Raw genomic sequence first — 115,343 nt, 5'->3', positions numbered from 1 at the left:
AAAACGAAATCGACAGCTATTTGGATCCCAAATATAAATCTTCAGATTCTTACTGGGTAAATAGTGAAGCCGGGATCCAGGGGACATCAGTGATCTCAACGCCAGTGATGTTTGGTGGCAAGCTATTGGCGATTTTGAGTGTGCAGAAGAATCAATCGCACGTATATCAAGATTTTCACGTCCAAGTCGTTCAGCAAATTGCGAATTATTTTTCTCTTTCGTTCACCAACTACCAAAACGTGCAGACTCTTGAATCTAATCGATTGTATATGGAGCAGATTTTTAAAACGGATCATCTAACCGATTTGAAAAATGGTTTCGCGATTCCTTCTTATTTGGAGAGTTTAAAACGTGAAGCGACAGAGCCATGTAAAGTATCAAGTGTCCTGCTAGACATCGATTACCTTAAAAACTTCAATAATGCCTACGGAATGGCGGCTGGAGACAACTTATTGGTGACTGTTGCAACCATTTTAAAACACGTTAGCCAAGGTGTTGGTGAAGTGTTTAGGCTAGGAGGTGATGAGTTTGCCGTGGTTCTCGTATCAGAAGACCCGCAATTACCGGTAATGCTAGCTAAAAAAGTGAAAGCGTATTTAAGCCGAAGTCAGATCGAGAATGTAGGCTCCGAACTTGATCGTTTCGTAACGTGTAGCATAGGAATTATTGAACCCGCCATCTTAGATGATGTGTCTTATTTCGAGCAACAACTGCTATCTGGGGAGCGGGCTTTGATAAAAGCCAAGAAGCAACAGAGGAATTGTTTGCAACGTTACTCCTTAGCAGAAACTATGTAATAAATTTATATGCGGAACAGGGCATATCACTGATTTAAGGCTGCTCAAAAAATAACTTTTGTTGACAGTGTTGTTAAATCAAGTTGCTGATTTTATTGAAATTAGAGACTTAAATCAGGTTTGCGTAAAATAAATTTATTTGGAGCTTTGTATTGTATATCTAATGATAACCAGACAATTAGTCTGTGTATGTGGATTTTGCTAGTGATAATTTAGATAATTAAGTCCATAACACCAAGTCTTATCTATCTGATTTTAATGATTTTTGTCGAGCGAGAAATAAAAAAGTTGGCGAAAATCAGAAGCTTGGCATACACTTTCCTTGTAATGCCGATATGTTGTTGATTGGCTAAGCGAAATGCTTTGGCGCTACCCTAATTGGTAGCAATGTTAAACTAGCTTTGAGGAAAGTTTTATGGCGCTCACAAAGGCCGATTTGGCTGAGAACCTGTTTGAAAAGCTCGGATACAGCAAACGGGATGCCAAGGAAACGGTTGAAGTGTTTTTTGAAGAAGTGCGTAAAGCACTAGAAAACGGTGAACAGGTAAAACTGTCAGGTTTTGGTAATTTTGACCTTCGTGAAAAGAACGAAAGACCAGGCCGTAATCCTAAAACCGGTGAAGACATTCCAATTACTGCTCGACGTGTTGTCACGTTCAGACCTGGGCAAAAATTAAAAGCCCGAGTAGAAAATATAAAAGTAGATAAGTAGCCAAGCAATAGACCACGCATCGCGTGGTCTTTTTGTATTTAGAGTCAAGGATATCATCGGCCTGCTTCCTTTTGGGGAAGCAGGCCGATTTTTATGGGGTTAGGCTGCTTTGATGTTGGTCGTGATATAGGGCTGCCAAGCTTGTTGGTAAAGCTCAAAGGATTGGCGACGCAAGCTCGTAATTTGAGCGGTTTCTATATCGTTAAGGTCTCTGTTTTCAGCAATGGCATGACGCTCAATACCTTGAATGATTTCGTATAAATCATGTTCAGGGCCACTTTTTACGTCTGCAATCTCTTTTAAGTGAAGTTGTACTTCGGCAACGATATTGGTTTTCGGTAAACGAACTAACAAGTTTAAGTCACGGTAGCCAGACGCTGCCGGTGTTTTAAATTTATTTTTTACTTTCACTACATCGGCTTCACGGCTGATTGATTCATACACTTCAACCAAGCTTTCTACGTCGTCAGCGATGATTGTGGCACGAGCTAAATCGGTGATTCGCTCAGTTTGCCCGTTTAACTCCAAGTTGATTTTCTCTTGTGCGCGATGCTTTGACTTCACGCCGGCGAAAATCGTATTAGACTGAGTCAATAAAGCAGTACTTTTACAAATAGTCTCTAGCTCTGCTTGAGCTTGGTGAGATTTGCTATACAGAATATCGAAATCACTGTAAGGCTGAACGGGTTGAGAATCGAACGCTTTAATACCGTAAAGGCCACTAAGGCTATGTTTGAATACTTTAGATGAGATTTGGTTTTGAGCAGGGGTTCGAGATTGCTCAGTTGAACTCGTTGATACAGTGGCTGCAAATGCAGGCGCACGGCTTAATACCAATAGCATTAAGGCTGTTGTACGAAGAAAAAGACTCATTCACACTCCCTTATACAAGGTTACTAAAAGATGAACTTAAAAGTGGTAACCATATAAATTTATTAGCGTAAAATGTTCTACTTAATAAGACATTGGGTCTGTTTAAGCAGAAAACAACCATATCGTTTTGTGAGTTGATAAAACGTGAACTGATAGACAAATCACGGACTCACTATTCGGACAAATTGTTTAGGTTTATTACCAATTCAGTTTTGTCTGGGTTAACGATGATGTACCCTTACATTATGACTAGTTAAGATGAATTAGAGATGAACGATCCTGAATTTTGGCACAATAAATGGGCCGCGAACCAAATTGGTTTCCACTTAGAAGATGTGAACCCGTTGTTGATCCAGTTTTGGGCGGAGACAAACCCAAGCTATGAAAGTAAAGTCTTTGTACCCTTATGTGGGAAAAGCGAAGATTTAATTTGGCTTGCGAGCAAACATGAAGATGTGCAGGGCGTTGAACTGAGCAAAATTGCTGTTCGTTCATTTTTCGCTGAACACTTTTATACACCTTTAGTTACCCCTGTGAGCGGGCAGCATGAGCTTTATCAATTTGATGAGTTGAGCATTTATGCCGGTGATTACTTCTCGGCGCCAATTCAACCAGTAGACATTATTTATGACAGAGCATCGCTGGTGGCGTTGCCAAGTGATATGAGAGTGTCTTATGTGGAAAGGCTTAAATCACTGCTTAACCCAGGTGGCCGAATTTTGTTGGTCACGTTAGATTATGATCAAGAAGAGATGTCTGGTCCTCCTTTTAGTATTCCAAGAGCTGAGGTTGAAGCACTCTTTGAAGGTTATAAAATTACGCAGCTTAACTGCGATATTGCAGGGGAAGATCATCCTAAGATTGCGAAGAAAGGGCTATCGAGGTTCGCGGAAGAAGTGTACTTGATTGAATCAGACTTCTAAGAAAAAGGCAGCTTAACGCTGCCTTTTTTGTTGTTATCTCGGTTAGTAGATCACTTTGATTTTTCTTGCGCTTTCTACCGCATCTTCAATCGCAGTCTCAATGGTTTGGCGACGAGTTAGCGCAACACCCAATCGGCGACGTCCGTCGATATCTGGTTTACCAAATAGTCTAACTTGGGTTTGAGGCTGAGTTAACGCGTCGTTTAGCCCCTCGAAGCGAATGTTGGTAGACGTGCCTTGGCCGAGTACAACAGCGGAAGCGCACGCACCGTACTGGGTAATTGAGTTGATTGGCATACCCGTAAATGCACGAACGTGGAGCGCGAATTCTGAACTGTCTTGAGACATAAGAGTCACAAGCCCTGTATCGTGTGGGCGAGGGGAGACTTCGTTGAAAATAACTTTGTCACCTTTTACAAATAGCTCGACGCCAAAAATTCCGTGACCACCTAGAGCATTCACCACTTGCTCAGCTGCGTATTGTGCTGCTTTAAGTGCGTTTTCAGACATCACTTGTGGCTGCCAAGACTCGCGGTAATCGCCGTCTTCTTGTCTATGACCGATAGGGCTACAGAAGTGAACGCCATCAACAGCGCGTACGGTGAGTAGAGTAATTTCATAATCAAAGTCGATGAAACCTTCCACAATTACACGTCCTGCGCCTGTACGTCCGCCTTCTTGAGCGTAATTCCATGCTTTTGGGATGTCTTCAGGTGTTTTCATGACACTCTGACCTTTGCCTGAAGAGCTCATCACAGGTTTCACGACACATGGCAGCCCAACAAACTCAACAGCAGCGGCGAAATCTTCGCAAGTATCTGCGAAGCGGTAAGGAGAGGTCGTCAGTTGAAGCTCTTCTGCTGCAAGGCGACGAATGCCTTCGCGGTTCATGGTGAGTTTGGTTGCATTAGCTGTCGGGACGACGTTTAGCCCTTGAGCTTCCAACTCAACCAACTTGTCTGTGGCAATCGCTTCAATTTCTGGTACTACGTAATCCGGTTTTTCTAGTTCAATAATGGCCTGAAGGGCATCTCCATCAAGCATGTCTAAAACGTGGCTACGGTGAGCAACTTGCATTGCTGGTGCATCAGCATAACGGTCGCAAGCAATCACTTCTAAACCTAAGCGCTGACATTCTATAGCTACTTCTTTACCTAGCTCACCAGAACCAAGCAGAAGTACTCGTGTCGCATTTTCACGTGTCGCAGTACCAAACATAAGAATTCCTTAATAGAGATTGAACTGTTGTAAACGAGCGAATCATACCTATTTCAACCGCAAACGCAATCGTTTGCGCGATCAATTTATGAGGATTGAGGAAATAAAAAAAGCGAAGCCAAAATTAGGCTTCGCTTTTTAAATGTTTGTTAACTATATGTTTTTAAATTGCTAGGTAAGAAACTGGAATGTCAGGGTTAATCGCTTCTAGTGTTGATTGTGTATCAGCAAGGTGACTGATTGAACCTTCTGACATTTCAACCAATGCGGCATTCTCAATTTCGTTAAAGTCGTGGCCAGCTAAACGCAGTTGGATAAGTGCAACTTGAAGTGGAGGTAGGCTCGGGTTAAACGCAGCATTTTCCGCGTAAGAACCAACAAAGCACTCACCGGATGCTAACTCTAGTGCAACGCCACTTAAGTTCTTGGTGTAAGGAGCGTGACTCACGTTTAGTCCACTTAGCGCTTTAAGTACTAGTGGGTTACTGTCTTCAGAACGGTATTGGTGGTCAAGCTTGGTCATTAAGCCTGTTTTAATACCGAGATCGGCAGGGCCAAATGATTCCGGTAGGTATTCTTGCAGAGGCTTTTCATCCCGCTCTGGAAGCTGAATTTTTAATTCTTTCGCTGTTGTCAGTTCGTTCATGAACTGGCGACAGTGGCCGCAAGGGCTGAAGTTAATGGTGATGTCTGAAATACCAGTTTCGCCTTTCATCCATGCGTGGCTAATCGCTGATTGTTCTGCGTGAACCGTTTGGCCTAATTGTGCGCCTGAAATCTCTAAATTGGCACCAAAGTACAAACGACCACTTAGGCCTCTTACTAGTGCTCCGACATAAAAGTTGGAGATTGGTGCATAAGAATAGGCGGCCGCCAATGGAAGTAGTGCAACGCGAAGTTCGTTGTCTGGTAATCCACTTTCGTTCAGCAGTTGCTCAAATTGTTGCTGAGAAAGAGTTGCATCAAAATCATCGGCAAGAACGATCTTGCTTAGAGATGCTTTGATCGTTTGAGGTGCATTTTCTAGCGCTTGTGCAATTTGGCTGTTCATTTTGAATCCTTTTTTAACCTTAGACTTTAATTCTAGGTTGTGGATAAAACATTACCGAGATCTGGATCACGCTACGGCTTAGATTGTTTCACTCTATTACATAGTTAGAGTGAGGTCACACATGTAATCGATTTCAACTTTCAGAATGGTTATTAGGCTCGCAAATAACTGGCGAACCTCGTTGCTAAAACATGAATATTTAGGCTTAAACGCCCATGAGTTGGTAAATCCAAACCACTACTGCGAATACTGAGGGCGCAATAATTGAGGTAATAACACCACATAGAACAAGGGCTAATGAACTAAAGGCAGCGTCTTGAGGCTGTTTCTCCGCACTCGTCGCTGTGCCTAGTGCATGAGAAACGGTTCCCATGGTCAGGCCGCGTGCTATAGGGCTTTTAATACCAATCAAATTATAGATGGGGTAAGCGCATATCGCCCCAAAAAGGCCGACTATAAGCACAAGGATCGCTGCAATAGCAGCTTCTCCGCCAAGGTGGCTAGAAATTTCCATAGCTATCGGAGTGGTCACTGATTTACCAAGCAAACTGGCGATTAGACTGAGCTCTGCTTTGAAGGCGACTGCAATAATAGAAGCGGTGAGCATCGACATGACACTGCCTAAAGTGCAAGCCAATGTGATTATTCGCCAGTTGGCTCTAATTTGTGGCAGTTGCTCATACAGTGGATAAGCTAATGCAACCACCGCAGGTTGTAGTAAGAAACTGATCCATTGGTTGTCCGCATAGTAAGTTTCAAAGGGTACCTTCAAATAGGTAAGTACAGGGATGATGATCGCGATACTGATTAAAAGAGGGTTAAACAGTGGCGAGTTCACCTTTTGACTGACCCAGCGAGCAAAGAGAAATACGATGATAGTGACAAGTAACCACATTATGAATTCCTCTTTGAAAGGTGGCGTTCAAGAAACCAAGCCAAAGAGACCAATACGATCAATGAGCCACCAACAGCACTTGCCATTATCGGTAAGGCGTTGGCGATGAGCATATCAGCATGCTCCATCAGTCCAACACTAATTGGGACAAACAGCAGTATCATATAGCGGATAATGAGGTTAGCGCTCGGCTTTACCCATTCAACAGGGATAATTCGTAGGCTCATTAATCCAAATAGGATCAGCATTCCAAAGATACTGCCGGGAATGGATGTGCCAAGAACGGTTTGTATGCCGTTGCCGAGCCATAATGCGATTAATATTAAGCCGAAAGAGACGAGGTAACGAAGTGCTATATGTAACTTGTCTTTCAAATGAACCTACCAAGAAATAAATAGGGCCCATCGATGAGCCCAAATACAGTGAATATTGCTAAGACGCGAGTTTTTCTACGTATTGATAAACGGCTTTTAGTATTGCCAATTTCTTTTCATCTGACTCATGTTCGTGAGCGAGGTTTTCTAGATTAAGCATGTACTCTTCAAGCTGCGACTCGTACGTTTCTCGGCAGTGATTAGCCCAGCGAAGTTGCTCGGATTCATCAAGCGTAAAAGGGAAATTACGGGCACGATACCTAAACAATAACGGCTTAATCCGTTCGTCACTGAAACTAATATCAAGCGCTGCAAGGTGATTAGGATCCGTTTCGCGAATGATATTCATCGCTGCTTTATCGGAAGGAGAGAAAAAATCATCGTAAAGCATGGTGTCGACGTCGCCACTCTTTTCATAGTCGCGATCAACGCTATACAGCTCGATGAGTTTTTCGCGTACTTCTGGGTGCTCACGTAATGTCGCAAGGTTTTTCAGGCATTGTTCACGGTCAATACCAATGGTCTCAGCATTTTCAGCAGTTAGAGTTTTCGCAGGTGCGAGCACTGGGCACTTATTTAGATGAACAAGCTTAATAGGTACTGGTAGCTCATCTTCCGCTAACTCGCTTCGTTTAGTGTAAAGGCGAGTGCGTAGTGTTTCTGCGTCGAGTTCTAAAAGTGGCGTTGGGTCTTTCGCTAAGTCGACCACGACAACAGCATTTTGGTTAGTTGGGTGCCAAGCCATCGGCACTACCCAGCTCGTGTAGTTACAATCACGACCGAACATACCTGATACGTGCATAAGTGGCGTCATGTTTACGATATCGACTAAATCGTTCAGTTTACGCTTATGACGCATGTTGTAGAGGTAATCGAACATTTTTGGCTGGGCTGCTTTGAGCTTTTTAGCCAGTTCAATCGTCGCGATAACATCGGCCATTGCGTCATGCGCATTCTCATGCTCGATGCCATTTGCTACCGATAAATGTTCCAGCTTAAAACTAGGGTAGCCTTCATCATTCTCTGGCCATTCTATACCTTGAGGACGAAGGGCGTGTACTGCTCGCATTACGTCAAGAAGATCCCAACGAGAGTTTCCGTTTTGCCAGCTCCATGCGTATGGGTCAATAAAGTTACGGTAACAAGTATAACGTGTGACTTCATCATCAAATCGAATGCTGTTGTAACCTAAGCTAGTGGTGTTGGGCTTTGAAAGCTCATCATGAATTTTGGCGATAAATTCCGGCTCCGGTAAACCTTGAGAAGCTGCTTTTTGTGGGGTGATTCGAGTGATCAGTGCCGCTTCCGGTGATGGAAGGTAATCAGCAGGCGGTTGGCAGTAAATAACTAATGGTTCGCCGATGATGTTGAAATCTTGGTCCGTTCTTACCCCCGCAAACTGGCTTGGGCGATCTTTGGCTGGGCTTGTCCCCCAAGTTTCGTAATCGAAGAAGAAGAAGGTCGGTTGTGCGTTTGAACTCATTGGTTATTCCTGCTCAGCGCATGGTAATACACTGGTCGTCAAAATGGATTGGGTTAAGTATCTGATATGTGATGGGCGCCACGCAAGCGACGAGCGAAAATAATTAGATTAATTGGTTGCTTGATTAATCATTAAACACATTTAACTCAGTTCGTGAGTGCTATAAATGATGAGCAATGTAATTAATGCCGATTGATGGATCGTAAATTGAACAATAGTTAAGAATCCACAAAATTAAGCTGGCTAATTATACTATTGTTATTAATAGCTCCTCATTTTAGAAAGGATTCCTTATGAGAGTATTGATAGCCCTGACTTGCCTCTGTTTTGCCTTAGCTGCGAATTCTGAAACGATTACAGTAATAAACAACGATAATAGCCATGAGCCTGTAATTTTAATCAAAGAGCAGATCCGCGCTATGCCTAAAACCACTTATACCACTAACTTGCCTTGGATTGATGGGCAGTCTAATTTTACAGGCGTAAAAGTGACAGACTTTTTTGAGGCGCAAGGTATCGAACTTCCTGAAGTGATTACAGTAAGTGCGCTAAACCATTATGCAATGGAGTTACTTAAATCAGATATCGAAACCTATCAACCGATTATTGCTTATCTGCGTGATTCAGAGCCTATGAGCGTAAGAGAAAAAGGGCCATATTGGCTTATTTACTCGCTTTCTGATCATCCTCAAATAGACAACAGCCTGTATCACTCTCAAATGGTATGGCAAATGGATAAGATAGAATTTCATGCGGATAAAAAGTAAATACGTAAAAACTAAGTATCCGCAACTCCGCTTAGCCAAGTTACTGCTTTTGGTAACGTCAGTGGTGTTACTCATTGCCAATATTACCTTGATGAAAGAAACAAGGATATTAGCTCAGTCTTATTCTGAGCAACAAAACCAAGCAACTTGGTTTCTGTTTCAATTGACTAAAGAACTGTCAGAGCTAATTGGGGAAACAAGTCTTGTAGGGGATGGTGACAAACATTTGGAGAGGGTGTGGCTCAAATATGACATCACATGGAGCCGGTTTGATTTGGTGCTGAATAGCAAAGAATCGAATTATTTTATGGATATGACGGACACGCGTCAGTTTTTTGAGGAACTGTTTACGGAGTTTAAGTCATTAGAACCACTGCTAAAAACAGTAACTAATGACGATCCTGTAACGGGAAGTGTGTTTCATTCAGAAGTGAAGCGTGTCTACATGAAGATGATCGGTTACGTAAATAGAAACTTCAGAGTTAACAGCCCTTTGTATACAGCACAGCAATCGAAAGCGCAGCAGTTACAATCGCTTCAGCTAATGGCGTTGGTAGGGTTTATGTTTTGTTTAATGCTGATTAGCGTTGTCTTTTATAAAGAATCTCGCTTCCATCATAAACTAGCCATGACAGATACATTAACCAATCTAGGAAACCGTCTCGCTCTATTTACTAAAATGCAGCACTTAAATAATGCACAAAAAGATTTCACGTTGTATTTGCTTGATCTTGATGGGTTTAAATCGATCAATGACCAGTATGGTCACCAAGAGGGGGATAACGTGCTCATCGAACTTTCTGAACATATTCGAGAGTTTGACTGTGAAAATTACCGCGCATATCGAATTGGCGGGGATGAATTTGCCATTGTTCATCGATATTGTTCTCAGAAGAATGAAACGGGTGTTGTTGAACACATAGAAAAGATACATGAATGCCCAGGTTCGCGTTTCGCGACAAACCCTTTGCTAGGGGTGAGTGTTGGTGTGGCAACTTTTCCAAAAGATGCGCAGGATATCGATGAGCTCATCAGCATTGCGGACAAACGCATGTATCAGATGAAGTTTTATCACAAGCAAGATAAACAGGCGTTAAAAAAACAGGTATGATACGCCTGTTTTTAAATCCTGAGTTGGAAAGGTCATGGCAAAGTTAACATTACAAGAGCAAATGCTAAAAGCTGGCTTGGTAAATGAAAAGAAGCTAAAGAAAGCAAAAAAAGGCTCTAAAAAATCTCGAGTTCAAGCGAGAGAAGCAAAAGCAGCCGCTGAAGCAAATAAAGTTGCGCAGCAAGAGCGTGATAAAGAACTAAACAATCAACTGAAAGAAAAGCAGCTGAGCAAAGAAATCAAAGCTCAAGTGAAGCAGTTGATTCAAATGAACAAAATTGACCTTAAAAACGGCGAAATCAAGTACAACTTTACTGACGGTAAATTAGTAAAATACCTATACGTTGATGAACTTACTCAAAAGCAATTGAGTAACGGTATTTTGAGCATTGCTCGTCAAGAAGAAAGCTATGTGGTTATCCCGACAAGTGTGGCGAACAAGATCGCAATGCGTGATGAAGAATCCATTGTCGATACGCAAACCGCGAGCTCAGACGAAATGGATGAAGACGATCCGTATAAAGATTTTGTGATTCCAGATGATTTAATGTGGTAATCACTGTCCGAGAAATAAAAAACCGATGCATAAGCATCGGTTTTTTTATACCTGAAAGTGTTTGGCGATTAAGCGTTCGCTTGTTCCAACTCGCGGTTTTGTTCTTTTTTACCTAGAAGCCTGCTTGTGATTGTTCCGGCTGTCATTGCGCCAGACACATTCAATGCAGTACGAGCCATGTCAATCAGAGGTTCAATAGAGATCAACAGAGCCGCTATCGTAACTGGTAAGCCCATCGCTGGCAGTACAATGAGCGCAGCGAATGTCGCACCGCCACCAACCCCAGCGATTCCGAAAGAGCTAACCGTGATAATCGCGATCAGAGAAAGAATGAAGTTGATGTCCATTGGGTCGATTCCGACCGTAGGCGCGACCATTACCGCAAGCATTGCTGGGTAAATACCTGCACATCCGTTTTGACCGATTGTCGCGCCAAATGATGCTGACAAGTTTGCGATCGCTGGTGGAACATTCAGCTTGGTAATTTGAGCTTCAACATTCAATGGGATAGTGGCAGCTGAACTACGTGATGTAAATGCGAACGTCAGTACTGGCCAAATCTTCTTGAAGTATTCTTTTGGGCTGACTCCAACAAATGAAACCAAAATGCCATGCACAACGAACATCAGTAAAATGGCAACGTATGAAGCGACGATGAAGCCTAATAAGCTCAGAATGTCTGATGCGCTAGACGTAGCAACAACCTTAGCCATGAGCGCTGCAATACCATACGGAGTCAACGCCATGATCATTTTAACTAAGCGCATTACGACCGATTGTGTTGCATCCACGAAAGTATGAATTGGGTTTTCTAACTCTTCTTTTTCTGCCATCACTTTGCGTGCTGCAATACCAACTAGCACGCCGAAAATAACAACAGCAATGATGGATGTAGAACGAGCACCTGTTAGGTCAGCAAACGGGTTAGTAGGAATAAAACTCACCAGCATTTGAGGAATGGTTAGGTCTGAAACGCGGTCGATTCTGTTTTCTAGAACGGAGATACGAGCAGTTTCACGAGCCCCTTCAACTAATCCTTCTGCTGAAAGCCCGAAGATTTGGGTCACAGCAATGCCAACGATAGCTGAGATAGCCGTGGTTGCGAGTAAAACCGAGATAGTAAGACCAGATATTTTACCGAGTGAGCCGCCTTTCTCTAGCTTAACGACTGCAGCAATCATGGATACTAAAACAAGTGGCATGATGACCATTTTTAGTAGACCGACGTATCCGCGTCCGACGACGTTTACCCAGTCTAAGGTTTCCTTGATAACAGTGCTGCCTTCACCAAATATGAGTTGCAGGCCAAGACCAAAAGCACTACCAAAGACAAGACCTAATAGAACCAGTCGGGAAAGTGTATTTTCTTTTTTCTGCTGTCCGTAGAGAAAGTAGAGAATACCGAGGAACACCGCAAGTGATGCGATAGCTGCAAGTGACATTTTATATCCTTATGGATTTCATTTTATTGATAACTTCTCATGATATATGGTCATGAATACTGTTAGGTAAAATAGCGTCCTGTTTACAGATATAAAATAAGAAAAAAGAATTTATTAGAACAAAACGATATATGTTTTGAGTGGCTTGGTTGAGTAATTAACGAATTGTTTCTAACTTAGCCAATATCATCGATATTCAGATAAAAAAGTGAGCATCTTTTTAGAATCGTACATTTCTGTCGGGTGGTATTTACTGGAAAATAATTTGTATAGGGCAGTTTTTGCGACATCATGCGCTTGGATTGGAACGAGACTTTTGAGGCGTCCGAGCATAAGTGGGCGAAATAACCACAAAATCATTTGAAGCCATTTTTCATCAAGTCTTGGTTTTTTGCGTTCTCCAACTAAAGGCCCTGGCCGTAGAATCAATAATTGTTCGAAACCCATTCGAGTTAGAGTTTGTTCCATTTGCCCTTTGCAGCGTAGGTAATGCGACGGAGATTGCGTCGACGCGCCGTAACTTGAAACAACAGCTAATCTTTTTACACCGAGTAAGTGCATCGTTTGGGCGACATGGCAAACCAGTTCGTAGTCGACTTTGTACAATGCCTCGTTGGAACCCGCTTGCTTAATTGTCGTTCCTAAACAAATCAGCCCTAGAGTTGGAGAAGGACGAGATTCGTCCCATTCGTTTATCTGCAGATCAGGACTAATAAGCTCAATAAGTTTGCTGCCATCGGTATTCCAGTTAGAAGGGAGCGGGGAGCGTCCAAGGCTATAAATTGAAGAGATAGCGGATTCGTTTAACATCAATTCAATGGCGTGAGAGCCTACTAGGCCTGAACCACCTGCAATCATGACTACGCTTTTGTCGCCTTGTATCTGCATCTTATATCCCTTCTGAAACTCAAGATAATTGTAGCTACCTCAATATGTTAAATCTGTGATTGTACAGTGAATTTATAATATTGAAGGCAATAGGCTAAATGAGGTGGAAGTGGAGTTAACTTCCATAATTTAAGTGAATTGATTTTTTGCTGGTAATTGAATTTGTTATGAAATTAATAGATTTTGCGATTGGTTTTATATAATGTTTTTCGCCCGTTTGTCTTGGTAAAAAAGAAGTACAGGAGAAATCATTGGAAGTACAAGTAACAGATGAAAAAGCACTCGCGTCTCGTTGGTCTAGGCTGTGGGCGGCTATTATCGATAGTATGGTTATAGGGGCGATATCAGCTTCTACTTATTATGTAGAGCCGTTACATAGTTTAATATGGAATTCTGAATTTCCGACGCTGCTTAATATTATTTACTTAACAGTGGTTTACTTCCTCATTAATGGCTATTTTCTCGAAAAGCATGGGCAAACCATTGGCAAAAATGTTTTTGAGATTTCAGTCGTTAGACTTGACGGATCCCACATCGGTTTCAAAGGCATATTGTTCAAACGTTACTTGCCGATATCTGTGCTTGCGAGTATCCCTTTTATCGGTGTTGTCGCGATAGTAAATGTATTATTTATCTTTAGAAAAGACCGTCGTTGTATCCATGACTTGATTGCAGGCACCAAAGTAGTGGATGTTTCCCAACCAAAAGAAATGGATTTCAGTAAGATTCCTTAAAGTCGGATGAATAAAAGAAGGCCTCTATGTGAGGCCTTTTTTTGTGAGAGTAATGAGCTTAATAGTAAACATCAGGTAAAGGAGAGAGGAACTTTCTTTTTCGATTTTTGTGTTTGACGTTTCTTGTCATGAGTCTTTCTTTTACTTTGATTAGCAAACATATTCACCTCCAAGTGATACTGCTACGTCCGTACCATTGAGATAAAGCATTTTCGGTGCCAATTTTTAAGTCTATGATTTCTATAAAGGCATATGGTAACGGAATGAATTACTCGCGAAATGAGTCTAATTTTGACGCCTGTTTTGCCTAAACGGTCAAATGTGTTTCAACTGAGCGTGTTTTTGTCAGTTAGTGATAGATAGCGTATTGCTAAGCGAGTAAACTGCTTTTACTAAGCATAGACCAAGGACGCGCTATGAACCTAAAATTCAATACACTGGCTCCCACTCAAATATATCACCTTATGACTCAAACGGTTGTACCTCGCCCAGTGGCGTGGGTTTTAACAGAGTCTTCTGAAGAGAACTTCAACCTCGCGCCATTTTCGTATTTCACGCCCGTTTCCAGTAATCCGCCATTATTAATGATGTCGGTAGGTAAAAAACCATCAGGTGAAATCAAAGATACAACTCGCAACGTACTGGAAACCGGAAAGCTTGTTATTCACATTGCCAGCGCACATTCGTCAGAAGCGGTAACGAACTCGGCAGCTACGTTGGATCACGGTGAATCTGAAGTCACTGCTAATAATCTCGAACTTACCGAGTTTGAAGACTTCCCTTTACCTAGATTAGCGGAGTGCGAGATTGCTTTTGGTTGCCGTCTATTTGAAGTAAAAGAAATTGGAGACACGCCTCAGAGCCTAATTTTCGCGGAAGTTGAGCAAGTGTACATCTCTCCTAATGTAATCGACGGTGGAAGTGAACGATTAAAAATTGATGCGTCATTACTTGATCCCATATCTCGATTAGGCGGCGGTGAATTCGCAAAAATTGGCGATGTTTTTTCGATAGCACGACCAAAATAAGCAGTGCTAGACACTGGTTTTTCCCTTTTATCTCAGACTCAAGAGTAGAAATAAACAATGATAGACAGCCGTTACTCTCAAGACATTCAGCATCGTATTGATCAAAAAACCAAGCCTCTGGGAGCGTTAGGCCAATTAGAAAGCGTGGCCCATCAGTTAGCCCTAATTCAGAGTCAAGGTTTGCCATCTGCCGTTGATCAAATTGAGGTCAAACAGCCAAATATCGTCATATTTGCTGGTGACCATGGTATTGCCGATGAAGGTGTAAGCATTGCGCCAAGCGCCGTTACACAACAAATGGTCTTGAATTTTTTGAATGGTGGGGCTGCCATTAACTGTTTCTGTGACGTTAATAATATTGCGTTAACGGTTGTTGATACGGGTATTTTATTAGAGGTCGAAACGACGAGCCCTCAATTTGTAAGCCAGCGTTTAGGAACCAGAACGAATAATTTTGCGGCTCAAGCCGCAATGATATTACCTCAAGTGGAAGAAGGCATAAGCCTTGGCAAAAAAGTAGTCGCTGAGCAGATCGAAAAGGGGTCAAACCTAGTGATGTTTGGGGAAATGGGGATTGGCAATACCAGTAGTTCGGCAGCGATTTTGTCGGCGTTGGCAGGCAAGTCCGTCGAAGATTGCGTCGGTCTTGGTACCGGGATTACTTCCGAGCAGTTACAGCTAAAAACCAAACTTATTGGGGAAGGTGTTAAACGTTGTAACGGCAAACCAGTTAAAGAGGTGTTGGCTGAAGTCGGCGGCTTTGAAATTGTACAAATGGTTGGTGGCTTTCTTGCAGCACATGAACATAAAACGCCCGTAATCGTGGATGGTTTCATCGTGTCTGTAGCGGCTTATGTCGCCACGCTAATTCAGCCTGAGGCTCGCGACTATATGATTTTTGCCCATAAGTCTGAAGAATCAGGTCATAAGATAGTATTAGATCTTTTGGATGCTAAACCGTTGCTAGATTTAGGGTTGCGTTTAGGGGAAGGGACGGGGGCTGCATTGGCGTTACCTTTGATCATGGCTTCTGTGCAGTTTTATAACCATATGGCGAGTTTTGAAAGTGCAGGAGTCACAGTGTAATGACTGCTTGGTTTAAATACCAATTCGAGCTATTTGCTCTTGCACTCAGTTTTTTTTCGCGAATTCCTATTCCGGCGAACACACCTTATTCAGATGAACGAATGAATCGATCCGGTCGGTACTTTTCATTGGTCGGACTGATTCTGGGCGCGATGTGTGGTGGTGTGTTTTGGTTAAGCTCACAGGCTTTTTCGTCTGATGTGTCTGTTTTTTTAACTATGGTGTTTAGCTTGATGCTGACGGGAGCGTTTCACGAAGACGGACTAACCGATATGGCGGATGGAATAGGTGGGGGCATGACCTTAGAACGACGCCTAACCATCATGAAAGATAGTCGTATTGGTACATACGGCGCCGCTACCTTGATTATGGCGTTACTCGGTAAGTGGCTGCTACTGACTGAACTTAGTCAACTTTCCACGATGTTTTCAGTGTTCCTCGTTGGGTATGGATTAAGCCGAGCGGTTGCGGCTTCTTTAATTTATGACATGCCTTATGTCAGCGACCTAGATACCAGCAAAAGTAAGCCGTTAGCGAATAAGCAAACGAAGGGTGAGTTATTATTTCTAAGCGCAGTGGGATTAGCGCCGGCTTTGTTAATGGGGCTACATATTGTCTTTTCGCTGGCTGTGATCGCTTTGTTGTTCCGAGTTGCAATTAAGCGATGGTTACTTTCTCGTTTGGGTGGCTTCACTGGAGACTGCCTAGGTGCTGCTCAACAATTGATGGAATTGTTGATCTATTTATTTCTTGTCGCACAATTTGAGCACCACTTCATTAGTACGAGCGTAGAGATTTGGTAAAAATAAACAGAGTTAAAGAGCACCATCTAATATTAGGCGGCGCGAGATCAGGTAAGTCTTCATTCGCTGAAGCACAAGTCATTTCAAAGGCAGAGTTGAATGTGGGCTCAACGCTACACTATGTCGCGACGGCGATCTGTTTTGATGACGAGATGAAAGAGCGTGTACAGCACCACAAGAACAGACGTGGCCATCAGTGGGTTGAACACGAAGAGCCAGTGGCACTAGCAGATAAGTTGTCTCAGTTTGGTGATGCAGATGTTGTGTTGGTAGATTGCCTAACGCTTTGGCTCAATAATGTGTTGTATGAGCTAGGCGAAGATGCCACGAACCAAGAGGTAGAGCAGGAAATCGAACGCGTGTGTGCGGTTTTAGCAAAGAGTGAAGCTCAAATCTTTATGGTTTCGAATGAAGTTGGCCTAGGCGTCGTTCCTCTAGGCAAGGTATCCCGACTGTTCGTTGATAATGCAGGAAGAATGAATCAAGCCATTGCTAAAATTTGTGGTCAGGTAACATTAATTGCAGCCGGCCTTCCTCTATCTTTAAAAGATGAAACAAGACAAGTAGAGCGTCAGTGATGTTGAAGACGAAAAATATCTTCTTGCTTCGACACGGTAAAACGCTGGGAGCTGCGGCTCTTAATGGCAAAACCGATGTGAAGGTAGACAGGTTAGTTCAGCAACGTATTTCTAGTGCTTTAGCAAAGAATGAATACAAATTTGATCTGATCTTGAGCTCTCCACTCACGCGATGCTCGGATTTAGGTGAAATCCATTCTAAATTTGAGGATATTCCGCTAGAGATTATCCCTGAACTTCAAGAAATGAATTTCGGCGATGTCGATGGTGTCCCGTTTGATTTACTGAAAAATCAATGGCCTACCTTAGAGAGCTTTTGGCAAGATCCTGCTAACCATCAGCTATCCGGTGCTGAAAGTTTACACTCGTTCCAAAAACGAGTTATTAGTGGTTGGTCGCACGTTTTAGATATTGACCATGACAATTTATTAGTGGTTACGCATGGTGGCGTGATCAGAGTATTACTCGCACATTTGTTAGAAGTAGATTGGCGAAACCCCAGTTGGTATTCCAATCTGGCGATAGCCAATGCTTCGATTACGCATATTCAAGTTACACAAGCCGACCAAATGTTCATTAGCGTGAAATCAATCGGTTTGGAAATTATTTAAAATCAGCGGAATGAATGGCTGATTAGAAGGACAGAACATGACAGCACCAAGTTGGGATTTAAGTATCGCTTACAGCGGTTTAGATGATGGAAAAATAGAGCAAGACATTGCTCTTATCCAACAATGTATCGATTTACTTCAATTACATACTGAAAAGCGCGCGACCATTATTGCAATGCAAAACGCGATTCAGACGTCGGAAGCGGCTGGTACGCTGCTGGCGACCATTAATACCTTTGCGACTTGTCATGCTTCTGTTGATGCAACTCACCAAGAAGCCAAAGCGTTAATAGGCCGTGTTGCTAAACTCAGTTCTGAAATGTCACAGGCGTTCAGCCCGTACGAGAACACTTTGATTCACGCTGAGCAAGATTTCATCGAGGCGGTGCTTAATCACGACAGCCCAGATGTCGCAGGGCAGGGGTTCTCGATTTATAGCTCGCGTAAACTGGCTGATACTCGATTAAGCGTGTCTGAAGAGCAATTGCTTTCAGCGATGGAAGTCGATGGCCGCGATGCCTGGGGGCGTTTATATGACAACCTAACGGGGTCACTAAAATTAACTCTCAAGTTTGATGACAGTGAGGAGGAGTTAGGTTTTTCTCAGGCTGCGAGTCTTTTATATGGTAGTGAGTTTGATAAGCAAGAGCCGGCATGGCGTGCTGTTCAAGGCGCGATGAAAACACATCAAGAGTCGTTCGCTGCGATCTTGAATGCACTTGCCGGTTGGCGCCTTACTGAAAATCAAAAGCGCTCCAATTTGAAAGATGTGCATTTCTTAGAGCCAAGCCTTTACGGAAGTCGCATTGTTCCAGAAACTTTAGATGCCATGATGAAAGTGGCAAAAGCGAATCGATTTGTTGGGCAAAAAGCCGGTAAGTTGATGGCGAAAGTCCATGGTTTGGACGAGATGAAGCCATGGAATCATTTGGCGGCAATGCCTCCATTTGGAGACGCGGAAGCCAAAGTGTACCCTTTTGATGAAGCCATAGACCTCATCAAAACGGCATTTGCGGAAGTCGACCAAGAAATGGCTGATTTCGTTGAACTGATGGTTGAAAATGGTTGGATTGATGCAGCGCCAACAGCGAACAAGCGTTTAGGTGCATACTGTACTAAGTTTGCTGCTACCCGCACACCGTTGGTATTCATGACTTGGAGTGGTAGCCGTTCTGATTTAATGACTCTTGCTCATGAATTAGGACACGCTTTCCATAACTGGGTTATGCGTGATATGCCGCTGTGTCAGACTCGTTACCCAATGACACTGGCAGAAACGGCCTCAATTTTCGCGGAAAACATCGTTCGCGATTACTTATTGAAACAAGCGTCGACGAAAAACGAAAAGTTAGAAATGCTGTGGGAAGAACTTTCTTCGTCATTGGCTTTGATGGTGAATATCCCAGTACGTTTTGAGTTCGAGAAAGCGTTTTACGAACAGCGTCAAGAAGGTGAGCTGGCTGCAAACCAACTATGCGAGTTAATGGAAACGACTTGGAAAGAGTGGTACGGCGACGCGATGACCGAAGCGGACCCATATTTTTGGGCGAGCAAACTGCACTTCAGTATTTCACAAGTGAGCTTTTATAATTATCCTTATTTATTTGGATACTTATTCAGTAAAGGTGTGTATGCGCAACGTGAGTCTAAAGGTGAACAATTCTATTCTGACTATGTCGCTTTGCTGCGAGACACAGGATCGATGATGGCAGAAGATGTCGTTTCTAAGCACTTAGGAATGGATCTTACCCAAGTCGATTTCTGGCAACAAAGCATCGACATGGTGAAAGAACAAGTTGATGAATTTGAAAGATTGCTCAATCAGTAAGATTCATTGATCTCGCTCTGTTTAGCGTAATTCAGAGCTGTGTTAGTTTACATGGCTCTGAAATCATCCTGAAAACTCAAAGAGTTGTAGAGTACAATGCACACCGCTATGGCAAACGGATACATAATTGTGATTGAAAATGAAATTTCTATCGATAAGTGCGATCCTTGCTGCAAAAATAACATGTACAATTTATTAACATACGGCCGTGCAATTAAGGAGTAGCGCATGACGAAATCCCTCTTTCGCCAATCATTTCTTTTTGACAGCCTAGATCTAGAACAGGAAATGCTTGCAGGACAAACTGTCCTTTCCAATGGAGTTCAACTGACTTTACACCGCCGTGGGGTGTTAGAAGTTGTTCCTGCAAATTACACAGAAGATAGTAAGAATATTGTTTTCTCGTGCGGTATTCATGGTGATGAAACCTCACCGATGGAGCTTGTCGACAAGCTTATTGAAGATATTGAAACTGGTTTTCAAAATGTTGAAGCCCGTTGTTTATTCATTATTGCTCACCCTGAGGCGACGAACGCTCATACTCGATTTTTAGACGAAAATCTAAATCGCTTATTTGACGATAAAGCGCGTGAGAGCAATCGCGAAGTGATTATCGCTGACGAACTTAAAACGATTGTCACTTCGTTTTATAAAGATACTAAAGTCGATACTCGTTGGCACTTAGATCTGCACTGTGCAATCCGTTTATCTAAACATTACTCGTTTGCAGTAAGTCCGAAAGTGAGACACGCTGTTCGTAGTAAAGCGCTCATTGAATTTATTAATAGCGCGCATGTTGAAGCGGTTCTACTTTCAAACTCGCCATCAAGCACATTCAGTTGGTACAGTGCTGAAAACTTTGAAGCTCAAGCTTTGACGATGGAGCTAGGCCAGGTTGCTAGGATTGGCGAAAACCAATTAGATAAACTTACGGCGTTTGATTTGGCCATGAGAAACCTAGTGGCTGAAGTTGAACCTGAGCACTTACCTAAGAAAACGATAACTTATCGTGTAAGTCGTACGATTGTTCGTTTACATGATGACTTTGATTTCATGTTTGAAGACAATGTCGAAAACTTCACAAGCTTTAAACATGGTGAGGTCTTTGGACATGATGGTGATAAGCCATTAATGGCCAAAAATGAAAACGAAGCGGTGGTTTTCCCTAATCGACATGTTGCGATTGGTCAGCGTGCTGCGCTTATGGTTTGTGAAGTTGAAACTCGATTTGAACATGACCAGCTAGTGTACGATTAAGCCTTAATCGATTACACTCAATCTCTTGATTTTCAAGGTTCGCAGCTTGCTGTGAACCTTGAAGTTGTTTTGGGATGAAGGTAAGGTTACGCCACCACTGATAAAGTAGCCTGATATGGATTTTCAACAGCTTATAGTTCAAAAGCACACCCGATGGAAACGCGCGATCTTTGCTATGAGTGCAATGCTTGTCGTGTTTAGCTGTGTTTACCTCATGGTGGGTGATCTTTTCATTTCTCCTTTCGGCTCTCTATCCCCCCTTGAAGAAAAACTTCTCATCGATTTGCGTTTGCCACGATTATTGGCTGCGATAGCGATCGGTGCTGCACTCGCCGTCTCTGGTGCTAGCTTACAAGTATTGCTCGGAAATGTATTAGCTGAGCCTGGTGTGCTTGGTATTTCTGGTGGGGCGAGCTTAGCCATGGTGATTGTCCTATTCTTTTTACCATTCTCTCCAACACCAGAAGTGTTTATGGTCGCCGCAGTGCTTGGCTCTCTTTGTTTTACTGTCATTCTCGTTAGCATGGCGCGAGCGATGAGGTTAACCACCGCTCGTTTGCTGCTTGTTGGTGTTGCGCTTGGTATATTGTCTGGGGCGATGGTGACATGGGCGTTTTATTTCAGTGACGATCTAAGTTTACGGCTGTTAATGTATTGGTTGATGGGCAGCTTAGGAGGGGTGAACTGGTATCAACACTCCCTAACTATTGTGATGATCCCAGTGATCATCTGGTTGTGTCGACAAGGTAACAAGCTCGACAAGTTAATGATTGGTGAAACTCACGCGGCTCAATTAGGCGTGAATGTTCCTTCACTACGCTGGAAGCTTATTTTCGCGGTATCTATCCTAGTAGGATGCGCGGTCGCGCTTGGTGGCGTAATTAGTTTCGTAGGTTTGGTTGTTCCACATTTACTGAGACTGGCAATTGGTACCGACAATCGATTTTTGCTTCCATTATCCGCGGTCGCGGGGGCTGCACTATTGGTATTTGCAGACACTTGCGCTCGCACACTTCTGGACTCGGCTGAGTTGCCACTTGGTGTAATGACTACCAGTATCGGCGCTCCTATTTTTATTTGGATGTTAGTGAAAAATCATGATTCGCGTTAAGAGTATTCACGTTGGCGATAGGCTTCTTCCTCTTTCCTTCAACCTAAAGCCCGGTACCGTTACTCACGTCATTGGCCCTAATGGCAGTGGAAAAAGTACCTTGTTGTCTTCGTTGTCGGGTGTGGGTTTCGAATATCGAGGTTGCATTCAATTTGGCGACACTGATTTGAAAGAAATTGGTATTTCGGACCTTGCTTTATACCGAGCCTATTTGAGTCAAAATGCCAAACCTGCATTTAGCTTAGAAGTGTTCCAATTTTTGGCTTTGTCTGTACCTTCCAGTGCAAAAGGGCAGCAAGAGGATATTCAGTACGCGTTAGATGAAATTACTCACATGCTTGAGATCAGCGATAAACTTCATCGCTCGATTCAGGCTCTTTCCGGTGGGGAATGGCAACGAGTTCGATTAGCAGCCATGTGCCTGCAGATATGGCCTTCCCTAAACCCTTACGCTCAACTTTTGATTTTAGATGAGCCAACAGCCCCTCTAGATATCGCTCAATCGACTTTGCTGTATAAGCTGATCGAACGAGTGGCTGGCTTAGGTATTGCGGTCATCATGGCAAACCACGATATCAACAAAACTTTGAGACATGCTGAACAGGTGCTTCTGCTAGATAAAGGTGTCCTACAAAGTTGCGGTGCAGTTGCTGACGTACTTGTTCCAGAGAAGTTAGAAACCGTTTTTAAAACTAAAGTGAAGCAAGCTACAGTCGATGGAGAATCGTACCTCCTATTTGGTTAACAGCCTTGCAGGTTAACCCAATATTACTGTCTCATTTCGAAAACATATTGGTCCAAATGAGCAGGCAGAGTGCCACCACGATCATCAGGAATATTACCGATTCGATTATCCAGCCTTTGTCTTCACTCCAACCTAAGTGTTTAACTTCCTCTTCGGATAAGTGAACGTCAATCTGGTTACAGTGTTCTCTTAGCTCATTCATACGCGTTTCCCTTTTGACTTGATAGTCAAATCATAGCGGGGGAAAACATCTGATAATATCCAGTTGTTTTTAACTCATGTTTAGGTTTATTAAACGAGGAACTAAAGTGAGCCCAAAAAAATAAAAAGCGCTGATAAATATCAGCGCTTTTGGAACGTTTAGAGAGGAATTAAGCGTCGTTAACCTTGCCTAATTTTAGCCAAGTATCAACAACCGTGTCAGGGTTCAATGATACAGAGCTAATGCCTTGTTCCATCAACCATTCTGCGAAGTCATCATGATCAGATGGGCCTTGACCACAAATACCGACGTATTTACCCGACTTGGTCGCAGCATCAATAGCTAACTTGAGCATGGCTTTAACCGCTGGGTTACGTTCGTCAAAGAGGTGAGCAACGTCACCAGAATCACGGTCTAGGCCAAGCGTCAGCTGGGTCATGTCATTTGAACCAATCGAGAATCCATCAAAATACTTCAAGAACTCGTCAGCTAATACAGCGTTAGAAGGAAGTTCACACATCATGATCACTTTCAAGCCATCCTGACCTCGGCGCAAATCAAATTTCGCTAACAGGTCGATAACTGACGCAGCTTCACTTGGGGTACGAACGAATGGAATCATGATTTCGACGTTCTTCAAACCCATTTCATTTCTTACTTGTTTGATTGCTTGAGTCTCAAGCTCAAAACAATCTTCGAAGGTGTTAGAAATGTAACGAGAGGCGCCTCGGAAGCCCAGCATAGGGTTCTCTTCATGAGGTTCATAACCTTGTCCACCCACTAGATTGCTGTATTCGTTCGATTTGAAATCAGACATACGAACGATAACGCGCTTAGGCCAAAACGCCGCGCCAATAGTAGCGATGCCTTCTGTTAATTTGCTGACGTAGAAATCGATCGGATCTTTGTAGCCTTTGATACGCTCAGTGATCTCAGCTTTTAGCTCATCGGATTGGCTATCAAAGTTGAGTAATGCTTTCGGGTGGATTCCGATCATTTTGTTAATGATGAACTCCAAACGTGCCAGTCCTACACCTTCGTTAGGTAATTGGGCGAAATCGAAGGCACGATCTGGGTTACCAACATTCATCATGACTTTGGTTGGAAGAATAGGCAGCTCGTCGACAGAAGACTGGCGCACTTCATAATCCAGTTCACCTTGGTAAACAAAGCCAGTTTCACCCTCTGCACATGAAACGGTGACAGTTTGGTCTGATGTCAGCTTCTGAGTCGCGTCACCACACCCTACAATCGCTGGGATGCCAAGTTCACGGGCAATGATAGCGGCGTGGCACGTACGACCCCCACGGTTGGTTACGATAGCAGAGGCTTTCTTCATGACCGGTTCCCAATCAGGGTCTGTCATGTCGGTAACAAGTACGTCGCCGTCTTGGACTAGTGACATTTCATCTAGTGATTTCACTAATCTTACTGGGCCACTACCAATTCTCTGACCAATCGCACGGCCTTCGATAAGTACGTCCGCTTTAGCGTTAAGTTGGAAGCGCTCAACGACATTTTTGTCGCTTTGAGAACACACCGTTTCTGGGCGAGCCTGAACAATGTACAGCTTACCGTCGATGCCGTCTTTGGCCCACTCGATGTCCATCGGACGCTCGTAGTGACGCTCGATAATCAACGCTTGGTGAGCAAGTTGTTCAATTTCGGTATCGGTCAGAGAGAATTGATTTCTTTCAGTTTCATCCGTATCGATGATTTCAACTTGCTTACCGATCTCTTGGCTATTGGCGTAGATCATCTTGATCTGCTTGGAGCCAAAAGTTCGTTTGATGATTGAGTGGTTACCCACTTCTAAAGATGGTTTGTGTACGTAGAACTCATCTGGGTTAACCGCACCTTGAACCACCATTTCCCCTAAACCCCAAGAAGAGGTAATGAAAACAACCTGATCAAAACCCGATTCGGTGTCCAGTGTGAACATCACGCCTGAAGACGCTTTGTCCGAACGAACCATGCGCTGTATACCCGCAGATAGCGCGATACCTTCATGGTCAAACCCTTGATGAACACGGTATGAGATGGCACGGTCATTAAATAGGGAAGCGTATACGTGCTTGGTCGCTTCTAGTACAGCATCGATGCCTTTTACATTCAAAAAGGTTTCTTGTTGTCCAGCAAACGAGGCATCTGGAAGGTCTTCCGCAGTTGCTGATGAGCGAACCGCCACGGACAACTCTTCATTATCTTCAACAAGGGTCGAGTATAACGCGCGGATATCATCTTCGAGCTCGGTTGGGAACGGTGCATCGAGGATCCATTGACGGATAGTCGCTCCGGTTTCACGAAGCGCATCGATATCCTCGACATCCAGTTTGTTTAGCAGGGCGTAAATGCGGTCGTTTAACTGTTCGTATTGTAGGAATTGGTGAAAAGCAAACGAAGTAGTCGCGAATCCATTAGGAACAGAAACACCGGCATTAGATAGGTTAGATACCATCTCGCCGAGTGAAGCATTCTTTCCGCCGACTTTGTCGACATCATTCATAGATAGCGTGTTGAACCAAAGGGTGTACTTTTGCATGTTAATCTCCGGAAACATTGCAGCAAGTTTGTAGGGGAGAGCAAACGTTTACGTATTGGCTGAAAAAAATAGAATTATTTCTTAAAGCTGTGGGGAACGTAGTGGAATGCCCTAGTAGGTTATCGGTATTATTGTTTAGCTATCCTACTCAAAAAAATTTTAAATATTAAATAATATATGCAAACTATTATTCAAAGTCGTGATGTATTCTACGTTTCTGATGGAACAGCCATCACTTGTGAAACCTTGGGCCATACGGTATTGGCGCAATTTCCGTTTCGAGCTAACGAAAAAACGTTCCCGTTTATCGAGAGTGAAGACAAGCTCGACGAGCTGATTAAGCAGATCGAGTTATCTTATGCATCGACCGGGATTTTGCCGCTGGTTTTTTTCTCTATCGTCATTCCAGAGATCAAGGCTCGCTTACTTCAGTCTAATGGTCATTTTTATGATGTGCTGGAAAACCTGGTCAAGTCGGTTCAAGACGATTTGAACCTAGAAGCCAAACCACAGCTTCAACGCTCGCACAGTGTTAGTAAAGATTCTGAAGGGTATTTCGATCGTATTGCCGCGATAGAATACACGCTAGCTCATGATGATGGTGTGTCGCTGAAAGATCTTCATAAAGCTGATGTGATATTACTTGGGGTGTCTCGTAGCGGCAAAACGCCAACAAGCTTGTATATGGCCATGCAGTTCGGTTTACGTGTCGTTAACTACCCATTTATTGATGATGATATTAAGAAGCTACGGCTGTTACCTGAATTTGAAATCAATCGTCATAAGTTGTTCGGATTAACTATTGATCCCCAAAGGCTCACAGAGATAAGAAGCAACCGTCTTGCGGATAGTGACTATGCGAGTGAAGAGCAATGCATTACAGAGCTGTATAGCGTCGAAGCTTTGTTTCGTAGAGAGGCGATTCCTTATATCAATACTTCTAGCATGTCTGTTGAAGAGATTTCTACCAGGATTTTGGAAAGGACTGGGTTAAAGCGTCGCTTGTTCTAAGCGCTACATACAAAATCTAAGCGCCATATACAAAAAAGCCCCTCGTTATGTAGAGGGGCTTTGTCATTGAACTGAGTTGGGCAAATTAAGCGTTCAATGCTGCAAGGTCTGCAGGACGATAGTAAACAGACTTTAACACTTTGCCTTGGCGAATCGTTTTACCTTGGTCCACTACATCTTCAGCACATTTAGCAATGATGTAGTCACCTTTTTGAACGGCTGTCAGCTTGATGTTTTGTTTAGCATAGTGCGTTTCAGTATCTGCGAACTCTTGTTCATTACGACATACTTTGCTCATGTTGCTTGAATGAACTTCATCCCAACATGGTAAGAAATCAATCGCGCGATTTTTCGCGACGTTAAGAAGAAGATCGATCAGGTAGCTGATGGCTAGGTTATCTTCAACTTTGCTGTGCCCTAAATGAACCAAGCGTCCCATTAGAACATAAACCGTATCGACAATAGCGTCTGCTTGCTCAGTCTTGCAATCTGCTTCAGCCAGTTCCGTCAACTCTTCAATCGCAAGCGAAGTATGTAGCGTGTCAGCTTTTTCATCTAGGCTTTCTGGAGAAGCGACAGGTAAATCAAATGTGCCACGAAACTCTTCGATATCTTTGTATAAGTGGTTAAAAATTTCTTGGGTAAGCTGAGACAAGTTCATGAAGGTGTCCATTGATGAATTTTAATCCGGTATTTTAACAAAGCTCGGAATCGGGCGCTAACGCTTATCCAATCAAATTATCACGTTGGGGGTAAAATTAGTCGTGATTGGTTCAAAGTATTTGGTATAAGAATTACATTCTACTTCAATATGGCGATGAGGTTTTAAGAATGTCGCTCAGGTAATCGCCTCGCATGTGAACGATCGTAACTTCGTAGGCCGATTTGGGGGAGAAGAATTTGTTTTATGGTACCCCAATGCCAATTCGCAAGAAGTGGGACTGAAGTTACAGCAACTGTTGCAAGCCATTCGCAGTATTGAGCTGGAAGGGAAGTCTGTGACGGTATTGGTTGGAGTGTGCCACTTTATTTTGTCAAACGATGCTGAAGAAGGTGACAAAAAATCTACGTTGGATCGCTTAATCAGTTATTCGGATAAGTGTTTATATGAGGCTAAAGATAAAGGGCGAGATCTGCTTATCTCTCGCCACTATCGATGCCAACTTACCAATGAAATCACTTAGTGTACTTACTGGGCTGCAGCACTCTAACTGACCGAAAGTTTAGCGGAACAAATAAGGAAAGAGCTTTTTACGTTCTTCATTTGTTAACGATTCAACACGCGCGATATTGGTGTCTGGAATCGCTTCAGGGTTCGGGTAGTGTTTTAGAACCTTTTCCATACTTGCTTCACGGATCAAATGATAAACCGGGTAAGGAGAACGGTTTGTAAGGTTTTCATCATCTTCTGGATCGGCCCCGCCAAAGCAATAATCCGGGTGGAAAGTTGCGACTTGATAAACACCTTCCCAATCTTGTTGCTTGATTAACGCCTCTATCCAATCAATAAACATGTTGTAATCAAAGAAGTCACCTAACATGTTTGGCACGACAACCAATGTTGTTTCTAACTCCTTCACTGGCGTGTTATCGAGTTCAATAAAATGCGCCATGATGTCTTCTAGCAATGCTTCTTCTGTTTCAGCCAGGCTTACAAAGATTTTGATTTGCTTATTACGTTGAGGCTTAGCAGCAAAGGGGCAGAGGTTTAACCCAATGACCACATCATCTAGCCACTGCTTCACTTGATCGTGAATAGTTTGAACGTCTGTTGAAGTTTTTGAAGGCATGAAAAGTTCCAGTATTCTATTTTTGCCCAAGGATATCAGAACGTGGGTCAATCAGAACAGCTTAATGGCAGTTCACAGTAGATTTCATTACCGGTGTTGATTGTTTATTAAGCGAATGCAGCAGCATGAAGATCGTAATGTAAAACAACATGCCACCTGCGATTACACCGTTCCATGCAAAGTTCTGCCAACAATAGAGTAGAACGAAACCACCTAAACTACCGCCAATATAGTAGTGAACGAGGTAAAGTGCGGTTGCGGTCGCTTTTGCGTGCGTGGCTTTTTGGCTCACCCAAGCGTAAGCCAAGGTATGAGTGAAAAAAGCCCCAAAGCTGATAAGCAATAATCCTACAAGCATGAAGAAGATCGACTCGACAGCGGAAATCCACATTCCCAGCATACTGATGGAAGTCCCAAGTGCCACCCCTATGAGCGGGTTGCGAGACGCTGCCCATCGGCTACTCAGTTTAGAGCTTAACGTGCCTGCTAAGTAGCAAAGGAAAATCATAGACGCGATACCTACTGGCAAATGGTGTGGTTCTGCGACGAGGCGAAAGCCCATGACTGAATAGAGATTGACGAATAAAGCAAAATTAGCCCCACCAATCAACATGGCTAACCAAATGGTTCGATTGGAAATATGTTTAATAACGGCGCGATTATGATGGAAGAATAAGCCTTTTTGTGGCGTGAAGTTTTTCTGTTCGGGAAGTCTAAAGTAGACAAACAAGGCGCCTAATAAAGAGAAAATCACGAAGAAAAGTACCGCACTTTTCCATTCAAAGTAGTCGGTGATAATGCCACCGGCAACCCGCCCGAAGATGCCACCTAACGAGTTCGCGGCAATGTAACCACCAATCGCTATTGAAAACGCCTTAGGACTTAACTCTTCGACCATATACGCCACCGCGACTGCCGCAAAGGCTGCGATCGCAACTCCCATCAGTGCGCGAGCACCAATTAACACTGGAAGAGATTCCGTTAGAAGCATGAGCCCCCCCACTAAAGGGATCATGAATAGCCCAAACAGTATGACAGGTTTGCGCCCGAAGCTTTCAGAAGAGACAGCCCATGGCACTAGGCTAAATGATAGCGCTAATGTTGTGCTTGCGAACAACCAGTTTATTTCTAGCTCGCTTACCGAGAAATGATGAGACAGGTAAGGGAGGATAGGTTGAAAGACATACAGATTACAAAAAATGATGAACGAACCAATCGCGAGTGATTGAGTGACTTTTTTATATTGCGCCGTGCCAAGTTCGATCATGTTCTAAATCCTTATTAATTTGTGAGTAAAGTATCAGTCACCTATGGATTTAAGAAATATATTAAACCTATAGTCTTAATATATTTTTGATATGGCGGTGTAATGCTTGAGTCCAAACCTTTACGTCACTTTTTAGCGGTTGCAGAGCATGGCAACTTTACGCATGCTGCGAAGGCGTTGCACATCGCTCAACCGGCACTAAGCATCTCTATTAAAAAGCTAGAACAGAGTTTAGAGCTCTCGCTATTTAGAAGAGGGGATAAGTCGGTAACGCTGACTCAAGAAGGGCAAGCATTGTACGAACACGCAAAGCGTATCGCTCAACAGTTTTCTGATGCGGAGCTTGCAATGAACGAGCTGAAAGGGCTCGAAAAAGGGGAGGTTCGTTTAGGGGCTCCCAGTATGATGGGCAGCTATTTCTTTCCGAAAATATTAATGGCGTTCAAAAGCCAATACCCTAATTTAAAGCTTACTTTAATTGATGCTGGCACCGAATCCATTCGGCAAATGTTGCTAAATGGTGAGTTAGACATCGGGGTGATTAACGACGCTAATGTACCGAATGATCTTGAAACCGATCACTTACTCGATAGTGAGATGCTCGCGGTAGTCGGGGGCAAGCATGACCTCGCACAGAAAGACTCAATAGAGTTCGAGGAATTCTTCCAGGAGGATTTAATCTTATTTAAGCCTGGATATTTTCATCGCGATTTTATTGATGGGGTGCATGAGCAGCACGGCTTCGATATGAACATCGCTTTCGAAAGTAATCTTCTGCCGATGATTCTCTCAATTGTTAAACAGGAATTTGCCATCACCGCACTATTGGAATTGGTCACCGAGCATGAGCATGAAGTTGTCGGTGTTCCGTTTAGCCCGCCAGTAAAGTTAAAACTCGCGTTAGCGTGGAGAAAAGAAGGTTACTTATCGAAAGCAGACAGAACCTTCATCGACTTCGTTAAGCGGTATGTTTGAGCATGACCAAAATACAAATCGGCACGTCGCGCCAATTTGTATTATCTGTTTTAGTTCTTTGAATTATACATCTTATCAAAGTTCTTTTGGTTCCAGCCTACCATCACTTGATCGCCAATTTTAAGGACTGGGATAGAACGTGCGCCCATGGCTTGAAGCTCTTTTCGGCCTCGTTGCATTTTTGCGTTCGTGAGTCTGTAAGTAATGTTTTTTGAATCTAGGTATCGTTGAGCGTCTTTACAGTGAGGGCATTTGTCTGCCACGTATAACACAACACGTTTCATCTTTAATCATCTCTTGGTGTATCTGGGGCGAAGTGTAGCGAATCTATCGTGAATAGAAAAGCGTGATCAGGTACACTGTGCGCCTTTAGAATTTCATCATTTCAGAAATGCATTCATCTTTACGCTATATCCAAGGGTATCCGGAACATATTGTTTCCCAAGTCTCACAGCTGATTGAATCAGGGAAACTAGTGCCTTGGTTCGATTCCCGTTACCCTAAATATCACAATATAAAGAACGAGAAAGCACTCTTTGACTACGCGATCGAAATTAAGAATCGCTACATGAAGAAAACTTCTCCGATCAGTAAAGTGATATACGACAACAAAATCCACCTGATAAACAATGCATTGGGGCTTCATAGCTACGTGGCAAAAAATCATGGCGGTAAGATAAAGTCGAAAAACGAGATTCGTATTGCGAGCATCTTTAAAAATGCGCCTGAGCCACTATTGAGAATGCTAGTGGTACACGAGCTCGCTCATATTAAAGAGAAAGAGCACGATAAATCTTTCTATCAGCTATGCTGCCATATGGAACCGGATTATCACCAGCTAGAGTTGGATGCCCGTTTGTTCATGATTTATTTAGAGTTGAAGAAATAGCCGAATGAGCCAAGATAAAAAAATCAAAAAGCCAGTGTTGAGTTTGGCTAAGAAAAAGCCAGCTTCGAACAAGAGGAAACCAGTTACTGGGAGTAAGACTGGCTCAGGCTCTAATAAGAATAAGAGCGTAAAAAAGCCAATCAGTAAAAAAGTGAGCGGAGTAGGCTCGTCAAAAACGACTATGAAAAAAACGGGGCTACACCCTCGAAACCAGCACACGGGGCGCTATGACTTCGTAGCTTTGGTAAAAGCGCTACCAGAGCTAAAGCAATTCGTTGTTAAAAATCCAGTAGGTGAAAGTACGGTCAATTTTTCAGATCCTACGGCCGTTAAAATGCTAAACAAAGCTTTGCTCTCACATCATTATGGTGTGAAGCACTGGGACATTCCGGAGGGGTACTTATGCCCGCCAATTCCAGGCCGCGCCGATTACATCCACCGAGTGGCGGATTTACTTAATGCAGACAGCGAAGGCCAACCATACCCACACAAATCTGTTCAAGCGCTTGATATAGGTGTCGGGGCGAACTGTATTTACCCTATCGTTGGGGTAACTGAATATGGTTGGAAATACAAAGGCAGTGATGTAGACCCTGTATCCATCAAAGCTGCAAATTTTATTGCTGAAGTAAATCCGGTATTAAAAGGTAAGATCCGATGCAAGCTTCAAGGGAATGCCGACTTCATGTTTAAAGGCATTATCGGTGAAAATGAACGTTACGATGTCACAACTTGTAACCCTCCATTTCATCAGTCTCTTGAGGAAGCGCAAAAGGGCACGCAGCGTAAGTTGGATAACTTAGCGGCAAATAGAAATAAGAGACAAGGCAAGTCAGCGAAGCTGAAACGCCCTGCTTATACCAATTCACCTGCGCTTAATTTTGGTGGTCAAAAAGCAGAGTTATGGTGTGAAGGTGGTGAAGCTGCATTTATTACTAAGCTCGCCAAAGAAAGTCAGCTATTTGCGACGCAAGTGCTTTGGTTTACAACCTTAATTTCAAAGAAGGAAAACGTCCCGACGCTTAAAGCGGCCTTAGATAAATTAGGTGCTAAACAAGTAAAAGTCGTTGAAATGAGCCAAGGGCAGAAAATAAGCCGGTTTGTTGCTTGGACGTATATGGATAAAGCTGAGCGCAAAACGTGGATTTCTTTGAAGTAGACTAAACTTAATAGAGCTTAGAAACGGGGGAGGTGTTATGGATATTGAAATTTATCTCCCCTGCGAACCAGACGTCATTTGTGAAGGGTTAGAAGTCATTTTTGCGACTTTGTTTGTTATCGGCATTCTCATTTTTATTGTGATTTTGTATCGAGAAAACAAACGCATGAACAAGCCTTTGGCGAAGCGTAAAAGGCCTAATTCGAAAAAAGACTCGTGATGAGGGGATTCCCTTTCACGAGTCTTTCTCTTTATAACGGCTTTAATCTTGTCCTCAAACTTTCGCTATCAATTCATCAAGCTTTGTTTGGTACTTCTTTTCTAGTGCAGCGTTGCCGGCTTTATTTTCTAGCTCGACCAAAATTTTCAATGATGGGATTTGGTAACCATACATTTGATGGAATTTCATTAGGCGGATGCGGGCATTGGTAAACTCTTCATCTTGGACTTCTAATTGTGACAGCTGCAGGATTGAACGGGCCCTTATTGGATCGTGGTCTAGCGCTCGCGTGAAGTAATATTTGGCTTGGTCATTTTTCCCAGACTTTAACGCGCATAACGCAGCATTTTCATAACTTGCAGAAACTAAGTAATAGTAGGGTTGTTCAATTGCTCGATTAAAATACTGATCTGCCTTTTCGTATTCACCCTGCTTGCACAAAAACGTTCCGTAATTGTTGAGTACGTTTCCATTTCTCGGGTCTTGTCTTAAGGCCTTTTTATAGGTTTTAGCGGCTTCGGCTGTTTCCCCAACTTGCTCGAAATAGTGAGCCATGGAAATTTGAGCGCGGTAATAATGTGGAGCATGTTTGATAGCGAGCTCAAGATTTTCGCGCGCGCGGACCATGTTTCCTTTCTCTAGGTAGCCCAAGCCCAAGGCAATTCGAGACTCTGCCATCTCCTTCGGATCGGATTCTACTTTTGGTGGGCCATCTGTGACGGTCACGCAACCGGGAAGCAAGAGTGCAACAGTGAGAGTCAGTGATAGCTTTGCTACTATTGAAGGCATGATCTAGCTCCTTGAAAACGAAGCATAATGATATGAAATCATGTGAATCACAGTGAGTGCTCAGCAGAGAGATTGCGACTCATACAGCACAAAAAAAGCCGCGAATGTGCGCGGCTTTCTTAAGAGTCTGATTTTAGTCGTCTTTCGTGAAATTCTCTTCGCTGAAAGCGTCCAAATCGTAAGGTGTTTGTTGGTAAACGCAATAGTTCAACCAGTTAGAGAACAATAAGTGACCATGACTTCGCCAACTTGCCACAGGCTTGTTATCTGGGTTGTTGTTCGGATAGTAGTTGATCGGAATAACAGGTTCCATGCCTTCACCTAAATCACGGATGTATTCATTGTGCAGGGTGTGAGAGTCGTACTCTGGGTGGCCTGTCACAAAGACATTTCGCTTGTCTTTGGTTGCGGCTAAATACACGCCAGCGACATCAGAAGTTGCAAGAATATCTAAGTCTGTGTGCTCAGATAAGTATTCCGGTGAGAAGTCTGCATAACGAGAATGAGGCGCTAAGAAGGTATCGTCAAAGCCTCTCAAAATTGGGTTATATGGCTGGTGGATCTCATGGTTGTAAACACCCGATAGCTTCTCTTTTCGAGTACGCTTTGGCAGATCATAAAGAAGCTTCAAGCCTGCTTGCGCTGCCCAACACACGTACAATGTAGATGTGACGTGTTTTTTGGCCCAGTTCATGATGGTTTGCAGGTGTTCCCAATAAATCACATCTTCAAATTGCACCAAGCCTAAAGGAGCACCAGTGATGATCAGTCCATCAAAGTTGCGATCTTTTACCATTTCAAATTGGCGGTAAAAGTTGTCTAGATGCTCTGTTGGTGTGTTCTTACTCGGGCGGTCGTCGATCCGCAGTAGCTCAACATCAACTTGAAGTGGGCTATTTGATAATAAGCGTAAGAACTGAGTTTCCGTCTCGATTTTCTTAGGCATGAGATTCAGGATCAACACTCTCAGCGGACGAATTTCCTGAGTGGAAGCCCTTGATAGCGGCATGATGAAAATGTTTTCTTCACGAAGAACATTGGATGCTGGCAGTTGATCTGGAATACGAATTGGCACAGCTTTCTCCCTAAGCTAGATATGTAGACGTCTATACATCTAAACTTAACGTATAATGATAGTGATGTCGATACGGAATGTGATCAAGTTAGAAACTATTTAGCCTAATCCTTTCAGTGTAGTCGTTACTGACTTTCTAGTTTTACAGTGACCATACAGTATACTGGGGTCTGTACCTTAAAATAGCTAAGTGTCTATTTCTCGTCAAGGACAACAAACGGAAGATTGCGAGGGTTGAAAGCTGATACGTTAACTCTATGTTTTATATAGATAGTGAAGCAAGACATTGCGGATTGGTATAGGATCTATAGATGCGGTGTTTTATTGTTACTAACAGTGGTTATCAAATTTGAAACTCATCTTAATCCGAGGGTTGCCCGGTTCCGGAAAATCGACCAAAGCAAAAACGTATCAGGCCAAGCATGTCGAGGCAGACATGTACTTTGTAGATGCGCAAGGACATTATAAATTTGAACCTACCCAGCTGACGCAGGCTCATACTTGGTGTCAGCAACAAACAGAAAAGTGGCTTCAGCAAGGCGAAAGTGTCGTGGTATCCAATACTTTTGTTAAGCAATGGGAAATGACGTTCTACCGAAAACTGGCAAAGCGATATCAGGCTGAGTTAGTTATTGAAGTATGCACAGGGCAATTTGATAACATTCATGGTGTCAGTGATGCGGTGGTAAAACGCATGAAGCGTGATTGGCAAAACTAGAAGAAGAAATAATGGCAAAACGTTCGGTAATCGTGGATATGACCTCTTACGGTATATATTCAACATGGGATTCAAAGTCCAAGCAGCTTCCCAAAATTCAAGAGTTTACAACTGAAGTCCCTGCAGACATTGATATTGAGTTTGGCTATATCGTTAATATTAAAAAAGCGAAAGGCGAGAAAGTCCGCTATTGCATTTACCATCCAGGTATCACAACAGAGTCTGGAGAAGTATTAGAGCCGTTTGACGGAGAAGAGTACGTTGGCAGTAATGATTGGGACTTTTACTTAGGTGACACGATTTGGGAGCCCGCAGACAATAAAGTGGGGAAGTGGCGCATGACGATCGAGATGAAAGGTAAGATTATAGCTGATAAGACTTTCAATCTTTACGCAAGAGATGAAGGCTATTTTTGGCGCCGACGTGGGTTTTAATAAAAAGCCGAGCATGAGCTCGGCTTTTCTTGTATCGAATATTTGATTACTGGCTAGTGACGTAAGCAACCACGAACTCAGTAATAGAAACCATATCTCTGATAGCGATGTACTCTTCTGTTGTATGTACTTTCGCCATACCTGTCGATAGGTTCACGGTCGTTAAACCCTTCGCATTAAAGTTGTTGGCATCACTACCGCCGCCAGTACGTTTGGTGTTTGGTGTAACACCTAATGACTCAAATGCAGCTTTAATGGATTCAATGTGCGGGTGATCATCGGCAATGACGAAAGCATCGTAAGCGCGAGTTGACTCGATTTCTACTTCGGCACCAAACTGCTCCGCGCTTGCTTTGAATGTGTTGATCATGTGATCAACTTGCTGCGTGAGTTTATCGGCATTAAGAGAACGAGCCTCGGCAACGACTTGCAGCTCTGGCATTACAATATTTGTCGCTTGTCCGCCTTCAATTACCCCGATGTTCGCGGTTGTTTCTTCGTCGATACGCAGTAAGTTCATTTTTGTGATCGCATCTGCCGCGACTTGGATTGCGCTGATGCCTTCTTCTGGCGCTAGGCCTGCGTGAGCCGGGCGGCCTGTGATGTTTGCAACGATTTTCTGTTGGCCAGGGGCTGCATTAACAATCGTGCCGATAGGGCCACCAGTATCAAGAACGATGGCGTTCTTCGACTGGATATAAGACATATCGAAATTCAAAGAGCCAAACAAACCGCCTTCTTCATATACAGTAAAAGCGATTTCAATCGTTTGATGCGCTAACCCTTCGGCCTTAATGCAGCGAACCGCTTCCATGATAGCGGCAATGCCAGATTTATCATCGCCACCAAGAATCGTGTTGCCTTTAGAGCGAATGATGCCGTCTTCAATGATCGGCTCGATGCCGATACCTGGAGTGACAGTGTCCATGTGGCAGCTGAACACAGTACTGCCTTCTAGTGAGCCTTCTAGTTTCGCGTAAATATTAAAACCGTTAGATACTTCTTCTGGAACTGCAAGTTTGTGGACTTCAAAGCCTAACTCTCCTAGCTGTTCAGCAAGAGCCTCTGCAATCGCTTTTTCATTTTTTGATTCACTATCAATTTTTACCAATTCGAAAAAGTGTTCGACTAAACGTTGTTCATTAATTTGGGTCATTTGTTAACTTCTCATTATGGGCTAGCAGCGTATAAGTGCCGCTAGTTGTAGGAACAGGAAACACAATATAGCCCTGCTTTACGGGAGAATTGTCTGCGCTAAATCAATATATCGTTCGGATCTTAAATAAAAGGCGATAATTCTGTCGTGAGGTGAATGTCGTGTAACTTTAGGATTGATAACCTGTATAGGAATCAGGTGTTAAGCGCTTGGAATCGAAAAATGAATTTTCGCTTTTGATGCAGGCCTATGGAGTCAGAACCTTATGGTTAAGCTCTGAAATAGAAGGACAGGGTGACTTTAGAACGGTGATATATGTTTATCTGGCCATAGTGATTAAGGTTCGACCAATCATCCACTCCACTTCTTTACGTGCTTCTTCCCCTAATTCATGCACGATGAGAGTGATGATTTTTTCAATAAAGCTATGGGAAAAATTGCAGTCATCACAGCTCATAATCGAATGATGGAATACAAGTTTAAACACTGACATGAAACGGCTGTCTGATAGGGCATCTGTCCAACTTGAAGAAAGCGCTGGCAAAGAGGTGGTGATGTCGAGTTGCTCAACAGCGAGCTTGATCAATCGCCCTTCGAGCGCTGAAGTAAAATCCGTTTTCTTTGGGAAATGGTGACTAATACCAGTACGAGAGATTCCGGTCTCTTTACTTAATGTAGTGTAAGACATCTTGTCATAGCCAAGTTCTAGTAACTGGCGACAAGCAGTATCAAGTATGGTGTTGATGGTAATTAGGGTGTCTTCTTTACTACGTTTAGGCATTGAACTGGATTTTTATGGTGTAAAATACGGATAACAATCATTGTACTGTTAGAGAATGAAGTATTCTATAACTTGACTTTCTATATGCTTCTCCTTTGACTGAAATCAATTATTTTGGTCGTGAGTGTTTAAAAAGCACGCGATGGAATCCCAATGTCTATTTTTACATCTCTAAATTTGCCTGTACTGAGAGTTGTACAGTTGGGTTTTCCTATAGGTTACTGAAAGATAAGAAAAATCAAAAATGTTAACTTAATGTTAAATTTATGTATTTTTAGTTTTACACTTCGAGTGATTAAACACCTATCTATCTAGTTTCTATGAATATTTCCATCTGTGGCAATTTTGATTCAAGTTAATTGTATCAACGCAAGCGTCGTTGAACGTTCATAAATGTAATGAAGAATCTAAGGGAGTAGAGCATGTCGACTGTATTTAACCCACTCGGTACAGATGGATTTGAGTTTGTAGAATATACCGCTGCCAATACAGAAGGGATCGCGCAACTTAAGTCGCTGTTTAGTTCATTAGGCTTTGCGGAGATTGCGAAACATCGCTCTAAAGAGGCATGGCTGTATCGCCAAGGCGATATCAACTTTATCGTGAATGCAGAACCGCACAGCCAAGCTGAAGAGTTTGCTTCGATTCATGGCCCGTCAGTATGCGGTATGGCATTTCGTGTTAAAGATGCAAAGGTCGCGTTTGATCATGCTATCGCCAATGGTGGTAAACCTTATCAAACCCAAATTGGACCTATGGAATTGAGTATTCCTGCGATTTATGGCATCGGCGATAGTCTGCTTTATTTCGTAGATCGCTATGGTTCTCGTGATATTTACGATGTCGATTTTTGTTTTTACGAAGATGCTGATCAGCGTTTAGCAAAAAAAGACACTGGCCTGTATGAAATTGATCACCTGACTCACAATGTGAAACAGGGGCACATGGATGTGTGGTCTGGCTTTTATGAGCGTATCGGCAACTTCAGAGAGATCCGCTATTTCGATATTGAAGGTAAGTTGACTGGGCTAGTAAGCCGAGCGATGACGGCGCCTTGTGGCAAGATACGTATTCCTATTAACGAGTCTTCTGATGACAAATCTCAGATTGAAGAGTTCATCCGTGAGTATAAAGGGGAAGGTATTCAACATATCGCCCTGACCACAGACGACATCTACCAAACGGTTCGCACTTTACGTGATGGTGGTATGGACTTTATGCCAACTCCTGACACTTACTATGAAAAAGTGGATGAGCGTGTTGTCGGACATGGTGAAAATAAAGACGATTTAAGAGAGCTGCGCATCCTGATTGATGGCGCGCCAATGAAAGATGGAATCTTGCTGCAGATCTTCACCCAAACAGTGATTGGTCCAGTATTCTTCGAAATCATTCAGCGTAAGGGCAATGAGGGGTTTGGTGAGGGTAACTTTAAAGCGCTATTTGAATCGATTGAAGAAGATCAAATTCGTCGAGGGGTATTAGATAATGCATAAGCCTATTTCTTATCCCCATAAGGAAGGCGTTTGCTCAAAACAGGCTCATGCCGACTTTCCTGAGGGCGGTATCTATGAGCGTGAAGCAGGTCGAAGTGGATTCTTCGGCCCTGCTGCTCACTTTCACCATCAACACGCTCCTACGGGGTGGAGTGAATGGGAAGGTGAGCTGAAACCACGCGCTTTTGACTTTACTCAGGTCAAACAAGCCGATCAAACGTCACCTTGGGCGGTGCCTGCGTTGCTGCATAACAATGACGTTAAAGTCAAAGTGTGGCGAATCGACCAAGACATGCAGCACTTAGTGCGCAATGCCGATGGGGATGAACTATTGTTCATTCACCAAGGTACAGCAGAACTGTTTTCAGACTATGGTCATTTGTCTGTTTCAGAGGGGGATTACGTGATGATCCCTCGTTCGACAACTTGGCGCTTAGAAGTCAAAGAGCCGTTGTTCGTCCTTATGATTGAAAATACCGATGACGCCTATTCGTTGCCTGAAAAAGGCTTGGTGGGGAATCATGCCGTTTTTGACCCTGCGGTGCTGGAAGTTCCGAGTATTAACGATGCGTTCAAAGCGCAGTATTCAGAAGAGTCGACTCAGGTACAAGTGAAACGACACGATCAAGTCAGCGTGATTACGTATCCTTTTAACCCTCTTGATGCCATTGGCTGGCATGGGGATTTGTCGGTCGTGAAGCTGAACTGGCGAGACATTAGGCCATTGATGTCTCATCGGTACCATTTACCACCGTCAGCGCACACGACATTTGTTGGGGGCGGGTTTGTCGTTTGTACCTTCGTGCCTAGGCCTATCGAAAGTGACCCTGGTGCACTCAAAGTACCGTTTTACCATAACAATGATGACTACGATGAAGTGTTGTTTTATCACGCTGGAGACTTCTTTAGCAGAGATAACATTGAAGCCGGAATGGTCACTTTCCACCCCGCTGGCTTTAGTCACGGGCCTCATCCAAAGGCATTCAAAGCTGGCCTTGAATACAAGAAGAAATTTACCGATGAAGTCGCCGTTATGATTGATACTCGCCATGCGCTGACGTTCAGTGACGAAGCAAGACAAGTTGAAAATGAAGATTACGTGTACAGCTGGCGTGAACAACCATCGAAATAGAGAGGATACTGATGAAATTAGCCACAATGAAGAACTCATCTCGTGATGGTCGCTTAGTCGTAGTATCACGAGATTTAACTAAGTGCGTTTCGGTAGAGCACATTGCCCTAACATTACAGTACGCGCTAGATAACTGGGATGATGTAGTCGGGCCGCTACAAGACGTGTATAGCACATTAAACGACGGGGACGTCACTAATGCTGTGACTTTCCATAGCTCAGATTGTCACTCTCCGTTACCTCGATCTTATCAATGGGCTGATGGCTCTGCCTATGTTAACCATGTTGAATTAGTTAGGAAAGCTCGTGGTGCAGAGATGCCTGAAAGCTTTTGGCATGATCCGTTAATGTATCAAGGTGGCTCAGATTCTTTCATTGACCCTTGTGACGATATCCCTTTGGGCAGCGAAGAGTGGGGGATTGATTTTGAGGGCGAAGTTGCTGTGATCACTGGTGATGTGCCAATGGGCGCGCAACCTGTTGATGCCGCGAGCCACATTCGTCTATTAATGCTTGTGAATGATGTATCACTTCGCGGCTTAATTCCGGGGGAATTGGCGAAAGGATTTGGCTTTTTCCAATCCAAGCCATCGTCGGTATTTTCTCCTGTTGCGGTAACGCCAGACGAACTCGGTGATCATTGGAAAGATGACAAGCTCCATCTGCCCTTAATTTCAACGTATAACCAAAACTTGTTTGGTAAACCAAATGCAGGTGTGGACATGACGTTTAACTTCGGCGAGTTAGTTGCCCATGCTGCGAAAACGCGCCCTTTGGCTGCTGGAGCCATCATTGGTTCAGGCACGGTTTCAAACAAGCAAGGGACGGATTTCGGCACTTCAATTAGTGAAGGTGGCGTCGGTTATTCTTGTATAGCTGAAGTGAGAATGATTGAAACGATCAGAGACGGTAAACCGACCACAAGTTTCATGAAATTTGGCGATAGCATCAAAATCGAAATGTTTGATGAGACAGGTCAATCTATCTTCGGTGCGATAGATCAAACCGTGGTTGAATATAAAGCGTAATAGGAGCGCCAATGTCTGAAGAAAATAGCATCACGCTGTATGGGTATTGGCGTTCATCTGCAGCCTATCGCGTGCGAATCGCTTTAAACTTAAAAGGATTAAATTATCGCTCTCAATCCGTTCATTTAGTACGTAATGGAGGAGAGCAGCATGGTGATGAATACCATGCACTGAACCCGACAGAATTAGTGCCAACACTGATCCATAACGGTTTGGTGATAGGGCAATCAATGACGATCCTAGAGTATCTAGATGATACCTTTCCACAACTTAGTTTAGTCCCGGTTGGCACCGACAAATACCTGGCTAAAAGCTTGGCCTATGATATTGCCATGGACCTGCACCCGATTAATAACCTTCGAGTACTTCAGTACTTAAAAGGGGAGCTAAGTTGTAACGACGAACAAAGCAAGCAATGGTACCAGCATTGGGTGAGGGTTGGGTTCAAATCGGTAGAAGAAAAGCTCGCTCAGTTAGCGGAGCGAACTCCAGCGCTACATAGTGAGGGCTTTGTCTTTGGGCGAGAACCAAGCATTACGGATGTCTGTTTGATCCCTCAAGTGTATAACGCGATTCGATTTGAAGTAGACCTAAGCGAGTTTCCGAGGATTCAATCGATTTGGACTCACGCTAATACAGTGCAAGCATTTCAAGATGCTCGCCCAGAAAACCAGCCAGATGCGGTGATCTAACCGCGCCGTCTTAACACGTTACCTTAATTGCGCTCTCTCCTTTAAAGGCCTTAACTGCTCACTGCGGATGCTGAAGCGAAACGTAGTTCCTGCCAGCTTCTTTCGCTTGATATAAGGCTTTGTCCGCGATATCTATCAACCGGATTGGCTTTTCATGTTCAGCCGGAATTCCTCCGGTTACGCCGTCACTGATCGTAATAAAGTCATTGCAAGGTGAAAACTCATGGGGGAGTTGCGCTTCTTCAATGGCACAACGAATTTCATCGGCATAGTTAACCGCATCATAAATATCGCATTTCGGTAATAAGGCTAAAAACTCTTCCCCTCCGACCCTAAACAATGTTGCGTTTGAAGATGGTGGCGTGACAGAACGCATGACCTTAGCAACACTTTTTAAGGCGTTATCACCTGCGATGTGGCCGTAATGATCGTTATAAGGTTTGAAATAATCAATATCGAAAATCACAACACAAACCTGCTTTTGATCTGCGAATGATTCTTTCCAAAGGGTTGGGACTAACTGATTGAAGTGAGTTCGATTTTTGAGCCCTGTAAGCGCATCTGTTTCAGAAAGCTCTTTGATTTTGTCATTGGCTTCAGAGAGCTCAGTGATCAAAGAATCGCGTTCGATATTCTCGCGTATCCACTGAATAGAGAGTAGATGCAACTTGCTGGCGTAAATAAACAGATAAATCAGCCCTGTCACAATAATGGTTCCGCCAGCTAAATATTGTTGAGGCACGCAAATGAGATAAATGGCAACCGGTCCGAGTAAGGCCCAAAAATAGGCATGAAAGGCCTCTTTAAAGTTGATGTGATAAATGATGCCGCCAAATGCGAGACCACAGCAAATCATTACAACAGGGAGTAGCGCGTTTTCCTGCCCTGTATGTAGCGTGATGATTGCGCCACCTGACCAAACAAAACCGATCGCAGAGGACGATAGGCTGTAGCAAGCATACGTAAATTTAGAACGTTATAATGTGGTGAATTTTACGACTTAGTGAATGGATGTAGCGATAGCGTAGGGTGATCACCAATATCAGAATGGCATACCATGCGATAGCTTTAATCGATATATCAAAAAGAAACTGAGCCAAAATACAGCAAAGAAGACCAACGATCAGATGGTTTGGCGCGATAAAAGGGTAACTATCGAACGCAGAACGGTAGGCTGATTCAAGAGATTTCACAACGAGTGGTGAAGTTTGCGCATTCATATTGTTAATATACAGTGTGTCGTGTTGTTATTGTGATCTCAATTTCTTCCTTTTCAATAACAGATGTAACTAAATTGACAGATACATCAGTATTTTTGGCCTAAGCACTCTAATTCTCATGAATTGAGGTTATCTAGTGCGTTTAATTTCTTGTTGATAGAAAACACGATAATTAGTCGAAACTGCCTAGACGAAGTATCAAATGACTCCTAACTTTAAACTATGTCTGATTCTAAGTGAGTGGGTAGATCAATGAAGTTGATAGCTCGTATAAGTACATTAATGCTTATGGCGTATTCAACATTAGCAATAAGCCAAAGTTTGAATACTCTGACTTATTTAACTGAAGAATATCCACCTTATAATTTTAGTGAAGAAGGGAAGGTGACAGGGATTGCTGTTGACCTGCTATTATCGGCTTCAAAAGAGGTGGGGGAAGAAATCTTCGATGATGATATTGCCCTTCAACCATGGGCTAGAGCGTATCGTTCAACCCTGATTAAGCGAGATACGGTTCTTTTTTCTACAACGAGAACGACGTTGCGGGAAAATTTGTTTTATTGGGTAGGGCCGATTGTTGAAACCCGTATCGTCATTCTGGCTAAGAAGTCCCACGAAATTAAAATAGAGAACGCGATGGATCTTGCTCAATATCGAATTGGCGTAATTCGAGATGATGTGGGAGAACAGCTGTTGTTGGAAGCTGGCGTGCCAAGAGACTCAATTCAAGAAAACTCTTATGCTGAGAATATCGCGCAGCAGATCCAAAAAGAACGCATAGATTTATGGGCATACGAAGAAAACGTAGCTAAATGGTGGATAGCAACGGCTGGTTATCGGACGTCTGATTACGAAGTGGTGCATGTATTACAGGAAGGTGAGTTGTACTTTGCGTTAAATAAGACCACCGATATTCGCTTAGTTAAACGCTTACAAAAAGGCGTTGATCTGGTCAGAGAGACCAACAATGAAGATGGCGTAAACAAGTTTGACGCGATTTTGAACTTGTATCGTTAATTTTTTGTAACCAGAAATGGAAAAGAAGCCACTAGAGAGTGGCTTCTTTTGATTTATTTTTCAACTGCTACTTAACAAAGCTTTCGAGCATTGAGATGAGTTCGTTTTCTGTTTGTGGCTCTTTGCTTAGTTCGAATTCGGCAGATGAACCGCCTTTGAGCATGTAGGCCGTTGTTCCGCAGTGGTCGTAGTGAAACCACTTACCATTTACACAAACATCCGTGTAGCATCTTGGGTCTTGTTTCAGTTCCATATGACTCGCTCCTTAAGTAACATTTGCCTAACAAAATTAAATCTAATTGATTACAAGATTGTTAAAATTGATTTAGATCAATATCAATAGAGTTTAAAGTCTCTTAATGACAAAAATAAGACCAAAGGAGTAGACGAAAATGTCGTTTCAACGGTCTGAACGCGAGGCAAGCCAGAATATAAATCTTGATTGAATTGAGATTCCCACATACGCTTGCTGATAACAAATTCGTTAACCTTTTGTTTTCGTTGAAGTGATAAATAATGACCAATATCTTTATCGTAGTAGTGTTACTTGTTGTGTTTTTTTACTTTATTCAGAAGTACGTTATTAAGCACGACGACACCAAAGATCATGCCTATCAAAAGAAAAGCAGTTTGATGACCATGCAAGAAGCGGCGTTTTATAATGCTTTGAAAGCCGCGGTGGGCGAGCATGGCGCGGTATTTTCTAAAGTTAATATGTCGAATGTCTTGGCTCCCGCCAAGTCGAATAATAAGAAAAACTGGTTCATTGCGAACAGTAAAATTGCGAAAAGCTATTTTGATTTTGTCGTGTGCGATCCGCGAACTTTAGAAGTGCGTGTCATCGTTGAGCTTGATAATGGGAAAGAGCTGAATAAAGGAAAAGTGGAACGAGAAAAGTTATTGATGCACGTTTGTAAATCAGCAGGCGTTCCACTGATAGGGGCGTCAATAAAACACAGTTATCAAGTCAGTCGCCTTAAGCGTTTATTGGCGGCTCATATCGATTTGATCGAACCATCGAAAGAAGTTCGATTCTGCCGAAAATGTGGCAGCCCAATGGTCATTAAAATCGCAAGCCAAGGGGATTTTAAAGGCCGTCGATTCTTTACCTGTAGTCGCCAACCTAATTGTACTTATACAGAAAACTACAACGTAGTCTTTGAAACAGAAGAAGAATAGCAATCACCCTGTACAGTTCCGAGTTAACACCTATAGTTAAACTTAGGTGTTAACTGTTTAGGGTGGCGGCATGAGAACTTTCCCTCTTTTACTACTTTTGCTTTGCAATTCAGCTTTCGCTCAAATCGACGCCATCACACTGACACTCCCTTCTCAAAAAGATAACACTCACCTTTATTACCATGAGTTGCTCCAACGTTCGTTGGCTCTTGTGAACGTGCAATTGAACATTCAAACCTTAGACAAGCACATTCCTCAAAAGCGAATGGTTAAAATGGTTGAAAGAGACCAGCTCTCTTTAATGTGGCTCATTCAAACGGGTGAGCGCGACGCTAAATATGGATATATCGATACGCCAATTACTAATGGGTTAATCGGCCAACGGGTGATGTTGATCCCTAAAGGCTCTCAGAAACAGTACCAAAGAATCTCCACGCTCGCTGATTTGCAGAAAAGTGGCCTAGTGGGAGGATTAGGGGTCAATTGGTATGATGAAAAAGTATGGAAAGCGAACGGGTTAGCCGTGTTTACGCAAGATGGAGAGTGGCGTGAGCTTTATCAACTCTTGACCGCAAATGGCGAGGTCAATTACTTCCCTAGAGGGGTTAATGAAATTAAGAATGAAGCATTATTTAACCCTCACTTAGAAATAGAACGAAGCTTGCTATTGGTTTATGAGCGTGATTATCGGTTTTACTTGAGCGAGAGCGCGGAAGAATATCGCTTAATCTTAAACCAAGCATTGGAAAAAGCATTAGCGGTTGGTTTAGTCGACGAGCTAGTTGAAAAGTATTGGAAGCAGGATTTAGAGCAGTTAAGTATCAGCACACGAACCAAAATCATGTTGAAGAACCCGTAACAGGCTTCGAAAGATGAATATAATACTGTGATATTGTTCAATATTTTTGTTTGTGTTGTGCCTAAATTATATTCGGATTGGTGTTTATAAGAGCAAACAGACACTTTCAGGCAAATTTATACTTGCGCGTCACGAAATCACTCGTTAATATCGCTCTCGTTCTAAAGGAATGCGTCCGTAGCTCAGTTGGTTAGAGTACCGCCTTGACATGGCGGGGGTCGGTGATTCGAGTTCACTCGGACGCACCATTCCTTGTTTGTTTTTATTGCATAACTATTGATTTTGTCACAATGGTAGTAGTAAGAAATTAGAACATCGCCCGCTTAGCTCAGTTGGTTAGAGTACTTGCATGACATGCAAGGTGTCACTGGTTCGAGTCCAGTAGCGGGCACCACATTATACGAAAGAGCCCACCTAGTGTGGGCTTTTTTGTGTCTGTAATATTTAAATAGTTATTCATTTCGTATCAGCCTCAATAGTTTTGTTTCAGCTGACTCTTGTCTGGTTACGCACAGTTAGTTCCTTTCGTGCCAATGCTGCGCCCAGGTTCAACTAACACGGCTAGTGCAGGCTGCCGCTACGCTCTCACCACTAAGAACTTAAATCTCAGCTTACTTTTAAGCAGAATTAATCCTCCAACTAGTGGTCTTCGGACTACGTCTACTATTGAAAATAACTAAAGGGCTGCATCATTCACCTTGAGTCAATGCACAAATTCAGCTGAGGGAAATGACAGGTCTTACATTAGTACCGCTTGCGTTTCTAAACGTATGGTTTTTTTAATTTTGAGAACCATTGCAGATATAGTGACAAACCAGGTGATAAGGCTGAGTCGTTACCGAGAAGCTTCACAAGAACATATTGAAGTTCCGAATCACTTAGGTCGGCAGTTTGCTGTTACTGCACCGAATGAAGTCTGGGTAGGCGATGTTACGTAAATTTGGACAGGTAATCGGTGGATGTATTTAGCAGTTGTTATCGACCTTTTTGCCCGAAAAGTGATTGGTTGGTCAATGTCTTTATCACCTGATACTCGATTAACAGGTAAAGCCCTTTCAATGGCTTATGAGTCTCGTGGTAAGCCTAAAGGTGTCATGTTCCATAGCGATCAAGGTAGTTACTATACTAGTCGTAAATACCGCCAATTACTGTGGCGTTTTCAAATAAAACAGAGTTTATCTCGCCGAGGAAATTGCTGGGATAATGCGCCGATGGAGCGCTTCTTTAGAAGTCTTAAAACGGAATGGGTGCCAACGGTGGATTATCGTATCTTTGCTGAGGCTCAACAAGAGATCATCCGCTACATTATTGGATATTACAGCCAACTCAGGCCGCATCAATATAAAGGGCGGTCTAACACCCAATGAATCAGAGCTCGTTATTAGCTTCGTTGTAGTGGCTGCTTATGTCGGTTATTTTAAGTTCAATATCAGATTTCCCAAAGATTGCACTAATGACCAGATAACGACAACAGTTGTACTTCGAAAAGCTACAATGGAAGTTAGATGAGAAAAAATATATAGGTAGTAGTTCATCAACTAGCCTCCATACTAGTACTAGATTATTTTTAGTTTTCTACGTTTTTTAGAACGGCTGAGCCGTTTTGGTTTACAGGTTTACAGGGAGATAGAGAGTTAAAGCTTTGTGTATTCCCATCTTTCGTCAGTGCTAGAGTGCTAGGTTTTTTGACCAGAACGTTTTTACGTAGCTAATAAATAGTAGATTATAAAGATACTAGAAAATAATAATTTAAATTTACTTTTTTGTTTTTAATAATAAATAAAAATATTGGATTCTGTTCACTAATCGAAATTGGTCAAGATGATTTTTTAGAAATGTCCATGAATCCAGGAACCAAATGGTCAGAATAGTAATTAGTCAATATTCCTAAGAAACCCATAAAATAAAAGGTTGGAAAGTAGGGTATGTCGCCAGTAAAGATTAAAATCCATTATTGATGGGAAAGACAGAAATTAAGAGAGTCTTAACTACGTCATTAATGATGTTCGTTAAAGATGTTTTAAGTATAAATAATGATATTTTACTCGCTGTAGTGTCAGTTTTAATTCAGAGTCCTCGGTATGAAACTGAATACAAATTATTTACTGCTAATCGTCACACTCACACTACTGATGACCTGTCCCCATCCGTACTCAGACACTCGGAAGGCAGAAGGTAAGGCTGAGGCCTTTGTTAATAAGCCGTATGTTTTGCTTACTTCATCTGGTGAACCGGTCTACGGTTCTACGGAAAGAAAGGTCGCTTGCAGTCATTTAATACAGTCAACATCGTTGGTCTGGGTAAACGCATTGGAATGTAATACTTCACTTCAGAAGCTAAGTATGATTTTGAGTAAGCAGCATGCAGAAAGCGGACTTGAGATGATTGAAAATAGCTCCTTTAGCTATGGAATAGGTAATGAATACCCTAGCCACTCCGATTTAAAGAGCAATGTCATCCAGCCGTTTTTGCCTTCTCCTCTCCTTCAATGATTACGGGTAACAGGTGACGTTCAACTTCGATTTATCTGTGTTGGTAGATATTTATATGTGTTGGTAGATGTAGATAATGGCCGAGGAAGAGTCAATGATGACACGTAGGGTAATGATTTTAGTGCTAGTGCTGCTGCCAATAAGTATAAGTAGTTACCTCTTTTATCAAGGGAGTAATAATGCCAACACTCACCATTTCTCTCTTGTCACGGCCAAGAAAGGTTCGGTCCAGCAAAGTGCGTATGCTACGGGGTATATTCTTCCGAAGAACTCGATCAATATTAAATCTCAAATCGACGGAATTGTTGGCGAGATATTCGTGAGTGAAGGTGACCATGTAAATATAGGCGATCCTCTATTGAAAATCACTCCTACACCGACTCCTGAAGCGCTGACTAGAATGACGATAGCTCTAAAAAAAAGTCGAGTACAGCTTCAACTTAATACGAAGCGATTAGAAAACTATCAGAAGCTCATAGAGCAAAAAATCATTCCGAGCAATTATTCGCAATATATCAAAGCACAGTCTGATCTGACCATATCTCAAGCTGAAGTGGAGAAGGCGGAACAAGAGTTATCTTTGCTTAAGAATGGTGAAACGGAATTGGGGGATAATAATCGGCTTACGTCTACCCTTTATGCGCCTATAGAGGGCATGGTACTTAATATTAAAATTGAAAACGGCGGCCCTGTCACTTCTACAGCATCCAGTCAGTCAGCAACTGCAATCATGACGATTGCCAATATGAAGCGGTTGATCTTTAAAGGTATGGCAGATGAACGCGATGTGATTCAGTTAAAAGTCGGTATGTCAGCTGCTTTGAAAGTGTCTGCGTATCCTCAGATGACGCTAAAGGGTGTCCTCAGCAAAATTGCCATTCAGTCAAACACATTGAACTATCCGTTAAAACAAGCGGAGCAACGAACTTTTAAAAACGGGTTTGAAATAGAGATCGATGGCTTCAGTTATCCTGATGACTTTACGTTAAAGTCGGGGCTTTCTACGCATGCCACTATCACATTGAAAATCGCGAAAGATGTCGTGCTCATTCCTGAGCATACTCTGCGCTTTGAAGGGGATACATCTTACGTATTGGTACCTAATGACATGTCGACCAATGGTGTGGAACGGCGGTTAGTCACTGTGGGGTTATCCGATGGGGTTAACATCGAAATCTTATCGGGGTTAGAGCCCGGGAATCAAATTGTGGACCGTTCATATCCTGAAGGTAAAGGGACAACGTGGCAATGATGAAAGTACGCCTTGGACTTATGTTAATCACGATCTTTCCTGCTTGCGGTTATGCACATGCACAATTGTTGACGATGTCTGAATTTTGGCAAGCGACAAAAGGCCATAACCCTGACTATCTCAGCATGAAGCTTGATTTACCGATAGCGAAGCTAGTAACCAAAAATAAGTTGGCTCCACTGCTTCCTTCGCTTCAAACCAGTATTGATGTCGATGCTGGGCAACTTGGAAGTAATAATAAAGCGTACGGTTACAGCATACAATTGAGTCAAACGATGTGGGATCAACCCGCTTGGACTGATTATCTGATGGGGAAAAACAATGAGACAGTATCTAAATGGGAGTTTGAGCACGGTACGCAAAAATTAGCAATGAAGAGCTTAGTATTATATCTAGGGTTGGCGCTTGCACAAAGTCGACAGCAGTGGGCGTTGGATAAATGGGAGCAAGGGAAAAAGCTCTATGCCTACAGTGAGCAACGTTACTTAGCGGGAATGTTAAGCAATACCGATCTTAATGAAGTCAAAGTAAACACCCTCAGTGAAGAATTAAACTATAAAAAAACTCGACGAGATATTGTGTTATTGCAAAAACAATTGCAGATGCTTACCTCTCTTCCAATGACGAAAGCTGATGTTATCCCCAGTTTTGAACACCCTCCCTCGTTGAAACGCACTCGGGAAGAATGGATAAGTCAAGCATACCAATACAACCCTCAGCTACGAGCCTATCAATTACAGTTGGAGTCTAAGCGTTTAGCTTCTAAATCGGCGTATCAGAATTATTATCCAACACTTAAACTGACATCGGGCATTAAAAGTCCCTCTGGGGATGAAGACTTGGATCTAGCCACTGGCTTAGTTTTGTCGATCAACTTTGACACCACCGGTGCGATTGATCGCCAATACCAAATCGCCAAATTGCAGCAGCGTCAAATGCAGTTAAAAGTGGAAGGCTTGGAGCAAGAACTAGAAAAGAAAGTAAGCAATACCGTAACACAATTACAATTCACACTTAACCAAATAGTCGTAGCGTTGGAGCAAAGCAAAATTAAGGCTTCGATACTTAAAGATAAGAAGGTGTTTTATCAAGCAGGTCATTTAAAAGCTGAAGACATGATCACCGCTCATAATGAGTGGTTTTCCAGTCGTAACGAAGTTATCTCACACTTTTATGCTTATTGGCTCAAATACATCGAATTGATGAAGACAGCCGGGACGTTAAAGGAAGATGAAATAGCGAAAATTAGTGAGATTTTCCACTCATGAAGATCGCTATTCATCAAAGTTTGGAATACTTGAAGCGAACGCCAAGTCGAAGCATGTTGATGATCGCTCTTATGTCGTTGGCATCGATGGTGTTTCTGATGCAACAGGCACTGGGTATAGGCTTTGGGGAGCGAGTACAGAGCGTATTTCAATACGAATTGATGCCTTTAAAAGTAATGACTTCTGTGGGTACAAGCAAAATTTGGCAAGGTTTGCCCAAGTACCGTATTATTTTGATGGATCGGGAATTACTCGAAGAAGCGAAAGCCCGTTCTCTTATTGGTCAATATGCGCTGATATATCGAAAAGAAGAGGCGATGGTCACGCTTCAAACTGGGGTAACGACTTCGAATTCAGTGTTAGGGGTAAGCCCGAGCTTTTTTTCGATACTGACCTCGCAACTAACCCCTAATTCTTTTCCGCTTACTCAGAGAACTATGGGAGAACGACGTCGGTGGGTTTACATCACTCAATCGTTTGCTCAAGAAAACAAGTTGTATCTTCATGATACTATCGAAATAAACAACATTGAGTTTACCGTTAATGGTGTGTGGGATGAAACCGCTATCGATCGTTTCCTCTTGTTTTTAATCGGATCTCCTAAAGTACTGATTCCGTCCTCCACATGGCTCCGCTTATGGGAGGTAGAACAGGAGATGACAATAGTTACCCCCCCTTATTCTGATATGTCGGACGTCTTTTTCCCTGTTTTGTACGCCTTTCTCGCGAAACATTTAAAGTTTGACGCTAGTGATAAATATGCCTTGTATACCGTCAGTGATGAAACATTCACTATCATGCTCCGAGAGTTGATAAGAAACATCGAGCGGTTTTTCATCATGACGGGTGGGGTCACTCTTGCTATTGCATGCCTTGGAATGATCAATAATGTTTTGTTATCGGTAAAGGCTAGGCGAGCAGAAATTGGAATACGATTGGCGCTAGGGGCTACCTCACAACAAGTAGGGCTCCAAGTTCTTTTTGAAAACACGGTGCTCGTTTTCGTAAGTGTTCTAATTGGTATAACGAGTTGTGCGGGCGTCTTGATGTTATTGAGTTACTTCCCTTTACCAGATTGGGTTGGTCAACCCACGATGAGTTTGTATTCAATAGGGGTATACGTTGTTCTGCTATTGACCTTTACTTTACCGTTAATCAGTGGCATGGCGTATCGAATATCTTGCCTTTCTCCAAGAAGCACAATGTCAGGGGTGAATTAGCTGATGTTTTATGGTTTGGTTCGTTTACCTTTACAAGAGATGGTGTTGGCTCCTTTTCGACACGTACTGACGATTATTATCATGGCATGGGCAACCTTGACGCTAGTCGTTACCTTTTCTCTAGGGGAAGGATTTTCTATAGCTCTTGACCAACAGTATGGAGAGAAAGGAGAGGGACGCTGGCCGATACGGTTGTCAGTTAATACAGATAAACCAACGCAAGTGGGTGACAGTGAGACGTTACTTAAATTGTATACTCGAGACCTAGATGCACTGATTGACTTGAAGCACATCAATAGCGTGCTGCCAATGAAGCGATGGGATGCCAAGGCATACTACGACACTAAGGATCTTTACAGGTATATTTTAGCATCTCCCCCTGGCTACTTTTCCATAATGGGTATTACTCGCCCAGAATATGGGCGTTATTTTAATCGTTATGATCATAATCTTAGGCGTATCATTCTTGGGAATAGTATCGCCAATGAGTTGACTGAGAATAATGGCTCTGTCAGTAAACTCTTAGGGAAAAGCATTATGTTGGACGAACAGCCTTTCATCATCATCGGTATCATGCCCCCAGTCACTGCTGTGTTGAACAATGGGGCTTATCTCAACCATACCATGTTTGTTCCTTTTTCTACGTGGCAATTTTTCCACCCAGATTCGTCGATTGGATCCATTGACCTCTATCCAACTCGGAATGCTAATCGAACTGAGATTATCGAGCAAGCGACACTTCGGCTAGAGAAAAAGTGGGGTATCAAGTTAAAAGACACTCAAATACTCAATGTCGAAGATACACTTAACGGACAAGAGAATATGCGGATGACCACTGATGGTGTTAAGTGGATAGTTGTCATTATTGGCTTACTGACGTTAATGGTGTCGGTAGCATGCATAAGTAATTTGATGAGCAGTGGGGTAAAAGCTGACCAACATGACATTGGGTTGCGGTTAGCCTTAGGGGCGACCCCAACCTTAGTCCGTTATCATTACCTCATTCAATCAGCTTTAGACTTACTGATTGGTGGCGTTCTTGGTGTCTTGGCAAGTCTTATGATGATCAATAAAATCACACAACTCGACCTCAAGAGTTACCTTATATATAGCTTGCTAAAACAGCCTGTTATCGAACTTTCCATGAGTGTGACGCTTACCGTTGTGACGAGTTTAAGCTTTGCTGGGTTACTCGCTATTTGGTTTCCTGCGAAATTGGCGTCCAGTGTACCGCCAACCAGAGCTATGCACTAAACGACTTTATATTAGGTACTGTCATGCAACCAAAGTTAATAGAATTAAATTCGGTGTGTAAACGACTCGGCCAAGATGCCTCACAAGTTCTTGCACTGAGCCAGATAAATTTAACGATAGAGCGAGGTGAGTTTGTCGCGATTTTAGGACCGTCAGGTTCAGGAAAAACGACATTATTGAGTATCTTGGGAGCGTTAGATTCCCCTAGTTCTGGCGAGTATTTTTTTGATGAACTAAATATATCTAACTTCGATACCACTCAGTTAGCGCGATTCCGCAACCAAAAGGTTGGGTTTGTATTTCAAAGCTTTAATCTTATTGCTTACTCAAACGCTGTTGAAAATGTGGCGCTGCCTTTAGTTTACGCCGGCATTAAATATAAGCAGAGACGCCAGCGTTCAATCGAAATTCTCACCAAGTTAGGATTAGAAGATCGACTGTTCTACAAGCCTAATCAACTCTCTGGCGGGCAAAAACAGCGCGTAGCCATAGCGAGAGCACTGGTGAATAATGCCGATATTATTTTAGCCGATGAACCAACGGGCGCCCTAGACCGTACTGCTCGTAAGAACATTGAAATTTTGCTACTGCAACTCAACCAAGAAGGAAAGACGATTGTTGTGGTTACTCATGATCAGCATTTAGCTTCAATCGCAAATCGGACTATTGTGTTGGATAATGGTGTTATCACTCATGATCAAACCAATCGATAACACTAATGGAACAAGCAGTGTGACCCGAATTTCGCGTCTCAGCATCGCCCCAACAAGCCAAAAAAACAAGTGATTGATCAAGTCGCCATTTACAATAAAGCCGCCAAATTACTCATCGAGTTTATTCCTGATTTACCGCCGGCTTGTCATGTTGAAATGATCCCACTTGATGAAATAGAAGCTAACCAATACAACCCAAATAAAATGGCGCCTCCAGAAAGTAAACTCCTAAAAACGTCGATGGAGAAAAATGGCGTAACCATGCCTATTTTAGTTAATCGATTGAAGACTTCCTTGAAAAAATACGTCGTGATTGATGGGTTTCATCGTTATCAACTATTATTAGCTCATCCTGGTCTGCAAATCCTAAAAGGGTACATTCGCTCAGTGGTACTTAATTTGCCTGAAGAAAAGTGCATGTCGAGCTCTGTTCGTCATAACCTTGCGCGAGGTTCACATCAAGTAGAGCTGACTGCAGATTTGATCATTCAGCTTAGAGAAATGGGTTGGACGAATCATAAAATCTGTTACGAATTGGGGATGGACCAAGATGAAGTTTACGATTACAACAAGTGACAGGCCTTGCTGCCGCCTTTAAAAATCTGGATTTCTCTCAATCATGGGAGTAATCACCTTTATCCAGATCAAAACTATGACGAACGTTACTCTGTTCTTGTCTAATTATGATTCTATTTTATTCATTAATTATTATTTCATTCCAAAAATTAAGCGCTAGAGTCTTGATCCTAGCGCTTTTTTGACCGTAAGTTATTCCTCATAAAATAATGGAACGGGACATAAAAGCAATGTTGAACTAATGAAAGGTAACCACTAATGGATAGTACAAAATCAACAATAGCAACCAAGCCACCCTCACTTATAGGTGGCGCTTGCATCGTCGCAGGTATTTGCATTGGTGCTGGTATGCTTGGTCTCCCCGCCGCTGGTGCTGGAGTGTGGACCATCGGGGCTTTAATTGCATTAGTCTTAACCATGATCATAATGGCAACCAGTGGCTGTTTATTGCTCGAGGTTTTAAAAGATTACCCTTATAGATCATCTTTTTCTTCCATAACGAAAGACTTGTTAGGTAAAGAGGTTAATTTCCTCAATAACTTAATGATTTATTTTGTTGGGGGGATCTTATTGTATGCTTATGTCACCTCTTCAGGACTGATTCTGAAGGAATATTTTGGCATTGACCCCCAACTGGCCTCCATCCTTTTTGTCTTTATCTTTTCAGGGCTAGTTTGGCACTCAACAAAAATGGTCGATCGCATTTCTATTGTGTTAATGCTATTTATGGTCATTAGCTTTAGCTTTGGCACGGTAGGCCTTTGGTTTAATGTAAACCTCAGTACCTTGCTTGATACTGCCTATCTAAAATTTGATTATGCGCAATACGTGTGGGCGTTTTTCCCCATTGCCTTGGCTTCGTTTGGTTACCACCACAGCGTGTCAACACTGCGAGATTACTACCGTGAGGAAAGGCTCGCACAAACAGCCATCATTGGCGGGACGCTCATTGCTCTTTTAACATATATCGTTTGGTTAATAAGTGTTTATGGCAACTTACCAAGAGTTAGCTTTGCGCCTATTATTGCCTCAGGTGGCAATATTGACACTTTGCTCATCAGCCTCAAAGCCGTATTAGCACAAGAGACACTATCAAATGTCATTAGCGCTTTTTCAGCCGCCGCTATTTTGTCGAGCTTTATCGGGGTTGGCTTGGGCGTGTTCGATTTTTTGGCCGATCTCTTCCAGTTTGACGCTACCTCGAAAGGCAGAACTAAAACTTGGGCAGTCACATTTATCCCACCCTTGGTTTTCTCTCTTTTCTTTCCTTTCGGTTTTCTGACCGTAATTAGTTATGCCGCATCGGCCGCTGCGATTTGGGCGTGCATCGTACCGGCATTGTTAGTAAGGAAATCAAGGCTACAAAAACCAACGTTTTTCAGCCATAGAGAGAGTGAAGAAGACCAGCAAAAATCTAAGCCTTACCGAGTTCCTGGAGGAGAGTTGGTGTTGATTGGTGTATTCATCTATGGTGTGTCCATTATTGTGATTAACGTGTTGGTGATGTTTGAATCTTTACCTATTTTTGATGGTTTATCATAACGATTATCAAGAAGTGGCACCTCTTAGTGTCACTTCATCCCTACTATTTTCGGGGTGTTTTTCTTCTCTTATGGTTCATAATTATGTGTCCTTTCTTACTCAGCTAAGCCCTTCGAAAATAATATATTATAAATAAATCCGACATCTATAATTTAAAATCGCATGTGAAAGTAATTATAATCACCCTTTTGGTATGAAAACGAATCAATTAAATGTTGATGAAGACAGTATGAACGTAGGGGGTATTTATCGATTGACTAATTTTAAAAAATGTAAAGTTTAGAAAGTTTTATCCATATCATTTGTTTTAAAAATATTAATAACATCAATGCAATAAAGTAATAAAAGTAAATCCCCCAATATTAAATTATTTACGATAATCTTATTTGAAAGATAACGAAAGATTAATCTCTGATTTTCACTATTTTTTGCACGTCAGCTCATGCCGAGAATATCAATAAAAATAGTCAATTATAAACGGATTACAATTAAACTATCGATAGCTTGATTGGTCAGGACTTGAATAAATACAACTGGGATCAATCATGGTATGCATGGACATGGAGAGGAAGTTTGGCCACTTCTAGGTGCGTTGTTGAGCAAATCAGGTAGAAGACACAATTCTCCTATGTCACCTATCTGCTACTTCTCCCAGTCTGTTGTATCTAATCGGTATACCTAGCCTTAGGGTTTGTTTTTGGCTCTGACATTTGCAAATACTTCACCAACTTGAGTGTTGTAACACCTCAAGCTTAATCGTTCTCCTAGCAACTGTTCAATTCAATACGCCGCCGCTTCTGAGAATGAGCGCTTATGGTAACCATAACGCTGCTTCCAAAACTTATTTAAACCGTAATACTTTGGAAACGCACCGATAAATGGTTGGGGGCATTTTTACCGAGAACTAATTATAGTAAAAATTACCTGACAGCTAGAGGTTATAATGTTTTCTGGCGGGTACGCCATTGATTAAAAACTAAAAAAAAGACCGCAGCAAGGAAAGGATAGGGGGTCCCTTTACTTACTGAGGCCAAAACACTACAAGTGAAAAAAGTGTTCTAAGTAGCATTGAACTTTCTAGCTAGATCAAAATTCGACTTGTACAAGTACAAGGGGCTAATCGAACTTTAAACGTTGACTAGGGTGTTAATGCGAGTTAGCGATAATAGTATGAATAGCCTGGCGGATTTTGTGTACTAAATAATGGTAAATAATACTAATAGAATTATCCAAGGTTCGGAAAGGTAGTTGATTGTAAATAAATTAAAACTATTATTTTTAATAAGTTATTAATAATTAGGGATAACTTATTAATAACAAGTTGGTGTTCGCGTATACGATTGAAATCGACGTGTTAACCCTGCAACTTAATAATATGTCTGAACTTGTTTTATTTACGTTTCAGACAATTCACATTGTGTTCAGACAATTCACATTGTGCTGTCGTTTTATTTAACTGTCTGTCGGGTTGAGTACGTTGTTCACTCCTCATAAGAGGGGCATAGTGCAACAATATACATTTAAGAGGAATAATATGAGTAGCCACGAAAATTTGGAATTGGAACAAGCGGACTTGCCATCACTCCACCTGCCAGAACCATTTCGGGTCCGTGTGATTGAACCGATTAACCGCATTACTAGAAAAGAACGCGAACAAGCATTAAATGAGGCTGGTCTAAATACGCTGCTTTTACAAAGTAAAGATGTGTATATCGATACTTTGACTGACAGTGGTACGGGTGCCATAACGCAAGCGATGCAAGCGGCGATGCTGATGGGGGATGAGGCCTATAGTGGTAGCCGAAGCTTCACCAAACTTGAAGCTGCGGTGAAAGACATCTTTGATTATCCGCTGACTATACCTACCCATCAAGGGCGAGGTGCTGAGCAACTGTACGTGCCTACACTCATTAGTTACCGTGAAACTCACCATGGCCTTGAACGCGATAAAATGGTGGTTATATCCAATTTTTTCTTTGATACCACTCAAGCTCATGCCCAAATTAATGGTTGTCGTGTGACCAATGTACCTGTTGAGGATGCGTTCAACATTACAAAAGATTGCTCGTTCAAGGGTAACTTTGATTTGGAAAAAGTACGAGAAACTATTGATGTAATTGGAGCTAAAAATATCCCTTACATTGTGAGTACGATAACTTGTAATTCTATTGGGGGACAACCTGTTTCGATGGCAAATTTGAAAGGGTTGTATGCATTGGCACAAGAAAACGACATTCCGGTTGTTATTGATTGTGCTCGATTTGCCGAAAATGCGTATTTTATACAGCAGAGAGAACCTGGCTATAAAGATAGAACCATTGAAGAGATCACTAAGGAAATGTTTAGCTATGGTGATCTATTGTCTATGTCCGCAAAGAAAGATGCAATGGTACCTATGGGGGGGCTACTGAGCTTTAAAAATCGCGATTATTACGATGTGTTTATGCAGTGTAAAGACCTCTGTGTGGTACTAGAAGGGTTCCCTACTTATGGCGGGTTGGAAGGAGGGGCGATGGAGCGATTGGCCGTCGGGTTGTATGAAGCCATGAGGCAAGACTGGCTCGAGTATCGTATTGCACAAGTGAATTATTTGGTTGAAGGACTGCGTAAAGTGGGGGTTAAATGCCAACAACCAGGAGGGCATGCTGCTTTTGTGGATGCAGGGAAAATACTGCCCCATATCCCCGCCGACCAATTTCCGGGGATGGCTTTAGCCAATGAACTCTATCTTGTCGCAGGGATCAGAACGCCTGAAATAGGTTCACTATTGCTTGGACGAGATCCCAAAACAGGAGAGCAACTCCCTTGTCCAGCAGAACTGCTTCGAATTACTTTACCACGAGCCACGTACACCCAATCTCATATGGATTTCATTATAAAGGCATTTGCTAAAGTGATGGAGAATGCGCACTTGATTAAAGGGCTAACTTTTACTTACGAGCCGCCGGTCTTACGTCACTTTAATGCACGATTTGCCCCTGTCGAATAAACCTTATAACAATGAGCGGTTAGTGCTTTCTGGATAGAAAGGGCTAGCTGCTCTCATGAGGAATAACGATACAAAGTTGTGAAGCGAGGAACATAGGTCATGACGAACATAAAGGCTTTGAGAAGACTGTTGAGTGAATTGGCTCCCTATGGATGGAAAACTCTATTTCAACAACATGGGTTAGATATAGATGCCGTTGATTTACGGAAAGAGTTAAGGAAAAAGCTAAAAATTGATCGAAGTATTCCTGGGTTCAGAGAGTTTTCACTTAATGGTTGTCACGCAATTACACCTTCGCTGCCTGCACATAGCTTATTATATCATGCGTTAGCGTCTCCATTAGTCTTGTGGGCAGACGTAGCTAAGACCATTCCAATCACCAAATTTCCAACCCTCGAAGAATTGGACGTGGTGGAGAACTATGTTTACGCATTTTCCGAGATGACACTAGAAAGGCTTCAACGACGTTTTTCTCACTACGAAGTGGCGATAGTTGTGTTTTCATACCAATATCGTAACGCGATTGATACTGTTCATAAAAAGCATGCAGATATGGTCTATTCACGTACTGGTGTATCTCGAATTGGCAATTGTGAGTCGAGTTATAATAAAGCGTTACGTAGTTTTATACCTTTGTCTGATGACCCACACCAAACTCGAGTGATCCCTGCCAAATTTAACGCATTTATCGCCGTAAAATTGAAAGGAAGTCCAAAGATTTTGGGGCAACGATTTAATGTCGGTGTACGCGGAGATCCATTTTCTTGTTGTAACGATGAGAGCCTCGACTTTTGGGTGCCGATACACAAGCTGTTCAATGGTTCGGATTGCCTGAGAGGTAAGTTATTGACCTTGGATTATCGTATTCGACATACAAATGAGAAAATAGCTAAAACACATGAATATCTTTCATCTGTCATTTCATCGAATATCGGCTGCGCGACTGACGATTGGAAAGATTTTCCTTTTCGTTTTCATAAACGGATCGCGGAATTCGACTCTAGGTCTAATTCCGTTGTGCCTTATGCACATTCACGTCTAGTGACCATTGCCAAATGTAGAAATAAAAATGTTTACTTGAAGAAATTCTTTACCCTCCCTACACAAAATAGTCAACATCAAGTCCGATTAAGACACACTAGTTTGATGATGACGCATAGACCTACAACGATACGTAATCGACCAGGGCAGCTTAACTGTTTGGTTGTATACCCTCATTCTGTCCCTGAGTTTATGCATATTAGAACGGAATTGGTCAGCACCTTTACTGGACAAATACGTGATCTAAATTGGGAGTCGGACGTTCGAAGTTATCTCGAAAACGGCGAGTTCAAAGCATTGCATTATGTTGATTATTCTGGGGATGGGTTCGTTAAGCTAGAATGCATAAAAGGTGGGGGGGAATTGAACCAGTGGCTAAATATAGCAGCGTATTCAATTGTTGCCCCTCCTAATCTGTTTCCATACTGTAATCAAACCTCTATCTATGATGATCTATCACTAAGGCCACTTTGGTCCATATTACCTTTTGCATTATGCGATACGAGATTATTACCCAATATCCAAAGTCACACAGAGCTGCATTATGAGAAAATGAGTATGGTTGATACCTGTACGGCACTGATAGCAGGTATAGTGAACGGCCAAGTTCCCCAAACTAACGTCGAGCCACGAGTAAAGCGAACCACATACTTACCAGATGCAGCAACTGGTGTTTTTTCACCAGGTTGGGACATCAGCTTTGACACTTTTTATAATAATGGCGACTTCGTTCCGCACTTAGCTGCTTACGGCCTTGCAAGTCCATTCCCTGAAAATGCCCAGTTATGTGCCGATAGACACTCGTTTTCTCCAGGCGTCACTCCCGATATTGCTCGGTCATTTTGGTCTAATAAGAACCATAAACAAACCATTATTCCGCTAACGGATGATGAGATTGGTGTGCCAAATGAGCCTGGATGGGATGGGGAGATCGGGCCTATATTATTTAGTGAACAGGGTAAGCAATTTGTATCGTACGCTGACTTCGACCGTGTTGACTACACCACTAAAGTTTTAAAAAACCGTATTAATTACCACATCCTTGCTAACATCGATTCGCAAGAATACATTCGACGAATGAAAAATTTCGCGAAAGTAAAGAGTTTCATTGCTGTGCAAGATACGATGAAACTCGTCAGTTATGTGATCCAAGTTAATGAAAATGTTCGCAGAGACAGGTACCTCTTTGCAGTAGTAGACGATAAGAGCCGACGCGATTGCCATAGATTGATCGCAGAGAGAACCGATTCAGTATGGCTTGAGTTACTCAATGGTCGGAAGATTAAGGTATTAGACTTTACTTAGTCGTTTAAATGACTGCCCATCGTTTATAGCGTTTAAGCTTTAACCAAAACAACGATCAGACTGGAGGCCTTAATCGAAAGTCGAGTCTGCATAGGTTTTCTGCATAGATATGATGTATTCGTGTAGATTGATAGTGCCTTCAACTTGTCCCTTGTATAAGGTGGGAACAGGGTAGTTTTCCCAAAGGTAAATGGTATCACCAACGCGGTCAATTCGACCAAATCGAATTGATAAGCTTTGGCTCAATAGGTTTTCACGACTGACGTAATCGTCAGATTGACCACCATAAATCAGCTCTCTTGTCTCCCAAAGTCGGATCCATTGATGACCAAACATTAGCTGACGCGCATGGATCCGCCACTCGGATAACACTGTGCCATCTTCATTATATTGTACATGTAGGCCTGTCACTATACCTCGATGTGCCACGATTTCAGCAGACCGATTTTCTTCCTCAATATTTAGTACTATTTTGAAATTACTGACGTACCCACCAAATGTACCGTATAAGAACACTGCTATGAACAGTATTGAGCTTGTGATGGTTATTTTAAAAAGAGGATTAGTCATTGAGCAGCCCTTCTTTTCGGGAAACTTGAAACCAATGTTCACCATTAAGGTAGAATACGTCACCACTCTTGAGTGGTAGACTGCTTGCTGCTGGTATTCGGGTATCTTTCACGTTGTAGCAAACTGTCGCATTCTTGATTATATGGCAATCGACTCGCACCCAAGCCATAAAAGTGAACAACGAAACCATAAATAAGCTCCCAAGTATGCAGATTGATGAAAGCAAACAGATGCGAGATAGTGAAATATTTCTCCGAACTTGGGTAGTCGTTTCTCTCTGTTCTTCAATTTCATTAGAATCTTCTTTAAGCCCATTAGAAAGCTTTGGAATATCTAGCTTATACCCCACCTTTGGTACATTCACGATCTCTATTTCTGCCAGTTTCAAGACCTTACGAATGTTGGTTATTGCTACAGGCAATGAGTTTGAGCCAATGGTGTCTGGTCTTCCCCAGCCTGCAACAATCAAATCATGCTTATTGACGACTTTACCTCTGTGTTCATATAAACAACGCAAAATAGAACTTTCTGGATAAGTAAGGGAAATTGACTTGCCATTATCAAAGCGGATCTCTGAGGTCGATTCATCTTTAACCAATATACATCGACCTATCGTAAATTTAGTTGCAGTCTCCGATTTTTTTTCACAATTCATCATAAAATACACAGCCATCCATGTTTACTAACGATAATAAATGATCCCTTTCCTTATAAATGAATGCTTCTTACTCGCTTATGGGCTTATAGGAAAGAGATGAAGATAAGTTCGTTAAGGGAACCAAGTCAATTAAAGGTAAGATCAAGATAAACAGTAAGGTTAAATAGGTCTCCTCAAAAATAAATTATAGTAATTAATCATGAGATTATGGTAGGGATTTGTGTAATAAGGGGAGGGCAGTAAACAAATAAAGTGGGTATCATGTGAGCTATTGTCAAAGGTGGTGAATAGAGTTCATGCAGTAGCCTGTTGATGAGTCTCCATTTCTTTCACTCCATCAATGAAGCGAATATCTTTCACAACATCAACGAGGAGTTTAAAACCTCGTAGACGACGCCACTTCGTCTCTGCACTGCGACTGCGCATCAACAACTTGTATCCATCATCAACGTGGTCTTTTTGTTTCCACAGTTTCTTCGTCTTGTTCTTGCGTAAGCTGAACTGCACCATCAATACTGGACACAAAATTAAGCGACCTTGGACTTTACATATCTTTAGTCACTCATGAGTCGCTAATATTCGATTTTTGAAACTCATTCCTGTCCAGAACCGTTACAGTCGGCACTTCTTAGCTTACTTTAGAAGGTGGTAATTTACTTGCTTTGAGGGGGGAGGCGCAACTCTCCAAACTTGTGGATTTAAGACAACGGCTTTGTAGTTCAATTCGAAATAAGGTGTACCTCTTTCCCCCTTTGAGCTTTATTCTCAAACGATATACTGAGCTTAGATATACTATACCTTTTCCATAGTGTTTGGATGTACTTCGAGTTCACATAACATGTCTTCATTACTGGTTGAATACATTGTAACGGTACAAAAGTCGAATTTTTCGGCAAAAGAGAAAGGGTGGGTTAGTTACCACCCTTATAAGCGTTTATTACTCAACAACCGTCATTTGGTCGTAAGGTGTGCCAACTGGCGTATTGTACAGAGAGCGAAGCACTGCTTTGGCGCGGTCATCCCAAACGCCACCAATACCAAACCCGTCAAAGTGGTCATTTAAGCCGACAGCGTGACCTAGCTCGTGTAGGATTATCTCTTGGTCGATGAAATGGATGTTGTGGCAGTATTTTGTGTATTGCCCAAGGTTCACCCAGCTAAAGTTAGAGTTTGTGGCGTAACCGTTCTTATCTACGGTAAACCCAAACTCATTGCCGATGTACGGGAAGCCAGAGACGTTGGCTTTCACAATCGCCCCATTCTCAGGTGCAACAGTACAACCGACCTCAGTTGTTGCCATTGCAGTACCCCAAGAAATGATGATACCGCCGCGAATACCATGTTTATCAACTAACTTCTCATAGCTATTGTTGTCTTTTAGGTCACCATTGTCGTCAGTCGCAGTTGAAGCGTCGTACTTAATTGCACCGCCATCGTGGTAAGTGTTACCAACCCAAGTGTTTTGGTTTTGGTTGCGGTAGGTCATCGTGTGTGCATTCAGATCCTCTACATACTCATCAACAGTGATTTGAGAAAGGTCGATGTCCAAAATCTCGTCATTGAACAGTTTCACACCTGCATCGATTTGAATCTGAGCAACCGCATCGAGGATCATTTGGCGACGCTCTGGGGTCAGAACTTCGTTGTTATTGATAATGATTGTTTGTAGACGGCTCTGACCATCACTGTCTACAGGATTACCTAGGTCAACTCCGTTAACCTCATTGATATTACGGTAGCGTACCGTACCACCACCAGACTCAGAGAAAGACTCTAGGTTATCTCTTACAAGCTGATAATCTTCAGTGCTTAAACCGATAGACTCAGGGCATAAGCCATAGTTACAGTAACCTCCAGCATCAGGAATATCAGGTCCAAACGGGTCATCATCAATAATTTCAGTGAATTTTGTTTGATTGTTAAAGTTGCCACTTCTAAAGAAACTTGACTGTGAGATGAACAAGCTGTTTTGAATTAACGCATCATTAATCTCATAAGAAGGGGCCGTGCTGCCGTCACCATCACCGCCGCCACAACCAGTCAAAGCGACAGTAATTGCCGCTACTAAGAAGCTTATTCTCTTCATTATTTATACGTCCGTCTTATCTTGAATTTAGTTATTACTTAGGGAGTTTTTATGTGGGGTAATAAATCAAAATCAGGAAATCTTATCTTTCCTAGGTGAAAGTTTGTAAATACAAGGTATAAATAAGTTTATATCTTGAGATATGGTCTTAGATGGTTAGAAGAGTTGTTTCTTGGTTATATGAGTGGGAAATAACGCGAAAAGCCCTGCGATGCAGGGCATTTGTATTACTTGTAATGTAGTTAGCTAATGTGATTATTTAGTTTGTGCAACGTTAGGTTGAATACTGTATTTAACTGACTCTTGATACTTGTTGTTTGAAGTACCAATGATGCTATATAAAGTAGCACTTTCACCTTTGGTGCCATATACAGTTCTCGGGATAGTAACCAAAGCATTACCTTGAGCTGTATCAATACATGTTGAGTTGTAATCAGCCTTGTCACCAGAGCTTAACCAAAATGAATCGAAGTAATCAGAAACAAGCGAACAAGTCACGTCATCACCATTAACGGCTTTCTCAAATGTTATTGTGGCGTTTGACTCTGTTAAGCTTAGAGTAACTTGACCGAATTGAGAGTAGCCATCTCGGTTGGTAGGCAGGTAGAAACCAAAGCTATTGTTACCTACATTCGAATTCGCATTCAATCGCGCTTCGACAGCTGCTTTATCAGTAAAGTGCTCTTTTCGCTCTCCATATGAAATAACTGACAGGGCGCCTTGCGATAGTTCAGTAGCATCGCCAATCACGGTGTATGTGGTTGAATCTAAACCAGCATTAACCTTAATATTCGAACTTGCTTCATCGATAGTGTAACTGCCTTGTACAACCAGATCGGCATCTGTAGGACAGGTCGTATTATTCGAAGCATTACGTTGGTTAACGTAGTACTCGTTATTTTCAAACTTGATTGCATCACACCACACAACTTGATGCGTTAAATCGACTTCTCCATTTGAAGAACCATACTCCGTAAAGAATAATGTTTTGCCGTCAAGTAAGTTTGGATCAAGAGGGGCTGGTTGTACTTCTTGTGGATCCCATACCGCATTGATACTACGCAATAATGATTCATCGGGTGATTCGAGAACGATATCTACCTTTTCTCCGTCTTCATCTCCATGCTGAGCAACAAGAATTCGTAATTCACCATCATTAAATTGGCGCATATATTGTTGTTCGTAGTCGGCAAAGTTCATTCCTTTGTAAGTCAATAGCTCTTTACCATCATCTGACGTTGAAATTTCCCAAGTACCAGTCCAAACCATTGGCAATAAATAATCATCATAGGCTTCTAACTCACGAGCAGTAAAGATTCCTGACTTTGTCACGTCTGCAGCATAAATATTTTGTTGATTAACTGTGAAGTTTGCACTGCGTAAGCGTAGTGCTACATCAGAGTCGTTTTCCCAATCAATGCTTTGATAGAATGTTTGATCCATATCTGGGACAGGTAGCATCGCGCTGAATGGCAAATCTTGAGTAGAGTCCAACCAATACAAACCACCTCCAAGTTCATAAACAATTTGGTAGTCCCCATTGTTTTCTGATGTATAAACAGGTGTGTAGGTCTCTCCGTCACCAAGTAATGTGCCATCCGACTGGATTTCAATAGGCCAGCAATCATCACTGTTTGGGCTGATATCAAGTGTATTCTTGAATGACTCTAGTTCAGTAAGTTCTTCAGGTGTATGAATGTTAAGGCTTTTCTTCCAACAGAAGTAGTGCTGATCTTGGTCTTTCATCAGCGAAGCCCAACCCATCTCTAGGTCATGCTCATCTTCGCCAATCTCACCCATGCGCCACTCACCGCCAATAAAATGCTTCTCTTCAAAGCGAGGGGTTGGAGCGGGTACTACTGGGTCTGTCGGTTCTGAAGAGTCCTCTTCTGCCACAGGTACAGTAAATGATGCCGATTCAGGAGGGTTCACATTATCAGAAGCAGAGATTGTGAGAGTTTTATCACCTGAAGATTCAGGAGTGCCTGTTAGCGTAAGAGTTAAACCATGAATGGTTGTATCAACACCTTCGATAGTGTTTTGCGCTGTCAGCACTAGCGCATCATCATCAATAAATAGCTGCTCAAGACTAATATTGCTATTCACAGGTTTACCAACCTGCAAATTAAGCCCTGTAAGCTCATCTGCTATGCGCTGTTGTTCTTTTTGGTTTAAATCAGGAATAGCATTTGGCGCTTCCGCAACATTGAGACTCAGCTCTGTGCTAACTGAATGGTAACGATCATTCGCTGTAATGTTGAATGTAAATGTACCTTGTTGTTCTGGTGTTCCAATAATATGCAGCTCAGCGCTTTCGTTATCAGCATTAATACTCAAGCCATTCCCTGTCACGTTTGTCACGTCGTAAGTCAGTACGTCGTTGTCTGCATCGATAAACAAGTCGTTAATCGATACACGTTCATCAACACTTTGGGTTGCTGTTAGATTTAAAGCATCAAGGTCGGACTGTACGGTATTTTGCTCATTCAACACTGGTGCAGCGTTTGGTGTAAATACTTCAACTTCAATGACCAACGGGTAAGAGCGAGAAGCACCATCAGAGGCATAAGCAAGTACATTGTGCTCACCAGCTTCCGTTGGCGTGATTGTGAGAGTTGAGCCCTCAATGAGTGCTCCAGCTTTGTCTTGTGCATCAACTGAATAGGTCAGAACATCATTAGTATCTTGATCAGAAAATAGTGCGGCGAGTTCGTAACTAACTGATTCGCCAAGTTCAAACGCTTCTGGTTGCGAGAACTCTAGATTAACGCTCGGGCGATGGTTAGTCTCAATACCTTCATAGCCGTTTTCACCAGTATGGACAACAGGAGAATAATCATCACTCAGCTCTTGGGTTTCATCAGCAATAATGTCAGATGTTTCTTGTGAAATATCTGAAACAACCCTTAGCTGATCTTCAACGTCAAGTACATCATCATTATCTACTAACGTTTCACCAACAACGTTGACCGCTTTGGCTTTTTCTGCTTCTTCACCTTCTCTCTCTGCTACTGCTACGTAATCGCCAAAAATATCTTCGGAGGTATAAACTACATCTTCATTGGTATTGAAAGACTCAACAACCGCTTGTTCGGCTTCTTCTTGTGTCATTTCAGTGCCATTTGCTTCGGCATACTCAATCTGTTCGACAACAAGGTTCGTCATTGGGCTGACAATCACAGGCTCATCAGTGCTTTCTGGTAAAGAAGGAGCCGCAAGGGTAAATTCATCAACAACAACCCCGCGGGTCATATCAATCGTTTCGCTTGGGATTGCTGTAATGCACACCTTTTGATCAATAATATCATCTGTAAGGTCAAGCGTTAGTTGACCTTGTTGATTTGTGGAGCCTTTGTAAACGCCACAGTTATCACCGATATAGACCTCAGCGTTATACAGGTAACCATCAATAGCTGTTATCGTAATTTGCTCTAGCACTGGCGCTGGAGTCGGATTAGTCGGTGTAGGATTGGAATGGTTCGAGTCATCGCTACCACAACCGGATAGAGCTAGTGTAATCGCTGCTGCTAAGAAGCTTATTTTTTTCATTGTGTACATCCTTCGTACATTGATGTTTTCATATTGCATTATTTGAATTTTTTATGAGATGTGATGTTTCATTAATTCTTGATAATTCTAATTTTTGTAGGTAAAAAACTGATACTATTAGATATAATTTTTTTTATATCAAAATGATGAGTTATAAGTATGAAATCAAGTGATTATCACTTGTTGGCTGTTTTTGCGGCAGTAGTTGAAGAGAGAAAGTATACGAAGGCAGCTAAGAGATTAGGCATCACTCAGCCATCAGTCAGCCAAAGCGTCGCGAAACTAAGAGAGATCTATAACGACCCACTTTTTATAAGGGAAAAGTTAGGTGTTAGGCCGACAGAATTTGCGTTAGAGATATACCCCGATATCGCGGATGCAATTTCAAGATTAGAGGCACTATCAGCAACAAGGACTCAATTTGACCCTAATTCGAGCAAGCGTGTCTTTAGAATTTCTACTATCAGTCTTTTTGAACACACTTTGATTCCAGACCTTTTTAGGAGAGTTGAGGAAGAAGCACCACATATAACACTTCTGGTTGAAAACCACTGCACCAAAAAGACCAAAGATATGTTACGAGGAGCTAGTATTGATATTGCGATCGAAGGAGTCGTCAATACACCACCTTTTATTAAGTCTCAAACATTTTATGATGATGAGTTGGTCGTGGTTTGTGGTAAGAACCATCCATTGTTTTCGAAAGGAACTATTTCAAAAGAAGAGTTCTTAAACAATCAACACATCACTCTTTCAAGTCTCTCTGACAATGCTAGTTTTTTCGAAAGCTTCTCTCTCAACAGCTTAGAGACATTAAGGAAGCGAAAAGTGAAACGGCAGGTTGCTAGTTATTGGGGGTTGTTATCCTCAGTTAAAGATAGCGATAGTTTGGCTATATTCTCTCGTAAAATCGCGGCTTCGAATATTGATTTTTTCAACTTGAAAATATTGGAAAATGACTTTATCGAGCAAAAAGTCGAAGCATCGATCTATTGGTCAAAATCGAGAAATGCTGATCCCTCGATAGTTTGGCTGATTAATAAAGTCAAAGAAGCTTCTATCCGTTCATTATAATAGCAGAACTACAATATCCTCTGCAGGGCCTACCTAACCTCCATATGTCACAACTAGCGCCCCCTTATAGGGAGGCGCGTTGGATTATCGAAATTAGGTCAACGTTAATTCTCAGCGGTTCCAGCAAGACAGCACACCGCATTAAGCGACATTTTGTTGCTCAAAGATAACAGTGCTCTTGGGTACCTAAGCCCAATGAACTTTGAAAAGCAAAATGTCGCTTAGTTAAGTGTCCGGTCTGACTGGAGCAGATCAGCTTTGTTATTCTCATTATTTGCGAAAGTGTTTCCCATTTCTTCATATTTTTCATCACTGATTTATCTTGGATACTGACCTTACTGAATCAACGAAACAACAATAAAGGTCAATTATGAAAATTACTAACCCTATGCCATATGATTTTATTAACTGGACGCGTGGAAATGCAGTAGAAGAGTGGGGGCCACATATTCCACAAGATACTTGGTTTTTAGAATGGCGTTGGTACACGGGTAATCTAGTAGGTGCAGATGGCGCTCGATACTTCATCTACCTAATTTTCCAACCAGGTGGTCATGGCTTCTACGCGCCAATCAATGCGGAAACGGGTAGAGATTACAAAATGGATGCACCACTGACGTCTGTATTCTATCGCTTAACTAATGTCGATACTGGTGAAACAGTCTTCTACCATCAGGAATATACAGACATCAGCTACGACGATTTGTACGACGTTGAAACGAAAACTTGGCGTTACTCTGGTGAAAACTTCTCTGCAACTTTAAGTTGGGATGGAGACAACATGCACTTAACTGCACAAGATGAATCAGGTGTAATTGAGCTTAGCGCTAAAGGGGAAGCTCGTTGGTATAATGATCCAGCGTTAGATAAAGAAGGCTTTATGCGTGAAGGTGCCGGTTCAACATTGTATTACTCTTGTCCAAACATGCCTTCTCATGGCCACTATGTAAAGCGTGAAGGTGATAAGGAAACACGTGTAGAGTTCGATGGTCGCGGTTGGCTTGATAATCAAGTATGTGACTTGGTGGACCCTAACTCAATCAAATGGGAATGGACTGGCTTGTTATTTGCGGACGGCGATCGCATCAACCTGTACAATTTCTTCCACGATGATCTTCAAATGTGTACGTGGTTCAAAGCTGATGGAACACGTGAGCAAACCGATGTTGGCTTTACTCAAAAACAAAATGGTTATACCAAGCTTGAGTCAGGTATTTGGGTATCATATGGCTGGGACTTTGAGATTCCGGTTAAGGGTAAAAAATACAGAGTTGAGCCTTGTTGTCCAAACTTGATGCCAGCTATGGGGAAACCGGGTGGTATGTTGGAAACTATTGGTAAGTTGTTTGATGAAAATGGTGTTCAAGTTGGCTGGGCAACAACAGAGTCTATGGACGTCACTGAACTAGACAATGGTCCGAATGGTAGTCGCCAACTATAATGTATTAGTAGTGGCTCAAGCTGACACTTCAATTTGAAAGGAAGAGAGTTACCCACTTTGATAAAAGGTGCTGAATCCAAAATCAAAGACAATAAGAGGTAACTCTAATACTTCGTACTAGCAATCCAAGCATCAAACAAAAAGCCCGTTTCCTCTATACAGCAGAAGAGCTCGGTAATGTATTGAGTTGATCCAAGAAAATGAATGACGCCTCGACTAACATTGAGGCGTCATTTTTATTATCTGGTACAAAGTGATTTCTAATAACCAGTTACAGTTGGTAGTTAAACTCTAAACGGTGATCACCTTCACCGAAGTCGATATCAGCATTCCAGTTAGCAAAGTAACGCACGTTGAATTGTGGAGTAAATTGGTAAGACATTGCAAATTCGTGGAATAGTTGTTCACCTTCACCCATACCAAAGGCGTTTGATTTATAGAAATCGGATCCAGATAGAGCGGCCATGTACATAGGGTTGTAGTTAAGCCAAATCTTGTCGGTTACTTCAATCTTTGTGTAAGTACCCACTAAAGCGAAAGTACCAGGCATAGTATATCCGCTTTCTATACCATAATCTCCGATGGCGTTATTCTGAATGCTGGCACCAATACCCGCTAGAGGGAAAAACTGAACTGGACCAAATTTTGGTAACGCTTGAATGAAGCTGTAAGAGGCATCAGCACGCTCAGTTTCAATACTGTAAGAAATGTCGATCTGTGCGCCACGACCATTTTCCAAGTTCACTGTAAAATTTCGAAAACGAAATGAGTCGATCGAGTCATCACGTTGGCTACTACCGTCCCAACCTAGTAACTCTCCGCCAAAGCCCTTAAGTTCAATCAAGTTCATGCCTAAAGTGGCATCTGAACCAGTGTCGTAAGTCTTACCTATTTTTAGATTGAGCCCTTTGTTTGTTGTCCCTGCGCCGACTTGAGTATAAATAGCAAGAGGATCGGACATATCTTGAACCTCTTCTTGGGCAAAAGAGGATGTTGAAGCTAGAAGGGAAGCAATAACTGAAGCCGATAAAATGATGTTCTTTTTCATATCGTTGTCACATAAGTAGATTAACTAAAAGCGAATCTATTCACTTTGCTTGAAGCTTGATAATGAAAAAAATATCATTCAGATATTCCCTAAATGAATATCACTATAATCATGCGATACGAAGAAATAGCTAAGGTTGATTTAAACTTATTAAAACTCTTAAAAGTTTTAGGTGAAGAGAGAAATACTCGCCGAACAGCCGAGCGTATGTTTGTAGGCCAACCGACGGTCAGTAAGTCGTTAAAGCGCCTAAGAGCATTGTTTAATGACGAGCTTTTTGTGCGCGAGCCCCATGGACTGCGTCCGACCCCTTTGTGTGAGCAAGTATTGGGTCAACTTCCCGGTGTTTTTGATGCAATTGACCGAGCTCTTAGCCCACACCGTACATTTAACCCAGCTAGTTACTCTGAAGAACTTGCTATTGCAATAAATCCGTTATTTTACCAACCTTTGATCCGTAAGCTTTATCCAAAATTTAGGCATTTAGCCCCAAATGCATCTTTACGGTTTGTTAACTGGACAAAAGACACCGATACGATGTTGCAGCAAGGTCAAGTGACTATGGGAATTAATTTCGCTCCTATTGATTTACCTATAAATATTCGCAGTGAACTCATATGTGATGCAGAGTTCGGGCTTTGTTGTTCAACTAACGCGTCATTTAATATTGAAGGGATAAACGACAATTCTCTTAGAAAATATCCTTTGGTCCTTATGGTCATGCCTGATTTTGCAGACAAAATCAGTAAAGCTGAACAGATTTTATCCCAGAATCAAATTGAACCTAGCATTCTCCTGAGAAGTGATCAAATCGATATATGTTTCGACGCTTTGTTACGAGAGGATGCTGGAATGCCTGTTTCCTCGTTGGTTTCTTCCGTTTTACCTAAAGGCTTGACGGTTTTGGCTATGCCGGAGGAGTTTTCTTTACTGGATATTAAAATTGCTTTGTATTTTGCAGAGCCGTATCGATACAGTCCTAAGTTAGTGTGGCTGCGTTCTATCGTTGGTGAGACATTGCTTGAATTGATAGATGAAGCGAAGCAAAAGTGACCGATTTTTAGCATTCATGTTGATGTCGAGGTTAACTAGACGAGTGTAGAGCACAGAGTAACGGAAAATCATGCCTTATGAACCATCAAACATCAGCCTAAACCTTTGAGTCCGTCTCCGAGTTCGTAGCCAAAGTAGGTAGGGTTTTGAATGAATGGGGGAATTGTCATTTGAACCGACGCTTCGATGGGTAGGAGTCGATCAGTCAGGAGAAAACTCTTGAGCTGAAGTTACTAAAAACTCAATGAGTGTTTTTAATGATGAAGATTGGTATTGGTGATTTGGGTACAATAACCAGATGTCTGTATTGAAAGTATGCTCTTTTTCCAACAGTTGTACGAGTTTTCCTTGTTTAATGTCTTTTTCACATATGATCCAAGGAAGTAATGCAATTCCTTGTCCTAACAGTGTTGCTTGATGAATTAAACTGATATCGTTTGAAACAAAATTACCCTGTCTTTTTTCAATATCAAGGTCAGTACTTTCCCAAATTGATTCTATTTTATTGTCTGAATCGCGAAACCTTAAGCAGTTGTGATTGGCAAGATTCTCAATTGACTTTGGCTGAGGGTTCGATACTAAGTATTCTGGTGATGCTACGATTACCCGTTTCATTGTGAGTAATTTTCGACACTTCAAATTAGAATCATGTTGATCCCCAACTTTAATTGCCAAATCAATACCATTTTCAATTAATCCAATATTTTGGCTTTCGACCACAAGATCAAGCGATATGTTTGGATGGATTGTTTGGAATTTATTGAGATAAGGAAGTAGAGGTATTGCTGCGGGAAGCAATTGAATCCGGATTTTACCTTCTAAAGCTGTATGGCGGCTGGTTAACTCTTCGATAGCACTGTCTAAGTTTGAACATATCGACTTCGTTCGTTGGTAGAAAACTTCCCCCGCTTCAGTGGGTACAACGACACGAGTAGTTCGCTTAAAAAGAGAAACATTTAACTCTTCTTCTAGCTGAATAATTCTTCTACTGACATTGGTTACTGGTAACTCTAAGCTTTTTGCTGCAGCGGAAAAGCCACCGCATTCAACAACACTATGAAAAATCTTAAGTACATTGACGCTAATATTCATGTCAGTATTCATATTTGTAGAACGAATTGTTTATTTATTATACGCATCAAGGTGTGTATTGGTATTGAATTAACTCGTTACAGGACATAACCAGTAATTTTACTGGTTATGTGTAAGGCCCAACGTTGATAGTCCATCAGCACAAAATGTGATGTGCAATATTACTAGCGCTGTCTCAGTTAATCATGCTAATGAAGTAAGGGATAATTAGCGCATTCGCAAGATCAATAAAAAAGGCACAGACAAGTGGAACAATGATGAATGCTTGGTGCGAGTTACCATATTTTTGTGCCACCGCTGACATATTGGCCATTGCGGTTGGTGTTGAACCCAATGAAATTCCTCCGAAGCCAGAACAGATCACGGCGGCATCGTATGTTTTTCCCATCGCAGGAAAGACAACAAAAAGGGCAACGCCAATCGCGACGATAAATTGCGCGCCGAGAATCACAAAAATAGGCCCCGCTAAGTCAATCAACGTCCATAGCTGCATACTCATAAGTGACATAGCTAAGAAAGAACCAAGTGCAATGTCTGCAATGAGTGCAACTGCGGGCTGTCGTGCTGGCCATCGTGTCCCTGTAATACGTGGATATGAGGCAGGAATAAGGTTAGAAATCAAAATGCCAGCGAATAAGCAGGTGACAAAGAGGGGTAGTTCAAGCCCCGCTGTGGTGAGTGCCTCATTAAGGACTAGACCGATAATAATACAGACATGAATCGCAAGAACAGCATCTAAGAAGTCATACGCATTGATGCTTGGCTGAGGTACGTTTTGATGACTCCCTACATCCATGCTTTCGTCATTGCGTGCTTTTAGCTTGTGTTTTTTTATTAGGTACTTCGCAATAGGCCCGCCCATCAAACTCGCGAGAATAAGCCCAAAGGTCGCGCTAGCCATGCCAATTTCCATTGCACTATTTAGGGCAAATGTATCACCAATACGTGGGCTCCACGCAATTGCAGTTCCGTGCCCGCCAATCAGAGATATAGACCCACTAAGTAGACCTATGGCCTCAGGTTGTCCAAGCATAGTTGCGATGCCGATACCGGTGAGATTTTGTACCAACATATAGCCAATAGTAATGGTCAGTAGAATGAGCAGTGGCTTTCCGCCGGCGAATAGATCTTTTAGGCTGGCGTTAATACCAATGGTAGTAAAAAAATAGACGAGCAGAAGGTCACGTGCTGCAAGATCAAATTGAACGTCAATTTGAGTGACGTAGTGCAAAAAGGTAAAGAGTATCGAGACCAAAATACCCCCAGATACTGGCTCAGGGATACTGAACTCTTTCAGCCAATAACTTGCTTTGGTCAATCTTCTGCCAATAAAGAGCACCACAATACCGAGTGTTACCGCGAGGAAAGATTCAATGTGTAAAACGCCATCAATTAATTCCATATTAATCTCCTGTAGGTTGGCTATGTGTATCGCGTGATAGGCGCAGTCCTTTTTCTTTTGCGATGGTTTGGTAGCCGTGCTCTATCAGTGCATCTACCTGCTTGGGCTCTAGTGTGAAGTCGGTAGGAATCGCATTTATAAACTCTTGATTTTCAGCGTCAGTCAGATTGATATCGATAAAGTGTGTTTTACGCCCAGGCTGGGCATGCTGCCAATTATCTAACTCTTCTTGAACCAGCAATTTAATCATATCGTTATAACGATGAAGCTGGATGCCAGTAATTGCCCCTACCATATCGCTCGCGTTGGGTGTTGACGGTTTACTATCAATGCCCCTGTCGGGGGTGGTTGCGGCATCAACGGAGACAACGATGACGGTATCGACATGTTGTGTCATTTCTTCAAACAGGTCATAGTTGCTTTGCATCAGATCGTAAAGTGCCAGCATGCCAAGGTTATCGGTAATGCCGCCATCAATTAAGTGAATAAATGGTCGAGACTCTTTATCGCCGTAACTCTGCAATCCTAAATGTTTGCTTTGAGTATGAGCGTTATCAGATTCTGTGAGTTGATATTGATGTCGGTTGTTACAATGGTCATGGTTTTCAAGCACGACAGGTGTGAAAATAAACGGCACTGCAGATGAAGCCGCAACAGCGCTGGCTACTGAGTAGTTATTGACATCAGAGCAGAGTAGATCGAAGTATTCTTGGACGAATGAAAATCGAACGCCACGACCGAGGTCAGTTGCATTGATGATGATCATAGGACCTTCGTCTTTCATATCGTCAAATGTTGAACCGCCAAATAGCGTTTTATTGTAAAAATCTGCTGCGGCGGTAGAGCGATCATCTCCTGAGAACCAGTAGCTTGGACTAAAAAGAATATTGACTAAGCTCTTACTCACATCACGATAAAGAAACTCTTGTTCATAACGAGTGAATATTTCATCTTGATACAGGCCGTAATACGCTGAAGTGAAACTACCACCTGATACAGAGCTAATAACCGAAAGTTGTTCTAGCATATTTGTTTCAACGCCATGTTGATCGACATAGTTGTGATCACGTAGCCCTTGAAGTACCCCGTAGGAGAGAGCTGCTGCTCGTGTACCACCACCAGAAAAACTTGCGAGAACCAATACATTGCGACGTTCTTGCTGTTTGGCTTTTTCAATGACTGAATAGGGAGGCGTATTTGTTGGTGTCACTTCTGCATTCGTTATGTTTGAAGATGACGAGCAACCTGCAAGCAGCGTTGTGAGTGAAACTAAATAGATTAAAGGGTATTTGCATGCATATCTCATTGCGCACTCTCTTTTTGCAGAGAGCAAGCACGCGAACATAGCCTTTGCGTGCTTGCGTTATCATATCACTTGTCTTGTCTAACAAAGTGCTAATCGTGTCAGTATGTGGTTTACTTCCAGTAGCCGAATTAACCAGAATGAGCCACTGGGTTTGGCTCAACTTGCCAGTCTCCACCCAAAGCTTTGTATACAGCAACAGTAGACTGAGCCGTTTGAAGTTTGGCGGCGACCTTTCGATCTTGCATCATGCGTTGTTGCCTTTGAGCATCGAGCACTGACAGATGGTCAATCAACCCGGCTTGATACAATGATTTCGCTTTGGATACTGCTTTTCGGGTGGCATGTAATGCGCTATCTATCTGCTCTTGATTTTGTTGGCTTCGTCCATAGGCAAATAGAGTTGAATCCACTTCAGAAATTGCGGAGTCAACCGCATGTTGATAACCCAACGCAGCCGACTGGAAACGAGATTCGTTTAATTCAACCATGGCATCCGACCTTCCACCATCAAATACATTCCAACTTACCCCTGCTGATCCAACCCAACCAAATGAGTCGCCGCTAAATAGATCATCAAAGTTGCTAGCAGCCACACCTGGTGTACCCGTTAAGAAGAACTTTGGATATTTGTTTGCGATGCTGGCAGCAAGCTCCTCATTGATGGCGGCCATTTCACGTTCTGCTATGCGGATATCAGGTCGACGCTGCAGCAGATCTGATGGGAGTCCAACGGGAATCACGCCATCGAATGTTGGCACACCTTGTACGTTTGCTAAACGAACATCGACTTGTGATAGCGGCTCACCAAGCAAAATAGCTAAACGATGCTTGTGGACTTGTTCTGCGATCTCAAGTTGTGGGATGAGGGATTGAGTTGCTGCCAACGCTGCCTGGGCTTGAGCGTAGTCAAGTTCAGAACCGTAACCACTACTGACCACTTTTTGGACCAGATCGAGGGTTTTACGTTGGTCTGATATATTGTCTAACGCAAGTTGCTTTCTCTCGCGTGCTCCCTGATATTGAATGTAATTGTGAATCAAATCCGCTGTTATTAAGGTCGTTAGGCCATTTTGCATCAGCTCTGCTTGCTCGACTCGAATGGCCGCAGCAGTACTTTGCCTATCTATGCGGCCAAAGAGATCCAACTCCCAAGAGATAGACGCCCCTATAAAACCGCCATCATGTTGCTCGTCTAGAAGAGTCATGCCTGTAGCCCCTTCAACGGTATTAGATAGATCAAACACAGGCCCAAGCAGTGAGTCGTTCTGGCTCAGTTGGTAGTTTACGTAGCCGCCGCCAACGTTGATAGTCGGGACTTTGAATGAATCCACCATGCTCTTATAAGAGCTGGCCATTTTTACGCGCTCAGCGGCGATCAAAATGGGTATGTTTTGTTTCTGAACATCACGAACCATCTGGTTGAGTGTTTCGTCTTGAAGTGACTCCCACCAAAAGCCAGACTCTTGTTTCGTTGAGTCATGGCTATTTAAGTATGTGTCCGAAATGGAAACCGTTGGTTGTTGGTAGTCTGGGCCAACCGCACAGCCGCTAAGTAATAGTGCAAGTGCGACGGCAGAAAGTTTATGCGCAGTAAAAAGTTTCATTAGTCATTCCTATGCATTATCAGTTGCTGTTACGTTATTGGTTGATGGGGACGGTGACTCACTGCGAGTGGGATCGTCTTTACTTACCAACTTATACAGTGCAGGCATGACAAGCAGTGACAACACGGTTGCTGCAGCTAGTCCACCAATGATGGTTGCTGCCATTTGGTCAAACAGAAGGTCACTCATCAGCGGGATCATGCCCAAAGCTGTTGTTAATGCACCCATGGAGATCGCCATCGTGCGGTTGATGGTGGCTTCTTTGATCGCATCAGATAGGTTTTTACCGTTTCTACGTTCCAGTTCAATCTGGTCCATTAATACGATTCCGTTTTTAATGATCATGCCTGTTAAGGTGACCGCGCCAATCAACGCCATAAACCCAAAAGGTTTGCTGAATATTAGCAATGAGAAGCTGGCTCCAATTGAAGCGAGTGGCAAGGTAGTTAGAATGATTAGGGGCTGCTTAAATCCATTAAACATTGCTACGAGAATAATCACCATGATTAGCATCGCTTTTGGCAGCTGCTTTAGAATATCAGTGACCGCTTTATGTTCATCGTAGTACTCGCCTCCCCATTCCATGCTATAGCCTGGTGGTAGTTCAATCGCTTCAATCTCTGCCTTGATGGCATTACGAACACGAGCTGGCGTAGTGTAATGCTGAATACCAGCTTGAGCGGTGATGGTTTTAACGCGATCTCGTCGCCATATCATGCTTTCTTCTGCTACCAGTTCAAAGCGGTCGACAACCTGGCCTAGTGGCACTGTATGTAGGCCAAGAATGGATTTCACAGGAAGTGTTTCAAGTGATGCCATCGTTTGGTTAGAACCGCGCAGTTGGATAGGAATAAGTTCCTCGTTAAGATTCATCTGGCCCAATGGCATACCATCAGAGCCTCTCTTTAGGGCAAAAGCGATGTCAGCACGGTTGATTCCGGCTAGCCTTGCTTTTTCTTGGTTGATGATAGGTACGAGCGCTTTGCTCTGCTGACGCCAGTCATCACGAACATATTTCGTATCTGGATGGGCCGACATAATTGTTTGCGCTTGACGCGACAGTTCATGCAACACAATAGGGTCTGGACCAGAGAATCGCGCTTCAACTGAGAATTTGTCAGACGTTGCTAACTTCAACGATCTAAAGCGTGGCTCAGCATTCGGGAATTCATCTGCTAACCATTGGTCTCCGCGAGTAACAAGGCGCTCAATATCGTGGAACCCATGTACGTTGATGAGAATCTGACCATAGGCAGGATCAATTGGCTCTGGTTCTACCGTGACCGAAAAACGTGGGGCACTTGAACCTACCGCGGTAGAGATAGAAGCCACCTCTGGTTGTTTAATCAGCCACTGCTCAATTTTTGCCATGTCGGCGGACGTTTGTTCAATCTTCGCGCCGTTTGGTAACCAATAGTCGAGAAACACTATTGGTCTGTCTGACTGTGGAATAAAGTTAACCGCAATGTAGGGAACGGCGATAGCAGTAGCGATTAGCAGGGGAATCAGGCCAGACATCGCTTTAAGCGGATTATCAACCGTCCAGTGAACAAAGCGTTTGAATAGGTTTAGCTTTCCGTCTTCGTTTACAGCAGTGGGTTTTAGTAGTAACCAGCACATCAGCGCTGTAAAGGTCATAGCGACAAACCAAGATAGCAACAGTGATGCAGCCACGATGTAGAATACCGAGCTGGCAAATTCCGCAGCGTCAGTTTGTGAAAAAATCACGGGGCTAGCACCCATTATGGCGATTACCGTCGCGCCAAGTAAGGGAAGAGAGGTTTCTTTTATTGAATCAATAGCTGCTTGGGTGCGATCTATGCCCTTATTCATTTTAGAGATCATCATATCGGTGATTACGATAGCGTTATCCACCAACATCCCAAGCGCGAGAATGAATGTACCTAGCGAAACTCGATGTAGATCGATCTGCTGAATATTCATGTAGATCAGTGTGAGGAGAATGGTGATTAATAAACTCGAACCGACAATGGCTGCGCTTTTAAAACCCATGAATATAAGCAATACAACAAAGACGATCGCGACACTTTCTAATAAGTTAACAACGAAGTCATCAATGGCTTTTTGTACCTCTTCAGGTTGGTAGGCCACGGTTGAAATATCGACCCCTAAAGGCAGTTCTTGTTCATACTCCTTGATAATTGCACGAATCGTATCGCCCAGTGATACAACGTTAATGCCGTCGACAGGGCTCACCGCTAGCGTGACCGCAGGTTCACCGTTATAGCGGTTTTCAGTCAATGCGGGTTCTAGGTATCCCATCGTTACGTCGGCAACGTCTCCTAGCCGGATCAAACCTGAGCTTAGTTCACTTACACCACCTCGAATGATGAGGTTTTTTACATCTTCTAATGACTGAAACTCGCTACTTTGTTGAATGCGTATGCGTTCATGCCCAGCACTGAACCGACCGGCTTCGAAGGTCATGTTTTGGGTATTGAGTTGGTTCCACACCTGCGAGATAGAAAGTCCATATTGGCTGAGGCGCTCATCTGGAATATCGATGTAAACCACACGAGGTTGAACGCCGTGAAGCTCAATTTTTTTAATGCCTTTTACAGTCTTAATGCGACGTTGCAGCTCTTCTGCATAACGACGTAGATCGCTAGCCGTTGCATCGCTGCTGTGAATAGAAAATAGCATGCCATACACTTCAGAGAACTCGTCTTGGACAATGTTGATTTGTGCCGTCGACGGGAGTTGTAGTGACACATCACTGATCTTACGTCGTAAAATATCCCATTGTTGGGGAAGGTTGTCTGAGTTTAGCGATTCTTTTAAATCGACAAACACCATTGAGACACCGGGCTTTGAGAGTGAACGCAAGCGGTTTAACTCTCCCATCTCTTGTAGTTTCGTTTCAATCGTATCGGTCACCTGATACTCAACCTCTTCGGCTGAAGCACCTGGGTAGAGTGTAACCACTACGGCTGTTTTAACTGTAAAGCTGGGATCTTCTAATTTCCCCAAATCAAAGTATGAGTAGATACCAGCGAAGATCGAAAGCACAGTAAAAAACAGTACGAATGTGCGCTGCCTAATTGCAAACTCTGCGAGATTAATCATGGTCCTGTCCTACTGTGTTTTTACAATGAGGTTGGTGGCAGCGTCACCTTCAATAACGTAGGGTGAACCACTGATAACAACGAGGTCGTCGGCTTTGAAATGACTAGAAACACAAGCAACGTGTGCGTCTAAAGTACGCATCTGAACTGGCTGACGAATGATGCGTTTTTCGCGCACTAGGTTGACATGTAGGTCATTGTGCTCACCAATAAGTGCAGAGTAGGGCAGGCAGTAGACAGGTAGCTCATTACCCAGTTGACTCGAAACTGTTACAGAACGACCTGGAAGCAAAGCGTCATCCAACTCATCGAGATTGAGTGTGACGTTATAAGTTTGTTTCAGGATGTTTGGAAAGGTGGAAATTTCCGATACAGTCGCAGCTAAGTGGCGTTCTGCTTGGTGCCAATTAACCTGACTAGACTGACCAATGTGAAATTGGTTAATGAGCGTTTCTGGTACATCAATTTCAACTTCCAATTGGGTTAAATCTTGAACGTCGATGACACTGACCCCTGGCAGTATTTGTTCGTAGGCATCAAAGTTGACTCGGCCTACGACACCGTCAAATGGTGCCTTTAACTCGGTGTAGCCAAGCGCATCATGTGCACGTTGAATATTTTTATTTACAACTTTAATTGCAGATAGACTGCGCTCATATCCACTAATTGCTCGATCGAGATTTACGCTAGCGATAGCGTTGTCAGCCGTTGCCTGTTTTACGCGCTCGAGTTCAGCTTTCGCAAGTTTATGTGCAGACTCGGCTTCTAACTTACGAGCCTTTAGCTCTTCGAGTGTGACTTGATAATCATGACGATCAAGATATGCCAATACTTGGCCTTTAACGACAGAATCGCCCTGTTTAACCAGTATGTTTTCGATCATGCCTGGTACACGAAATGACAGCCCTGCTTTTTTTTGTGACAGAACAGTACCGTTGAAGTGTTTCAAACTACTGTTTTTCGTTGATTGAATTTCAATAACCTGTACGGGCTTGTCGATAGGAGGGGGAGTGTTGGTAGAAGCTTGATTACAACCAAGCAAACTTAAAGAAAGCGTGGCTAAGCAGAGACGTTGTAAGTTCATGTTCATGTGATGGTCCTTAATTTTTTATCACATACTACAATTGAACGGTGTTCGAATAATTGTCTATTTTCAGGAATCACTTTTTCGAAAAATGAGATAGTCCCTATGTTTGTCATTGGACTAGTAAATTTTCGGGTGGTTACAAAGAGAGATAACCCATAGCATTCGCTCTATAAACTTCTTATTTTTTTAGCCAGACCAGCGAGGGCTGTTATGAATGTTCTAAAGAGCATAGGTCGAGTCATTTGGGCCATTATATTGGTATTTATAAAGTTTTTTGCGTTTATGGCCGTGATGTTAGGCGGTGCGTATGTGCTTGCTCCAATGGGAATGGTCAATTCCAAAGACATTGATATGAGCATGTTTACCAATACACCAAATCCCACCATGATGACCATTTTAAATAGTGAATATTTTAGTGGTTATTTGTTTGCGGTAACCATAGCGTTAGCGCTTTTTGTTGCCTACTTGCTATGGGAGATTCATGAAGTAGCCGTCCATAAAGCCAAAGAGAAAAAGAGTACTCACGTTCAACTCGTATTTGCGCTTTCTTTATGTGGTCTACTAATACATAAAGCGTGGTGGGTATTAGCTGTGATCATTGCGTTTGCGAATTGGAAGCACATTGGTTCTTCGCTGAGTCAAGTAATAAGAGATGGTATATCAAGTATGAAGTTTGATGATACCGACAATAAAGATATCAACATGAGTAAGTCGGAGCGCTAATAATGAAAGAAATTATGATTCCCTATATTTTGTTAATGTGGATACTTGTATCTACAGGAGCAATTAAATGGACTCTTAAGAGTGCTTTTTGGATTATTTCTGGCGGCGTGTTCATCTTAGTATTCTTAGGTATACTTTCTAGGTTGTGGGCACCAGTAGATATGACGTACTCTTCTACGGTAAAAGCGCCTCATGCAGTTTTATCTCCAATTTTTGGTGAACAGATCGATGAGATTTTTGTTGATCATAACCAGATTGTGAAGCAGGGTGACCCTATATATACACTTGTTGACACTACCTCTGCCGCGGAGCTTGCGAAAATTACTGCAGCGATTACAAAGCAAGAAGAGTCGATTGCTCAAATGGAGCGAGATCTTGAACGTGCTAAAACTTCTCCGGAAATCTTTAAAGAACGAGATGTTGAAAACTACACTTCGCAATTGAGAATTGCCCGCTCTCAGCTTGATTCATTACAAGCTGACTACAAGAAGGTTGAATTTGTTCAATCTCTTAAAACTGTAACTGCGCCTTTTGATGGTCAAGTCGCAGTGGTGAACGTAGCAAATGGTAGCCGTGTGGGTAATATGCATATTTATGACATATCGCGTAAATTTGTTGAGATGCGAATCCCAGATCAAACGTTCCGATATGTTGAGACTGGTCAGTTTGCCGAGTTTTACGTAGACGCGTATCCAGGTGAAGTTTTCCGTGCGCGAGTGCATAGTTTTACAGCTGGTACTGGTGAATCGTCAGTGTCTCCTATTCAAGGGCCGCAGAGTGTACGCCAACACGTTGGCGCAAATACGAGTAGCCACGGCCGAACAGTGATATTGGAAATTATTGAGCCTGACGATAAGTATATTCCGATTGGTGCAACTGGCTCTGCTTGGATTTCAGCGAAGAAGCCTCATAGTCTATTAGGATTTATTGATGTTATCGGTGCAGCAACTGTCAGACTGCATTCATATAAATCATATCTAAACGCTATGTAACGTATTTAACTATTAATCATAAAAAGCCACTTATTTAATTAAGTGGCTTTTTTAATTGGTGCAAATAAAAACTCGTATATTTACGAGTTATTTAGTCTCTCTCAACCATATAAATTGAATGTAGATAAATGGGAGGCTTAACATGAGCAATAGTGAACCTTACAATAATTTTCAGCGAACTTATCAGTCGGTCTGTCGTTCAGTTATTGGCCAAGAGGAAGTGATTAAATCTATCTTTATTGGCTTATTGGTTAAAGGGCATGTGTTGTTAGAAGGGTTGCCCGGGACAGCAAAAACAAGGTCGATACAGACCCTTGCTAAGGCAATAAATGCTCAATTAGGCAGGGTTCAGTTTACCCCAGACCTTTTACCTTCCGATGTCACAGGTTCAGAAGTATATCGTGAAGTGAATGGCAAGCCTTCAATTACCTTTGAAGAAGGCCCTATCTTTAATCAATTAGTGTTAGCTGATGAAGTGAACCGAGCTCCGGCAAAGGTTCAGGCTGCGCTGCTAGAAGCAATGGCTGAACGCACTGTAACTGTCGCGGGGCAAACCCATAAATTGCCTGAACTCTTTTTGGTGCTAGCAACCCAAAACCCCCTTGACCAAGAGGGAACGTACCCCCTCCCAGAAGCTCAACTTGACCGTTTTTTGCTTAAAGTCAACGTGGACTTTCCTTCAAAAGAAGCTGAATTAGACATCATTCGCCTAGTAAGAAGTGAAGAATATCAGACTCAATGCGCAGATGATTCAAATTCGTTGCATGCAAGTGTTGAAGATGTACTGATGGCGCAGAAAGAAGTTTCACAAGTTCGTATTGCTCCTGCTATGGAACAGTACATTGTCAACCTTACTACGGCAACTCGATGTGGTGAAGACTACCCGAACGCCACTTTCCCGAAATGGTTAGAGGTCGGTGTTAGCCCTCGCGCTTCAATAGCGATAGATAAATGTGCTCGAGCGCATGCCTGGTTAGATAATCGAGACTACGTTGAGCCTGATGATATCCGTGCAGTAGCTCATAGTGTATTAGGACACCGATTAACGCTTAACCATGAAGCGATGTATGAGCAAGTGACACCAGATATGGTGGTTGATGACCTTTTAAAGCACGTGTCTATAGGGTAATTTCTATGAATCCATTATACGAAGGTTTGAAGCATGATCGCCGCGTGTACACCCAACTCGAGCTGCTGTATCTAATTAAATGCGCTACGAATACCAAGAGTAAATTCCCTGAGTTAGTTAATGCGCGCAGTCCCTCTGGCGCTCACTTATCAACTCACCGAGGGCGGGGGCTGAACTTTGAAGAACTTCGCCGCTACCAACGTGGAGACGATGTTCGTCACATAGATTGGAAAACCACTTTGCGTACCGGTAAACCTCACGTTAGGGCGTATAGCGAAGAGAAAGAGCAAAACGTACTAATCTGTGTCGATCAACGCGAATCCATGTTCTTCAGTAGTGTTGAGACTATGAAGTCCGTTGTCGCCGCAAATGTGGCTGCTTACTGTATCTGGTCCGTGATTGGCAAGGGCGATAGAATAGGTACTCTTATCTCAAGAGATGAAGAATCAATTTTTATTCCTTGTAAGAAAGGTGAAAGCCATGCAAAGGGAATACTTCAACAGCTACATACTCAAAATCACCGATTAGGTGAAGATATCGCCTTTGTCGATCAGAGCAAGTCTTTCTTAAAGCAACTTAAGTGCATACAAAAGCGTAATGTGGTCAATACGACCATTATTATAATTAGCGATTGGTATGGACTTGAAGCGAGTTCAATGCGGCTAATACAACACCTACAAAAAAGCAATCGTATTATTGGCGTTCAAATCATTGATCCAATAGAAGCCAATATTCACGACTGGGAAGGTGTAAACATTTCCGATGGCCAGCATCAGTTGCAACTGAGTCAACTTGGCCTAACAAATAATGATGTTTTGCAACAGTACAGCGATGCTGTAGAAGAGCAGTTTAAGCTGTTATCTAAACGATTATCGACTGCAGAATTTCCACTCATAACACTTACCACCGACGGGCATGAAATTGAAGCCTTTCGCAGTTATTTTCTTTGAATTTAGAGAGTGCAATGAGCGAGTCTATTTCTGAATTGACATCCAATGGTTTTGGAAACCTGATTCTATATGGATTAGGTGAGCCGACAGGCTTTCATGAACCTCTTATCATACTAGCCATTCCTTTTACACCTCAAACCGTTGGCTGGCTAGTGGTTTTGCTCGCAGTGTGCCTATATGTTTGTCTACGAGTGCGCTCAAGTATTCTCCATTGGGTAAAAAATCGTTATCGAAAACATTACATGTCCCAACTACCAAACATTGAAAGTCATTCTTTTGAATATGACTCCTTTCGAATAATGACTAAAATACGAACTATTTCGAATAACGATAACCCGGATTATATAGCTCATCTATTTGGGCGAGAGTGGCTTAAAGCTATGGATGAACAGTGTTCAAAACATTCAAATTTCGATTCAAATATTGGACGTGAATGGATGAAGCTTCTGACTGGCCAGCGTGAAGAAGCGATGACCTCTATTGAAAAAAAACACTTGTTGGAGTGCTGCGAATTTTGGATCTTGAATCATAGTAATTCAGTAGAAAAAAAAGGTGAAATAAAGAAAGGGAGGGGCTATGGAGTTTGAGTATCCCTTGATGTTGCTTTCACTTCCGCTACCTTGGATTATTTACCGCTATGCCCCCGCTTTTCGTACGTCTGATGAGGCGATAAAGGTTCCTTTTTTTCGTCGAATCATCGAACTTAGTGGGGAGCGTCTAACAACTGGTGGCCAAGTCCTTACCCCAATGTGGTGGCAAAAACTGTGTCTTGTTTTTGTATGGATAATGTTGGTTATTGCGGCATGCAAGCCAGTTGTTTTGGGAGAGCCTCAAACCTTTACTAAGGCAGGGCGAGACCTAATGGTTGTCGTTGATTTGTCAGGTTCAATGGAGACAAGCGACTTTAAACTCCCTGGAAGTAATGAACCAATCTCCCGCTTAGAAGCATTAAAGAATGTATTGATCGAGTTTTCAGGTAAGCGGGAAGGGGACCGTCTGGGATTGATCTTGTTCGGAGACCGAGCGTACTTGCAAGCGCCTTTTACTGCAGACCACAAAACCTGGCTGTCACTTGTACAGGAAACGCAAGTGGGGATGGCTGGTCAAAGCACCCATATCGGTGACGCTTTGGGGTTAGCGATGAAAGTGATTGCTAAGGATTCGACAGCGTTTGAAGAGAATGGAGATGAATCTAATCAAGTAGAAAAAGTGATTATTTTACTCACCGATGGCAATGATACGGATAGTCAGGTCCCACCAATAGAAGCCGCCTCTTTGGCTAGAGACGTCAATGTCCGCATACATACAATCGCAATTGGAGATCCTGAAACAGTGGGAGAGTCTGCAATGAACGTTGAAGAGCTCGAAAAGATTGCTCGTCTTAGTGGTGGAGAGTCCTTCCAAGCTATGTCATATCAAGAGCTGCAAGCTATCTACACGACACTTAACAAGCTCGAACCATCGGAATACGCAAGTTTCAGCTATCAACCTAAAATAAGCGCACATCATGTGCCTATCTGCCTTGGGTTGGGGGTTTACCTCTTTGCCTACATTGTTAATTTTATGAGCCGAGTTTCGTTCGGTAGAGAAAGGCAGGGCGAGTAAAATGAGTAGTTTATTAGATTTCCATTTTATACGCCCTCTATGGTTGCTGGCGTTAATACCTTTTGTGTTAATGGCTTATCTAGCTTTAAGACAGCAAAGTAATAGACCATCTTGGGAAAAGAAATTACCGAAACATTTGGCTCTCGCTTTAAGTACCCGTGATAAACAATGGCGTAAAAAACTACCGATAAAAGTTTGGCTAGTGGTTAGCATCATTGTGATTGTCACCGCTTCAGGCCCAACATGGAAACGAGAAACGACGCCATTTAGTGAAGACCATTCACCGTTGTTTATTGTTTTAGATACGTCAGAGTCGATGCTGGAAACGGACGTTAAACCTAATCGACTTTCAAGAGCAAAACTCAAAGTTCAGGACCTTTTGGTAGAAAACAGTAGCAAGAATACGGCATTGATAGCTTATGCTGGCAGTGCTCACCTTGCGGTTCCTTTGACACAAGATGAACACGTATTTGTTCCAATACTACAGTCACTTAGTCCAGCGGTCATGCCACTACAAGGTAAGTATCCAGAACTTGCAGTGAGTGTTATTGAAGACCAGTTAAACAAAATGTCTCAGAAGGCGCTATCTGCGACGATAGTCGTGCTTAGTGACGGGGTGGGAAGTAGTGCAAAAGAGGCCTATGTGGCGTTGTCACAGCGTAATGACATATCTATTAAAGTTTTGATCTTGGGAATTGGGGATCAAACAAGAACCAGTAACATCCCGTTTGATGAACGAGGACTAAAGCAGTTCGCATCCGAAATCAGTGGAGATTATCACAGAATGTCTAGTGATGACTCAGACATAAAGTGGCTATCGAACCATATAACCAATCATACTAGGCTCAACGGAGAGCAGGCTCAGCCGTGGAAGGATATGGGGTACCCACTTGTATTTATTATTATGGCGATTTTTTTGTTGTGGTTTAGGAAAGGGTGGACTGTGCATTGGTGCCTACTACCACTTATCCTGGTTATGCATGCTCAACCCGTGAGTGCTGAGAATACCGATGGCGCTAGGGGTAACTTTGTGTTTATTGATTTGTGGATGACAAAAGATCAACAAGCGCAGTGGTACTTCAATCGAGGTGATTACCAAAAAGCCGCCGAGCTATTCGTCTCAACGGAGCATAAAGCACAAGCTTACTATTTAGCTGAGAACTTTGAGTTGGCCAATGCGTATTATCTAAGGGTAAACAATAAGCAAGGGATGTTGGGTGCAGCAAACTCTGCAGCCCAACTGCGAGAGTATGTTGTTGCTAGGCAGATGTATAAGCAAATCCTGAGGCAATACCCGGATTTTGAAGCCGCTAAGACGAACTTATTGATCGTCGAAAAAATTATCGAAGACATTAATCGACAGAGTGAAAGCCAAGCAAATACTGAAAACGAGTCAAGCAAAGAGCTTGGAGATGCGCCACAAACAAGCGATGGTGCTGAAGAAAAAGTGGCCAAGAAACAGGTTCAAAAGCAGAAGTTTAGCGCAAATCAGTTGCGAGCGAATAAAGCCATGTTCGATGCATGGATGAAACAAGTGGAAGGCAATCAACAAGCCTTTTTGGCGACAAAATTTGCAATACAGCTACAGAAGAAGGATTCGTCTAATGAAAGCGACTAAAAAGGCTTACTTGAAGCTAATGTCATTAGTTGTTGCGTTACTTTTTCCTGCTTTTTCTGCGGCATCAACCGATCTAAGGGCTTTGCTTGATGAGGGCAAATTGAAAGTGGAAGTCTTTCTATCAGTTGAAGGGCAAACAAAGCGCGCAAACCAATTATATAGAGCAGCAGCAGTCAATGAGCAAATCGATCTCATTGTGAAAGTGTCTACCGATAGATGGTTTACTCGAGGCACTCGAGTTACGCCTCTAAGCCTTAATCAAGCCCTTGTTCAGCAAAGAGATAAGCTTGCCTCCAATTATACTGAGAAACTGCAAGGTCAAACCTGGTCAGTTCAGGAGTGGCAACTCGCCATCTATCCGCTTGATAGTGGTCGCTTTCATATACCGAACCTAACGCTCGCGGCTTCGGTGTCTTTGGAGGAAGGTGGAAGTGCAGAAGGCTATATACAGACTCCCAGTGTTAGCTTTGAGGTGATGCAATCAAATGGTGTTAACTCATCGCAGACTCCGGCATCGACAGACTTACAATTCGGTCAGACGTGGAACGAATTGGGTGACGTAAAAGTCGGAGACGCCATTACGAGAACGTTACACATAAAGGCAGATGAAACGACAGTATCGCTATTGCCAGAACTAAACGCACTTGAACTGGCTGGTACTAATAGTTATCGCGAAGTTTTAACATCAAAAGACATGCAAAGCCGAGGGCGGTATTCTGCAGAAAAAACGGTCGTCCATACTTATATTGTCCACAATAGTGGCACGTTAATGGTACCGCCAATAGAGTTAGAGTGGTGGGATACTAAAACGCAAAGCATAAGAAGCGTAGAATTAACGGGTTTGGAAGTAAATATACCTCATACTCCTAAAAGTTGGTTAATGCAGTACTGGGTTCATTGTATCGTTATTGGATTGCTGATTTCATTATTGACGGCCTCTGTACATTACTTTATTCGTCGCTTTGACCAAGAGAATTTACCACCAATCTTTTTTCTGATGCGCAGCCTTGTATCAAGAGATTGGAGAGAAGTGCATAGACATTTGTATAACCAAAATATGAAGAAAACAGGGCGCGTTGAAATCAGGGGGAGTGTACCTAAAAAAGAGGTAAATGAATGGTCTGAACAGCATTTTTTGCCATCTTCTCGAGCTGACAACGCGAAGGTTTCTACGGTCTTAAAGTTGTGGAAAAAATTAAAAAATAACAACAACTAGCGAATGAACAAGTTTCTAAGAGGTCTGGGTGCTTAACTAAAAATGAATCTGCTTAAGGCTCTAGGAACACTGACTGTTAAAAATAATGATTTTGTAGGTGCATGGCGTCCGCTATTTGAGAATTTGGCGCGTTCGTTACAGATTAATATGACTTTATTAAGTCCGCCTAAGCAGATCTTTACTCCATATAGTGTCACATCAACAGACTGAGCTTGTCTCCCTAGAATGACCAAGCTCACCCTCACAGAAAATGCCCATCCAGTTTATTCGATAGGCTAACACGGATAGTAAGGAGTTCTGAAATCTCCGTTCAAACTCTTTTGCCTCAAGATACATCCCAGAACACCATCACCAGGAAAGAGAGGTTTCAAGAGCAGAATCACAAGCTCAAGCTAAGATCTACGAATTGAAACCATCTCTATAAATTACACAGATTGGGGTTTACCCACAAACTAATGCTTCAAGGTTTATTCTAGGCAATCCTTTGGATGGAAATTATCCAGTGGCCATCTCGTATCAGCGTCAACTATTTCAAAGATGGTTTGATAGCCATCAACTGATTCAGAGAGATTTGCTGTAGGTACTGCTCCAGCTTGTTTTAGTGCATACCACGAGTTGCCGATTGTCCGTGATGAACCTTTTAGCAACTGTTCAACTTGCTCAGACGCTAAGTTGGTAAACGGTATTTTCCTCAAATTGAAAAACGGACGCCAATCTGATCCTGTAATCTTCGTCAAGGAAATAACCATAAAGTCGTTGCCGATCATACTACCAACTTTGTTGCCATCGTAGGTACTATGTCCACTATAAGGAAATAGATCGAAACCAAGGTTAGCACGGCTATCGTTCCAGATGTCTTCATTGCTAGTAGCTTTATCAAATAAGCGGCTATGAATGTTGAGTAACGTTAAGATGTCAAATCCATTATCTAGCTGAGTACCGTCTGACAGCTGCATTTTGTTGCTCAATAGTGCAATTTGAATGTATGGAGTTAGCCGTTCGTTGTTTTTTGGCGCATAACCAGGTTCTTCATAAATATACTGATACGCTGGTTGTTCGACATCTAATGAATAGTCAGCAACTAATTTGCATGATTCGTTAAAAATAACTTTGCGCGTCACTCCGTCAATTTCTTTGGTTAAATTGGCGTTTTCCGATTGAATCATAGCAAAAGTGCCTTTCGGATTGGTGCGGGCTTTTACATAACTCTCTCCCACAATTCCTTTTGTAATCCTTTGATCAAACCAATTGATGTACCATGGATAGATGTTATTCGAGTTTTCTGTATAACGAATTTCATAACTTGACCAATGCTCTTTCTGGTCCAATGGAACGTATCTAATTCCGAGTCTCTTCGTTTGTAAATTATGCCCTAATTCATGTCCTTCAACCCAACTTAGCGGTTCAACGCTACCACCTTTGTCGAATGGATTTCCGGAACATGCTGAGCCGCACTGAGCGTACTCGTCATAGTTGATATGTTGAGTAGTCAGCTTACTGTGTAAAGTTTCGTCATAGCAATTCCAACCCGAATTATCGCAAAAAGATTGAACATCGGGACTTAGGGTTGTTTTAAGTTCTTTTTTCGTTGTTTTGACACCCGCTAAATCATAGGCAGTATTTAAAAAGCCGTTAGTGTAATCGTCAATTAATTGATGAACATCGCCATTGTATAACTCGGCACCTTCCAAAAACTCATATTTTCGTGAGTGAACTTGAGCATTCTCGAAGATTAAGTCAAAGAAAGGTAGGCTCGAGCTGTGTATTTCGTCAACGAAATTCTCGATAGCCAACGTGTCATGAGTATCGATCAATGTAGGATGTTTTGCAGCGCCGCTTATGCTTAAAATGACTTCTGATCCAGCCAATGTGGCGTCACTTTCATAGTGGACATAAATAGGGCCACCAATCGCTGACGTAATATCGTGTAGTTCTTGGTCTTTTAACCACATGACAGGAGAAGCTACTCTTTCGGGACGGTAATAACTGTCTTCTTTCCAAATAGCTCTCGTCGTTTTATTTCTTTGTGCATTAATTCGCACTCCAACGCGAGCGTTAAGATTTTCGTCTGCTCTAGATATGTTGATAGTTTCTCCTGGTAGAGCATAAAAACCGGTGGCAGTCCATTGATCGATAGAGTCTAAGGTGAGATGAATAGTATCTGAATGTTTTACAACTGAACCGATATCGTACTCAATACAAGAACCGTTTTGAACTTGATCTCTGGTGCAAATAGTATCCCCTAGATCTTCGAATCTCGGAGCAATAGCTCGATGGTTATAAATGGTAGCGTCAGAGAGTAATGAACGAGAGACATTAACTGAATCGGTTGAATGAACAGGGAAGTTAACTGCCGATGTATCATTTCCCCCATGTCTTATCTTGTCACCGAGTAGGGCTAGTGATTTGTAGAACCTTAAACTTTTGAGTTTAAATATATCCAGTGTTTGGGAGTCCATATTGTTGAAAACCAGTCTCGCGCTTTCAGCTCCCCCCATAATTTTGCTGATGAATTCAGGGGTGTCACACTTGAAGTAGGTAGTTGTCCTCTTAATACATGAGCTATAGTCACTATAACTTAAGCTTTGCTCCTCTACCGTTTTAATTAAATTACTGATTTTATCAATGTCAGTAGGGGCATTGTCGAAATATAAATGTGTATCAAGGTCGATGACAGCTTCTTGTCTCGAGCGGTTGCTGATTCCAAGTAACTTTAAGCTTTTTAGTAGTTTATCTCCAATGTAAAATGTATTTGCAGAATGATGTAGATAAATAACAGGAATTCCATTGTCTAGAGCTTGTTGTACTGTTGAAGCAACAACTGACTCGCTAAGCTCGCCAGTTTCATCTTGTCCTACGATTAATAGATCGTTATTGGTGTTTAAACAGTTACTTAAATTTAACCCGTCACAATAGTTCTTTGGAGTCAACTTGGCTTTTGGTAAATGGGCCTCAAACCATGCATAAAGCTCATTGTCAAACGGGTAGTATTGGCGTTGGGGCAGGTTACTTGTCACTATGTTTAACTCAGTATTCGTAATATCAACCGTGTGAGTTAAATGGGCAATAACATTCTTTAAGAGTTGTTCCATCCCGTCGTCATTTATTTCTAAATCAAACGGATTGTGGCCAAACGCTGCATAGCGGCCTTCATTGTTTACTACGGCTAAGTCGACATTCATCGTACCTGAACTTCTTACAGCGTAATTTGAAGTCAGAATAGCCGTATTCTCGGTTGGTTCTAGGTTTTGTAAACTCACTCCATCACTGGGTATCTTCCAGCTTAAATTTGTGATGAGGGGGAGTTTTCCATCTAATCCAAAAATCTTGCGTCGAACGTTTTTTGCAGATTGTTTAGAAAGTTCGATATCGGCTCGCAATACTTCGTATAATTCGCTTTCAGTGACGAGATCTGCATTACCAGTGTCGATTCTAGCGCTGATATCTTCTGGCGCGGGAACGAGAGGTTCAAGATCTTCTTCGTCTGGAATACCGTCGCCGTCATCGTCAGTGTCGGCGTTGTTGCCGATGCCGTCGCCATCTGTATCGAGTGATTCGGTTGGATCCAATGGGAAAGCATCCTCGCTGTCATTGTAGCCATCACCGTCGTCATCATTGTCTGAGTTGTTTCCAATCCCATCTTTGTCGGTATCGAGCCATTCTGCTGGGTCGAGCGGGAACGTATCATCGTTGTCAGCGATGCCGTCACCATCATCATCACTGTCAGCGTTATTGCCAATACCATCACCATCAGTGTCTAAAGATTCATTAGGATCTAGAGGAAAGGCATCTTCTGTATCTGCAGTACCGTCATTGTCGTCGTCGTCGTCAGCGTTATTACCAATGCCGTCTCCATCAGTGTCTAGCGACTCGCTTGGATCAAGTGGGAAAGCGTCTTCATCATCAATAACACCATCTCCATCATCGTCAGTGTCAGCGTTGTCGCCAACACCATCGCCATCTGAATCAGTGGATTCGGTTGGATCGAGCGGGAAAGCATCTGCGTCATCTGGGGTGCCATCATCATCATCATCAATATCAGAATTGTTACCAATACCGTCCTGATCTGTATCTAAAGACTCGGAAGGGTTAAGGGGGAATGCGTCATCGCTGTCCAAAACGCCGTCTCCATCATCATCTTCATCGATACCGTCGGGAATGCCATCACGGTCAAAGTCTAGTAAGTTGATAAACTGATTATCTTTGATTAAATCAACGCGCAATTCATTGATCTCAATTTCACCGTCGACAGATGTGCTCCCGTTACCGAAATACAACGCGTCGTTTTGAGAAGTGGTGGAACCTGGCCACGAATCAATCAATTTATCGTCGTAGTAGAATGATACTTCCTGGCTATCAGCAGAAAATTGGAGCCTAAAATGGTGCATTTCGAGTGCGTTAGGGTCGTCCGAAAGAACATGAGAAGCGCCTTTTTCGAAGTCAGCAATGAGCCTAGAGTTAGAATCAATGCTAAGTTTTACTAAGTATCGATGACCTGAAACAACAAGGTAAGCAAGATTTGATGCGCCTGAGATTATTTTTGCATTAAAAGAAATTTGATGATTAGTGTTTTTTAAAAGTTGTTTCTGCAATGTAGTGAGTGTTTTTTTCCCTTGAGAGCGCCCACCGATACCGTGGAAAATGCCGTTTTGAATGTACGCGTTTTTTGATGTGTCTTGAACAAATCCCTGTTGATTTAAGCTACCCGCGTTAATGTTGTAATAAATTAAAGGCTCTTCGCTAGAGTAGGATGGTGAATGGTAAAGTAATAACGCCGAAGCGATGCTTAGCGCTAATAGAGACGTTTGATTTGGTGTTTTTTTCACTGGTGTTGCTTCCTTTGTTTATGAGGGTTGACTCATATAGTGCCCCGGAGCAGGAAGAAGTGACAGCTTGAAAAAGGTAGAGGATTTTAAACACGTTTTGCTTGGCTTTATTATTTTGTCCAATTAAATCAGTATTATAATGTGTGTTGGCTGTTTTTAATGTCGGCTCATAGTGAGAAGTCTGTGCGGTATCTACTGCTTTTTTTTGTTTTCATTGTTTTGCGGTGCAGTAGTTTTACTGAGGTTGAGTGCTTGGTTCAAAGGAACTAAATCATGAAACGACCATCGCGGCCATTAATCATCGTAACCTTGTTACACAACAACGTCTGGAAACAGCACAATAGAGTCCTCAAAACCGTGCTTTGCGTATTCTCGATACATAAGGAGAGGTGTTAAGTATTTTAAATAGGAAGACAAAGTGTCTGGCTTTTGGGGGAAGCATAGAGTTTTGGAAAGGTGACCTAGCTAGTATCAAGGTATACACCTGAGGCCGCTAGGGATAAAGCGTGGAACACGTTTGTAACGCTCAATATGCCTGAAATTTAGCGAGTCGCAGAATTTCAGGCGGTTTAGTTTTCTATCCGAGTTACGCAACAAAATTTCGAAATGGTTAATCTTTTGGCACCAGGTTGTTTTGAAGGGCGAACTTAATCAAGCTATTGCTATTATCGAGGTTCAAAATTTTTAACATTCGATATTTGTGTGACTCCACAGTTCTAGTGCTTATTTTAAGTATTTCTGCAGATTGTTTTGCGGTCTTACCATCTGCCATATGTTCCAAAATTTCTCGTTGTCGTGAGCTGAGAAGCAATAATCTCGAATAACGCTCTTCATCGAGGCCGACGCTCTTTCTAAGAGAAAAATGTTGCCAAAAGTTTAACCACAGCAAAGCCAAATTTTTAAGTAGGGTAAGAGTAGTATCATCTGGTATAGCGCTACATTTCCTAAATTGAGAAACGCTCAACAGCCCCCAATTGGTGCCAAATAGTTGAAGTGGTGTGACTCCATGCCTGATGACTCCTTCTGAGTGAAGATGGCGTAACGGAAAAATGGACGAATATTTTAAGTCGAGGTGATCATAAATTCGCCAGCCTTCTGTTTGCGTTGCTGTCATTAAATAGTCAGCATAGTTTTCTCTTGCGAATTCGTTAAACCTTAGTGGTGGGAATTTACCGATAGTGGTTGAAATGGAACGCTTTTCAAGCAATGCAACTTTAGAGTTTGGATATATGGTCAATCTGTCGATGTCGAGTTTATCCATTGAATCCTGCATTAGTTTCTCAAGGTTTTCTTCGAACTTAGTGGGGGGGCAATCACTAAGAATCTGGATGGTGCGGTTAAGCATTATAGTTATCCCTTTCAACCGATGATATTTAAAAAACAGTAGATAAAAGAAAACGATTGCTGTCAACAATGTACAGGACCTAATTCGAATTCACTGATTCTCTGGATCTACTTGTACCGTTTAATTGAAATTGTTCTGAGTGCAACAATCTATTAGGCAATATATTCATCCGTGCCGATGGTAGTTATGAATACTCGCACTGATAACAAATAAGATGCGTTTGCAGTGAAGATACTGCAGCGACTGTATGTTTCGGCAAAAATTAGGTATTTTTACTAGTAAGGTTCTTGCTCTGTTAAGAGTAGCATAGGAGTAACTTTATGCTTAGGGGGAAAGGATGTGCAAAAGAAGATTTTTCAACATGTAGCTATTAGCGTTTTAATAATTACATCTCTAGTGGTTTTACTAGGTTATAACCATTTTCAAAAATCAAAAAGTCTTGAAATAAGTCGCCTTTCCTTAAATTCTCTTGATACATTAACATCGACGTTTGAAAGTAATCTTGCTTCATCCGTTAGTAAAGTACGCTCGATTTCAAAACTCATAGAAGACGTTAACAATGACGATGATATAGAACGATACATGGAACTATTATCGGCAGTCAAAGATGAAAATAATGAATATATAGATATCTATATTGCAAATGATAAAGGTTATGTTGCATCTGTTATAGAGAACGGGTATTGGGTTGAGGGTTTTAATGCAATTGAGAAAAAACGGAATTGGTTTCTTGACGTAATTAATCAGGAAGGCGCTCATTTTCTTAGTAATGCCTACATTGGAGACAGAGGTTTGATGAATGTCACTATGTCCATCGCCTTATTGTCAGAAAAGGGGACCAGAACGGTACTTGGCTTTGATGTAGAACTCTCAAGTTTAATGCCATCGATTAAAAATACTGAGTACGCTATTGCCGATTCGAATAACGTTGTCGTCGCTACAGATAGCGTAAATATGAGTTGGTTAGGTAAGAATATTGAACAGTTGAGGCCAATGTATTTATCTAGTTCAAGGAATAACATCATTCAGTATGCGAATGAACAAAGTGATAGATTCGCAGTAGCTTCTCAATCTGCTTATAACGGCGTGTTTACTATCTATGCAATTACACCTCTGACAGAGGTTGAAGATAATATAACAAACAATTTAGTAGCGTTGCTGATCAGCTTATTTTTCCTCGGGATATCAACTCTTGTGCTTGTGATATTTATTGTCACTAAGAATTTACTACCGCTTAAAAAACTAACCCTAGCCATCGATTTGATAAGTCAAGGAAGACTCGATACGCCGATTTCTAGCGATGGAAAAGTACCTGAGGTGAAAGCTGTTGAGCATGCGTTGGTAAAACTATCAACCGTATTTTCAGATTTCGTTTCAAATACAAAGAATGCTATATCCCGTGTAGAGGCTTCACAAAAGGAATTAGGGGGCATTTTCACATCGACTAATCGAAATGCAGTTGAGTTCTCTAAGTTGGCTGAAACAAAAAATGATTTGCTACATGTTATAGATGATGCAGCCAAAGTCTGTTCTAAAGCAATGCAGCAAACCCATCAATCAGTTTCTACCCTTGAAGAAAGCAAATCTACGTTGCATAAATCATTTAAGCTTATTGAATCAGTCTCTACCGGGATGGACAGTTCAAATCAAGGCATAATGGAACTTGTCGGAATGAGTGAAAGGATCAGTACTATTATCGATGATATAACTGCCATATCAGAGCAAACTAACTTGCTTGCATTAAACGCTGCAATCGAAGCTGCACGAGCTGGTCAACATGGCCGTGGATTTGCGGTAGTCGCTGATGAGGTGCGCTCACTGTCAATTAAGACTAAAAAGGCGACTCTTAACACTCGAAATATCGTAGACGAAATGCTTTCTCAAAGTCGAATTGTTGAAAAAGAAGCTAACGCAAATAAATCTAGAATTACTGAGTTAATGACCGTAGCGAACCAGCTTGAACTGTTTGGAAAACATATTGAAATCGAAACAGGAAACAACTTAGAGTCCGTGAAGAGCATAGAGTCTGCATTATGTAAACAGCAGGCGTTTGTGACTGTTTTTGATAACCAAGTTATCGCTTTGCAAAGCGCTTTTGACTCTAATGATGAGTTGATTGAACAGTTTAGTGAGATAACGATATCAGTGTCAGAAATGGTTGATGAACTACGTAATAAAGCTACGTATTTTGAGTTGGACTGATTTTATGAATTATATTGACGCTTCCGGTAGGATGATTGAATGTGAAAGTCATCATCAAAAAATTGTCGATAGCAATTATCAGGTTATTGGCCATGAAATGCTATGTCGACTTAAGGTAGGCGGTGTTGATGTAAGCGTTGATATCTATTTAAACTCTTTGAGCATGGAAGAGCGTACTGAAACTGAAGTTGAATTAGGTTTCATGCATATGGAGTATTTTTTTACTTCTAAGCTAGAAGGGATCTGCTTTATTAACTTATCTAGCGACACGGTTTTGCATTCTGTTAATTCAGGAAGATACGAACAGATAAAAGAACGAATGAGTTCTAATAATATTCCGTTAAAGAGAGTTTGCTTTGAAATTCTTGAATCCTCTTCGCGTAATGAAGACATGCTGTATGGGTATTTGTTATCAAAGTTATTTCCAACAACTACCCGAGCTTTAGATGATTTTGATTATAATGACGATATGGCAAGAAATCGTATTGATAATATTGATTTTGAATTAGTTAAGGTTGATAAAAAATACATGTTATCAAATAGGTACTTAGAGCTTCTCTATATGCATTCATTGCTGGTATCTAAAGGGAAGAAAATTGTCTTTGAAGGCGTTGAAAGTGAAAGGGATTTTAAGTTTTTTTCCTCATTAAGTAATTCTTATTGTCAAGGGTATTATATACACCGACCATCGCCAGTAAAGATGTAACATGAATACAATGCACATTATTTTAGGAATCGAATAAATCATCAACTAAGAGGTGTTAGTTGATGATTTATTGTTTAATGCAGACAGACTATCGCTGTGTGAAAGTAAGTTATGTGGTAAATCATTACTATTTACACGTTTTAATTAATATTTACACGTTTTAAAAGTTTAATGTGAAATTCGCAGATAACCCAGCAGTTTGCTTTCTACTATAAGTTAATGCGACATCCGTTTGAATTACGTTCAATAGGATAAGGGCGGCACCTGTGGTGAGACTCGCTTTTTCTTCTTCATTGGCTAGATTGTCATAATATCCGAGTCTTAATCGTATAGAACGAAGGATATACTGAGACTCCATACCAACTCTTAGGTATCTAGTATTATCATTTGTATTCAGATAGCCCTCTCGTTCATTTAAATCGTAATCGAGAGAAAAGATGCCAGTATCCCCTACGATACCTAGGCCTACTGTTGAAGTACGTGACAGTTCGTAAACATCTTGTTCTTTATTTCCACCCCATAGGTCTTCAACTGAAGTAGTGGAGAATTGTTTATTCCGAATGTTTTTTGAACTAATACCAATACGTAATGGGCCATAAAACCATAATAACCCTGCATCGAAGTTTATCAAAAAACTAGAATTTTTATTCTCTTTAATATCATCTAAATCAAAACGGTCAACTCGGCTTTGATACGTATACGTTGTGATCGTTTGTAGTTTTGGTGTTACGCCAAATGTAAAGTGTTGATGTCCTAGGGAAGCATATCGTGATATCGCGAGGCCTAGCTCTTTTACTTTAACGGACTTGGTTTTAATTAATGAACTATCCTCGTTGGGATTTCCGATTAGATCATACTTTATCTCTGGTTGAATGGTATCAATGCTGTAGATGGACGTATAAGCTGATATACCAGCGGTTGAGTTAGGAACAGCAAATGCCATTCCAATGCTCGTATTTAATGTCAACGAACTTCCATCAAGCGCTATGAGTGAATCGTCAGGGTTATCACCATTTTCTATGGCATTTGATACATCCGATAAGTTAGAGACAAAGTTACCTAAAGATGTAGCCGTTGTGGTGAAAGTTGGACCTAAAAAAGCTGCGTTATCTGTAGAGCGATAAATACTAGATAGAGCTGGGTTAAAATATGGAGAAGAGACAAAAGTCCCCGAGACAACGCCAGTTCCTCCCATTCCTACAGATTGTGCTTCTGTAAGGCCGAATGCATTACAATTTAAAGAGACAAATAGACTCAAAACGTACTTTGAACTCGTGTTTGTTATCAAAGTACGAATTGATAGGCCCGCTGATAAATTTAGGCCAGTGTTATAGGAGATCATTTTCATGGCATGTCTCTAGGTTATTGTGTCAGCTAAATGGATACTGGTGCCGTAGGCTGCGGATAGTCTTATCGTGCAATGCAGGTAAAACGTCATTACTTTAGTGAGGCGAACATCGTAGAGTGGCGTCATACTCATACTTAAATATCTTCAAAAAGCACATACGTTTTTCGGGCTTGGAAAGGTGAATTAAAGTACGGCTTAGTAACCCGTTTCATCCTTCGTCAACTCCTTGTCGTCCATTTTGAGTTGACGAATGCTCTAGTGATGAGGTGTCTATTAGTAGGTACTATTCATAATGCCTTTTGTTAGTACCGTGACGAGACATTTGTTGTATGGAAATGAGCCCTTTAAGTTATCGGAAGTTACTTTGCTTTTTAACGTCGTATCCTAGGCTTCGTACGATGTATGACATAAAAGGGTCGATGTGTTTAAAGAATTTATGCCAACCAGAACATAAATAATTGTGGCCAGCCTCACCATCATGAGAGCGAACGAAACGATTTTTTGGACACTCGCCATAACAAGCAAAAGCATAGTCACACTTTTTGCATTGTTGAGTTAATGTTCTCGTTTTGTTGAACCCAAATTGTTGCTGCTTCATTGAGAATGCCATGTCATCGAGTTTATTTTCGTATGCATTGCCAATTTTGTACTCTGGATAAACATAGTGGTCGCAAGTGAAAACATCGCCATTAGGCTCCATCGCTAAACCTTTACCGCAAATACTTCCCTGAGTACAAAGAGGGCTATCTTGACCTGTCCAAGAAATGAAAGCTGCTTCGAAATACTGTACATTGATTCGGCCTAAATCGTGGTTAAACCATTCGTCAAAGACTTTGCATAAAAACGTACCCCAATCTTGACTTTTTACACACCAAGATTCGACGATTGAATCGGTTTCTGCTGGGTCGGTTTGCTTAGAATCCATGACTGGCATCTCGCGAGATTTCCAGTGTTGTGGTGCAGTTTCACGAAATGATTTTGGTTCGACTATAGGAATGAACTGAATTTGAGGAGAACGAACTACGTCTCTAAGAAATCGATAAATCTCAACGGGTTGCTTGCTCGTTAAACTATTTATACAAGTCAACGTTGCAAAGTTGACATTGTGTTTGTGTAGTAATTCAACAGACTGCATTACTCGAGAAAAGGTGCCTCTGCCAGATTTATTTGTACGGAAGGCGTCATGGTACATTTGCGGACCATCAATGCTTAACCCCACCAAAAAATTGTTTTTGGCTAGAAACTCACACCATTTATCATTGAGTAAGGTTCCGTTCGTCTGTAAATCATTTGAAATTTTAACACCTGTCGGGGCATATTTCTTTTGTAGTCTGACAATTTCCTCAAAATAAGGTAGCCCGAGCATCGTCGGCTCTCCCCCTTGCCAAGAAAATATTATTTCAGGGGTGTTTTGTTGCTCAATATACTGAGAAATATAGGATTCAAGATCCTCGTAAGACATTTTAGGGGAGCAGCCTTCCTTATACTCCAGTAGGTCTTGTTTACTTAAGTAGTAGCAATAAGTGCAGTCGATATTACACGCAGCCCCAATTGGCTTGGTCATTACATGCATTCGTTTGCTAGCTTTACCATTGTGAAGGTAAGTTGTTATGGCGTTCATGTCGCGCCCCCAGTATTAATATTAAAGGTCATTTATTTCACTTGTGAATATATCAGTGACTGGGTGTTGTTTCGAATGAATATTCGTCCGGTTAAGTAAAACTGGGAAAATTACCAGTATGGATATATGAGATAGATCAACCTGAAATGATAACTAGAAAATTTGCTAGTAGGTTTGTTTCCCTTGTCGTCGTTTAATGAGTCCGAAAACATTTCTAACCATGTGTTTGGTTATTTTAATATCTTGATAAGGTGAACAATTATGTCTAAATTACTTGGACAAGTCACAGTAGGCTTGGGTGTTCTAGCAACTGCCCATGCTGCTGTAGCTGCTACATCTGAGCGTCCGAATATTCTTGTTATTTGGGGTGACGATATTGGTTATTCGAACATCAGTGCGTACAACAATGGTGTGATGGGCTACGAAACACCTAATATTGACCGTATTGCTAATGAAGGTGCACTATTTACGCACCACTATGCTCAGCAAAGCTGTACTGCAGGCCGCTCTTCTTTCATTTTAGGTCAGCACCCTTTCAGAACGGGTCTTTTGACCATCGGTATGCCTGGCTCTGATCACGGTATTCCAGATTGGGCACCAACTATTGCAGATGTACTTAAGAACAAAGGCTATGCAACGGGTCAATTCGGTAAGAACCACCTTGGTGATCAAGATAAACACCTGCCTACAAACCATGGTTTTGATGAATTCTTCGGTAACTTATACCACCTGAATGCAGAAGAAGAGCCAGAAACATACTACTACCCTAAAGACCCTGCGTTTAACAAAAACTTTGGCCCACGCGGTGTCATCCACGCGTTTGCTGATGGTCGCGTAGAAGATACAGGTCCTATGACTCGTAAACGTATGGAAACAGCGGATGATGAGTTTGTAGGTGCGTCTATTAAGTTTATTGAAAAAGCAGTTAAAGAAGACAAGCCATTCTTTACTTGGGTAAACGCTTCGCGTATGCATATCCACACTCGTCTACAAGATAAATGGGATGGCATTACAGGTGTGGGTATTTACCCAGACGGTATGACAGAGCACGACTATCACGTTGGTTTGCTTTTAGACAAGTTAGAAGAACTGGGCATCGACGACAACACAATCGTTGTTTACTCTACAGATAACGGCGCTGAGAAATTTACATGGCCTGACGGCGGTACTTCACCATTCCACGGTGAAAAAGGTACTACCTTTGAAGGTGGTATGCGCGTCCCTCAGCTAGTGCGCTGGCCAGGTACAATTGAACCGGGTACAAAAGTTAATGCAATGATGTCTCATGAAGACTGGTTGCCAACATTTGCTGCTGCTGCTGGTATGGATGATGTTGTCGGTGATCTTAAGAAAGGCGCTAAGTTCAACAACAAAGAGTGGCGTGTACACTTAGACGGTAACAACTTCAAACCGTTCTTTGAAGGTAAAGAAGATAAAGGCCCTCGTACTACTAAATTTTACTTTAGCGCTAACGGTGAGCTAAACGCACTTCGCTGGAATGAATGGAAAGCGACGTTCGCAATGATGGAAGGTAATATGCAATCTGCCGTGCGTATGGCTCCAGCTTGGCCTGAGCTAACTAACTTGTACGCAGACCCATACGAAATTGCAGCGCATGAATCACCAATGTATGTACGTTGGATGATCGATAACATGTGGCTGTTTGTACCTATGTCACAAGAAGTACAGAAGTTCTTTGCTTCACTAGAAGGTTACCCTATGCAGAAAGGCCAAGGCTTTAGTGCAGCAGGTATCAACTACAATACGCTTCAACTTCAAAAAGTGATGAAGCAGCTTCAAGCTACACAAAAAGCACAATAGCGTTTCCCCCCGCTATAGTGATGTCAAAGGCCCAACCTAGTGTTGGGCCTTTCTCGTAAAACTACGAGCAGAATCGCTCGTATCAATGATGTACAGTTTAATTATAGCTTTCAAATATACATATATTGCATAGAGGTACCAGTAATGAAGAATTTAATGATGGCCGTGACGGCTGCCGCCTTCCTACAGGGTTGTTCGACTTCTTTATTTATGGCAACAGAGGATATCGCGCTTAGGGACAAAATTATGTCGCAAATGGTTCATGTTGCCGGCGGCGATTATGAGCTTGGCGAGTCATGTGAAGAAGATGCCACTGCTTGTCCGGCCACTACTGTAGCAGTGAGTAGCTTTTACATATCAAAGTTTGAAATGACTCAGGATATATTCTTTGATGTGGTTGGTAACGATGTTAGTTACTTTCGCGGTGATAACATGCCAGTGAATCATGTTACGTGGCAGCAGGTTCAGTATTTTATAGAGCAACTTAATAAACGAACAGGGAAGAGTTTCAGGTTGCCAACCGAGGCCGAGTGGGAGTTCGCGGCTAAAGGCGGTAACCAATCACAAGGTTTAAGTTTTAGTGGGTCTAATACCATTGATAATGTGGCTTGGTATAAAGACAACGCTAATAATCAAGCGCACCCTGTGGGCTCTAAATTACCAAACGAATTGGGCTTGTATGATATGACTGGGAACGTAGGAGAGTGGGTGCAAGATGCGTATGAGGCAGGATACAATCGTTTTGATTCACTCAGTGACCCGATCAACGATATAGATTCAGAACATCACCTTGCGTACAAATCGGTAAGAGGTGGTAGTTTCTCGTACCCTCCAGAGTCGTCAAAGAATACTAGTCGAGATTTTGCTAGTCAGACAGCAATGATGGCGGATATTGGCTTTCGTTTAGTTTTATCTGAATAATAACGCTGATTTATTGAACTGAAGCTTGGTTCTTATGTTGCTCAGGCGATGATATGACATACCGCCTGAGCAAAAAATAGAGCCTTATTTTACTAATCCATGTCTCAATGCGTACTGAACTAAAGCCGCGCCAGTTTTCACATCAATCAATTTCATCATAGTGTATTTGTGGAACTCGACAGTGCGGGATGAAATGAAAAGTTCATCTGCCACTTGCTTTGCCGATTTACCTTGTGCAAGTAACCTTAAAACACTTAACTGACGAGAGGTAAGTTGAGGCTTATCTTCGTTGATAGTGACGGATTTAGATAGATATTTTTCCCCTGAGAGTACGGTCTCAACGGCTTGAATAAGTTCATTTGCCGCTTCGTTCTTTAAAACGTAGCCAAGTGCACCAGCAGCGAATGCCCCTTCAGCGTACTCTTGCTCTTCGTGCATCGTTAAACAAATAATCTTGATATCCTTATTAAGTCTTTGTATCGCGGCTGACGCAGCAATTCCGGTCATATCGCCCATGCTAACATCCGTAATAACTAGCTCAGGGTTATGTTGTTTCACGAGTTCTATTAGCTCTTCCCCGGACTGCGCGATAGCGATAACATCATGCTCTTTATTTAAAATGCCAGCAACGCCTTGCGCTACGATGAGGTGGTCATCGGCCAGAATTATTCTACTCATAATACCCCTGTATGTTTGGAATCTTAATATCTATTGAAAAACCACCGTCACTTGGTGAATTGAATGTGACTTCGCCATTAAATTGAAGTGTTCGCTCAGTGATGCTTCGTAGACCGATATTAGTCTTAGTTTGTAAACCTTCAAGATCGCAGCCTATGCCGTCATCAACAATTTGGAAGTTGAGAACTGAATCTTTAATTTCTAAAATAACAAATACTGCAGAAGCCTTAGCATGCTTTGCTACATTATTCAGTCCTTCTTGCAGAATTCGGTAAAGGTTGAGTGATAGATCTTTGCTGAGTGTTTGAAGAGGGGAAATCAAGGTTTGGATTTCAAAATCTTTTAACTCTGAGATTCTTCGGCATTCAGCAATTATAGCAGGAGTAAGACCCAAGTCGTCTAATATCGCAGGGTGTAATGAACGCGATAGAGCCTGCATTTCAGTGGCGACGAGTTGGATCTGATGCTGAAGTTCACGCAAACTAGTTTCAATTTGACTATTTTCAGCTTGGTCAACTAAGTTCGAAGCTTCAAATGTCAAAAGCGCCATTTTTTGAGAAAAGTTATCATGTAATTCTCTAGACAGTAAATTGCGTTCAACTTCTTGGTTGCGAATAAGATCTCGAGAAAGCTTTTCTAGTTCAATGTTTTTATTTTGAATGGTTTCCCAGTATGAGTACCTTTCATAGGTGGCTGCAAGGATCTGTCCAAAACTCTGCATACGTTGGATAGTCGCATCGCTCCAACTCTCTTGCCCTATATATCGACTCGCATTGATACTTCCCCAAATGCTACCCCTAACTTTGATAGGAATGGCAATATGAGAAATGATGCCTTCTTGTCGAAAGTAATAGTCATCTTCAGCAGAAAAAATGGCTTGTATGTTGTCCTTAGTAATTTTTACAACTTCACCACTCGCAATGAGATCAAGGTACAGGGCAGTCGCTCCAACGTTAGGTGTTAAGACTGGACGGTAGCCGTCTTCTACAGCAGAAAAAACAGATTGAAACCCTTTATTTTTATCCATTCGTAACAGAGACATTCGCTGAGCCGAAATGTACGGCAAAAACGATTTTAATGAATGGCTGATCGCTGATGGTAAGTCTGCTGTGTCATTGTCAAGCAACCACTTTGATATTTCGATAGTAAATTGTTCGATTTCAGAAAAACTCTCTAGTTCATTCATTGTATTCGACTCGTGTATTCAATTTAACACTGATTATTATCACGTCTAATTGGAAACGAAACCAGAGTCTATGTGTGACTTTGATCATGGCTCGTGGAACCTTTATCAACAACTGGGAAAATTTCGAGTTTAGGTAAGTGATTTGGCGATTTAAAATCCAGTTAACCGTAACCTCCCATATCGTTATTGGGCAGCCTTTAATTACAACTGGAAATAGAAATGGATAAAGTTATTGCTCGTGTTCTATGTACAAGTTTACTTTGCAGTGGTCAAGCCTTTGCTGTGACGTTTGAAGAAGTTTACGAGGACGCAAAGAACAATTCACCAATGCTGAATCAAGCAAACGCAAAGCGGGAACGATTGCATGAGAACATTGAGCAACAAACTGGTGCGCTATTACCTCAGGTAAATTTGTCTGCGAGTTATGTTGTTAGTGAAGGCGACAGTTATGATATTGAACGAAGTAACGCCTCTATCGCAATGCAACAGTTGATTTACGACGAATCAAGTTGGCAAAGGTTGTCTCTTAGTGAGTTAAATGCTCATTATGCAGATGTCCAGTTTGATGACCTCAAGCAGAGTTTCATATTGTCGGTAGCGACATCATATTTCAATGTTCTTAAGGCTATTGACAAACTGACATTGACACGGGCGGAAAAGAAAGCGGTTAGAGAACACCTTAATCATACCAAGAAGCGATTTGACTTAGGTCTGTCTACAGCTACCGATGTTTATGATGCGCAAGCAGAATATGACCAGATGTTAGCGAACGAAATTACCGCTAAGAACCGAGTTAAAGATAGAAAGCATGAGTTATGGTTATTAACCAATCAAAGATATAGCGAACTGTCTCCGTTAGATACAAATAAATTTAGTCACGGAATACCCAGTTCTAAAGTTGATGAACTATTTCAACAAGCAAAAACAGAAAACTTGCAGTTGTTAGCTGGACGAATTTCTATGGAAATACACAAGGCTAAAATTGATTATGCGAATTCTGGCCACGCTCCAAATGTAAAATTAAATTCAAGTTATCAGCACACAAACTATCGTAATGGCGATGTATTAGACCCATATACTGATGATGGTGATACATGGAATGTGGGAATTACGATGAATGTGCCAATTTATACAGGTGGCCAGATTAGTTCAAGTGTTAAACAAGCACAATTCGCACTTGTAGAATCTCAAGAAAAATTTGATTCGATGATTCGAAAAACCGAGCAAAATATAAATAAGCTACATAATGACATTATTTCAAACTCTGAACTGATAAAGGCTCATACCCAGTCTAGTAAGTCTGCAAAAGAATCGCTTAAAGCAACAGAGTCGGGATTTGATGTTGGAACACGTTCTATTATCGATGTTTTGCAAGCCAGTCGTCGTCTATATGGTTCAAATAGAATGCTGTCTGAAGCACAGTATGATTACATTATTAGTAAGTTATCATTGAAATATCAAGTTGGGACAATTAGTGAACAAGATGTCCGTGATATTTCTAAAGGTTTGCAAATTAAAAAAATTAAAATATAGGAACAAAAATGTTACTTAACAGAAAGTCACTTATCGCCTTGTCGATTTTCGCTGCATCAAATGCAATGGCAGGAGCTTATGTATTCCCTGAGTTAGGTATGATGAGTGTGAGTACTGCTGGTGCCGGAGCACAAGCGATTGCTGAAGGTGCAGAGACAGCGTTTGCCAACCCTGCGGCAATGACACGACTAGAAACCGATACAATTGCATTCAATTTTCAGGGGATGGTTTCTCAAATAGACTATACGGACACTGGCTCTACGGGGATTTTCGATGGCGGAGCTGAAAAGACTTCGGCTGGTACTAAAATGCCAGCAGGCTCTTTTTATTACGTAAAACCAGTTAACGATAAGTTTTCTGTCGGCTTCGCGTTGGCTTCAGCTGGTGGCTCGGCAATAGATTATGGCCCTAACTTTTCAGGTTCAGTTTTATTGCAAGATGCAACCTTGATGACTGTTCAACTTAACCCTAGTGTTGCCTACAAGGTAAATGATGAGCTTTCTATTGGCCTTGGTTTGGTCGGCGAACTTGGTTATTTGAAACAAAACTTCGCAGGAAGCAGAGACACGATGTTGCCAGCATTGCAAGGTAGCGGCGATAGTGTCGAGTTTGGCTACACAATTAGTGCTCACTACGAGACAGATGAAAACAACCGATACGGTATAGTCTATCGTTCGGAAACGAATCATGACATGGATGGGAAGTTAGAAAGCACTGAAAGTTCTACTGATGCTTCGTTTAATTTCATTATGCCAGCAATGGCCCTTATTAGTGGTTACCATAATGTATATTCTGATCTTGCTTTGCTGTGGAGTGTAGGTTGGAGTGATTTTAGTAAAGTACAAGAAACAAAAATTTCACTGACAAATGCCGAATCAGCGATCGCACGAGAATGGGAAGATACCTATTCAGTAAGTGTAGGCGCACACTACCAAATTCAGCCAAAGCTAAGATTGGAAGGGGGCGTATATTATGAGACGTCGCCTCAAGATGATCCGAAATTTCAGTATCCTGATGTACCTACGGGCGAAATATGGAAATTTGGTACTGGTGCGACATATGATCTTACGTCAGAATGGCGTATGCAAATGTATTACGAGTTTTTATATGGAGGGCATCCGGAAATTGAATATACGGCGTTTGACGGCGGTTTGCTTGAAAGCCAGTTATCGGGAGAATATAGTGCAAATGTCCATTTCTTTGGCGTGATGATGAATTATAGATTCTAAATTGAAATTAGATAAAAGCCCGATGTGTTCGGGCTTTTTTTATGTCTGTTTGTGGTGAGGTTGTTCGCGCTATAAATTATTATTTCTCGTTGGAATTAAACTGGTAAAAATTCCTGTTTTTCATTATTTGTGCCTGTCCTTTTAATTTTGAATCTCCAAATGATATATATATTTATTGCGCTTTGAATGGGTTGTATATTTGCATTGAATTGTCGCCATGGGGCGACAACATGAAGAAAATATTATATTTGGTAGTAGCAATGAAAAAAACAATTCTAGCAGTCTTACTGGCAACTTCGGCAACATCTGTAGCTGCAGGTGACATTTATTCTACAGACACGACGAACGTAGCGTTAAAAGGTGAAGTTGATGCGTATCTAGCAACAACTGATATTCAAGGAACTAAGACTGATCTAGACGTGAACGTTTGGGCAAAAGTTCAAATGGATGTGGAGCAAAAACTTACGGAAGACCTAACAAGTTTTGCTTCTTTTGAAATTGAATCTGGCTCATGGTACGACGGTACTAATAATTCGGCAAAATTTGATGATGTCCACATTGGTATTAAATCAGATAGCTGGGGAGTTGCTATTGGTGAAGTTGGCGATGTAGCTGACTCTGCAGATGCGATTGAGAAAGACGATATTACCAATGAAGGCAACTACATGGGTTCGGCAGGTGGTCATCACCGCGAATCAAAGGGTAACGGCATTGTCGCAAAAACAAAATTTGGCCCAATGACGTTTGTTGCTGATATTAATACAGCAGAAGATGAAGACGTAGATGCTACATTTGGCTTCTCAGCAGACTACGCTAATGACATTTTCTCTGTCGGTGCTTCTTTCATCCAAGGCGAAACTGATACTGACGAAGAATACGAACTATACGGTGTCTCTGCATCTGCTGAATTTAGCGGTGTTTACCTAGCGGCAACTTACGCTGAGTTCAAAGGCGCTGACAGTTTTGGTTTCTACAAAACTGCTGGTACTACTTCGAATGATGGTCAGTGGAATGAAAGCACTTCATATGAGTTAGTAGATGGTAATACGTTAGGTCTAGCTGCTGCTTACCAAATTAACGACGCTCGTATCTACACTACTTATGCAATTGCATCTGTAGATAACACTACAGCAAACACATACGGTGACACAACAAACTGGGTTATCGGTGCGGACTACGCGGTTGCTAGCAACATCACTGCATTCGCAGAATACCAACAAGGTGATGCTGATTGGGCTACTGACGAGTCGATGACAGTTGTAACTGGTGTTTACTACAGCTTCTAATTTTACTTGAGATTAGCCGATAGTTGTTCGTCCCCCTCGAATAATTATTGGCTAATCCATTTTTGAAAACCAACCTTCTTAATCCACTGTCTTTTTGGTTTTATCGCCACACTAGGCTCAATCTCGTGTGGCTTTTTTTAATTCAAATCTGAGAATAAGTTATGGTCGTTGATATTGTTGCAAAAGGGAGTATTTACGGGAACGAAGTAACGTTCCGATGCGAGCCGAATCAAAAAGGGCTCTATGAACTCGCGAAAGTAAAGGGTCGTAAAGTTGGTAGTCGTCCTCAGCATCAATCTAATCGTGTGTATGTTGAAACTGTAGACAAAGCGATTGAACTGCTTAGAACGGAACGCTATTACATCGCACTAACAGGGCGATTTGCAGGAATTCATAGAAAGTCGTTAAGGCCTTTAAAGTCATGCAAATTTGTAAAAGTTTAAGGGGTTGATGAAACTTAAGGTACGTTCAAGAACTAGTCTCACTCAGACTTATTCTTGATGTATATACTGCACTAATCGGGAGATTAAAAAAGAAATTCGTATAGGTTCCTATCTAGATTTGGTACATAGATTCCTTGGTCAAGTACCGTTGGAGAACCAAAAATACCGCCACTCACTTAACCTTCAATTTCTTTTGGCTGATATTGTGCCATGCGTTTACCAGTTTCGAGTTAATGCTAATAGCATTAATAAAGCCTTATCCCACTCATTATTGAAGGTAAGCCTAAAAAGTTATCGAAGATGGTTGTATAGCTTCACCAAAGTGGGCAATAAGAGCGGCATCTAGACGGTCATTCTTAGCTCTAAGCCCAATAGCCTCTGCGAATCTTTTAACGTGCAATGGGTTCGCAATAACATAGGGTAACTTCGCTTTATCACAGGCGAATATGAAAGGCATTTCCAGTCGGCCCGTAGCTTCGATGACAACGCGGCTATGTCTATGTATAGCAATAGTCTTAATCGCTTCCTTGACGCCTGTTTCATTGTTGGGAACGTTGAAGTAAATATCGAGAGGACGGGTGTAAATGTCTAATTGTGATTGGCCAGTATCAACACCGACATTAATGTTTTGAAGTCTGTTTGTATTCATAATAAGCTAACTCTTGCTTGCATATGCGGGCTCGAGACCTAGAAGACTATTCGAGTGTGGTGCTTGGAGTTCTATCTGGCGTTCGTACTTGTTATCGGTCTCTCAATAGAGAAGCCATCGTTTAATCGAACTACCAGATAGAAGAACTGCTCTGCTAAAGTCTGGCTCTCACCTTACCCGATTGGAGTGCTTATTATCCATACAATCTGTTTAAGAGTAATTCACAAGTGGTTTTAACCTATCTCCATCATTAGCGTCTGCAATGACCCGGTGGGTGTCACTCGTTATGCTGCTTAAATGTTTACTTAAGCAGTATAGTTTTCATAGTCTGTTTGATGGTGTAAAAGCGACCATACTATTCGAGCGTTCTTCGCAGTAATTGCCACTATCTGTGCCACTATCGCTCGGTTCATTCCTCTTCGTTCCAGCCCCCTCGACACCACCTATCTTGCTTGTCGCCAAGGTTGATGATGACAGTCCTAACCCCGTGAACTGAAAGTGTTCGTAGATATTTATCACTGTGTTTGGTTGTTCGACCCAGTCGGGGCTTACCACCAGTAGAATACTGCTTTGGTATTAACCCTATTCAGGCAGAGAAGTCGCGACTTTTATCAAATTGAGACCCATTGCCTATCGAAGCGAGTATCGCAGTAGCGGTTTGCGGTCCAATGCCTCGAACTTTCATCACTCGTTGAACATTAGCGCTGACCTTAGCAAAAGAATCAAAGACTTGTTCAGTATCGGCGATACGTTGATTCAATTCACCAAGGTGGTGATAAGCATCGGCTATTACTGTTCTAGCGAGGTGTGGAAGTTCATTTTCTGCGTATTCGAGCATTAAGGGAACCTGTTTCATCAATGAAGAGTGACCAACGGGAATGCTCAACCCGAACTCAGAAAGCAGGGCGCGCATGCGATTAATAAGTGCGGTGTATTCACGAACCCAATGCTCTCTCATTCTATGTACCGATAAGATGGCTTGTTGCTCGGGGGATTTTACGGGTACAAAGCGAATAGATGGACGCTGAACAGCTTCGCATATGGCAACAGCATCATTAAGGTCGTTCTTTCCCTTAGTTCGATAAGGAATTACGTATTTAACGGCCATAATACGGGCGTCGTGACCGAGTTTATTGAGTGTTCTTGCCCAATAATGTGCACCACCACACGCTTCAACGCCTATACGCATGAGTGGCATATTTGCTATTGTAGTCAGTAGTTTAGAGCGAGTTACCGACTTATGAAGTATGACCTTACCATTTTTGGTCTACGGCATGAAGGCTAAAGTGGTTTTTAGCTAGGTCGATACCGCAGAAATAAGAATAATCAGACATGGTGCCTCCGATGCATTTAAGTACCACATAAGTGTGGCAGATCCTCGGTAGGGGGAATCCATGTCGTTCGTTATGTGCTAATAGGAAAAGCGATGAAAGGAGTTCAATAAATGGTTACTTGTTACCTCAGATATATCATTGACCCATCGAAGGCTAGTGAGTTTGAAGAATACGCTAAAATGTGGATCCCACTCGTTGGGAGATTTGGTGGGCAGCATCATGGCTACTTTTTACCTTCTGAAGGTGCTAATAATGTAGCTTTAGCTTTGTTTTCATTTCCAAGTCTTGCGGCTTATGAGTCATATCGCACTGACTCACTCAAAGACAAAGAGTGTATTGCTGCTTTTGAATTTGCTGAAGATACGAATTGTATCGTGAGCTACGAACGTAGTTTTTTCAGACCAGTTTTCGACTAAGCTCGAGCATGATATTCAACTCAGCATATTTGCAACGCTCAGTATTCTTAAATCTGGGCAGCAGCTGAACCACCCAATTCAGTGTTTACGCTGAATTAGTTGAAGTTAGGTAAACTTACGCAGGGGCAGTGGGTAGATTGAGCAGAATAAACATAACATTAAATTTAAGTTGATTCTTAACGATTGGCGCTTTCAGTTTGAGTTGGCTTTAGTGTTTATGGCATGACGAGTTAGGTGAGTGGTCGCGTTGCTCACGACTCAAGTTGGCGTTGATATGACCCCCCACTGTCAATAAGAGCGTAGAAGTTTCTGCTCCCACATTTCAGAGCCTTTGTTCATTTTGGGATAGTGTTACC

At 42.1% G+C, this 115,343-nt stretch carries 97 protein-coding genes, 2 tRNA genes and 6 pseudogenes (1 of these 105 running past the window's edge); 63 read left to right on the top strand and 42 right to left on the bottom strand.

Annotated elements, in window-relative coordinates; all coding sequences use genetic code 11:
- Both ACHUFI_RS04020 and ihfA read left to right on the top strand, forming a co-directional pair.
- Positions 1-797, top strand: partial view of a diguanylate cyclase domain-containing protein gene (locus ACHUFI_RS04020; RefSeq protein WP_394247530.1) — the 3' end only. 1,342 nt of this gene lie to the left of the window's left edge; 797 of the gene's 2,139 nt are visible here — the last part of the coding sequence; its start codon lies beyond the left edge, outside the window; the stop codon is at positions 795-797.
- A gap of 415 nt (positions 798-1,212) precedes the next feature.
- Positions 1,213-1,509: an integration host factor subunit alpha gene (gene ihfA, locus ACHUFI_RS04015; RefSeq protein WP_137356131.1), complete on the top strand. Its 297-nt coding sequence runs from the start codon at positions 1,213-1,215 to the stop codon at positions 1,507-1,509.
- Positions 1,510-1,608: 99 nt separating this feature from the next.
- On the opposite strand, the gene ACHUFI_RS04010 is transcribed toward ihfA, so the two are convergent.
- Positions 1,609-2,382 carry a RelA/SpoT domain-containing protein gene (locus ACHUFI_RS04010; RefSeq protein WP_394247074.1) on the bottom strand — a complete coding sequence of 258 codons (774 nt, stop codon included), beginning with the start codon at positions 2,380-2,382 and terminating at the stop codon, positions 1,609-1,611.
- A gap of 269 nt (positions 2,383-2,651) precedes the next feature.
- Between ACHUFI_RS04010 and ACHUFI_RS04005 the strand changes: the two genes are divergently transcribed.
- Positions 2,652-3,305, top strand: a complete 654-nt coding sequence (locus ACHUFI_RS04005) for a thiopurine S-methyltransferase (protein WP_394247073.1) — start codon at positions 2,652-2,654, stop codon at positions 3,303-3,305.
- A 42-nt stretch (positions 3,306-3,347) separates the two neighbouring features.
- Here ACHUFI_RS04005 and purT read toward each other — a convergent pair whose 3' ends face one another.
- The 5 genes from purT to sbcB form a co-directional block, all read right to left on the bottom strand.
- The gene (purT, locus tag ACHUFI_RS04000; RefSeq protein WP_394247072.1) at positions 3,348-4,523 is read right to left on the bottom strand and encodes a formate-dependent phosphoribosylglycinamide formyltransferase; all 1,176 of its coding nucleotides are present in this window, start codon (positions 4,521-4,523) and stop codon (positions 3,348-3,350) included.
- A gap of 163 nt (positions 4,524-4,686) precedes the next feature.
- Complete coding sequence (cdd, locus tag ACHUFI_RS03995; protein WP_394247071.1) at positions 4,687-5,574, bottom strand: cytidine deaminase; 888 nt, start codon at positions 5,572-5,574, stop codon at positions 4,687-4,689.
- A 205-nt stretch (positions 5,575-5,779) separates the two neighbouring features.
- Positions 5,780-6,469 carry an LrgB family protein gene (locus ACHUFI_RS03990; protein ID WP_394247070.1) on the bottom strand — a complete coding sequence of 230 codons (690 nt, stop codon included), beginning with the start codon at positions 6,467-6,469 and terminating at the stop codon, positions 5,780-5,782.
- On the bottom strand, positions 6,469-6,843 hold the full coding sequence (locus ACHUFI_RS03985; RefSeq protein ID WP_394247069.1) for a CidA/LrgA family protein: 375 nt from the start codon (positions 6,841-6,843) through the stop codon (positions 6,469-6,471). Before ACHUFI_RS03985 ends, ACHUFI_RS03990 begins: the two co-directional genes overlap by 1 nt.
- 58 nt (positions 6,844-6,901) lie before the next feature.
- Positions 6,902-8,326 carry an exodeoxyribonuclease I gene (gene sbcB, locus ACHUFI_RS03980; protein ID WP_394247068.1) on the bottom strand — a complete coding sequence of 475 codons (1,425 nt, stop codon included), beginning with the start codon at positions 8,324-8,326 and terminating at the stop codon, positions 6,902-6,904.
- A gap of 293 nt (positions 8,327-8,619) precedes the next feature.
- Between sbcB and ACHUFI_RS03975 the strand changes: the two genes are divergently transcribed.
- From ACHUFI_RS03975 to ACHUFI_RS03965, 3 genes are read left to right on the top strand one after another with little or no spacing between them, the layout of a single operon-like run.
- The gene (locus tag ACHUFI_RS03975) at positions 8,620-9,093 is read left to right on the top strand and encodes a putative pterin-binding protein (RefSeq protein ID WP_394247067.1); all 474 of its coding nucleotides are present in this window, start codon (positions 8,620-8,622) and stop codon (positions 9,091-9,093) included.
- The gene (locus tag ACHUFI_RS03970) at positions 9,077-10,204 is read left to right on the top strand and encodes a GGDEF domain-containing protein (protein WP_394247066.1); all 1,128 of its coding nucleotides are present in this window, start codon (positions 9,077-9,079) and stop codon (positions 10,202-10,204) included. Before ACHUFI_RS03975 ends, ACHUFI_RS03970 begins: the two co-directional genes overlap by 17 nt.
- Before the next feature lie 34 nt (positions 10,205-10,238).
- Positions 10,239-10,760, top strand: a complete 522-nt coding sequence (locus ACHUFI_RS03965; protein ID WP_394247065.1) for a DUF2058 domain-containing protein — start codon at positions 10,239-10,241, stop codon at positions 10,758-10,760.
- Positions 10,761-10,828: 68 nt separating this feature from the next.
- Here ACHUFI_RS03965 and ACHUFI_RS03960 read toward each other — a convergent pair whose 3' ends face one another.
- Positions 10,829-12,202: an L-cystine transporter gene (locus tag ACHUFI_RS03960; RefSeq protein WP_394247064.1), complete on the bottom strand. Its 1,374-nt coding sequence runs from the start codon at positions 12,200-12,202 to the stop codon at positions 10,829-10,831.
- Positions 12,203-12,388: 186 nt separating this feature from the next.
- Positions 12,389-13,090, bottom strand: coding sequence for an NAD-dependent epimerase/dehydratase family protein (locus ACHUFI_RS03955; RefSeq protein WP_394247063.1), 702 nt, complete (start codon positions 13,088-13,090; stop codon positions 12,389-12,391).
- Positions 13,091-13,341: 251 nt separating this feature from the next.
- On the opposite strand from ACHUFI_RS03955, the gene ACHUFI_RS03950 reads away from it, so the two are divergent.
- From ACHUFI_RS03950 to btuD, 10 genes are all read left to right on the top strand, one after another.
- The gene (locus ACHUFI_RS03950; RefSeq protein WP_394247062.1) at positions 13,342-13,824 is read left to right on the top strand and encodes an RDD family protein; all 483 of its coding nucleotides are present in this window, start codon (positions 13,342-13,344) and stop codon (positions 13,822-13,824) included.
- A 416-nt stretch (positions 13,825-14,240) separates the two neighbouring features.
- Positions 14,241-14,852, top strand: a complete 612-nt coding sequence (locus ACHUFI_RS03945; RefSeq protein ID WP_394247061.1) for a flavin reductase family protein — start codon at positions 14,241-14,243, stop codon at positions 14,850-14,852.
- 57 nt (positions 14,853-14,909) lie between these two features.
- A complete protein-coding gene (gene cobT / locus ACHUFI_RS03940) occupies positions 14,910-15,938 on the top strand; it encodes a nicotinate-nucleotide--dimethylbenzimidazole phosphoribosyltransferase (RefSeq protein ID WP_394247060.1) in 1,029 nt (342 codons plus the stop codon).
- A complete protein-coding gene (locus ACHUFI_RS03935; RefSeq protein WP_394247059.1) occupies positions 15,938-16,741 on the top strand; it encodes an adenosylcobinamide-GDP ribazoletransferase in 804 nt (267 codons plus the stop codon). Before cobT ends, ACHUFI_RS03935 begins: the two co-directional genes overlap by 1 nt.
- The gene (gene cobU / locus ACHUFI_RS03930; protein WP_394247058.1) at positions 16,735-17,319 is read left to right on the top strand and encodes a bifunctional adenosylcobinamide kinase/adenosylcobinamide-phosphate guanylyltransferase; all 585 of its coding nucleotides are present in this window, start codon (positions 16,735-16,737) and stop codon (positions 17,317-17,319) included. The genes ACHUFI_RS03935 and cobU overlap by 7 nt, the downstream gene beginning before the upstream one ends.
- Entirely contained in the window at positions 17,319-17,930 is a 612-nt protein-coding gene (locus ACHUFI_RS03925) for a histidine phosphatase family protein (RefSeq protein ID WP_394247057.1), read from the top strand. Before cobU ends, ACHUFI_RS03925 begins: the two co-directional genes overlap by 1 nt.
- A 37-nt stretch (positions 17,931-17,967) precedes the next feature.
- Positions 17,968-19,758, top strand: a complete 1,791-nt coding sequence (locus ACHUFI_RS03920) for a M3 family oligoendopeptidase (RefSeq protein WP_394247056.1) — start codon at positions 17,968-17,970, stop codon at positions 19,756-19,758.
- A 228-nt stretch (positions 19,759-19,986) separates the two neighbouring features.
- On the top strand, positions 19,987-21,015 hold the full coding sequence (locus ACHUFI_RS03915; RefSeq protein WP_394247055.1) for a succinylglutamate desuccinylase: 1,029 nt from the start codon (positions 19,987-19,989) through the stop codon (positions 21,013-21,015).
- Between the two features lie 115 nt (positions 21,016-21,130).
- Positions 21,131-22,126, top strand: coding sequence for a vitamin B12 ABC transporter permease BtuC (gene btuC / locus ACHUFI_RS03910; protein WP_394247054.1), 996 nt, complete (start codon positions 21,131-21,133; stop codon positions 22,124-22,126).
- Entirely contained in the window at positions 22,113-22,871 is a 759-nt protein-coding gene (gene btuD, locus ACHUFI_RS03905; RefSeq protein WP_394247053.1) for a vitamin B12 ABC transporter ATP-binding protein BtuD, read from the top strand. Before btuC ends, btuD begins: the two co-directional genes overlap by 14 nt.
- Positions 22,872-22,902: 31 nt before the next feature.
- On the opposite strand, the gene ACHUFI_RS03900 is transcribed toward btuD, so the two are convergent.
- A complete protein-coding gene (locus ACHUFI_RS03900) occupies positions 22,903-23,073 on the bottom strand; it encodes a hypothetical protein (RefSeq protein WP_394247052.1) in 171 nt (56 codons plus the stop codon).
- 169 nt (positions 23,074-23,242) lie between these two features.
- Positions 23,243-25,615: a phosphoenolpyruvate synthase gene (gene ppsA, locus ACHUFI_RS03895; protein ID WP_394247051.1), complete on the bottom strand. Its 2,373-nt coding sequence runs from the start codon at positions 25,613-25,615 to the stop codon at positions 23,243-23,245.
- A 177-nt stretch (positions 25,616-25,792) separates the two neighbouring features.
- Here ppsA and ppsR point away from each other — a divergent pair, with 177 nt between their 5' ends.
- The gene (gene ppsR / locus ACHUFI_RS03890) at positions 25,793-26,626 is read left to right on the top strand and encodes a posphoenolpyruvate synthetase regulatory kinase/phosphorylase PpsR (RefSeq protein ID WP_394247050.1); all 834 of its coding nucleotides are present in this window, start codon (positions 25,793-25,795) and stop codon (positions 26,624-26,626) included.
- Between the two features lie 85 nt (positions 26,627-26,711).
- Here the strand turns inward: ppsR and ACHUFI_RS03885 are convergent, their stop codons facing one another.
- Complete coding sequence (locus ACHUFI_RS03885) at positions 26,712-27,287, bottom strand: nucleoside triphosphate pyrophosphohydrolase family protein (RefSeq protein WP_394247049.1); 576 nt, start codon at positions 27,285-27,287, stop codon at positions 26,712-26,714.
- Positions 27,288-27,462: 175 nt separating this feature from the next.
- Between ACHUFI_RS03885 and ACHUFI_RS03880 the strand changes: the two are divergent.
- Positions 27,463-27,810, top strand: a pseudogene (locus ACHUFI_RS03880) (diguanylate cyclase); the annotation flags it as partial.
- A 39-nt stretch (positions 27,811-27,849) separates the two neighbouring features.
- On the opposite strand, the gene ACHUFI_RS03875 reads toward ACHUFI_RS03880, so the two are convergent.
- Both ACHUFI_RS03875 and ACHUFI_RS03870 read right to left on the bottom strand, forming a co-directional pair.
- Positions 27,850-28,416 carry a DUF1415 domain-containing protein gene (locus ACHUFI_RS03875; RefSeq protein WP_394247048.1) on the bottom strand — a complete coding sequence of 189 codons (567 nt, stop codon included), beginning with the start codon at positions 28,414-28,416 and terminating at the stop codon, positions 27,850-27,852.
- A gap of 61 nt (positions 28,417-28,477) precedes the next feature.
- The gene (locus ACHUFI_RS03870) at positions 28,478-29,683 is read right to left on the bottom strand and encodes an MFS transporter (protein WP_394247047.1); all 1,206 of its coding nucleotides are present in this window, start codon (positions 29,681-29,683) and stop codon (positions 28,478-28,480) included.
- A 102-nt stretch (positions 29,684-29,785) separates the two neighbouring features.
- Here ACHUFI_RS03870 and ACHUFI_RS03865 point away from each other — a divergent pair, with 102 nt between their 5' ends.
- Positions 29,786-30,658 (top strand): LysR family transcriptional regulator, encoded by an 873-nt coding sequence (locus tag ACHUFI_RS03865; RefSeq protein ID WP_394247046.1) that lies wholly within the window; start codon positions 29,786-29,788, stop codon positions 30,656-30,658.
- 50 nt (positions 30,659-30,708) lie between these two features.
- Here ACHUFI_RS03865 and ACHUFI_RS03860 read toward each other — a convergent pair whose 3' ends face one another.
- Positions 30,709-30,942 carry a glutaredoxin family protein gene (locus ACHUFI_RS03860; protein WP_394247045.1) on the bottom strand — a complete coding sequence of 78 codons (234 nt, stop codon included), beginning with the start codon at positions 30,940-30,942 and terminating at the stop codon, positions 30,709-30,711.
- 107 nt (positions 30,943-31,049) lie between these two features.
- Between ACHUFI_RS03860 and ACHUFI_RS03855 the strand changes: the two genes are divergently transcribed.
- The 3 genes from ACHUFI_RS03855 to ACHUFI_RS03845 are packed head-to-tail and all read left to right on the top strand — an operon-like array spanning position 31,050 to position 32,926.
- Positions 31,050-31,547 (top strand): YgjP-like metallopeptidase domain-containing protein, encoded by a 498-nt coding sequence (locus tag ACHUFI_RS03855; protein ID WP_394247044.1) that lies wholly within the window; start codon positions 31,050-31,052, stop codon positions 31,545-31,547.
- 4 nt (positions 31,548-31,551) lie between these two features.
- Positions 31,552-32,706 carry a 23S rRNA (adenine(1618)-N(6))-methyltransferase RlmF gene (rlmF, locus tag ACHUFI_RS03850; RefSeq protein ID WP_394247043.1) on the top strand — a complete coding sequence of 385 codons (1,155 nt, stop codon included), beginning with the start codon at positions 31,552-31,554 and terminating at the stop codon, positions 32,704-32,706.
- Positions 32,707-32,743: 37 nt separating this feature from the next.
- Complete coding sequence (locus ACHUFI_RS03845) at positions 32,744-32,926, top strand: hypothetical protein (protein WP_394247042.1); 183 nt, start codon at positions 32,744-32,746, stop codon at positions 32,924-32,926.
- 54 nt (positions 32,927-32,980) lie between these two features.
- On the opposite strand, the gene pilW is transcribed toward ACHUFI_RS03845, so the two are convergent.
- Together pilW and metA are read right to left on the bottom strand one after the other, a co-directional pair.
- Entirely contained in the window at positions 32,981-33,715 is a 735-nt protein-coding gene (gene pilW, locus ACHUFI_RS03840) for a type IV pilus biogenesis/stability protein PilW (RefSeq protein ID WP_394247041.1), read from the bottom strand.
- A gap of 133 nt (positions 33,716-33,848) precedes the next feature.
- Positions 33,849-34,790: a homoserine O-acetyltransferase MetA gene (metA, locus tag ACHUFI_RS03835; protein ID WP_394247040.1), complete on the bottom strand. Its 942-nt coding sequence runs from the start codon at positions 34,788-34,790 to the stop codon at positions 33,849-33,851.
- A gap of 349 nt (positions 34,791-35,139) precedes the next feature.
- On the opposite strand from metA, the gene ACHUFI_RS03830 reads away from it, so the two are divergent.
- Together ACHUFI_RS03830 and ACHUFI_RS03825 are read left to right on the top strand one after the other, a co-directional pair.
- Positions 35,140-35,508 carry an AAA family ATPase gene (locus ACHUFI_RS03830; RefSeq protein ID WP_394247039.1) on the top strand — a complete coding sequence of 123 codons (369 nt, stop codon included), beginning with the start codon at positions 35,140-35,142 and terminating at the stop codon, positions 35,506-35,508.
- Positions 35,509-35,519: 11 nt separating this feature from the next.
- Positions 35,520-35,942 (top strand): DUF3859 domain-containing protein, encoded by a 423-nt coding sequence (locus ACHUFI_RS03825; RefSeq protein ID WP_394247038.1) that lies wholly within the window; start codon positions 35,520-35,522, stop codon positions 35,940-35,942.
- A gap of 46 nt (positions 35,943-35,988) precedes the next feature.
- Here the strand turns inward: ACHUFI_RS03825 and ACHUFI_RS03820 are convergent, their stop codons facing one another.
- Positions 35,989-37,098, bottom strand: coding sequence for a M20/M25/M40 family metallo-hydrolase (locus ACHUFI_RS03820; RefSeq protein ID WP_394247037.1), 1,110 nt, complete (start codon positions 37,096-37,098; stop codon positions 35,989-35,991).
- 319 nt (positions 37,099-37,417) lie between these two features.
- A complete protein-coding gene (locus ACHUFI_RS03815; protein WP_394247036.1) occupies positions 37,418-37,879 on the bottom strand; it encodes a TetR family transcriptional regulator in 462 nt (153 codons plus the stop codon).
- A gap of 422 nt (positions 37,880-38,301) precedes the next feature.
- Here ACHUFI_RS03815 and hppD point away from each other — a divergent pair, with 422 nt between their 5' ends.
- Genes hppD through maiA form a run of 4 tightly spaced genes read left to right on the top strand, consistent with a single transcriptional unit; the run spans position 38,302 to position 42,227 of the window.
- Positions 38,302-39,375 (top strand): 4-hydroxyphenylpyruvate dioxygenase, encoded by a 1,074-nt coding sequence (hppD, locus tag ACHUFI_RS03810; protein WP_394247035.1) that lies wholly within the window; start codon positions 38,302-38,304, stop codon positions 39,373-39,375.
- The gene (locus tag ACHUFI_RS03805) at positions 39,368-40,507 is read left to right on the top strand and encodes a homogentisate 1,2-dioxygenase (RefSeq protein ID WP_394247034.1); all 1,140 of its coding nucleotides are present in this window, start codon (positions 39,368-39,370) and stop codon (positions 40,505-40,507) included. The genes hppD and ACHUFI_RS03805 overlap by 8 nt, the downstream gene beginning before the upstream one ends.
- Before the next feature lie 11 nt (positions 40,508-40,518).
- Positions 40,519-41,535 carry a fumarylacetoacetate hydrolase family protein gene (locus ACHUFI_RS03800; protein WP_394247033.1) on the top strand — a complete coding sequence of 339 codons (1,017 nt, stop codon included), beginning with the start codon at positions 40,519-40,521 and terminating at the stop codon, positions 41,533-41,535.
- 11 nt (positions 41,536-41,546) lie between these two features.
- On the top strand, positions 41,547-42,227 hold the full coding sequence (maiA, locus tag ACHUFI_RS03795) for a maleylacetoacetate isomerase (protein ID WP_394247032.1): 681 nt from the start codon (positions 41,547-41,549) through the stop codon (positions 42,225-42,227).
- A 58-nt stretch (positions 42,228-42,285) separates the two neighbouring features.
- Here the strand turns inward: maiA and ACHUFI_RS03790 are convergent, their stop codons facing one another.
- Both ACHUFI_RS03790 and ACHUFI_RS03785 read right to left on the bottom strand, forming a co-directional pair.
- A complete protein-coding gene (locus tag ACHUFI_RS03790) occupies positions 42,286-43,083 on the bottom strand; it encodes a GGDEF domain-containing protein (RefSeq protein ID WP_394247031.1) in 798 nt (265 codons plus the stop codon).
- Positions 43,084-43,195: 112 nt separating this feature from the next.
- On the bottom strand, positions 43,196-43,447 hold the full coding sequence (locus ACHUFI_RS03785) for a hypothetical protein (protein ID WP_394247030.1): 252 nt from the start codon (positions 43,445-43,447) through the stop codon (positions 43,196-43,198).
- Between the two features lie 252 nt (positions 43,448-43,699).
- Between ACHUFI_RS03785 and ACHUFI_RS03780 the strand changes: the two genes are divergently transcribed.
- Complete coding sequence (locus tag ACHUFI_RS03780) at positions 43,700-44,464, top strand: substrate-binding periplasmic protein (protein ID WP_394247029.1); 765 nt, start codon at positions 43,700-43,702, stop codon at positions 44,462-44,464.
- Between the two features lie 67 nt (positions 44,465-44,531).
- Here the strand turns inward: ACHUFI_RS03780 and ACHUFI_RS03775 are convergent, their stop codons facing one another.
- Complete coding sequence (locus ACHUFI_RS03775) at positions 44,532-44,717, bottom strand: hypothetical protein (protein WP_394247028.1); 186 nt, start codon at positions 44,715-44,717, stop codon at positions 44,532-44,534.
- Positions 44,718-44,980: 263 nt separating this feature from the next.
- Between ACHUFI_RS03775 and ACHUFI_RS03770 the strand changes: the two genes are divergently transcribed.
- The 12 genes and pseudogenes from ACHUFI_RS03770 to ACHUFI_RS03715 all read left to right on the top strand — a co-directional run bounded on the left by ACHUFI_RS03770 (position 44,981) and on the right by ACHUFI_RS03715 (position 56,819).
- Entirely contained in the window at positions 44,981-45,643 is a 663-nt protein-coding gene (locus ACHUFI_RS03770; RefSeq protein WP_394247027.1) for a DUF2726 domain-containing protein, read from the top strand.
- 70 nt (positions 45,644-45,713) lie between these two features.
- Complete coding sequence (locus ACHUFI_RS03765) at positions 45,714-46,502, top strand: hypothetical protein (RefSeq protein WP_394247026.1); 789 nt, start codon at positions 45,714-45,716, stop codon at positions 46,500-46,502.
- Between the two features lie 171 nt (positions 46,503-46,673).
- Positions 46,674-46,750 (top strand) — tRNA-Val (locus ACHUFI_RS03760).
- Positions 46,751-46,819: 69 nt separating this feature from the next.
- A tRNA-Val gene (locus tag ACHUFI_RS03755) sits at positions 46,820-46,896 on the top strand.
- A gap of 394 nt (positions 46,897-47,290) precedes the next feature.
- Positions 47,291-47,876: pseudogene (locus ACHUFI_RS03750) on the top strand (IS3 family transposase); the annotation flags it as partial.
- 1,212 nt (positions 47,877-49,088) lie between these two features.
- The gene (locus ACHUFI_RS03745; protein WP_394247025.1) at positions 49,089-50,246 is read left to right on the top strand and encodes an efflux RND transporter periplasmic adaptor subunit; all 1,158 of its coding nucleotides are present in this window, start codon (positions 49,089-49,091) and stop codon (positions 50,244-50,246) included.
- The gene (locus tag ACHUFI_RS03740; protein WP_394247024.1) at positions 50,243-51,514 is read left to right on the top strand and encodes a TolC family protein; all 1,272 of its coding nucleotides are present in this window, start codon (positions 50,243-50,245) and stop codon (positions 51,512-51,514) included. The genes ACHUFI_RS03745 and ACHUFI_RS03740 overlap by 4 nt, the downstream gene beginning before the upstream one ends.
- A complete protein-coding gene (locus tag ACHUFI_RS03735) occupies positions 51,511-52,734 on the top strand; it encodes an ABC transporter permease (RefSeq protein WP_394247023.1) in 1,224 nt (407 codons plus the stop codon). Before ACHUFI_RS03740 ends, ACHUFI_RS03735 begins: the two co-directional genes overlap by 4 nt.
- A 3-nt stretch (positions 52,735-52,737) precedes the next feature.
- Positions 52,738-53,988 (top strand): ABC transporter permease, encoded by a 1,251-nt coding sequence (locus tag ACHUFI_RS03730; RefSeq protein WP_394247022.1) that lies wholly within the window; start codon positions 52,738-52,740, stop codon positions 53,986-53,988.
- A gap of 23 nt (positions 53,989-54,011) precedes the next feature.
- The gene (locus tag ACHUFI_RS03725) at positions 54,012-54,701 is read left to right on the top strand and encodes an ABC transporter ATP-binding protein (RefSeq protein WP_394247021.1); all 690 of its coding nucleotides are present in this window, start codon (positions 54,012-54,014) and stop codon (positions 54,699-54,701) included.
- 69 nt (positions 54,702-54,770) lie between these two features.
- A complete protein-coding gene (locus tag ACHUFI_RS03720; RefSeq protein WP_394247020.1) occupies positions 54,771-55,277 on the top strand; it encodes an IbrB-like domain-containing protein in 507 nt (168 codons plus the stop codon).
- Positions 55,278-55,535: 258 nt separating this feature from the next.
- Complete coding sequence (locus ACHUFI_RS03715; protein WP_394247019.1) at positions 55,536-56,819, top strand: aromatic amino acid transporter; 1,284 nt, start codon at positions 55,536-55,538, stop codon at positions 56,817-56,819.
- A gap of 684 nt (positions 56,820-57,503) precedes the next feature.
- Here the strand turns inward: ACHUFI_RS03715 and ACHUFI_RS03710 are convergent.
- A pseudogene (locus ACHUFI_RS03710) lies at positions 57,504-57,680 on the bottom strand (IS5/IS1182 family transposase); the annotation flags it as partial.
- Positions 57,681-58,353: 673 nt separating this feature from the next.
- Between ACHUFI_RS03710 and ACHUFI_RS03705 the strand changes: the two are divergent.
- Positions 58,354-59,808 (top strand): tryptophanase, encoded by a 1,455-nt coding sequence (locus tag ACHUFI_RS03705; protein WP_394247018.1) that lies wholly within the window; start codon positions 58,354-58,356, stop codon positions 59,806-59,808.
- Between the two features lie 99 nt (positions 59,809-59,907).
- A complete protein-coding gene (locus ACHUFI_RS03700) occupies positions 59,908-62,154 on the top strand; it encodes a hypothetical protein (protein WP_394247017.1) in 2,247 nt (748 codons plus the stop codon).
- Positions 62,155-62,223: 69 nt separating this feature from the next.
- Here the strand turns inward: ACHUFI_RS03700 and ACHUFI_RS03695 are convergent, their stop codons facing one another.
- The 5 genes and pseudogenes from ACHUFI_RS03695 to ACHUFI_RS03675 form a co-directional block, all read right to left on the bottom strand.
- A complete protein-coding gene (locus ACHUFI_RS03695) occupies positions 62,224-62,724 on the bottom strand; it encodes a hypothetical protein (RefSeq protein ID WP_394247016.1) in 501 nt (166 codons plus the stop codon).
- A complete protein-coding gene (locus ACHUFI_RS03690; protein ID WP_394247015.1) occupies positions 62,717-63,382 on the bottom strand; it encodes a winged helix-turn-helix domain-containing protein in 666 nt (221 codons plus the stop codon). Before ACHUFI_RS03690 ends, ACHUFI_RS03695 begins: the two co-directional genes overlap by 8 nt.
- Before the next feature lie 294 nt (positions 63,383-63,676).
- Positions 63,677-63,877 (bottom strand): annotated as a pseudogene (locus tag ACHUFI_RS03685) (IS256 family transposase); the annotation flags it as partial.
- 442 nt (positions 63,878-64,319) lie between these two features.
- Positions 64,320-65,468 (bottom strand): hypothetical protein, encoded by a 1,149-nt coding sequence (locus tag ACHUFI_RS03680; protein WP_394247014.1) that lies wholly within the window; start codon positions 65,466-65,468, stop codon positions 64,320-64,322.
- A gap of 255 nt (positions 65,469-65,723) precedes the next feature.
- On the bottom strand, positions 65,724-69,017 hold the full coding sequence (locus ACHUFI_RS03675) for a hypothetical protein (RefSeq protein WP_394247013.1): 3,294 nt from the start codon (positions 69,015-69,017) through the stop codon (positions 65,724-65,726).
- 159 nt (positions 69,018-69,176) lie between these two features.
- On the opposite strand from ACHUFI_RS03675, the gene ACHUFI_RS03670 reads away from it, so the two are divergent.
- Positions 69,177-70,091 (top strand): LysR family transcriptional regulator, encoded by a 915-nt coding sequence (locus ACHUFI_RS03670; protein ID WP_394247012.1) that lies wholly within the window; start codon positions 69,177-69,179, stop codon positions 70,089-70,091.
- A gap of 370 nt (positions 70,092-70,461) precedes the next feature.
- Complete coding sequence (locus ACHUFI_RS03665) at positions 70,462-71,532, top strand: lipocalin-like domain-containing protein (protein ID WP_394247011.1); 1,071 nt, start codon at positions 70,462-70,464, stop codon at positions 71,530-71,532.
- Between the two features lie 271 nt (positions 71,533-71,803).
- Here ACHUFI_RS03665 and ACHUFI_RS03660 read toward each other — a convergent pair whose 3' ends face one another.
- Positions 71,804-72,580 carry a hypothetical protein gene (locus ACHUFI_RS03660; protein WP_394247010.1) on the bottom strand — a complete coding sequence of 259 codons (777 nt, stop codon included), beginning with the start codon at positions 72,578-72,580 and terminating at the stop codon, positions 71,804-71,806.
- Positions 72,581-72,673: 93 nt separating this feature from the next.
- Between ACHUFI_RS03660 and ACHUFI_RS03655 the strand changes: the two genes are divergently transcribed.
- The gene (locus tag ACHUFI_RS03655; protein WP_394247009.1) at positions 72,674-73,633 is read left to right on the top strand and encodes a LysR family transcriptional regulator; all 960 of its coding nucleotides are present in this window, start codon (positions 72,674-72,676) and stop codon (positions 73,631-73,633) included.
- Positions 73,634-73,834: 201 nt separating this feature from the next.
- Here the strand turns inward: ACHUFI_RS03655 and ACHUFI_RS03650 are convergent, their stop codons facing one another.
- The 6 genes from ACHUFI_RS03650 to ACHUFI_RS03625 form a co-directional block, all read right to left on the bottom strand.
- Positions 73,835-74,725, bottom strand: coding sequence for a LysR family transcriptional regulator (locus tag ACHUFI_RS03650; protein ID WP_394247008.1), 891 nt, complete (start codon positions 74,723-74,725; stop codon positions 73,835-73,837).
- Between the two features lie 175 nt (positions 74,726-74,900).
- Positions 74,901-76,127, bottom strand: coding sequence for a sodium/glutamate symporter (gltS, locus tag ACHUFI_RS03645; protein WP_394247007.1), 1,227 nt, complete (start codon positions 76,125-76,127; stop codon positions 74,901-74,903).
- 1 nt (position 76,128) lies between these two features.
- Entirely contained in the window at positions 76,129-77,433 is a 1,305-nt protein-coding gene (locus tag ACHUFI_RS03640; RefSeq protein ID WP_394247006.1) for a patatin-like phospholipase family protein, read from the bottom strand.
- Between the two features lie 128 nt (positions 77,434-77,561).
- Positions 77,562-79,037, bottom strand: a complete 1,476-nt coding sequence (locus tag ACHUFI_RS03635; protein WP_394247005.1) for an efflux transporter outer membrane subunit — start codon at positions 79,035-79,037, stop codon at positions 77,562-77,564.
- A 9-nt stretch (positions 79,038-79,046) separates the two neighbouring features.
- A complete protein-coding gene (locus tag ACHUFI_RS03630; protein ID WP_394247004.1) occupies positions 79,047-82,124 on the bottom strand; it encodes an efflux RND transporter permease subunit in 3,078 nt (1,025 codons plus the stop codon).
- Positions 82,125-82,133: 9 nt separating this feature from the next.
- The gene (locus tag ACHUFI_RS03625; protein ID WP_394247003.1) at positions 82,134-83,213 is read right to left on the bottom strand and encodes an efflux RND transporter periplasmic adaptor subunit; all 1,080 of its coding nucleotides are present in this window, start codon (positions 83,211-83,213) and stop codon (positions 82,134-82,136) included.
- 207 nt (positions 83,214-83,420) lie between these two features.
- Here ACHUFI_RS03625 and ACHUFI_RS03620 point away from each other — a divergent pair, with 207 nt between their 5' ends.
- The 8 genes from ACHUFI_RS03620 (at position 83,421) to ACHUFI_RS03585 (ending at position 91,443) form a co-directional block, all read left to right on the top strand.
- On the top strand, positions 83,421-83,933 hold the full coding sequence (locus ACHUFI_RS03620) for a magnesium transporter (protein WP_394126287.1): 513 nt from the start codon (positions 83,421-83,423) through the stop codon (positions 83,931-83,933).
- Positions 83,934-83,935: 2 nt separating this feature from the next.
- A complete protein-coding gene (locus ACHUFI_RS03615) occupies positions 83,936-84,925 on the top strand; it encodes an efflux RND transporter periplasmic adaptor subunit (protein WP_394247002.1) in 990 nt (329 codons plus the stop codon).
- A 142-nt stretch (positions 84,926-85,067) separates the two neighbouring features.
- Positions 85,068-86,054 carry an AAA family ATPase gene (locus ACHUFI_RS03610; RefSeq protein ID WP_394247001.1) on the top strand — a complete coding sequence of 329 codons (987 nt, stop codon included), beginning with the start codon at positions 85,068-85,070 and terminating at the stop codon, positions 86,052-86,054.
- 5 nt (positions 86,055-86,059) lie between these two features.
- Positions 86,060-87,004, top strand: coding sequence for a DUF58 domain-containing protein (locus ACHUFI_RS03605; protein ID WP_394247000.1), 945 nt, complete (start codon positions 86,060-86,062; stop codon positions 87,002-87,004).
- A gap of 14 nt (positions 87,005-87,018) precedes the next feature.
- Positions 87,019-87,591, top strand: coding sequence for a DUF4381 domain-containing protein (locus ACHUFI_RS03600; protein ID WP_394246999.1), 573 nt, complete (start codon positions 87,019-87,021; stop codon positions 87,589-87,591).
- On the top strand, positions 87,581-88,609 hold the full coding sequence (locus tag ACHUFI_RS03595; protein ID WP_394246998.1) for a VWA domain-containing protein: 1,029 nt from the start codon (positions 87,581-87,583) through the stop codon (positions 88,607-88,609). Before ACHUFI_RS03600 ends, ACHUFI_RS03595 begins: the two co-directional genes overlap by 11 nt.
- 1 nt (position 88,610) lies before the next feature.
- Positions 88,611-90,227, top strand: a complete 1,617-nt coding sequence (locus ACHUFI_RS03590) for a vWA domain-containing protein (RefSeq protein WP_394246997.1) — start codon at positions 88,611-88,613, stop codon at positions 90,225-90,227.
- Positions 90,214-91,443 (top strand): hypothetical protein, encoded by a 1,230-nt coding sequence (locus ACHUFI_RS03585; protein ID WP_394246996.1) that lies wholly within the window; start codon positions 90,214-90,216, stop codon positions 91,441-91,443. Before ACHUFI_RS03590 ends, ACHUFI_RS03585 begins: the two co-directional genes overlap by 14 nt.
- A gap of 467 nt (positions 91,444-91,910) precedes the next feature.
- On the opposite strand, the gene ACHUFI_RS03580 is transcribed toward ACHUFI_RS03585, so the two are convergent.
- Complete coding sequence (locus ACHUFI_RS03580) at positions 91,911-96,269, bottom strand: ImpA family metalloprotease (RefSeq protein ID WP_394246995.1); 4,359 nt, start codon at positions 96,267-96,269, stop codon at positions 91,911-91,913.
- Positions 96,270-96,879: 610 nt separating this feature from the next.
- Entirely contained in the window at positions 96,880-97,614 is a 735-nt protein-coding gene (locus ACHUFI_RS03575) for a helix-turn-helix transcriptional regulator (protein WP_394246994.1), read from the bottom strand.
- Between the two features lie 339 nt (positions 97,615-97,953).
- On the opposite strand from ACHUFI_RS03575, the gene ACHUFI_RS03570 reads away from it, so the two are divergent.
- Positions 97,954-99,816 carry a methyl-accepting chemotaxis protein gene (locus ACHUFI_RS03570; RefSeq protein ID WP_394246993.1) on the top strand — a complete coding sequence of 621 codons (1,863 nt, stop codon included), beginning with the start codon at positions 97,954-97,956 and terminating at the stop codon, positions 99,814-99,816.
- Between the two features lie 4 nt (positions 99,817-99,820).
- Positions 99,821-100,522, top strand: coding sequence for an EAL domain-containing protein (locus ACHUFI_RS03565; RefSeq protein WP_394246992.1), 702 nt, complete (start codon positions 99,821-99,823; stop codon positions 100,520-100,522).
- 160 nt (positions 100,523-100,682) lie between these two features.
- Here ACHUFI_RS03565 and traF read toward each other — a convergent pair whose 3' ends face one another.
- Complete coding sequence (gene traF / locus ACHUFI_RS03560; protein WP_394246991.1) at positions 100,683-101,870, bottom strand: conjugal transfer protein TraF; 1,188 nt, start codon at positions 101,868-101,870, stop codon at positions 100,683-100,685.
- Positions 101,871-102,219: 349 nt separating this feature from the next.
- Positions 102,220-103,491, bottom strand: coding sequence for an anaerobic sulfatase maturase (locus ACHUFI_RS03555; RefSeq protein WP_394246989.1), 1,272 nt, complete (start codon positions 103,489-103,491; stop codon positions 102,220-102,222).
- Between the two features lie 261 nt (positions 103,492-103,752).
- Here ACHUFI_RS03555 and ACHUFI_RS03550 point away from each other — a divergent pair, with 261 nt between their 5' ends.
- Positions 103,753-105,312 carry an arylsulfatase gene (locus ACHUFI_RS03550; RefSeq protein ID WP_394246987.1) on the top strand — a complete coding sequence of 520 codons (1,560 nt, stop codon included), beginning with the start codon at positions 103,753-103,755 and terminating at the stop codon, positions 105,310-105,312.
- A 144-nt stretch (positions 105,313-105,456) separates the two neighbouring features.
- A complete protein-coding gene (locus ACHUFI_RS03545; protein ID WP_394246985.1) occupies positions 105,457-106,233 on the top strand; it encodes a formylglycine-generating enzyme family protein in 777 nt (258 codons plus the stop codon).
- An 84-nt stretch (positions 106,234-106,317) separates the two neighbouring features.
- Here ACHUFI_RS03545 and ACHUFI_RS03540 read toward each other — a convergent pair whose 3' ends face one another.
- Positions 106,318-106,911 carry a response regulator transcription factor gene (locus ACHUFI_RS03540; RefSeq protein WP_394246984.1) on the bottom strand — a complete coding sequence of 198 codons (594 nt, stop codon included), beginning with the start codon at positions 106,909-106,911 and terminating at the stop codon, positions 106,318-106,320.
- Positions 106,904-108,097, bottom strand: a complete 1,194-nt coding sequence (locus ACHUFI_RS03535) for a GAF domain-containing sensor histidine kinase (protein WP_394246983.1) — start codon at positions 108,095-108,097, stop codon at positions 106,904-106,906. The genes ACHUFI_RS03540 and ACHUFI_RS03535 overlap by 8 nt, the downstream gene beginning before the upstream one ends.
- A gap of 219 nt (positions 108,098-108,316) precedes the next feature.
- On the opposite strand from ACHUFI_RS03535, the gene ACHUFI_RS03530 reads away from it, so the two are divergent.
- The 4 genes from ACHUFI_RS03530 (at position 108,317) to ACHUFI_RS03515 (ending at position 112,588) form a co-directional block, all read left to right on the top strand.
- Positions 108,317-109,630 carry a TolC family outer membrane protein gene (locus ACHUFI_RS03530; RefSeq protein ID WP_394246981.1) on the top strand — a complete coding sequence of 438 codons (1,314 nt, stop codon included), beginning with the start codon at positions 108,317-108,319 and terminating at the stop codon, positions 109,628-109,630.
- Between the two features lie 8 nt (positions 109,631-109,638).
- Positions 109,639-110,859 (top strand): OmpP1/FadL family transporter, encoded by a 1,221-nt coding sequence (locus tag ACHUFI_RS03525; RefSeq protein WP_394246980.1) that lies wholly within the window; start codon positions 109,639-109,641, stop codon positions 110,857-110,859.
- Between the two features lie 260 nt (positions 110,860-111,119).
- Entirely contained in the window at positions 111,120-112,145 is a 1,026-nt protein-coding gene (locus tag ACHUFI_RS03520) for a porin (protein WP_394246979.1), read from the top strand.
- Positions 112,146-112,306: 161 nt separating this feature from the next.
- Complete coding sequence (locus tag ACHUFI_RS03515) at positions 112,307-112,588, top strand: hypothetical protein (protein ID WP_394246978.1); 282 nt, start codon at positions 112,307-112,309, stop codon at positions 112,586-112,588.
- 298 nt (positions 112,589-112,886) lie between these two features.
- On the opposite strand, the pseudogene ACHUFI_RS03510 reads toward ACHUFI_RS03515, so the two are convergent.
- Positions 112,887-113,237, bottom strand: a pseudogene (locus tag ACHUFI_RS03510) (IS110 family transposase); the annotation flags it as partial.
- A gap of 305 nt (positions 113,238-113,542) precedes the next feature.
- Positions 113,543-114,571, bottom strand: a pseudogene (locus ACHUFI_RS03505) (IS110 family RNA-guided transposase).
- Between the two features lie 110 nt (positions 114,572-114,681).
- On the opposite strand from ACHUFI_RS03505, the gene ACHUFI_RS03500 reads away from it, so the two are divergent.
- Positions 114,682-114,987 carry an NIPSNAP family protein gene (locus ACHUFI_RS03500; protein WP_394246977.1) on the top strand — a complete coding sequence of 102 codons (306 nt, stop codon included), beginning with the start codon at positions 114,682-114,684 and terminating at the stop codon, positions 114,985-114,987.
- Positions 114,988-115,343: the final 356 nt, after the last annotated feature.

The organism is Vibrio profundi (assembly GCF_043642225.1).
Lineage (GTDB): Bacteria > Pseudomonadota > Gammaproteobacteria > Enterobacterales > Vibrionaceae > Vibrio > Vibrio profundi_A.
This window is presented reverse-complemented; position numbering and strand designations above follow the sequence as displayed.

Bases quoted from the DNA above. Each gene is read 5' to 3' on its own strand.
- ACHUFI_RS03705 (WP_394247018.1), top strand. From the start codon at position 58,354: ATGAGTAGCCACGAAAATTTGGAATTGGAACAAGCGGACTTGCCATCA.
- btuD (WP_394247053.1), top strand. From the start codon at position 22,113: ATGATTCGCGTTAAGAGTATTCACGTTGGCGATAGGCTTCTTCCTCTT.
- ACHUFI_RS03815 (WP_394247036.1), bottom strand. From the start codon at position 37,879: ATGCCTAAACGTAGTAAAGAAGACACCCTAATTACCATCAACACCATA.
- ACHUFI_RS03805 (WP_394247034.1), top strand. From the start codon at position 39,368: ATGCATAAGCCTATTTCTTATCCCCATAAGGAAGGCGTTTGCTCAAAA.
- ACHUFI_RS03585 (WP_394246996.1), top strand. From the start codon at position 90,214: ATGAAAGCGACTAAAAAGGCTTACTTGAAGCTAATGTCATTAGTTGTT.
- ACHUFI_RS03630 (WP_394247004.1), bottom strand. From the start codon at position 82,124: ATGATTAATCTCGCAGAGTTTGCAATTAGGCAGCGCACATTCGTACTG.
- ACHUFI_RS03555 (WP_394246989.1), bottom strand. From the start codon at position 103,491: ATGAACGCCATAACAACTTACCTTCACAATGGTAAAGCTAGCAAACGA.
- purT (WP_394247072.1), bottom strand. From the start codon at position 4,523: ATGTTTGGTACTGCGACACGTGAAAATGCGACACGAGTACTTCTGCTT.
- ACHUFI_RS03945 (WP_394247061.1), top strand. From the start codon at position 14,241: ATGAACCTAAAATTCAATACACTGGCTCCCACTCAAATATATCACCTT.
- pilW (WP_394247041.1), bottom strand. From the start codon at position 33,715: ATGCCTTCAATAGTAGCAAAGCTATCACTGACTCTCACTGTTGCACTC.
- btuC (WP_394247054.1), top strand. From the start codon at position 21,131: ATGGATTTTCAACAGCTTATAGTTCAAAAGCACACCCGATGGAAACGC.
- ACHUFI_RS03550 (WP_394246987.1), top strand. From the start codon at position 103,753: ATGTCTAAATTACTTGGACAAGTCACAGTAGGCTTGGGTGTTCTAGCA.
- ACHUFI_RS03575 (WP_394246994.1), bottom strand. From the start codon at position 97,614: ATGCTTAACCGCACCATCCAGATTCTTAGTGATTGCCCCCCCACTAAG.
- maiA (WP_394247032.1), top strand. From the start codon at position 41,547: ATGTCTGAAGAAAATAGCATCACGCTGTATGGGTATTGGCGTTCATCT.
- ACHUFI_RS03700 (WP_394247017.1), top strand. From the start codon at position 59,908: ATGACGAACATAAAGGCTTTGAGAAGACTGTTGAGTGAATTGGCTCCC.
- ACHUFI_RS03530 (WP_394246981.1), top strand. From the start codon at position 108,317: ATGGATAAAGTTATTGCTCGTGTTCTATGTACAAGTTTACTTTGCAGT.
- ACHUFI_RS03990 (WP_394247070.1), bottom strand. From the start codon at position 6,469: ATGTGGTTACTTGTCACTATCATCGTATTTCTCTTTGCTCGCTGGGTC.
- ACHUFI_RS03635 (WP_394247005.1), bottom strand. From the start codon at position 79,037: ATGAAACTTTTTACTGCGCATAAACTTTCTGCCGTCGCACTTGCACTA.
- ACHUFI_RS03590 (WP_394246997.1), top strand. From the start codon at position 88,611: ATGAGTAGTTTATTAGATTTCCATTTTATACGCCCTCTATGGTTGCTG.
- ACHUFI_RS03925 (WP_394247057.1), top strand. From the start codon at position 17,319: ATGTTGAAGACGAAAAATATCTTCTTGCTTCGACACGGTAAAACGCTG.
- ppsR (WP_394247050.1), top strand. From the start codon at position 25,793: ATGCAAACTATTATTCAAAGTCGTGATGTATTCTACGTTTCTGATGGA.
- hppD (WP_394247035.1), top strand. From the start codon at position 38,302: ATGTCGACTGTATTTAACCCACTCGGTACAGATGGATTTGAGTTTGTA.
- ACHUFI_RS03740 (WP_394247024.1), top strand. From the start codon at position 50,243: ATGATGAAAGTACGCCTTGGACTTATGTTAATCACGATCTTTCCTGCT.
- ACHUFI_RS03565 (WP_394246992.1), top strand. From the start codon at position 99,821: ATGAATTATATTGACGCTTCCGGTAGGATGATTGAATGTGAAAGTCAT.
- ACHUFI_RS03520 (WP_394246979.1), top strand. From the start codon at position 111,120: ATGAAAAAAACAATTCTAGCAGTCTTACTGGCAACTTCGGCAACATCT.
- ACHUFI_RS04010 (WP_394247074.1), bottom strand. From the start codon at position 2,382: ATGAGTCTTTTTCTTCGTACAACAGCCTTAATGCTATTGGTATTAAGC.
- ACHUFI_RS03965 (WP_394247065.1), top strand. From the start codon at position 10,239: ATGGCAAAGTTAACATTACAAGAGCAAATGCTAAAAGCTGGCTTGGTA.
- rlmF (WP_394247043.1), top strand. From the start codon at position 31,552: ATGAGCCAAGATAAAAAAATCAAAAAGCCAGTGTTGAGTTTGGCTAAG.
- sbcB (WP_394247068.1), bottom strand. From the start codon at position 8,326: ATGAGTTCAAACGCACAACCGACCTTCTTCTTCTTCGATTACGAAACT.
- ihfA (WP_137356131.1), top strand. From the start codon at position 1,213: ATGGCGCTCACAAAGGCCGATTTGGCTGAGAACCTGTTTGAAAAGCTC.
- ACHUFI_RS03785 (WP_394247030.1), bottom strand. From the start codon at position 43,447: ATGAATGCGCAAACTTCACCACTCGTTGTGAAATCTCTTGAATCAGCC.
- gltS (WP_394247007.1), bottom strand. From the start codon at position 76,127: ATGGAATTAATTGATGGCGTTTTACACATTGAATCTTTCCTCGCGGTA.
- ACHUFI_RS03970 (WP_394247066.1), top strand. From the start codon at position 9,077: ATGCGGATAAAAAGTAAATACGTAAAAACTAAGTATCCGCAACTCCGC.
- ACHUFI_RS03605 (WP_394247000.1), top strand. From the start codon at position 86,060: ATGAATCCATTATACGAAGGTTTGAAGCATGATCGCCGCGTGTACACC.
- ACHUFI_RS03610 (WP_394247001.1), top strand. From the start codon at position 85,068: ATGAGCAATAGTGAACCTTACAATAATTTTCAGCGAACTTATCAGTCG.
- ACHUFI_RS03595 (WP_394246998.1), top strand. From the start codon at position 87,581: ATGGAGTTTGAGTATCCCTTGATGTTGCTTTCACTTCCGCTACCTTGG.
- ACHUFI_RS03625 (WP_394247003.1), bottom strand. From the start codon at position 83,213: ATGAACATGAACTTACAACGTCTCTGCTTAGCCACGCTTTCTTTAAGT.
- ACHUFI_RS03825 (WP_394247038.1), top strand. From the start codon at position 35,520: ATGGCAAAACGTTCGGTAATCGTGGATATGACCTCTTACGGTATATAT.
- ACHUFI_RS03955 (WP_394247063.1), bottom strand. From the start codon at position 13,090: ATGCAGATACAAGGCGACAAAAGCGTAGTCATGATTGCAGGTGGTTCA.
- ACHUFI_RS03765 (WP_394247026.1), top strand. From the start codon at position 45,714: ATGAGAACTTTCCCTCTTTTACTACTTTTGCTTTGCAATTCAGCTTTC.
- ACHUFI_RS03920 (WP_394247056.1), top strand. From the start codon at position 17,968: ATGACAGCACCAAGTTGGGATTTAAGTATCGCTTACAGCGGTTTAGAT.
- ACHUFI_RS03600 (WP_394246999.1), top strand. From the start codon at position 87,019: ATGAGCGAGTCTATTTCTGAATTGACATCCAATGGTTTTGGAAACCTG.
- ACHUFI_RS03725 (WP_394247021.1), top strand. From the start codon at position 54,012: ATGCAACCAAAGTTAATAGAATTAAATTCGGTGTGTAAACGACTCGGC.
- ACHUFI_RS03680 (WP_394247014.1), bottom strand. From the start codon at position 65,468: ATGAAGAGAATAAGCTTCTTAGTAGCGGCAATTACTGTCGCTTTGACT.
- ACHUFI_RS03975 (WP_394247067.1), top strand. From the start codon at position 8,620: ATGAGAGTATTGATAGCCCTGACTTGCCTCTGTTTTGCCTTAGCTGCG.
- ACHUFI_RS03660 (WP_394247010.1), bottom strand. From the start codon at position 72,580: ATGAAAAAGAACATCATTTTATCGGCTTCAGTTATTGCTTCCCTTCTA.
- ACHUFI_RS03655 (WP_394247009.1), top strand. From the start codon at position 72,674: ATGAATATCACTATAATCATGCGATACGAAGAAATAGCTAAGGTTGAT.
- ACHUFI_RS03735 (WP_394247023.1), top strand. From the start codon at position 51,511: ATGAAGATCGCTATTCATCAAAGTTTGGAATACTTGAAGCGAACGCCA.
- ACHUFI_RS03690 (WP_394247015.1), bottom strand. From the start codon at position 63,382: ATGATGAATTGTGAAAAAAAATCGGAGACTGCAACTAAATTTACGATA.
- ACHUFI_RS03860 (WP_394247045.1), bottom strand. From the start codon at position 30,942: ATGAAACGTGTTGTGTTATACGTGGCAGACAAATGCCCTCACTGTAAA.
- ACHUFI_RS03775 (WP_394247028.1), bottom strand. From the start codon at position 44,717: ATGGAACTGAAACAAGACCCAAGATGCTACACGGATGTTTGTGTAAAT.
- ACHUFI_RS03935 (WP_394247059.1), top strand. From the start codon at position 15,938: ATGACTGCTTGGTTTAAATACCAATTCGAGCTATTTGCTCTTGCACTC.
- ACHUFI_RS03695 (WP_394247016.1), bottom strand. From the start codon at position 62,724: ATGACTAATCCTCTTTTTAAAATAACCATCACAAGCTCAATACTGTTC.
- ACHUFI_RS03820 (WP_394247037.1), bottom strand. From the start codon at position 37,098: ATGACCCAAATTAATGAACAACGTTTAGTCGAACACTTTTTCGAATTG.
- ACHUFI_RS03615 (WP_394247002.1), top strand. From the start codon at position 83,936: ATGAAAGAAATTATGATTCCCTATATTTTGTTAATGTGGATACTTGTA.
- ACHUFI_RS03770 (WP_394247027.1), top strand. From the start codon at position 44,981: ATGACCAATATCTTTATCGTAGTAGTGTTACTTGTTGTGTTTTTTTAC.
- ACHUFI_RS03915 (WP_394247055.1), top strand. From the start codon at position 19,987: ATGACGAAATCCCTCTTTCGCCAATCATTTCTTTTTGACAGCCTAGAT.
- ACHUFI_RS03900 (WP_394247052.1), bottom strand. From the start codon at position 23,073: ATGAATGAGCTAAGAGAACACTGTAACCAGATTGACGTTCACTTATCC.
- cdd (WP_394247071.1), bottom strand. From the start codon at position 5,574: ATGAACAGCCAAATTGCACAAGCGCTAGAAAATGCACCTCAAACGATC.
- ACHUFI_RS03865 (WP_394247046.1), top strand. From the start codon at position 29,786: ATGCTTGAGTCCAAACCTTTACGTCACTTTTTAGCGGTTGCAGAGCAT.
- ACHUFI_RS03525 (WP_394246980.1), top strand. From the start codon at position 109,639: ATGTTACTTAACAGAAAGTCACTTATCGCCTTGTCGATTTTCGCTGCA.
- ACHUFI_RS03730 (WP_394247022.1), top strand. From the start codon at position 52,738: ATGTTTTATGGTTTGGTTCGTTTACCTTTACAAGAGATGGTGTTGGCT.
- ACHUFI_RS03855 (WP_394247044.1), top strand. From the start codon at position 31,050: ATGCATTCATCTTTACGCTATATCCAAGGGTATCCGGAACATATTGTT.
- ACHUFI_RS03515 (WP_394246978.1), top strand. From the start codon at position 112,307: ATGGTCGTTGATATTGTTGCAAAAGGGAGTATTTACGGGAACGAAGTA.
- ACHUFI_RS03885 (WP_394247049.1), bottom strand. From the start codon at position 27,287: ATGAACTTGTCTCAGCTTACCCAAGAAATTTTTAACCACTTATACAAA.
- traF (WP_394246991.1), bottom strand. From the start codon at position 101,870: ATGAAAATGATCTCCTATAACACTGGCCTAAATTTATCAGCGGGCCTA.
- ACHUFI_RS03790 (WP_394247031.1), bottom strand. From the start codon at position 43,083: ATGATTTGCTGTGGTCTCGCATTTGGCGGCATCATTTATCACATCAAC.
- ACHUFI_RS03780 (WP_394247029.1), top strand. From the start codon at position 43,700: ATGAAGTTGATAGCTCGTATAAGTACATTAATGCTTATGGCGTATTCA.
- ACHUFI_RS03675 (WP_394247013.1), bottom strand. From the start codon at position 69,017: ATGAAAAAAATAAGCTTCTTAGCAGCAGCGATTACACTAGCTCTATCC.
- ACHUFI_RS03535 (WP_394246983.1), bottom strand. From the start codon at position 108,097: ATGAATGAACTAGAGAGTTTTTCTGAAATCGAACAATTTACTATCGAA.
- ACHUFI_RS03960 (WP_394247064.1), bottom strand. From the start codon at position 12,202: ATGTCACTTGCAGCTATCGCATCACTTGCGGTGTTCCTCGGTATTCTC.
- ACHUFI_RS03640 (WP_394247006.1), bottom strand. From the start codon at position 77,433: ATGAGATATGCATGCAAATACCCTTTAATCTATTTAGTTTCACTCACA.
- ACHUFI_RS03670 (WP_394247012.1), top strand. From the start codon at position 69,177: ATGAAATCAAGTGATTATCACTTGTTGGCTGTTTTTGCGGCAGTAGTT.
- cobT (WP_394247060.1), top strand. From the start codon at position 14,910: ATGATAGACAGCCGTTACTCTCAAGACATTCAGCATCGTATTGATCAA.
- ACHUFI_RS03620 (WP_394126287.1), top strand. From the start codon at position 83,421: ATGAATGTTCTAAAGAGCATAGGTCGAGTCATTTGGGCCATTATATTG.
- ACHUFI_RS03665 (WP_394247011.1), top strand. From the start codon at position 70,462: ATGAAAATTACTAACCCTATGCCATATGATTTTATTAACTGGACGCGT.
- ACHUFI_RS03800 (WP_394247033.1), top strand. From the start codon at position 40,519: ATGAAATTAGCCACAATGAAGAACTCATCTCGTGATGGTCGCTTAGTC.
- ppsA (WP_394247051.1), bottom strand. From the start codon at position 25,615: ATGCAAAAGTACACCCTTTGGTTCAACACGCTATCTATGAATGATGTC.
- ACHUFI_RS03540 (WP_394246984.1), bottom strand. From the start codon at position 106,911: ATGAGTAGAATAATTCTGGCCGATGACCACCTCATCGTAGCGCAAGGC.
- ACHUFI_RS03870 (WP_394247047.1), bottom strand. From the start codon at position 29,683: ATGATCGAACTTGGCACGGCGCAATATAAAAAAGTCACTCAATCACTC.
- ACHUFI_RS03650 (WP_394247008.1), bottom strand. From the start codon at position 74,725: ATGAATATTAGCGTCAATGTACTTAAGATTTTTCATAGTGTTGTTGAA.
- ACHUFI_RS03545 (WP_394246985.1), top strand. From the start codon at position 105,457: ATGAAGAATTTAATGATGGCCGTGACGGCTGCCGCCTTCCTACAGGGT.
- ACHUFI_RS03875 (WP_394247048.1), bottom strand. From the start codon at position 28,416: ATGCCTTCAAAAACTTCAACAGACGTTCAAACTATTCACGATCAAGTG.
- ACHUFI_RS03845 (WP_394247042.1), top strand. From the start codon at position 32,744: ATGGATATTGAAATTTATCTCCCCTGCGAACCAGACGTCATTTGTGAA.
- ACHUFI_RS03715 (WP_394247019.1), top strand. From the start codon at position 55,536: ATGGATAGTACAAAATCAACAATAGCAACCAAGCCACCCTCACTTATA.
- ACHUFI_RS03745 (WP_394247025.1), top strand. From the start codon at position 49,089: ATGATGACACGTAGGGTAATGATTTTAGTGCTAGTGCTGCTGCCAATA.
- ACHUFI_RS04005 (WP_394247073.1), top strand. From the start codon at position 2,652: ATGAACGATCCTGAATTTTGGCACAATAAATGGGCCGCGAACCAAATT.
- ACHUFI_RS03500 (WP_394246977.1), top strand. From the start codon at position 114,682: ATGGTTACTTGTTACCTCAGATATATCATTGACCCATCGAAGGCTAGT.